The organism is Massilia timonae CCUG 45783 (assembly GCF_000315425.1).
Taxonomy (GTDB): domain Bacteria; phylum Pseudomonadota; class Gammaproteobacteria; order Burkholderiales; family Burkholderiaceae_D; genus Telluria; species Telluria timonae.
In genome coordinates, this window is record NZ_JH992926.1 from 1 (window position 1) to 115343 (window position 115343).

Sequence of the window (115343 nt, forward strand, 5' to 3'; positions counted from 1 at the left end):
GACGACTTGTGAAACAACCATTCAAGCGGCTCGGAGCCCAAGCGTTGTCGAGCTTGCGTTGTCGCGCTGGAGGTGATGCAACGGTCTGCCAACTCGGGCAATGCCAGGTCGAGCGAGTCGACAATGTCCTTGACGGAACGGTGTCGATAGATCGCCAGAGCAATGACTAGCCAGACGACCTGCTGCGCGGGTAACCGCCGAGAGCGGATAGTCGCTTTATCGTTCGCTACTAACGCAGCTTCCACCCATTCGTAGGGCAGATGTTCGCCAAGGCGGCTCCACTCAAGAGGATTAGGTAGGTCAATGACGAGGGGGATGGCATCAGAAAGCATGGCCGAAAGTTAACATTTCTGAGCCACGTTTACAACGAAAAAATGCCGCAAAGATCGTTAACTTAGCGGCATTATACTCTGACCCTCATTGTTGGGTTAGTGAGCGTGGGATAGTTGTGGGGTGGCTGTGGAGAGTGCGGCGCGCCACGCGGCGCGGTAGGCGGACAGGCCGGCGACCGCGCGCGGCGGCTTGGGGTGGTGCTGGCCGGTCGGGGTGGCGTCGCGGTAGCGCAGAAGCCAGCCGCCGCAGGTGGTGCCGCTGGCGTCGTCGGAGTAGGCCAGCGCCTGGTGGGGACGCAAGCTGGCCAGCAAGGGGCCGAACCAGGGATTCGCCGTGAAGCTGCCTTCGACGGTGATCGGGCCGCGCGCGCCGAGCGCGTCGAGGCAGTAGTCGGTCATCAGGACACAGTACAGCGTGGCGAGCGCGAAGCGTTCGCCGACGTCGGCGGGGGGCGGTCCCTCGATATGGCCTTGCCGGCCTGCGAATGGGCCGCCGCCATCGGCGAAGCACGGCAGCGCCATCGTGCCGCGCGCGATCAGCCGTTCGAGCTGCTCGAATGAACAGGTGCCTGGCTGGTCGCCCGCCAGCGCGCCAAATTCGCGTCCGCCCATGAAACGCATGCAGGCCACTGGCTGGCCGAGGGCGTTGGTATTGGCCAGCATGTCGGCGTCTTCGCGCAGGCCGGCGAGACCGACGCCGAAGGCGGCCGCGATCAGCCAGGTGCCGGTCGACAGCACGGTGCGCGGCGCGCCGGGGGCATCCGCGCCATCGCGGCCCAGGTGGCGCAGCAGCGAGGCATTGCTGTCGTGGATGCCGCACAGGACTTCGCAGCCTGGCGCCAGCCCGGTGGCTTGCGCGACCTCGGGACGCAGCACGCCGAGCGCCGCCCAGGCGGGCGCCAATGGTGGCATCTGGGCTTCCCAGCCCATGCGCGTCACCAGCGAGGAATAGTCCTGGCGCACCGGGTCCCACATATCGGTATGGCAGCCGAGCGACGTCGCTTCGCCGGCGGCGACGCCGCACAGGCGCCAGGCCCAGTACTGCGGATACATCAGGATGTGGCGCGCCCGCGTGAAGGGTTCGGGGTGATGCTGCCGCAGCCAGGCCAGCTGGCGGCCCAGGTTCAGGCCCGCCGGCAGCAGCGGCGAACAGGTCTGCGCATAGGCCGGCCGCAGCGCGGCGTAGTCGAGGTCCGGCAGCGCCGCCTCGTAATCGAGCACCGGCAGCACCAGGCCGTCGTCGTCGACCAGGGCGGCGGTGGCGCCGTGGGTGACGGGCACGATCGCCGTCACCCGCGCCTGGCCGGCGAAGGCGCGGCAGGTCGCCAGCATCCAGTCCCAGATGCCGTCGGTATCGTGGTGCGGATAGGGGCCGTCGTGCAGGATCGCATTGGGCCGGCGCCGTTCGGCCAGCAGCCGTCCGGCCGCATCGACCAGGGCCAGCTTGACGTTCGTCTTGCCGATGTCGAGTACGATCAGCGCGTCGTCCGGGGTCGCTTGCATGGGGGCGCGCTCCATCAATGGCGGGTCGGCTTGCCGCGCAACAGGCGCGACAACGCGATGGTCGCCAGCAGCAGCACGCCGACCACGATCGTCATGTAGATGCCGGGCACGTTGGCCAGCGCCAGGCCATAGGTCACCGCGCCCATCGTCAGCACCGCCAGCAGCACGCCGCCGATGGTGCCGGCGCCGCCGGCGATGCTCACGCCGCCCAGGATCACCATGGTGATGATCTCGAGCTCCCAGCCGGTGGCGATGTTCGGCCGCGTGCTGCCGATGCGGCCGGTCAGCAGGAAGGCCGCCAGGCCCGCCATGGCGCCGGTGAGCATGAACAGGCCCAGGCGGTAGCGGTCGACCGCGATGCCCGAGAAGCGCGCGGCGTCCGGATTATTGCCGATGGCGTAGATGCGGCGGCCCGCCGTGGTGGCATGCAGCACCACCGCGAACAGCAGCGCGAAACCGAGCAGGATCACGAAGGCGCGTGGCACCACGCCGAAGAAGGTGCCCTGGCCCCAGTCGGCCATGAGCTGCGGGTAGTTGGTGAAGGCCTGGTCGCCCAGCGCCACGCTGGCCAGGCCCCGGTACAGGGCGATGGTGCCGATGGTGACGACGATCGAGGGCAGCATGAAGCGCGTGACCAGGAAGCCATTGAGCCAGCCGCAGGCCAGGCCGGTGCCGACCGCCACGAACAGCAGGGTCTCGGCCGGCAGGCCGGCCGTATGCGCCAGGCCCATGGCGACCGACGACAGCGCCAGCGTGCCGGCCACCGAGATATCGATCTCGCGGCAGATGATCAACAATGCCATCGGCAGCGCGATCAGCGCCTTCTCGCTGAAGTTGACGGTGCCATCGAGCAGGTTGTAGGGATCGAGGAAGTGCTCGAGCGTGACGCCGCCGGCGACGAACACCGCCAGCAGCAGCAGGGCAAGCAGGGTCTCCCAGCGCGCCAGCACATGGCGCAGGCCCGGCTTCTTGCGGTCGAGGATCGTATAACGCGATGTGTGGCTGGAGTCGTTCACGGTCTTGATATCGAGTGGGGGTTCGACCTGGGCGATGCTGGTCGCATTCATGCTGGGCTCCTTGCGGCCGGAACGTCGGTGCGGTGCAGCGGCAGGATCTGGCGGCTGCGCTTGCGGTTGCCGCCGGCATTGAGCAGCACGGCCACCAGGATCACGGCGCCGGTCAGCGCGCTTTGCCAGAACGGCGAGACCTGCAGCACCGGCAGGGCATTGCCGATCACCGACAGGAACAGGGCGCCGAGCACGGTGCCGAGCACCGAGCCGACGCCGCCGGCGATGCTGGCGCCGCCGATCACGCAGGCGGCGATCACGGTGAATTCGAAACCATAGGCGATCTCGGTATACGCGACCGCATAGCGCGCCACCCACAGGTAGCCGCACAGGCCCGCCACCATGCCCGACAGGCCATAGGTCCAGAGCAGGCGGCGCGCGGTCGGAATGCCGATGTAGGCGGCGCATTGCGGCGCATTGCCGATCGCGTACAGGTCGCGCCCGAAGCGGGTGTAACGGGCCAGGAAGGCCATCGCCAGCACCGCGCCGAAGGCGATCCACACCAGGTGCGGCAGGCCGAACAGGCGCTGCAGCGGGAAGCCGATGAAGTTGGCCGGCATCTGGTGCGCCGACACCCAGGCGCCGCCCGAGATCACGAACACCAGGCCGCGGTACACGCTCATGGCGCCCAGCGTGACCACGATCGGCGGCAAGGCCAGATAGCCGATCAAGCCGCCGTTGACGAGGCCAAGGGCCAGGCCCGTGCCGGCCGCGGCCAGCATCACCAGCGCCAGCGGCAGCTCTGGATTACCCGACGCCAGCATGGCCGCGACCATGCCCGACAGGGCCAGGTTCGAGGCCACCGACAGGTCGATGCCGCGGGTGACGATCACCAGCATCTGGGTCAGGGCCAGCATCACGAGCAGGGTGCTGTCGGTGAGCAGGTTGGCCAGCGAGGCGGTGGTGAGAAAGACCCGGGCGCGCAGGCCGACCAGCAGCACCAGGGCCACCACCATCACGGCCAGCAAGGCCTCGCGCTGCCTGAATACCTCGCTCATGGGGACACGCTTGATCATGGCGCCACCTCCAGTCCCAGGTCGACCCCGGATGCGGCTGCGACCACGGTCTCGGGCGTGGCCTCGCCGCGCGCGAATTCGCGCACCACGCGGCCCTGGCGCATCACGACCACGCGGTCGGCCAGGCCCAGCACCTCGGGCAGTTCGGACGAGACCAGGATCACCGACAGGCCGCGTTCGACCAGGCCGCTCACGAAGCGGTGCACGGCGGCCTTGGAGCCGATGTCGATGCCCTTGGTGGGTTCGTCGAGGATGATGACCTTGGGATCGGTGGCCAGCCACTTGCCGAGCACCACCTTCTGCTGGTTGCCGCCCGAGAGCTCGTCGACGTTCTGGCTCAGGTAGGCGGCCTTCAGTTCCAGCTGTTCGGCGAAGCGGCGCGCCAGCGCGGCCTCGGCCCGGGCACGGGGGAAGAAACCCAGCTTGGACAGGATCGGCAGCGTGATGTTGTGCATGATCGGCATGGTCAGGTGCGCACCATGGTGCTGGCGGTCCTCGGGCACATACGCCAGGCCGCATGCGATCGCTTCGCCCGGGTTGCCAAATACCGCCGGCTGGCCCTCCAGCCGCACGCTGCCAGTCACCCGCGTCGTCAATCCGAACAGCGCCTGCATCACCTCCGAACGCCCGGCGCCCACCAGTCCATAAAAGCCGAGGATTTCCCCCTTGCGCAGGGTGAAGCCGACATCCTGGAATTCGGTCGGGTGGCTCAAGCCCTCGACCTCCAGCAGCGGCGCGCCGATTGCTACCTCGGCCTTCGGATAGGCCTGGTGCACCGCGCGGCCGACCATCAGCGCCACCAGCTCCGGCTCCTTCACGTCGGCGAGCCGGCCTTCGGCCACGAACTGGCCGTCGCGCAGCACCGTGTAGCAGTCGGCCACTTCATAGATCTCGTCGAACTTGTGCGAGATGAAGATGACGGCGGTGCCGCGCGCCCGCAAGCCGTCGATGATGCGATACAGCTCGCGGATCTCGCGCTGCGACAGCGCGGCGGTCGGCTCGTCCATGATCACCACGCGTGCATCCTGCGACAGCGCGCGCGCGATCTCGACGAAGTGGCGCTGGGCCACCGACAGGTCGCGCACGCGGGCGCGCACCGGCAGCGACACCTCCAGGCGCGCGAACAGCTCCTCGGCATCGGCTTCGATGCCGGCCCAGTCGATGCGCCGCGCCGGGCCGCGGGTCGGGTGGCGCCCCACATAGATGTTCTCGGCCACCGACAATTCGTCGAACATCACGGTTTCCTGGTGCACGGCAGTGATGCCGGCGGCCATCGCTTGCTGCGGGCTGCCGAAGGACACCGGCTTCCCGTCGAGCAGGATCGCGCCTTCGTCGGGACGGTGGATGCCGGTCAGGGTCTTGACCAGGGTCGACTTTCCGGCCCCGTTCTCGCCGATCAGGGCCATGACTTCGCCGGGGCGGATGGACAGGCGCACGCCATTCAGGGCGCAGACGCCGTTGAAGCGCTTGGTGATGCCGGTCAGCTGCAGTACCGGCGCGGCGGGCGCGCCGTCGTGCGGGCGCAGGGGAGGGCTTGTCAGTTGGGTCACTGGCATATGGGTGCTGCAAACGGATGAAAGGCGCCGCGCGCCGATCATGCAAATCGCATCGATCGCGCGCGGCGGACGGGCCGGGTCAGAACAGCTTGGCGAACTTGTCGACGTTGCCGGCGTTGTAGGTGAACGGCGGGCCGAGGGCGGTTTCGCCGTTGGCGTCCAGGGTCACGGCGCCCAGGCGGCCGACCGCGACGGTCGCGCCAGCGCTGGAAGTCGCCTTGCCGGCCACGAACTGGTGGGCCGCATAGGTGGCGGCGTAGCCCAGGTCGATCGGGTTCCAGATCGCGAATTCGCGCACCGCGCCGCTCTTGACGTGGCCGGCCATCTCGGACGGCAGGCCCAGGCCGGTGACGAACACCTTGCCCACCAGGCCCTCGTCGGCCACCGCCTTGCTGGCGGCGACGATGCCGACCGTGGTCGGCGCAATGATCGCCTTCAGGTTCGGATGGCTGCGCAACAGGCCGATCGCTTCGCGGTAGCTCTTGTCCGACTGGTCGTCGCCATACACGGTCGCCACCAGCTTCAGGCCCGCGTACTGGGGCTGCTCGAGCGTCTTCTTCATGACGCCGATCCAGATGTTCTGGTTGGTCGCCTGGGCCGACGCCGACAGGATCGCCAGCTCGCCCTTGCCGTCCAGTTCCGCCGCCGCCATCTCGATCTGCTTCTGGCCGATCAGTTCCGCATTGGAGGGATTGAGCTGCATCTGGCGCCCGTCGGGGGCCAGCGCGCTGTCGAACGAGATCACCTTGATCCCGCGCTGCATCGCCTTCTTGGCGATCGGCACCAGGGCATTCGGGTCGTTGGCCGAGACCACGATCGCATCGACCTTCTGGCTGATCAGGGAATTGATGATCTCGATCTGGCCTTCCGCGCTGGGCGTGGTCGGGCCGGTATAGATGATCTCGACCCCGCCGATCTCGGCGGCGGCATCCTTCGCGCCCTGGTGGGCGGCGTCGAAGAAGCCGTTGCCCAGGCTTTTGACGACCATCGCGATGCGGGTCGGTTCAGGCGCATCCGCGGCCTTCTTGTCGGCGCAGCCGGCCAGGCCGGCGAACACGCCGACGGCCGCCGCGGCGAGCAGGAGCTGTTTGATCTTCAATGCGAAATCTCCATCAGGGCTGCGGACTGGAAGTCATATTGGGGGCTGTAGCGCGTGGTGCGCAGCGCCGGCATCTCGCCGTCGGGTTCGACGGTGACGACCTTCACGCCATACTGCTCGAGCAGCTGCACCGCCTTGTCGGAAGCGTCGGTGTCGGTGATCACGGTGGACACGCGATCCAGGCCGCACAGGATCAGGCCGGCCTTGCGCGCGAACTTCGAGCTGTCGGCCAGCACCACCAGTTCCTCGGCCTGGCTGATCAGGCGCTTCTCGGCCTGGATCAGGAGCGGGTCGGCTTCCATCAATCCCAGCAGCGACAGGCCGTAGACGCTCATGAACATCTTGGTGGCATAGTGGTGCTGGGTGATGTCGTTGTCGAACGGCGAAAGGATGACGTTCTGCTCGCGGTACACGCGCCCGCCCGGCACGATGATCTCGTTCTCGCTCGAGACCAGCAGGCGTTCGGCCATCAGGAAAGAGTTGGTCAGGATCTTCAGCTGCTTCTCGGTGAGGAACTCGGCCATCATGAAGGTGGTGGTGCCACCGTTGATGATGATCGTCTCGCCGTCGTTGCACATGCCGGCCGCATGGCGGGCGATGGCGCGCTTGCGCGAGGCGAAGCACTGGATATTGTTCTGGAACGTTTCGCTGGTCAGCGGGAACTGGCGCGTCTTGGGCAGCAGGTTCTCGGCGCCGCCCCGGGTGCGAGTGAGCAGGTTGCGTCCCGCCAGCCAGCTGATGTCGCGCCGGACCGTCGCCGGGGACGCATTGAGCCATTCGACAAGCTGCTGGACCGTCGCCGTCTGGTGCTCGGCAAGCAGTTTCAGCAAACGCTTGCGGCGTTTGTGATTCACCATATTGTGTCTCCTCCGTAAGCCGTCTGGTTGTGTGCGGCATGGGACCCGTCGTTCCAGGCCTCTTGTGGGCAGGAATCGCGGGGTGTTCGAAAAGAGTAGTTTCTAGATGCAATATCGTCAATCACCAAATGATCATTTGACTGATTATTTCCCGGCGCTGCAGCGCACAAATGCTCAAATCGCTCAAGTCGGTGATTGATTCTTACTTGGTCAGCAAGTTGATTGTTTCCGCGTTGACACCCCGTGGGCCGCTGCTTTCTACTGTCTGCCGATGCCGCAGCGCTGCTAGAGCAGCATGCGGACGCAGGACATGGAAGAGACGTATCGATTCGATGACAAAACAATCAACTAGGAGATACAGATGGGCGCCTTGAGCGAAACGAAGCAGCGCGAACCGATCACCTCGCGCTGGGATGAAGCCGTTGCCGCCACCTTGAGTGAGCCGGAACTGCTGCTGTACCGGTCCAACCTGCTGGGTTCCGACCTGCGGATCACCAATTTTGGCGGCGGCAATACCTCGGCCAAGATCGACATGGTCGACCCGCTGTCGGGCGAGCAGGTCGAGGTATTGTGGGTGAAGGGTTCGGGCGGTGACCTGGGCAGCATCAAGCTCGATGGCTTCTCGACCCTCTACATGAGCAAGCTGCATGCGCTCAAGGGACGCTACCGCGGCCTCGAACACGAAGACGAGATGGTCGGCTACCTGCCGCACTGCACCTTCAACCTGAACCCGCGCGCGGCCAGCATCGACACGCCGCTGCACGCGTATATCGCGCGCCGCCACGTCGACCACATGCACCCGGACGCCTGCATCGCGATCGCCGCCTGCAAGAACAGCAAGGAACTCACCGCCAGGATCTTCGAGGGCGAGCTGGGTTGGCTGCCGTGGCAGCGTCCCGGCTACGACCTGGGCCTGAAGCTGGAGGCCGTGTCGCAGGCCAATCCGCAACTGAAGGGCATCATCCTCGAAGGCCACGGCCTGTTCACCTGGGGCGACACTTCGCAGTCGTGCTACGAGACCACGCTGGCGATCATCAAGCGTGCCGAGGATTGGCTGGCGCAGAACGTCCAGCAGCCGGTATTCGGCGGCCCGGCCAGCCCGATCCTGCCGGCGCCCGAGCGCGCGGCGCTGGCGGCGCGCCTGATGCCGCTCCTGCGCGGCAAGATCAGCAAGGACGAGTACAAGCTGGGCCACTTCGACGACAGCGACGCCGTGCTCGAATTCGTGAGCAGCGCCCACCTGGCGCCGCTGGCGGCGCTGGGCACCTCGTGCCCGGATCACTTTTTGCGCACCAAGATCCGCCCGCTGGTGCTGGACTTCGACCCGGGCGCGCCCGATTTCGAGCGCCTGGCCGCGAGTCTCGACCAGGCCCTGGTCGACTACCGCGCCGACTACACCTCCTACTATGAGCGCTGCAAGCGCGCCACCAGCCCGAAGATCCGCGACGCCAACCCGATCATCTACCTGATCCCGGGCGTGGGCATGCTGTCCTTCGCCAAGGACAAGGCCACCGCGCGCATCGCCGGCGAGTTCTACGTCAACGCCATCAACGTGATGCGCGGCGCGAATGGCGTCGACACCTATGTCGGACTGCCGGAACAGGAAGCCTTCGACATCGAGTACTGGCTGCTCGAGGAGGCCAAGCTGCAGCGCATGCCCAAACCGAAAAGCCTGGCCGGCCGCATCGCGCTGGTGACCGGCGGCGCCGGCGGCATCGGCCAGGCGGTCGCCCGCCAGCTGCTGCAGGAGGGCGCCTGCGTGATGCTGACCGATATCGATCCCGAGGCCCTCGAACAGGCCGGCAAGGACCTGGCCAAGGTGGCAGGCAAGGACAGCATCGGCACCGTGCGCGCCAACATCACCAGCGAGGAAGAAGTGGCCGGCATCCTGGAAGCGGCGCTGCTCCGCTTCGGCGGCGTCGACCTCCTGGTCTCGAACGCCGGCATCGCCTCGGCGGCGCCACTGGACGAGACCACGCTCGACATTTGGAAGCGCAACCAGGACATCCTCGTCACCGGCTACTTCCTGGCTACCCGCGCGGCTTTCCGCATCATGAAGCAGCAGGGCCTGGGCGGCAGCATGGTCTTCGTGGGCAGCAAGAACGGCCTGGTCGCATCGGCCGGGGCCTCCGCCTACTGCACCGCCAAGGCGGCCGAACTGCACCTGGCGCGCTGCGTGGCGCTGGAAGGCGCCGAACACGGCATCCGCGTCAACGTCGTCAATCCGGACGCCGTGATCCGCGGCTCGCGCATCTGGGACGGCAAGTGGAAGGAAGAACGCGCCGCCTCCAACAAGATCGAGGCCGACGACGTCGAGGAGTTCTACCGCAAGCGCAGCATGCTGAAACTCTCGGTGCTGCCGGAGGACATCGCCGAAGCCGTGTACTTCTTCGCCAGCGACAAGTCGGGCAAGAGCACCGGCAACATCCTGAACGTGGATGCCGGCAACGCGGCCGCCTTCACCCGCTGACCACGCTGCCGACTGCGGTCGATACGCTAAGATAGCGGGACATCACAACAAGCCGGGACGCCGCCCCTCCAGGGCGCGCGTCACCGGTCATCGGCGGCTTATGCCGCCTGCATCAAGGAGACGAGTATGACAAGCGTTATCGACGCCGGCCTGGTCGCGGACCAGAACGCCAAACTGGACGCGCAACTGCAGGCCGACTACGAGGGATTGGGCGGCATGCTCGCGCGCCGCGGACTGGATATCGACAAGCTGACCGCGCTGGCGCAGAGCTTCGCCGTGGCGGTGCCCAGCTGGGGCGCCGGCACCGGCGGCACGCGCTTCGCGCGCTTCCCGGGCCGAGGCGAGCCGCGCAATGTGTTCGAGAAGCTGGAAGACTGCGCCGTCATCCACCAGCTGACCCGCGCCACGCCCAGCGTGTCGCCGCACTTCCCGTGGGACAAACCGACCGACGCCTCTGAGCTGCGCGAAACGGCGCAGGCGCTGGGCCTGGCCTTCGACGCGGTCAATTCGAACACCTTCCAGGACCAGCAGGGCCAGGCGCAGAGCTATAAGTTCGGCAGCCTCACGTCGACCAGCGCCGCCGTGCGCGCGCAGGCGGTGGCCCACAATATCGAATGCATCGAGATCGGCCGCGCGATCGGTTCGCAGGCGCTGACCGTGTGGGTCGGCGACGGCGCCAACTTCCCCGGCCAGCACAACCTGCGCGGCGCGCTGGAGCGCTACCTGGACAGCATGCGCGAGATCTATGCCTCGCTTCCCGCCGACTGGAACGTGTTCATCGAACACAAGCTGTTCGAGCCGGCGTTCTATGCCACCACCATCGCCGACTGGGGCACCAGCTTCGCCTGCGCCACCGAGCTGGGACCGAAGGCCAAGTGCCTGGTCGACCTGGGCCACCATGCGCCGAACACGAATATCGAGATGATCGTGGCGCGCCTGGCGCAGTTCGGTAAACTTGGCGGCTTCCACTTCAACGACAGCAAGTATGGCGACGACGACCTGGATTCCGGCTCGATCAACCCGTTCCAGCTGTTCCTGGTGTTTAACGAGCTGGCCGATGCGGCGCGGCGCGAGGGCGAGGCCTTCAAGCCGGCCTATATGCTCGACCAGTCGCACAATGTGACCGACCCGATCGAGAGCCTGATGAGCAGCGCGGCCGAGGTGCAGCGCGCCTTCGTGCAGTCGGCCCTGGTCGACCGCGCCGCGCTGGCGGCTCTGCAGGAGCAGAACGACGTGCTGGAGGCCGCGCAGACCCTGAAGCGCGCCTTCCGCACCGACGTCAGCCCGATCCTGGCGATGGCGCGGGTGCGTGCCGGCGGCGCCGCCGATCCGGTGGCCTGCTACCGCGCCAGCGGTTACCGCGACCGCGTGGCGGGCCTGCGTCCGGTCAAGGCCGGGGCCAGCAGCAGCGGGATCGTCTGACCATGACCGTTCACGCCACGCGCGCCTTCCGCATGAAGCTCAAGGCCGGCAACGAGGCGGAATACCGGCGCCGGCACGACGCCATCTGGCCCGAGCTGGCCGCGCTGCTGTCTGGCGCCGGCATCCACGATTATGCGATCTTCCTCGACGAGGCGACGCTCGACCTGTTCGCGGTGATGAAGCTGCACCCGGGGCATGAGCTGGGGCCGCTGCCCGACCATCCGGTGATGCGCAAATGGTGGGATTACATGGCCGACCTGATGGAGGTCGAGCCGGGCAACCGGCCGAAGGAGTGGCCGCTGACCCAGGTATTCCACCTGGCTTGAACCCGATTGGTCCCGCGGCCTGGCATTGCCAGGCCGTTTTTCCGTTTGCGTCAGCGCGCCGGGAAGCTGCGCTCGAGCCAGGCCTTCGGCACCGGCACCACCACGATATTCATCGAGCGGCCGTCCTCGGACAGCATCGCTGACTGGATCTGGATGCGGGTGCCGTCGGCATTGAAGGTCGGGTGTGGATGGTCGGCCGCGGTGGTCTTGTGGCCGGTGGTGAGCAGCATCATCTCGCGGTTGCGGCGGTCGATCAGGTAGACGCTGCGGCTGAAGTCATCGCCCACCGCGAAGCGGCCATCGCTCGAGCCGTGCACGTGCCACAGGCCGCTGCCCGATTCGGTCTGGCCGACGATCTGCATCTGGCGCGTGCGCAGGTTGACGATCGCCAGGCCGGTCGGCTTTTCGCGGGTGCCGGTGGCGCCCCAGCCGTCGTCCTGGCCCGGATTGGCGCCGCCGACGTCGGTGGCCGGGCCGGCCACCGAGGCCGCCGCGCCGGGAATCGCGCGGTGGCCCATGATGGCCATCGCCACCTCGTCCTTCGTGATCACCGCCTCGTGCGTGACCCATTCGTACGGCGCTTCCGGATACAGCGGACGCAGGCCGCTGCCGTCGGCGCGCACGGTCCAGGTGCGCTGCGGCGACTTGCCGCCGGTCTCCCAGCAGAACACGATCTCGCCCGGATTCCACAGATTGGCCTGGATGTGGCCGACCTGGAACGGCACCGACACCACGTGTTTTATTTCGCCGGTGCGCACGTTGAGGCGCGCGATGCCTTGCGGGCCGGCGCCCATCTTGCGCGGGCCGAAGGCCGGCTCGATCTTCGTGCCCGGCGCCAGGTGCCTGGCCGCCTGGCCGGGGCCGACCTTGAAATAGACCCATTCCTCGTCGGCGTCGAGCGCCAGGTCGCCGCCGGCTTCCAGTTCGGCCGGCAGGTTCGAGACCACGCGCTGGTAGGTCGCCGCGGGCTGCATGCGCCTGGCGGCGCTGTCGGCCAGCACGCGCGCCAGGTCGGTTTCGACGATCTGCAGGCCAGCGTCGCCTTTGCGCATGTAGTACAGCTTCATCGACTTCTGCGCCAGGTTCAGCATGCCGGTGTAGCCGCCTTCGGTCACCTGCACCAGGTCGCCCGTCTCTTCGTTCACCGCCAGCGCCTCGCTGCCGGCCAGCCGCGAGCGGAACACCAGCCACTTGCCGTCGGCGGTCCATTGCGGGTGGGTCGGGTAGATCTTCGAATCGCCATGCGGTTTGCTGGTCAGGAAAGTCAGTTCGGTGCCGGTGACCGGATCCTTGACGAGCTTGCGCTCGGAAGGAAAGCGTTTGCCGATCTGGGCCGAGGCGTCGGCGCACAGCAGCAGCGCGACGGCCAGGCCGATCGCGGAATGGATGAGGGGTCGCATGAGGGTGTCTCCGTCTTGTGGATGTTGTCCGCTCATTGTTACAGTACGAGTTGCTCATTTCCAATCATATTGCTGATTCTTTCTGCGGTTTGACCGCCGCGGCTGATTACGCCGCATAGAATCTGCCTATAACAACGACCGACGGAGACCGTGGCAATGACTGTTTCGCGCGCCCTGCAGCGGATACTGGTATGGCTGGCGCTGGCCTGCGTCATGGCATCAAGCCATGCGCAAGGCCCGGCCGCCGCCGTGAATACCGACCCCGCGCGCGCCCGGGTCGTGCTGCCGGAACCGGCCAACCCGGCCCTGCCTTCGATCATCCTGATCGGCGACTCCACCGTGCGCAACGGCCACGACGACGGCCAGGGCAAGGGCGCGCAGGGGCAGTGGGGCTGGGGGAATCCGCTGGCGGCCCACGTCGATGCGGCGCGCGTCAACCTGGTGAACCGCGCCGTGGGCGGCCTGTCCAGCCGCACTTATATCAGCAGCGGCCATTGGGAGCGCACGCTGGCCCTGGTCAAGCCGGGCGACGTCGTCATCATGCAGTTCGGGCACAACGACGCCTCGCCGGTCAACGACGACAAGCGTGCGCGCGGCACGCTGCGCGGCGTGGGCATTGAATCCACCGAGATCGACAACCTCCTGACCGGCCAGCGCGAGACGGTGCACAGCTACGGCTGGTACCTGCGCAAGTACATCGCCGACATCCGCGCCAAGGGGGCGACGCCGGTAGTCGCCTCGCTGGTCCCGCGCAAGGCCTGGAACGACGATGGGGGCAAGGTGCGCCGTAACCGCGCCGATTACGCTGGCTGGGCGGCCGAGGTGGCGCGCAGCGAACAGGTGGGCTTCATCGACCTGAACGAGATCGTGGCGGGGCGCTACGACGCGATGGGACGTGACGCGGTCATGGCACTGTTCCCGGCCACCGTGCCGGACGAGCGCATCCACACCAACTGGGCCGGCGCCGTGCTGAACGCCCAGGTGGTGGCGCTCGAGCTGGCGAAGCTGGGCGATCCGCGCATGAAGACCTTCCTCAAACCGGTGGAAGACGTGCGCTTGGTGGCCGATGCGCGCGCCGTGCGCGACGAGGCGGCGCGCGATCCGACCTTGCCGACCCTGTTCCTGGTCGGCGATTCAACCGTCAGGAGCGGTGGACAGAACGGGGCGATCGGCTGGGGCGAGCGCATCGCGCCGTATTTCGACGCCGGCAAGATCAATGTGGTCAATGCCGCGATCGGCGGCCGCAGCAGCCGCACCTTCTTCACCGAGGGCCGCTGGGAGCGGGTCAGGGCGCAGCTCAGGCGCGGCGACGTGGTGCTGATCCAGTTCGGTCATAACGACGGGGGCCGCATCGGCGACCCGGCCTCGAAGAACCGCGCCTCGGTTCCGGGCATCGGCCCCGAGACGGTCGAGGATACCCGGCCCGACGGCAGCAAGGAACAGGTGCACAGCTTCGGCTGGTATATGGCGCGTTACGTCGCCGACGCCAGGGAGAAAGGCGCCACCGTCGTCATCGCCTCGCCCATCCCGCACCGCGACAAGTGGCAGGGCGAGCGAGACTTCGCCAACATCGCCGACTGGGGCAGGCAAGTGGCCGCGGCCGGCGGCGCACACTTCATGGACTTGACGATGCTGGTTTCGGACGCCTATCGCGATATTGGGGCGGCCACCGTCGACACCTTCTTCTCGGACGCCCGCACCCATACCAACGCGGCAGGCGCCGAATTCAACGCGCGCCAGGTCGTCGCCGGCCTGGCCGCGTTGCCGGGCGATCCGCTGGGGCCTTATTTTTCGCCGCAGGCCTGCGTGCGCTGGGGCGAGCGCGGCGCCTTGCTGCACCGGGACGATTTCGATGGCCCATTGAGCGGCTATGTGAGCGAATATGTGCGCAAACCCGGCAACATCGTCGCCAACCGCGACGGCCGCCTGCTGATCGACGTCGATTCGGGCGCCACCGTGTGGCTCGACAAGCCCCTGTCGGGCAATCTCCTGATCGCCTACACGCGCCGGGTGGTGGTGGACGGCGGGCCGAACGACCGCCTGTCGGACCTCAACCAGTTCTGGATGGCGCGCGATCCGGCGCGGGCCTCGCTCTTCACCCGCTCCGGCAAGTTCGAGGACTATGACGACCTGGAACTGTATTACGCCGGCATGGGCGGCAACGGCAACACCACCACGCGGATGCGGCGCTACAGCGACGGCAAGCGCGAGCTGGTCGCCGAGCGCCTGGGCCGCGACTTCCTGCTCGAGCCGAACCGCGACTATCGCGTCGAGATCGCGGTGCGCGATGGCTGCACGCGCATGCGCGTGGACGGCCGAGACCTGTTTACGTATTACGACCCGCGGCCGCTCACGCGCGGGTATGTCGGTTTTCGCACCACGTGGTCGCGCCAGACGATCGACGGACTGACCATCCACCAAATCCAATAAAAGGAGACTTCACCGATGCATTCCCCCAAGCCGCGCCACACCCTGATGGCCATTCTCGTGGCGGGCCTGTTCCCGTTCTCCCTGGGCGCGATCGCGCAGGACGCGCCGCCGCCGCAGGAAAAAGGACCGGCGCCGGCCGACGCCATGCTGCACGCGCTGGAGGTGACTTACCCGACGCCGTACCGCGCCATGGAAGCGGCCGAGGTCAAGGCCGTGCTCGACCGCGTGTTCGCCTACCTCGACCGCACGACGCCCGCTGAACTGATCGACAAGACCACGGGCGCCGCCATCACCGACGTAACGAAGGCCGACCCGAACGCGGTGCTCAAGCCCGGCGACTTCCGCCTGACCAGCTACGAGTGGGGCGTGACCTATATCGGCATGCTGGCCGCGGCCCAGGCCACCGGCGACGCCCGCTACCAGGAGTACGTGACCAGGCGCCACACTCTTCTGTCTCAATTGACCCGCGCCTACCTGCCGGTAGTGAAGGCCGATGCGCAGAACGCGCATGCGCCGATCAAGAGCTTCCTGAACCCGCACGCGCTGGACGATGCCGGCGCGCTGTGCCACAGCTTCATGAAGGCCAGGGTGGCCGGCTCCAAGGTCGATTACGGCCAGATGATCGGCGTGTGCGGCGACTTCGTCACCAACAAGGAATACCGCCTGAAGGACGGCACGCTGGCGCGCGGCGGCCCGGACGGCAAGGGCGGCCGCAAGATGCGCCCGCTGCCGGACACCCTGTGGCTGGACGATATGTTCATGGGCGTGCCGACCATGGCCTACCTGGGCAAGACCACGGGCGAGGCCAGGTACTACGACGACGCGGTGCGCCAGGTGCAGCAGTTCTCCAAGCGCATGTTCAACCCCAGGCTCGGCATCTACATGCACGGCTACGTCGAGGGCAAGCGCGATCATCCCGAGCTGCGCTGGGCCCGCGCCAACGGCTGGGCGGTGATGTCGATGGTCGAGGTGCTCGAAGTGCTGCCGAAGACCCACAAGGGTTACAACGCCGTGCTCGAACAGCTGCGCGCCCACATCCGCGGGCTGGCCGGCTACCAGAGCCGCGACGGCTTCTGGCACCAGCTGATCGACCGCAACGACACCTACCAGGAGACCTCCGCCACCGCGATCTATGCCTACGCGATCGCGCGCGCGGTCAACCGCGGCTATGTCGAACCGGAGATGTATGGCCCGATGGCCAACCTGGCCTGGAACGCCGTGGCCAGCAAGGTGACGCAGAATGGCCAGATCGAGGGAATCTGCGTGGGCACCGGCATGGCCTTTGATCCGGCGTTCTATGCTTATCGCCCGACCAGCGTCAAGGCGGCGCACGGATATGGTCCGACCCTGCTGGCCGGCGCCGAGATCATCGAGATGAACAAGAAGTTCAAGTTCGGCTTGAACGATAGCGGCCTGATGTTCCAGGGCGGCCGCGACTGAGCCTCCCTCTCAGGGCGCCAGCGCCCTGAGCCGCTCCACCAGGCTGGCCGGGGCCGCGAACGCGGTCCCGTGGCGCATCTTGCGCGGAAAGCGCATGCGCGTGCTGACGTCTTCCCAGTGCAGCATGTCGCGCGAGCGCAGCGCGCCGTAGTGGCCGGCGGTGTAGGCGTCGAAGTACAGCAGCACCTCGTCCCCGACCTGCAGCGCGCTCGGTCCCTCGGCCCACAGGCCGGCCGGCGTGACCGGCGCGCTCAATGGTCCGAACGGGCCTTCCAGGCTGGCCGCCTGTGCGACCTGCAGGTATTTGCGGGGAGGATGGCGGGTCTCGTCCTTCACCACCAGCCACTCGCGCCCCAGCGCCCGGACGAAGGTGGCGTCGATCACCGAGAAGCCCGGATCGTAGAATAGCCGCGTCGGCGTGAAGCTGGCGAAATCCTTCGTGGTGGTGGCGTAGATGCGGTGGTCGTACCTCTTGTCGCCGGCAGCGTCGCCGCCGGCCTCGGTATGCGGGAAGCGGCCCGGGATCGTCGACGACCACAGGATCAGGAAATGCGCGCGTCCGGCGTCGTGGAATATTTCTGGTGCCCAGGCGTTGAGCGCGCCCGGTTCGTGCGCCATCACCGGCAGGCTGCGCTGGCCCGACCATTGCACCAGGTCGGGCGAGGAGGCGTAGCCGATGCCGGTGTCGTTCCAGCCGCTGGTCCAGACCATGTGGAACAGGCCGTCCGGACCGCGTTCGATGCACGGGTCGCGCATCAGTTTGGTCGGGCCGACGGTGGGCGCCAGGAAGCTGGCGCCGCCGCGCAGCGCTTCCCACTGGTAGCCGTCGCGGCTGGCGGCAAAATGCAGGCCGTCGGCGCCGTTGCCCAGGAAGTAAGAGAACAGGTAGGCCTGGTCGCCGTCGCTCCGGCTGGCCGGCAGCGGGCCGGCGCAGCCGCCGAGCAGGCCGCCAGCCAGCAGGGCCAGGGTGGTACGGCGCTTCATCGAGCAGCTCCGCTGGTCACTTCGCGCTGCCCGTCGTCGCCGAGCGGTCGTGGTTGCGTGCGTCCGGGGCTGGGCGGCGCCGTGAAGCCGGCCACCGGATCGGGATGGGCCGGGTCGAAGCGAAAGTCGGGGACGAGGTGGGCGGCCAGCGCAAGCTTCGCCTCGCGCATGCCCAGCGCCACTGCCTTGGCCAGCAGGTAGCTGCCATATGGGTTGTGGTGGGTGTTGTCCAGCTTTCCCGGGGCGGGTGAGGCAAACGCCGCCTTCGAGCCCTCCACCCCGAGCGCGGCGTACAAGGTCTTGCTCATCGCGTTGAGGTCGATGAACGGCACCCGGAGTTCGCGCACCGCCTGGCGCGCGGCCTCGGCATAGTCGCTGAGCGTGGGCCTGACCTGGCCCGCCGCGTCGAAGGCGCGGCGCTCGACCGGCGAGACGATCACCGGCAGGCCGCCGCGCGCACGCGCCATGTCCACATGGGCCCTGATCTCGGCCTTGTAGGTCGTGAACGGGCCGCTGCGCCCGTCCTTGACCTGCTTCTGGTCGTTGTGCCCGAACTGCATCAGGAGCAGGTCGCCCGGCTGCATCATGCTCAGGATCTTGTCGATGCGGCGGCGCGCCAGCGAGTCGCGGTAGGTCTCGCCCGACTGCGCGTGGTTCGACACCGCGACCCGGGGTCCGAAGAAGCGCGGCAGCATCTGGCCCCAGCTGTTGTACGGTTCGCCCGGCTGGTCGCTCACGGTCGAGTCGCCCAGCAGGAAGATGGTCGGCACCCTGGCCGGCACGATCTCGATGCGCTGGACGGCGTTTGGCTCGCCATTGAATTCCAGGGTCAGGCGCTCGTCCCAGTTCCAGGCTTCGGACTCGGTTTCGCGCGGGGCCTTGAGGGCGACCGCGCCGGCCGCGACGCCAGGCACGGGGGCGATGCGCGCGGTGCGCACATTGGCGACGAAGGTGCGCAGCACGCGCTGTCCGGCCGCCGCCGGCACGTTTTCGAGCATCAGCCGGCGCAGCTCGGATTTTATCGTGGTCGCCGTCGGCTGCGTGGCATGGCCCAGGACGACGGTGACCGCGTAGTTGCCCTCCGGGAGGCGGACCGAGAAATAGTGGCCGCCATCCTCGAAGCCGTAGCCGCGCGCCGCGTCGTAGGGCGCACCAGGCGCGACGCGGGTGTGGCCGGCGGGCGCCTCGGCGTCGCCGAACACGAACCGGGTCGGCGCGGCGGCGTGCACGTCGGCGGCCAGCAGCGCGCCGGCCGCCAGGCAGAATGCATGGAAAGTGTGGGTCATGGCGAATCGCATCGAAGGGTCAGAGGGCGTCACCGATCAGCGCCAGGTTCTGGATCGCGGCCAGGCCCCATTGCGCGGTGTCGTTGGTCGTGGCCCACGGCACCTCCATGACTGGATTGAGCGTGGCCGCGCCAAGGACCCTGGTCGCCACGGAGGGCGGATAAGGGCGGGCGTGCGCGAATTCGGCCCAGGCGCGGCGCGCCAGCGCCGGGTCCTTGCGGCGCCAGGCCGCATACGCCGTCAGGCGCGAGTGGCCGATCACCAGCACGTCGGAGCCGCCATGCGGCTGGCCCAGGCGGCGCTGCTGCTCGCCCTTGGGCGCGTTGTACAGGGCGCAGTAGTCGAGCCAGGCGCGTTCGAAGGCCTGGTCGCCGGTAAGGGCGATCAGTTCGTCGAACACTTCCACGGCCCCGAACACGGCGTTCAGGTGCGAGGCCTTGACGCTGTCGCCGGCCATATTGTGCAGGCGACCGGTGCGGGGCTCGTAACCCATGCGTTCGCCGCTGAAGAAACCGTGCGGCATGGCCGCGATGTCGCGCATGCCGGTCAGGATCTTGTCGCGGTGGCGGGTGTCGCCGCTGCGTTCCCATTCGGTGAGCCAGTTGGCCGCCAGCGAGGCCCAGTCGGTGCCGAAGCTGGCGCGCACCGGATACGGGCCCTTGGGCGGCTGGTTCGGGAGCTTGCGCACCGGGTCGACCGCGTCCAGGCGCAGGTCGGCGTCCAGCAGTTCGCGCATGACGTCGCCGGTGCGCTCGTCGGCCGTCAGGTAATAGTACATGCGGCGGTAGACCGCGGTGCTGATGCGCACCTGCTTGGCGCTGCAGCCCCAGTGCTGGACGTTGTGGCGCGTGCCCAGGCCGGCAAAGCGGCCCAGGTGGTAGGTGTCCACGTCCGTGGTGTGGCGCACCATGGCTTCGCCCATGCGGAAGATGTCGGCGCGGCCGCTGCGCAGAAAAGCGTACCACAGCCACAGGTCGGGTGAGAGTTCCGAATTGGCCCAGGCATAGCCGCCGACGTCGTAGCGCCATTCGTGGCGATCATGATCGTAGGTGTGGCGCACGTCGCCATGGTCCCAGAAGCCGTACCAGCGGCGCTGCTCGACCTCGTCGCGGTAGAAGGCGAAGTGGGCGTCGAGCCTGTCTTCGATGTGCGCCTTGGCCGGGGTCGAGCGGTCCGGCAGCGCATACAGGTTGCCGAAGGCGCGCGTGGCCAGGATGTGGGCTGGCGCCGCGCACAGCTGCGGCGGCGACTGCACATGGGCCGCCATGCGCACCAGCTGCTGGCGCGCCGGCGTCGTGTCCAGCGCCCACAGCGTGAATTCACTGCTGCGCGCCACGCCGACCGGCGTGCCGAAGCCTTTTTCGTAATCCTCGTAGGTGACGTCCAGCGCCTGCAGCTCGTCGGCATGGGTCTGCATGCCCATGCCGTCGTGATAAAAGCGCAAGTCCATCGCCGGCGCATCCGGCGCCCAGATCCACAGCGTGACCTGGGCGGCGTCCGTCTGCGCGTTGCGGATGTCGAGCTGGGTCGGATGGCGCTGCCAGAAGTCGCGCATGCCGAAGGCCAGGCCGCCGCTGGCGCCGCCGATATAGCCCAGGCCCGGCGCGCGCCGGCCCCAGGCCGCGTCGATCCAGCCATGGCCTGCCTTGGTCCGCTTGCGGATGCGGAAGCTGTCGGGAGAAAGCTGCGCCAGGCTGTAGTCACCCCAGGCCGGGATCAGGTGCAGCGACTTGTTCACGCGCTCGGCGATCGGCGGCACCGCCTGGCCGGCCAGCTGCGCCTTGCGCACCGCTTCGCCGGGATCGCGCCGCAAGCCGGTGAGATTGCGCACGCCCTCGGCCCACAGGCCGCCAGCCTCGCCGCCGAAGCGCACGTGGCGGTCGTGCGGAGCGTCGACCAGCGGCACGTCGAAGCGCAGGCCGAGGCCGCGCACGAAATCCTTCTGCTCGTCGCCGTCGAACACGAAGGTGTGCATGATGCGCACCGATTCGGCGCCGGCGTAGAAATACAGGCGTAGCGTGAACGGCAGCCAGGAACGGTCGCCATCCCGGGCGCGGTGCATGCCCTCGACTTTTGCCACGCAGCGCACGGGTCCGCGCTGTTCGAGCGTGACGCGCTGCAGCCGGCTCTCGTAGGCCGTCTGCCGGGTGCTGCCGTCAGGGCTGTCGTCGCTCAGGGCGACCAGCTTGCCGGCGCGCGCGATCTCGCGCCCTCCACGGCGCAGGCTGCGCACGATGTCGGCGCCCTGGCGCGGGATGGCGCACTCGATGACGCCGGTGTCGATCACGATGGCGTCCGGGCTTTCCCTGACCGTCACTCGCTTGCCGCCCGTGGCGCCGGAACTGCCGGGCCGCAGGCGCAGGCGCTCCGGCGCCGCATCCATCGGCGGCAACGCGTGCGCGCTCCACTTCAGCGAACCGTCCGGCCAGTAGGCCAGGGGCCAGCTCTGGCAGGGCAGGTCTTGCCCGTCGCCGGACAGGACGAAGGCCTGGTCCCTGGGGAGCGCGCCGCGTGGCCAGGGCACGCCGAAGGTGGCGCCGGTCAGCAAGGCAGGCCTGCCTTCGAGCCAGGATAGATCCACCTTCCCCGGTGCGGCCGGGGCGGCCGGCGCAGCATCGGCCTGCCCCGCGTTCAGGCCCAGCGGCAAGGCGGCGGCCAGGGCTCCGGTCTTGAAGAAGCTGCGGCGGGACAGCGGCGCCATGCTGTCAGCGTCCCGCGGCCAGGCTCACGCTCACCGGCGAACGCAGGCGCAGCGCCTCGTCGGCGACCTGCTGCTGCCACTGCGCCTGGGTCGCGAACGGGCTGCCGCGGGTCCAGGCGGCCCCGACATAGTAGCGCAGGGGCTGGCCCGATGTGACCGGCGCCGTCACCAGGCCGTTGCGCGCGTCGGCGGCGAAGCCCGAGGCCGACGGCACGATCACCGCCACGCCGAAGTCGCCGAAGCTGCGCTGGGTGACCCATTGCACCAGGCTGCCTTCCGCCTTGTTCTGGGCGAAGTCGACTTTGACTTCCTGGCCCTTGTCGCTCGGGTTCTTGTGCAGCCCGACGGCGGCGTCGAGCGTGGCCGGGCCGCTGAAGGTGAAGGTGCTGTCGATGCGGTCGAACCAGCGCCCGGCGTCGACCGTGAAGCGCTTGACCTCGGACACCTTGGCGCCGCCCGCGTCCCAGGCGTCGTAGTGCAGTTCGAACACGGTGCGGATCGGGCCGTTGGCCAGGATCCGCCACTCGCGGTAGTTGGCGCCGACGTGGAGCTGCTTGCCGTCCCAGATGCCGGTGCCGCCGGCGCCGCGGGTGGGGCCGACGTTGTACATGTCGATGCCTTCGCCCTGGTCGACGTGGTAGTGGTCGTGGCCGATGTTGTACCAGCGGTCGACGATCGGATACGGCACCCGCTTGAACCAGATATCGAGGCCGCTGGTGACCAGCACTTCCTTGTCGCTGCCGGGCGGCGCCGGCGCCTTGAGCGCCGGGCCATAGGCGCGGTGCGCCAGCTTGTCGTTTTCCCAGGCGAAGTCGTCGAGCCGCTCCTGCACGAAGCGCGCATAGGTCTTGGGCGGGAAGGGCGGCACGGTGGCCCCGGCCTTCTCGATGCTGAAGGTGGCCGATTTCTCGCCGGCCTTGAAGTCGTACTGGAACAGCAGCTCGCCATAGGCGGCGCCGATCATCTGCGGGTCCTTGGCGGTGGCCGCGACATTGGTCACCTGATAGGCCAGGGTGCGGCCGGCCCCGTCCTTGATCACGAGCTGCTGCGATCGGGCCTGCGGCAGGGCCTCGTTGATTCTAGCCCAGGGAATCGAGATCGTTTCGGCCGGCCGGGCGATGTCCAGCGCATGGCTGGCGGTCACGCTCAGGCGATCAAAGGCGCGGGCGTCGAAGGTGAGCAGGGTGGCGAGGGCGGCGAGGGGAAGGGAAAGGCGAACAGTCATGTCAAGGGCGTTATCTGGATTGATCGGAAACCTGCAGCGGCAGCGTCATGCCTTCGCCGAGGAAGAAGCTGGGGTGGGGCGGCTGGTTGTAGGCGGCATTCTGCGCCGCCACCTGCACCCGGTACTGGGTGTCGTGCATCAGGGTCGGGATGCGGTGCCGGGTCGGCGCCGTGGTGGAGAACACCAGCAGCGCCGCGTCGTCGGCGCCGCGCCAGACCACTTCTTCGCGCCAGTCGCCGAACAGGTCGGCCGACAGCACGGGATTGGCCTTGGTGCCGTTGATCGAGGCCGCGCCATGCTTCGCCCCGTCGAGGAGCGGCTCGAGGCGCTGCGCCTGCGGGTTCCATTTTTCGATCCGGGTGCCGTCGAGCGACTCGCGCAGCAGGTCGCCATCCCACCACAGGCCGAAGTTGAAGGCGCGCGGGCGCACGGGCGAGATCTGCGCGCCGGCAGCGTTCACCAGGCCGCCAGCCGGGTTGTTGATGCCGCCGATCGCGGCCCAGCACTCGTTGCCCGGATGCGCGGGATCGATGTCCATGCAGATGCCGCGTCCCACGTCGATGCTGCTGGCGATGCCCCACAAGACCTGGCCGGTGGCGGCGTCGTGCATCTCGGCGCCGTGGCCCTTGTAGCAAGAGGGCGACTCATGCACCATGAATACCTGCAGGCCCGGCCGGCCCGGGTCGTGCTTGCCGACGTGCAGGGCGTCGCCGTGGCACAGGCCGGTGCTGTACATCAGCGCGCCGTCGCTCCTGATGGTGGCGGCGCCGTAGACGATGTCGTCGCGGCCGTCGCCGTCGGCGTCGGCCACGGCCATCCAGTGCGCGCCCTGGCCGGCGGCGGCCGCATTGGCGGGCAGGTCGCTGTCGAATACCCAGCGCCGGGTGAGCCGGTTGTCGCGCCAGTCCCAGGCCGCCAGCACGGCGCGGGTATAGTAGCCGCGCGCGAACACGGCGCTCGGACGCGCGCCGTCGAGATAGGCCACGCCGCCCAGGAAGCGGTCGACCCGGTTGCCGTGCGCATCTCCCCAGGCCGCGACGTCGCCGCGCGGCGGCGCGTAGTCGGTGCTGGCCAGGGCGGCGCCGGTGCGGCCGTCGAACACGGTCAGGAATTCCGGGCCGGCCAGGATGTAGCCGTCCTTGTTGCGGTGGTCCGCCGCCGGGTCGCCGATGGCCTTGCCGGCGCCGTCGACGGCGCCGTCGGCGGTCTTGGCCATCAGTTCGGCGCGGCCGTCGCCGTCGAAGTCGAAGGCGAGATAGGTCGTGTAGTGGGCGCCGGCGCGGATGTTCCTGCCCAGGTCGATGCGCCACATGAACGTGCCGTCCAGGCGGTAGGCATCGATGAAGGTCGAACCGGTGTAGCCACGATGGGCGTTGTCGTGGGCGTTGCTCGGCTGCCACTTGACCAGCAATTCATAGACGCCGTCGCCATCGAGGTCGGCGGCGGAACCGTCGTTCACGCCATAGGTATAGGCCTCGCCATCCGGGGTGACGCCGCCCGCGGGTTTGCGCAAGGGGATGGTCTTGAACGGCTGCGGCCAGGTGGCGCCGGCGCGCCCGTCGATCGCGCTTTCGGCTCCCTTGCTGACCGCGCGTACGCTGTAGGCCGCGCTGGCGGAGGCGCCCGCATCGACGAAGTTGGTCGCGGTCAGCGGCGTGGCATTGATGCGCACGCCGTCGCGGTACAGGTTGAAGGTGGTGGCCGGGTCTTCCGGGCCGAGCGCGCGCCAGCTGACGAAATTGCCCGCGCCGGTGTGGATCGCGACGACGCCGCGATCGAGCGGCTCGAGCTGGCGGCTCGGGGTGGCGCAGGCAGCGCAGGCCAGCGCCAGCAGCGCGAGGGCCGCGCCGCGTTTCAGTTTCTGGTAAGGGGGAATGGATGCCATCGTTGTCCTGGTCTGCGTCCTGGTCTGCGCCCTGGTCCGATCAAGGCGTGTCCGGCCGAGTATTCATTTTCCGTTCGGGAAGTGTCAACGGGCGGGCGGCCCTGCGGTCCATTTAATCAGGCGCTTGAGCGTTTGCCCTGCATGTCAATGCGGCGTGCGCGCTCAGGACGCTGATTATCCCGGGCCCCTGGATGGACGAGGATGCGCGCGACGGCGTAGACTGCGGATTCGATCCGCTCATCTGCTCATCCAGTATCCGTACATGATCATTTCGTCCGCCACCGACTTCCGCCAGGCCGCGCGCCGCCGGCTGCCACCCTTCCTGTTCCACTACCTCGACGGCGGCGCGGGCGCCGAGCAGACCCTGCGCAGCAACGTCGACGACCTGCAGGCGATCAGGCTGCGCCAGCGCGTGCTGCGCGGCTCCGAGCAGCTCGATTTGAACGTGCAGTGGTTCGGCGAAGGCTATTCGCTGCCGATCGCGCTGGCGCCGGTCGGCCTGACCGGCATGTACGCCCGGCGCGGCGAGGTGCAGGCGGTGCGCGCCGCCTGCCACCGCAACATCCCGTTCATCCAGTCGACCGTCTCGGTGTGCCCGCTGGCCGAGGTGGCGGCCCAGGCCGCGCACCCGATCTGGTTCCAGCTGTACGTGCTCAAGGACCGCGGCTTCATGCGCGACGTGATGCGCCGCGCATGGGATCTCGGCTCGCGCACCCTGGTGTTCACGGTCGACATGCCGGTGCCCGGCGCGCGCTACCGCGACGCCCACAGCGGCATGAGCGGGCCGAACGCGCCGCTGCGGCGCATGCTGCAGGCCGTGCTGCATCCGCGCTGGGCCTGGGACGTGGGGCTGTTCGGCCGTCCGCACGACCTGGGCAACATCACGGCCTATCGCGGCAGCGCCACCGGCCTGGCCGACTACATCGGCTGGCTCGGCGCCAATTTCGACCCCGGCATCGCCTGGCCCGACCTGCAATGGATCCGCGACGAGTGGCGGGGCAAGCTGGTCATCAAGGGCATCCTCGATCCGGAAGATGCGCGCGATGCGCTGGCCTTCGGCGCCGACGGCATCGTGGTGTCGAACCATGGCGGCCGCCAGCTCGATGGCGCGCCGTCGAGCGCTTCGGTGCTGCCGGCCATCGCGGCCGAGGTCAAGGGACGGATGACGATCTTCGCCGACGGCGGCGTGCGCACCGGGACCGATGTGTTCCGCATGCTGGCGCTGGGGGCGGACGGCGTCCTGCTGGGGCGCGCCTTCGTCTATGCGCTGGCCACGCAAGGCCAGGCCGGGGTCGAGCGCCTGCTGCAGATCATGGAAAAGGACTTGCGCACCAATATGGTCCTGACCGGCGTGCGCAAGGTAGACGAGATCGGGCCGCACCTGCTGGCGGCCTGACCTTGCTTCAGGCCCCGCTCACTCTTGCGGATCGGGGCGCACGCGCGTGAGCTGGTAGTCGGCGGCGGAACGTTCGAGCGCCAGGCCCAGCACGTCCTTCAGCTCGTCCGGGCTCGCGCCCGCGTCCAGCTGGCGCTTGGCGAAGGTGTTGCGCAAGGTGCGCCCGCCGGAGCGCGACAAGTCCATGCCGGCCCGTTCGAAGGTGGCCCGCATCTGCATGTACACGGTTTTCCTGGTTATCCTGGCGCCGGTCAGGTTGGCCGGGAACACGAATTCGCCCGGGATCGCCATCGCTTCGCGTTCCTCCATCCACGCGCGCAGCTCGTCGGCGCCTTCGCGGGGGAGGGCGACCTCGTGTTCGTGGCTGGTGTCGTGCTTTTCCTCCGGGGTGATCGTCAGCACGATCGCCCCGTCGATCGACGCCTGGCGTCCGACTTCCGCGGTCAGGAGGCCGACCGCTTCCGATACCTTCAGTCCCGCCAGGGCGATGACGACCTGCATGGCGCGGTCGCGCCGGCGTTTCCAGCCATCGAATGGCGTGTTGCGACGCCGCCGCGGCGCTTCGGCCGGCAGCGCGGCGAAGAAGCGCTGCAGCTGGTCTTCCGACAGGGTGCGTCCGGCCTCGTCCTTCGCCATGTGGGCGCGGTCGATGCCGAGGATCGCCTCCTGCGCCGGATTGGGCAAGACCCCGAGGTGTTCGTAACAGCGTTCCAGCAGGCGCAGGTAGCGGTAGGCGATCTTGCTGTTCAGGATGCGCTTGCCCTTGACCGTGCGGCCGATGAAGCGCAGCAGGTCGGCCTTCGACACCCTGGAGAAGGTGAGTCCCTGTTCCTGCAGCCAGCCGGCCAGGTTGTTGAACATGAAGAGATAGATCTTTGCCGACTCGGCCGACAGCACCCGCAGCGTGCCGTCGGCGCGCTGGCGCCGGCCGGTTTCGGCAAAGGCCGTGGTCGATATGAATGCCTTGAAGGATTTGACCGGGTCGGCGTCCCATGAAGTGGCGGTGTGCATGGCAAGACGGGTTGGGTGGAGATGACGTCACCATATCATAAAACGTAACTAACCAACATAGGACAGTCACTCAGACGAATCAGCTAACGCTGACGACTACGGAAAAGTTAACACTACCCAACAAGGCTTGCAGGAAAGGAGGGACCTGTGGACGCTCCATGCGCAGAGAAGGCGGTTCTGACGCTCCTGAGATGGCGCCACGTGGGCGCCGTCAAGAAAAGGCGCGGATGTCGGCGGCCTTACGCACCGCTGGTCCGGCCTGTCACGATCGGGGCGACGCTCGCCTGGCGCGCCAGCGTCGCGCCCAGCACCGCGCCGAGGCCGAGACAACAGGCGATGCACAGGATGGCGACGGTGAAGGCGTCCGTGATCGCCGCCGGGTCGTCATGCACGCCGCGGACGGTGTAGAAGACGCCGCCGATCAGCGCCACGCTGAGCGCAGTGCCGACTTGCAGGGTCGAACTTGCGACGCCGGCGATCATCCCGGCATGGACGGGCGCCACGCGGCCGGTGATCATCCGCATCAGCGACGGCAGCGCCAGCCCCTGGCCGCAGCCGATGACGAAGAGCAGGGCGGCCAGCGTCGCCCCCGCCGGAGCGACACTTACCGGCGTCGCCGCCACCAGCGCGGCCAGGCCGACAAAGCCCGCTGTCAGCAATGCCATGCCGACCGGATTGAGCCACTCGCCCAGGAGGCGCCTGCCGAACGGCGTTGCCAGGGGCCCGAGCAGGTAGCCGAGGCCGAACGGCAGGAAGACCAGGCCGGCGTCCAGGACGCTCACGTGCAGCGCGTTCTGCAGATAGACCGAGAACAGCAGGAAAAAGGCGGCCAGTGCATAGAACAGTAAGGCGATCGCCAGCGCGCGTCGCATGCCCGGTGCGCGCAGCGCGGTGGGATCGACCAGCGGCGCGCCGCCTGCGCGGACGAGCGCGCTTTGGTAGCGCCAGAAGCACCATGCCAGCAAGGGCCCGGCGCACAGACACAGCCAGGACCACCAGGGCCAGCCCGCCTCCCGGCCTTCGATCAGCGGCACGATCAGGGCGCCCAGTGCGAGCACCGACAGCGCCGTGCCGCCCGGATCCAGCCGGCTCGAGCGCGGCGCCCGCGTTTCCTTCAGCAAGGGCAGGCCGAATGCCAGGACCAGGATCGCCACCGGCAGGTTGACGAGGAAGATCATGCGCCAGCCCATACCGAACAGGTCCAGTGCAATCAGGATGCCGCCCAGCGCCTGTCCGATAACGGAGGCCAGGCCGAACACGGCGCCGTACAGGCCGAGGGCGCGCGGCTTCTCGGCTTCCGGGAAGATCGCATGGACCGACGCGAGCGCCTGCGGCGCCATGATGGCGGCCGTCACCCCCTGCAAGGCGCGCCCGGCGATCAGCGCCGCCGGCGACCAGGCCAGGCCGCACAGCAGCGATGCGGCGGCGAAGCCGGCCAGCCCGAAGAGGAAGATCCGGCCACGGCCGAACAGATCGCCCAGGCGTCCGCCGCTGATCAGGGCGACCGCATACAGCGCGGCGTAGGATGAAATGACGAGCTGCTCGGCCGAGGCCGGGGCGCCCAGTTCGGACTGGATCGACGGCAGCGCCACGTTGACGATGAAAAAGTCCAGCGGCGGCAGGAAGGAACCGACCAGCAGGACGGCGAAGATCGCCCAGCGGCGCGGTTCGGGTAAGGTCGTGTGAGTCATCGGATCCCCCTTACGGAACCAATCGGTTCCAAAGTAGACAAAAAAAATTCAGTCGAGAAGACGCATGCCGGTGTCGACGATTGCGACCATCTCCGCTTCGGGAACGCCGGTCTTTCCCAGCACGCGCATGCCCTGGATCTGGCAGACAAGAAAATGGGCCAGCACCTGCGGGTCGCGTGGCGCGATCTCGCCGCTCGCCTGGCCGCGCGCGATCGCCTGCGCATACAGTTGCTGCAGGCGGCGGAACATGCGGCCGGTGCGTTCGGCGATGTCCGGGTCGTGCGTGCCGACCTCGGTGGCCATCGCCACGATCAGGCATCCGCGCCGCCCGGCATCGCCTGAGGAGAGATCAGCAAGGCGCATCAGCGAAGCGCGGATCGCTTCCCTGGCGGAGCCCTGGCGGGAGAGGAGGTCGGCGGTGGCTTGCAGCCCTTTGTCCATGTACAGGTCGAGCGCGGCCAGCAGCAAGCCCTTCTTGTCGCCGAACGCCTTGTACAGGCTGCCGCGCGACAGGCCCGTGCCCTCGATCAGGTCGGGCAGGGAAGCCCCTTCGTAACCCCGGTCCCAGAACACGTTCATCGCGTCGCGCGCGGCGACATCCAGTTCGAATTCGCGGGGGCGACCGAGGCCGCTATGATTTGTCATCGATAATCCTGAGGTGCTGGTCAATATGTGAACCGATCGGTTCCTATATTAGCACCGCGCGCAAGAAGAATGCAACCGTGGGAGCTGCACGGCTCAACGACGCTCAGAGCGCGCGCAAAACACCCATCGCCCCCGACATTTTTTCCGACAGCAGGGAGGTGTCGCTATGCGTCATGACCAGTTCCTGCGTGGCGCGGGTCATCGCCACATACAGCAGCCGCGCCTCGTCGCGGTCATCCTCGCCCTCCCTGGCCGGCGCGCCGATGCCGGGGATGCAGACGAGCGGGAATTCAAGCCCTTTGCTGCTGTGCATGGTGATCAGTTTCACGCTATCGTGTTCCGGGACAAACGAGCCCTTGCGATCCTGCTGCCACTGGAAGGGGATGCCCTTGTGCGCCAGGGCGTCGACGAGCAGCTTGCCGATGCCGTAGCGGCGGTAGACGACCGCCATGTCGTTCCATGGCATTCCCAGGCGATTGGCTTCGGCCAGGCGATCGGCCAGGAACGCGGCCTCGTCCTTCAGCGTCGGCAAGGTAATGAGCAGGGGCTTCGGGCCGCGGCGCCCGGCGCTCATCGGCAGCACGGTCGGGGCCTGGTCCTCCTCGGCATCGCTTGGCGCCAGCAGGTTGTCGGCGAAGGCGCGCGCCACCGCCAGGATCTCGGCCGTATTGCGGTAGTTCAGCTTCAGGATGGTGGTGCGGCCTTGCGCCTGGATGCCGACGCTGGAGAACGAAAACCGCGGTTTCTTGCGGTCGCCGTAGATCGACTGGGCATCGTCGTACAGCACCAGCAGCGAGTTCGAGTCCGGGTGGACCATCTGGACCACGAGCTTGAACCATTCCGGCTTGAAGTCGTGGCCCTCGTCGACCAGCACGGCGTCGTACTGCGCCGGCGGGATCAGCTTCTGGTCGACCGAGCGGATCACGCGTTCCACACAGGCCTCGAAGAAGGCGTTGGCATCGCCGTCATTGACCGGCTTGCCCGCGTGATAGGCGTCGAGCTGGCGCACGCACCAGGCATGGAAGGTGGCCACGTGGACCTTGTCCTGCAAGCCTTTCGCCGCCATCACGCTCGCGAGCTTGGTTGCCAGCGTCTTGTTATAGCACAGCACCAGGATCGGTCGCGTCGAGGATTTCGCCAGGTGTTCGGCCCGGTAACCAAGGATCAGCGTCTTGCCCGAACCGGCGACGCCGTGGATGACGCGGTGCCCTTCGCCCAGGCTGCGCGCCAGCTGCTCCTGCTGCAGGTCCATCACGCGCAGGACGTCGGGCAGTTCGACCGTCATCTGGCCCGGTTCGTCGAACGCATCCGGCTGGGGTGGAATACGCACCTCGGGAAAGATGTGCCAGCGGATGCGGTCGATCTGGGGCAACGTCAATTTCATCGTGAACTTGATGGGGAACATCTGCCACAGCCGCTGCTGGAAGGCTTCCGCGTCCACGGCTTCGGTCATCTCGTCCTGGCAGATGACGAGGTGGGCCGGCAGGACGCCGCCCAGCTCGGCCTTGTCGAACTGCTTGCGGCTGATATTGGTCAGCACCACGCCATGGCCATAGGGAAAGAACGGCTTCCCTTTCAGCGAGCCGCTCGGCCAGACCAATTGCGGGTCGCGTTCGAGCTTGTTGAGAACGGCGAACATGTACTGACGCGCCTGTTCCAGGGGATTCTGCACGTGCTTGATGCCGTCGCCCGCCAGGATCGCGACGGCCTGCTTGTCGATGCTGCGGATCGTGTCGAGGCGCCAGTCCTTGACTTCCAGCACCAGCAGACCGCGGTGTGGATGGAATACGACGAAATCGGGATGCTGGGTGCGATCGCCGATCGAGACGTCGTACCAGCACAGGTAATCGTCTTCCAGCTTGTCTTCGAGACGGGCCGCCAGGCGGCGCTCCCCTGGCGTCATGCGCGAGGCGCAGGCGCCGATCGAAGGTATCAGCGTTGCCATGTGCGCTCCTTGTTTCACTCAGAAAATCATTTTACCCGACGCCCCGACCACGAAAACTCGCCAATCTCCACCGCCTATTTCGTCCGGTCCAGCAAGCCACGCGCCTGCAACCACTCCTCGGCGCGCCGCGGCCACGCCGATGCGGTGCCCAGATTGGGCCGCATGCCCATCCCATGCTCGCCATGCTCGAACACATACATTTCGGCGGGCACCTTGGCGCGCGTGAGCGCCTGGTAGAACAGGATGCTGTTCTCGACCGGCACGGCGGCATCGGCCTGGGTATGGATCAGCAAGGTCGGCGGCGTGCGCGCCGTGACCTGGCGCGCGACCGACATCAGCTCCACGTCCGCCGCGCTCGGCGACGCTCCTAGCAGGGCGTTGCGCGAGCCCATGTGCGCCGCCGGTCCTTCGAGCGCGATCACCGGGTACATCAGCACCAGGAAGTCGGGCCGCGCGCTGACCGCGTCGAGCGGGGCGCCGGTGCGTCCGAGCGGATGGTCGAACAGGGTGCCCGCGCTGGCGGCGAGGTGGCCGCCGGCCGAGCTGCCCATCACGCCGATGCCCTCCGGCCGCAGCTTGTACTGGGCTGCCTGCGAGCGCACCAGGCGCACCGCGCGCAGCACGTCCTGCAGCGGCGCCGGATGGCCGAATTCCCGCATGCGGTACTTGAGCACGAAGGCGGTCACGCCCAGGCCCGCTAGCCAGCGCGCATACTGTTCGCCTTCGCGCTCGATGGCCAGGCGTTCGTAGCCGCCGCCGGGACAGATCACGACGGCGCTGCCGTTGGCGCGGTCGACCGCGGGAAGATAGACGGTGAGGGTGGGCTCGGAAACCCGGCTGATCCTGCCGTCGACATAGCGTTCCGGTTCCAGTCCGGCGCGGGCGCCGGGCACGCCCTCGGGCCAGAGCGGGATCGTGGCGGGCGCCGGTGGCCAGCCTTCCGCCGATGCAGGCGCGGCTGACAGCGCGGCCCCCGATGTGGATGCGGCCAGCATGGCGGCCCCGACCTGTTTCAACATGCGTCTCCGTGTCGTGTGCATGATTATCCTTGATTATTATTATCCTTATAGTAACCCAGTGACGGCTGAGCAAGCACTGGAATGAACCATCCGGCCAGAGGCGACGCAGCGCCTGCGTGTTAAAATACGCGCCTATCCTTGGCAGTAGCGGATCGAGCGAACTGAGACGCTCCACGAGAAATTCGGTACTGTAATAAGCGACCATGAGCCCTGTCCCGACAGGGCTTTGTATTTTTCCCACCGTATCTGGATTTTTCCATGGAAATTAAAGTCAACTTCCTCGACAAGCTTCGCCTGGAAGCCAAGTTCGACGATTTCACCGTCATCGCCGACCAGCCCATCCGTTACAAGGGCGATGGTTCGGCGCCGGGGCCTTTCGATTACTTCCTGGCCTCGTCCGCCCTGTGCGCCGCGTATTTCGTGAAGTTGTACTGCAATACCCGGAATATCCCGACCGAGAATATCCGCCTGTCGCAAAACAATATCGTCGACCCGGAAAACCGTTACCAGCAGATCTTCAAGATCCAGGTCGAGCTCCCGGCCGACATCTCCGACAAGGACCGCCAGGGCATCCTGCGCTCGATCGAGCGCTGCACGGTGAAGAAAGTCGTCCAGGCCGGCCCCGAATTCGTGATCGAGGAAGTGGCCAACCTGGACGCCGACGCCCAGGCCCTGCTGACCCTGCAGCCGGACGCGCAATCGCGTACCTACATCCCGGGCAAGGACCTGCCGCTGGAACAGACCATCGCCAATATGTCGGGCATGCTGGCCAGCTGGGGCATCAAGATCGAGATCGCGTCGTGGCGCAATATCGTGCCCAATGTATGGTCGCTGCATATCCGCGACGCGCATTCGCCGATGTGCTTCACCAACGGCAAGGGCGCGACCAAGGAAAGCGCGCTGGCGTCAGCCCTCGGCGAATACATCGAACGCCTGAACAACAACCACTTCTACGCCGGCGTGTTCTGGGGCGAGGACATCGCCAACGCCGACTTCGTGCATTATCCGAACGAGCGCTGGTTCAAGCCCGGCCCGGACGATGCGCTGCCGGAAGGGATCCTCGACGAATACAGCCTGTCGTTCTACGATCCCGATGGCGAATTGCGCGGCTCGCACCTGATCGACACCAATTCGGGCAATGTGGAGCGCGGCATCGTCGCGCTGCCCTTCGTGCGCCATTCGGACGGCGAGGTCGTGTACTTCCCGTCGAACCTGGTCGAGAACCTATATGCCAGCAATGGCATGAGCGCCGGTAACACGGTGGCCGAAGCGCAGGTGCAGTGCCTGTCCGAGATCTTCGAACGCGCCGTCAAGCGCGAGATCCTGGAAGGCGAGATGGCCTTGCCCGACGTGCCGCAAGAAGTGCTGGCCAAATACCCGGGCATCGTGGCCGGCATCAAGGGCCTGGAAGAGCAGGGCTTCCCGGTGCTGGTCAAGGATGCCTCGCTGGGCGGCCAATACCCGGTGATGTGCGTGACCCTGATGAACCCGCGCACCGGCGGCGTCTTCGCGTCCTTCGGCGCCCACCCGAATTTCGAGGTGGCGCTGGAACGCAGCCTGACCGAACTGCTGCAGGGCCGCAGCTTCGAAGGCCTGAACGACCTGCCGCGGCCGACCTTCGCCAGCGAAGCCGTGACCGAGCCGTATAACTTCGTCGAGCACTTCATCGATTCGAGCGGCGTGGTGTCGTGGCGCTTCTTCAGCGCCAAGTCGGATTACGATTTCGTCGAGTGGGACTTCAGCGCGCAGGGCGACAACGCCAACGCCGAGGAAGCCGCGACCCTGCTCGCCATTCTCGAAGAGATGGGCAAGGAAGTCTACACCGCCGTGTACGACCAGCTGGGCGCGGTGGCCTGCCGTATCCTGGTGCCCGATTATTCCGAGGTGTATCCGGTCGAAGACCTGATCTGGGATAACACGAATAAATCGCTGCTGTTCCGTTCCGACATCCTCAACCTGCACCGCCTGGACGACGACAGCCTGGCGGCCTTGCTCGAACGCCTGGAAAACAATGAGCTGGACGAGTATTCCGATATCGCCAGCCTGATCGGCATCGAGTTCGACGAGAACACCGACTGGGGCCAGCTGACGGTGCTCGAGCTGCGCCTGTTGATCAACCTCGCGCTGAAGCGTTTCGAGGACGCGCACGAACTGGTCGGCGCCTTCCTGCAGTACAACGACAACACCGTCGAGCGCGGCCTGTTTTACCAGGCGCTGAACGTGGTGCTCGAGGTGGTGCTGGACGACGAGATGGAACTCGACGACTACGTCGTCAACTTCCGCCGCATGTTCGGCGACACGCGGATGGATGCGGTGCTGGGCTCGGTCGACGGCAGCGTGCGCTTCCACGGCTTGAGCCCGACCAGCATGCAGCTCGAAGGGCTCGATCGCCACCGCCGCCTGATCGACAGCTACCGCAAGCTGCACGCGGCGCGCGCCAAGGCGGCGGCAGCCAAGTAAGGCCAGCATGATCCAGCCCCTGTCCGCAGGGGCTTTTTTTTGCCTTCAAGCCACTCCTTCGCTAGAATCGTCGTGTTCGCTTGCACGCTCCGGGGAGACGCCAGATGCGCGACGCAATCATCATCGGCGCCGGCCATAACGGCCTGGTCTGCGCCTGGTATCTGGCCCGCGCCGGCTTGAAGGTGACGCTGCTCGAGCGGCGCGGCGTCGTCGGCGGCGCCGCGGTCACCGAGGAATTCCATCCCGGCTTTCGCAACTCCGTGGCCGCCTACACCGTCTCGCTGCTCAACCCCAAGGTGATCCGCGACATGGAACTGGGCCGGCACGGCCTGCGCATCGTCGAACGACCGCTGTCCAACTTCCTCCCATTCGAGGATGGCCGCTACCTGAAGGTCGGCGCCGGGCGGACCGCTCTTGAAGTGGCCAGGTTCTCGCAGCGCGACGCCGCCCGCCTGGACGACTACCACCGGCACCTGGACGACGCGGCCGACCTGCTGCGCGAGCTGGTGCTGCAGACGCCGCCGAACCGCGTCGAGGGCGGCTGGCTCGCTGCGCTGCCCGAACTGCTCAAGGCCGGCCGCATCGGCAACCGCATGCGCAAGCTGTCTCTCGCAAGCCAGCGCGAGCTGCTGGACCTGTTCACCAAGTCGGCCGGCGACGTCCTGGACGGCTGGTTCGAGAGCGATCCGATCAAGGCCGCCTATGGTTTCGACAGCGTGGTGGGCAACTACGCCAGTCCCTACACCCCCGGGTCGGCCTATGTGCTGCTGCACCACGTGTTCGGCGAGGTCAATGGAAAAAAGGGGGCCTGGGGCCACGCGATCGGCGGCATGGGCGCCATCACCCAGGCGATGGCGAAGGCGGTGCAGTCCCTCGGCGTCGAGATCCGCACCGGCTGCGCGGTAGCCGAAGTCGTGGTGCGCAAGGGCCGCGCCACCGGCGTCGTCACCGGCGACGGCGAGCGGTTCGATGCGCGCGCCGTCGTGTCGAATCTCAATCCGCGCCTCCTGTACACCCGGCTGGTCGACCCTGGCGCGCTGCCGGCCGACTTCCTGCGTCGCATGGAAGGATGGCGCTGCGGTTCGGGCACCTTCCGCATGAACGTCGCGCTGTCCGAACTGCCGGACTTTCGCTGCCTGCCGGGCAAGGAGATGGCCGAACACCATGGCAGCGGCATCATCATCGCACCCAGCCTGCATTACATGGAGCGCGCCTACCACGACGCCCGCGCCGCGGGCTGGTCGCAGGCGCCGATCGTCGAACTCCTGATCCCGTCGACGCTCGACCCGACCCTGGCCCCGCCGGGGCAGCACGTGGCGAGCCTGTTCTGCCAGCACGTCGCGCCGAACCTCCCCGATGGCGCGAGCTGGGACGATCACCGCGAGCGGGTGGCCGACCTCATGATCGACACCGTCGACCGCCATGCGCCGAACTTCAGGCGCGCGGTGCTGGGCCGCCAGATCATGAGCCCGCTCGACCTGGAGCGCACCTTCGGCCTGGTCGGCGGCGACATCTTCCACGGCGCGCTGGGACTCGACCAGCTGTTCTCGGCGCGCCCGATGCTGGGCCATGCCGACTACCGCGGTCCCGTGCCCGGCCTGTACACCTGCGGGTCGGGCGCCCATCCCGGCGGCGGCGTGACCGGCGCGCCGGGCCACAACGCCGCGCGTGAGATCCTGCGCGACTTCAGGCAGCGGGCCGACTAGGCAGCTCAACCCAGGGCGCTTCGATCAACTTGGTGACTAAACCCGCCAGGCCGTTGTGCATGGTGGGTTGGAATCCTAATATATCACCGCAGTCGGCCGATCGGATTCTCTGAGGTAACCCTAGTCCGCTGCAGTCTCTTTGCTGGCTCGCCCGGTGCGAGCCAGCCCTTTTGAGATTCCCGATGGATGGCCGCGTGAGCTGAAATACTAGTCGATCACGCCGCTAGCAGCACGCATTCCACAATTATTATCAGGAGACACAATGAGTTTTCCATCCCCGCGCCGCCGCTCGGCGTTGACCGCGATCGCCCACGCCGCGGCCCTGCTGGCCGCCGGCGCCATGACCGCACAGGCCCAGGAGTCCGGCGCGCAGTCGTCGGAAGGCCTGCAAGTGGTGACGGTGACGGCGCAAAGCGCCCGCAGGCGATGCAGGACGTGCCGGTCGCGGTCAGCACCGTGGACGAGCGCGCGATCGAGAACCAGCAGATCGTCGGTTTCTCGGACCTGACCCGCGTGGCGCCGGCCCTGACCATCAACGAAAACCCCAACAACAACAATATCGCGCTGCGCGGCATCGGCACCTTCGCCTTCAGCATCGGCATCGAGTCGGCGGTCTCGGTGATCATCGACGACGTGCCCGTGATCCAGCAGTTGCAGGCGTTCTCGAACCTGAGCGACATCGCGCGCGTCGAGGTGCTGCGCGGCCCGCAGGGCACGCTGTTCGGCAAGAACTCGTCGGCCGGCGTCATCAATATCGTCACCAAGGAGTCGAGCGAGGAGCGCGAAGGCCATGCCCAGGTCACCGTGACCAGCGACGGCGAGAAGCGCCTGGAAACCGGCATCTCGGGCCCGGTCAGCGACAAGCTGGGGTATCGCCTGAACGCCTACACCGGCAACCGCGAGGGCGACGTCACCAACCTCGAGTCGGGCGCCAAGCTGAACGGCGAACGCAGCAAGGGCGCGCGCCTGCGCCTCGACTTCAAGCCCGCCACGAGCCTCGACGGCCGCCTGATCGCCGACTACAACAAGCGCCGCATCGAAGGCCCGGTGACGACCTTCCTGTCGGTGCCGCCCGGCGCCAGCCTGCGCGGCGTGGCGCCGATCGGCCCGGCCCTGGTCGGCGTCACGCCGGGCCCGGACAACCGCGACGTGCGCATGGACGATCCGGGCTTCGCCGAGCACGAGTCGCGCAGCATCGCCGGCACCGTGAACTGGAAGCTGGACAACCATACCATCACCTCGGTGACCACCTGGCAGGACTGGCAGTTCGACTTCCTGGCCGACTTCGACGGCACCAACCTCGACCAGCTCGGCCCGCAATCGAACGGCCGCTTCCACGGCGGCGTCACCGCCGGCGGCCCATACCGCTCGCGCATGTCGACCCAGGAGCTGCGCCTGACCTCGAACGGCGACGGCGCGCTTACTTATCTCGGCGGCCTGTATTACGCCGATTCGCGCACCGAGCGCAGCTATGTGCGCGGCCCGGTCTCGAACCTGGCCGACTGGGAGGCGCGCTCCGGCAACCAGACCGCCGCCGCCTTCGCCCAGGCCGAATACCGGATCACGCCCGCCACCCGGCTCAGCACCGGCCTGCGCTTCAACCGCGAAACGATCGAGGTCGACTTCACCAACCGCCTGCCGGCGGTGCCGGCCAGTTTCGACGGCCGCAGCCGTGACGACGCCACCACCGGCAAGGTCGCCCTGCAGCACGACCTGGCCAGGGACGTGATGGTCTACGGTTCCTTCGCCACCGGCTACAAGGGCGCCGGCTACGACGTCTCGACCGGCTTCAACGAGGCGCGCGTGCGGCTGCCGGTGGCGCCGGAGACGTCCGAATCGTGGGAGCTGGGCATGAAGAGCCGGTTCTTCCGCAACCGCCTGCAGCTCAACGCCACCGTGTTCCACACCGACTACGAGGACTTCCAGGCCCAGTCGCGCCGCCTCGATCCGCTCACCCAGGCGTATGAAAACGTCGTCACCAACGTCGGCGAACTGCGCACCCGCGGCCTGGAGCTGGAAGTGCAGGCCAAGCCGATCAACACGCTGCTGCTCGAAGCCTCGGTGGCCTGGGTCGACGCGACGATCAAGAAGTTCCCGAACACGAACTGCTATCCTGGCCAAACGGCCGCCGAGGGCTGCGTGCCGGTCGGCGGCGTGCCGTTGCAAGACCTGTCCGGCAAGCGCCTGTCGAACGCGCCGCGCACCAAGCTCAACCTGGGCGCGACCTACAACTTCGCCGTGGGGGAGAGCGGCTACAGCGGGATCGCCAACATCAATGGCCAGTACCAGTCGAGCGTGAACTACGACCTGGCCGCCAATCCGCTCGCCGAGCAGAAGGGCTATGGCACCGTCAACGGCAGCATCGCCTTCTTCAATCCCGCGCAGGACGTGAAGCTGACCTTCTACGTCAACAACCTGTTCGACAAGAGCTATGCCAGCTTCGTCGGCGACAATTACAACGTGTTCGGCAACGTCCACGTGCTGACCCAGACCTTGCCGCGCAACTCGGACCGTTACTTCGGCGTGCGCATGAAAGTCGATTTCTGAGATCCACAGACATGAAAAAACTCATCACGGCATTCTGGCTATTCCTTGGCGCGCTGGCCTGCCAGCCGGCGCTGGCGCAAGCAGACACCCTGCGGCCCGCCTTCCTGCTCACCGGCGCGCTGCACCGCGACAGCCAGGACCTGTCCGGCCAGTGGACCTACTCGAAAGACCTGTACCGCACCGGCCTCACCGACATCAACGGCTGGGTGGCCAAGTCGCGCATGCAGCGCGCGCGCGACGTCGACGTCGCCGCCGTCGAAGCCAAGGGCGGGGTCGACTTCTACGAGTTCGACATGGACCGCGGCCCGCTCATCAATGTGCCCGGCGCCTGGAACGCGGCGGCGGCCGAGCTGCGCTACTACGATGGCCTGATCTGGTTCCAGCGCAAGTTCGATGCGCGCCCAGGCGCAGGCAAGCGCGCCTTCCTGCGCTTCGAGGCGGTCAACTACCGCGCCTACGTCTACCTCAACGGCAAGGAAGTGGGGCGTCACGAGGGCGGCTTCACGCCCTTCGTCCTGGAGGTGACCGAGGCCCTGCGCGCCGGCGAGAACCGGCTGGTGGTCGGGGTCGATTCGAGCCACGACGCCCAGTCGATACCGACGTCGATCACCGACTGGGACCTGTATGGCGGCATCACGCGCAAGGTCAGCCTGGTGACGACGCCGGCGACCTTCATCGACGATGCGACCTTGAGTCTGGGTCCGGATGGCCGCATCGCCGGCGAAGTGCGGCTGCAGGGACCGCAGGCGGCGCACCAGGCGGTGACGGTGGCGATCGGCGCGCTCGGCACGGCGCGCGCCACCACCGACGCCAACGGCCGCGCGCTGCTCGACCTGCCGGCGCCGAAGGGCCTGGAGCGCTGGACGCCCGAGAAACCGACGCTGTACGACGTGCGCTTTTCCGCCAGCGGCGACCAGGTGCGCGACCGCATGGGCTTTCGCACCATCGCCGTCAAGGGCAACCAGATCCTCCTGAACGGAAAGCCGCTGTTCTTGCGCGGCATCTCACTGCACGAGGAGGAGTTCGGCCCGAACCCGGCGCGAAATATGACCGAGCAGGCGTCGCGCGCGCTGCTGCACGAAATCAAGCACGGCCTGAACGGCAACTATGTGCGCCTGTCGCACTATCCGCACTCCGAGACCACGGTGCGCCTGGCCGACGAAATGGGCTTGCTGGTGTGGAGCGAGATCCCGGTCTACTGGACCGTCGACTGGGACAACCCGGCCGTGCTGCGCAAGGCGCTCGTGATGCAGGCCGAGACCATCTACCGCGACCGCAACCGGGCCTCGGTGATCCTGTGGAGCGTCGGGAACGAGACGCCGGTGTCGCCCTCGCGCACGCGCTTCCACGGCGCCATGGCCGACAATGTGCGCGCGCTCGATCCGACCCGGCTTGTGAGCGCCGCGCTGCTGGTCGAGCGCAAGGGCGACGTGCTGGAGATCCAGGACTCGCTGATCGACAAGCTCGACGTGCTGGCGGTGAACGTGTATGCCGGCTGGTACGGTCCCGACACGCTGGACGGCATCGCGAACCTGCGCTGGGACGTCCCCGGCGAGCGTCCGCTGATCCTGTCCGAATTCGGCGCCGACGCGCTGGCGGGGCACCGCGGCCAGGGGCTCAGGAAGTTCAGCGAGGAATACCAGGCCGAGTACTACCGCAAGACGCTGGCCATGGCCGAGGGCATCCCGACGCTGCGCGGCCTGTCGCCCTGGATCCTGAAGGACTTCCGCTCGCCGCGGCGCGAACACCCGGTGTTCCAGAACGGCTGGAACCGCAAGGGCATCCTGTCCGAGACCGGCGTGCGCAAGCAGGCCTTCGACGTGCTGGCCGACTACTACCGCCGCAAATGAGCAACCACGCCGTGGCCACCGGCCGCGCGCTTCGCTCATGATCTTGATTGATTGGCGCAGGGCGCGGACAGCGGGCCGCCGATGGTGAACAATAGGGCACTGGAACATTGATATACCAGCGACCCGCAGCGCCAGGAGAGACAAGGACATGAACCCCGCCGACGACAGCTTCCACCTCGACCGCTCGCGCAATGCGACCATCCAGGTGTTCGAGCATCTGCGAGAACTGATCGTCAGCCTGGCCATCAAGCCGGGCACGGTGCTGGCGCGGCCCCAGCTGTGCGACTACTACAAGCTGTCGGCCAGCCCGGTGCGCGAGGCGCTGCTGCGCCTGGAAGAAGAGCACCTGGTCGACATCTACCCGCAGCACCAGACCCGGGTGCGCCGCATCGACCTGGCCCAGTCCAGGCAGGCGCACTTCTTGCGGCTGTCGGTGGAGCTCGAGATGGTGCAGGTGCTGGCCCAGGACGCCGATCCGGTCCTGGCGCGCACCCTCGCCGGGCTGGTCGAGCGCCAGCGCGCCAGCCTGGATTCGGGCGACCTGGGCACGTTCACCCAGGTCGACATGGAATTTCACCGCTGCCTGTACCACGCCGCGGCGGTGCCGGACCTGTGGTCCATGATGCGTAGCCGCAGCGGCAACCTGGACCGCCTGCGGCGCCTGCACCTGCCGCTCAACGGCAAGGCGCAGTCGATCCTGGACGAACACGGCGCGATCGCCCAGGCCATCGCGCGCGGCGACGCGCAGGCGGCGCAGCAGATGGTGCGCAGGCACCTGTCGGGAACGCTCAGCGCGATCGACGCGCTGCGCACGCGCTATCCCGACCTGCTGCTGCCGCTCGACTACGGCGCGCCGGCGATGGCTGCCTGAGGTTAGCGCACGTCGAGCAGTTCGACGTCGAAGATCAGGCTTGCGTTCGGTGGAATCGGACCGGCGCCGCCGGCGCCATAGCCCATCTCGGGCGGCAGGATCAGCGTGCGCTTGCCGCCGACCTTCATGCCTTGCACGCCTTCGTCCCAGCCGCGGATGACCTGGCCGGCGCCCAACTGGAAGCTGAACGGCGCGCGTCCGACCGAGGAGTCGAACTGCGTGCCGCGCAGCGTTTCCTTGCCCGGCTCGTACAGCCAGCCGGTGTAGTTGACGACCGCGGTGGCGCCGGCCACGGCTTCCTTGCCGCTTCCGGGAATGGTGTCGATCTTCTGGAAGGCGACCGCGGACGCGGCCGACTGCGGCGCCTGGGCGCGGTCGCAGCCAGCCAGCGCCAGGGTCAGGCCCAGGCCGAGGACGCAGGAGGACAGCAGGTGTTTCATAGTCTTCTTTCTTTGATGGTTGCCGTAAATGGGATGCCCGGGAGCATACATGGCGCCGCGCGCGCTGCCAACACCGGCGCATCCACGAGGCGAGCCCATGTTCGCGGCCGGAGTTGGCCACCCGGCCGGCGTGACGCCGTCGAGCGCGATTCCGGCGCGGCGAGCCGCGTGCGCGCGACACACTGGACCTTGCAACTGTCGCCAACAAGCCCGCTTCGGCGGGCTTTTTTTCGTATGTACGCCAATCCGGCGCGCCTTGTAAAAGGATGTATGAAATATTTTGTGTACTTATGTCAACGGAATGACATGCCAGAGCGTTAAGGCTGGTATCGAAGGGCGCGACCCGGCATGTCCGGAGCACGTGTACGCAAGCCCGAATCACAGAATTGGAGAGTGAATGACCCGATTGAAAGTCAAGCCGATCTGCGCCGCCATCATGCTGATGTCGGCCTACGGCGCGCCAGCCCTGGCGCAAACCGCCGCCGCCACCGACGCCACCGAACAGACCGCGCCGGCGGCCGCATCCTCTCCAGCCGTACCAGCCGCGCCGGCGCCCCAGGCCGCGCCAGCCGCCGCCGTGGTCCAGGTCACCGGCCTGCGCCAGAGCCTGCGCTCGGCCGAGGACATCAAGCGCGACGCCGCGCAGGTGGTGGATGCCATCAATGCCGACGACATCGGCAAGTTCCCCGACCGCCAGGCGGGCGACGCGCTGCAGCGCGTGGCCGGCGTGCAGGTGGGGCGCGACCGCGGCGAAACCAGCACCGTGATCATCCGCGGCCTGCCCGACGTGGCGACCACGCTCGACGGCAACGAGATCTTCACCGCCGCCGGCCGCCGCCTGTCCTACCAGGACTTGCCGGTGCAGTCGATCGCCGGCATGGAAGTGTACAAGTCGGCCACCGCCAACCAGTTCGAGGGCGGCATCGCCGGCGCCGTCAACATCCGCCTGCGCGCGCCGTTCGACAACAAGGGCTTCACCGCGACCGGCTACGTCGAGGACCGCGTCAACCAGACCAATGGCAGCGGCAATACCTCGGACAAGCACAGCCCGGGCGGCGGCTTCCTGGTCAGCAACCGCTGGAACACCGACTTCGGCGAGATGGGGGCGCTGTTCGACGTCGCCGTCAACCGCGACAACTGGGCCTTCCCGGTGCAATACGTCGACCGTCCCGACAATGTGTTCTCGGTCAGCCCGGACGGCAGCGCCACGCGCCTGGGCAACGTCGGCCCGTATGCGCCGGCCGCGCCGGGCGACGTGCTGGGCCAGCTGCCGAACATCGGCGGCATCTACAACGCCGGCCAGCGCGAGCGCCAGAGCGTGCACGGCGCCTTCCAGTGGAAGGTCAATCCACGTCTGACGGCCAACGCCCAGTACCTGGGCATGGGTTACCAGGGCCGCACCGGCGTCAACTACGTGATGAGCAACGCCACCTGGGCGCCGCGCCTGACCGATGTGGTGATGGCGCCGCAAGGCAGCGCCTGTGCCACCCCGCAGGGCGCGATCTGCCCGATCCTGGCCGCCAGCGCTCCGGCCGCGCAGTTCGGCAATGCCTATGACTGGGACCCGTACACGGCGTCCAGCACCTGGGGCCAGAACGAGCGCACCGCCACCCACTACCTGAACCTCGGCCTGAAATACGCCGACGGACCGCTCAGCGTCGATTCGCAGTTCGGCTATACCCGCTCCAGGTTCGTCAACGACACCGTGATCGTCGACCAGCAGGTGCCGGGCGCCAGCGCCAGCGTGTATTCGTATGGCGCCGACGGCCACGGCGGCTTCAATGCGATCACGCTGCCGGGCAGCGGCGGCAATGCGCTGCAGGACCCACGCAACTACGTGCTGCGCGGCATGGTCCAGAACTGGAACGAGCAGACCGGCAGCCAGCTGCAATGGCGCACCGACGCCACGTATCGCCTGGGCGGCGACGGGTTCTTCACGGCCCTGCTGGGCGGCCTGCGCCTGTCCTCGCGCAAGGCCAGCTACCACGGCGCCGAAGGCCACGCCGATTTCACCGGCGAGCGTCCAAGCGCCATCGGCGCCCTCGGCCCGTCGTTCCAGGCGCAAGTGCCGGGCCTCGATCGCCTGGGCGGCGCCTGGTACGGCCCGTCGTCCGACTACCTGATCGACAATGCCGACGCCGTGCGCAACCTGTACGGCGCCGCCAGCGGCCGCGTGCCGGACGACCCGGGCCGCCTGTTCGACCAGCGCGAACGCAACGCGACCCTGTACCTGGCCGCGCGCTGGGCCGCCAACCCGGGCGGCATCGACGTCAAGGGTGAAATCGGCGGGCGCGTGGTGCGCCTGAATCGCGAGCTGAGCGGCATGACCCGGATCGGCGACGAGGTGTCGAACGTCGACCTGTCGACCTACGAAACCAATTACCTGCCGAGCGCTTCGGCGGTGGTCGGCTGGACCGAAGACCTGCAGTCGCACTTCTCGGTAGGCAAGACCATCACCCGGCCGAACTTCGGGACGCTCAATCCGGCCCTGACCCTGGTGCCGTCGACCGTCAACGTGCCGGGCAGCGGCAGCGCCGGCAATCCCTACCTGGAGCCGACCCGCTCGACCAATATCGACGCCACGCTCGAATACTACTTCCAGAAGAACGGCTTCGCCCAGGTCGCGCTGTTCCACCGCGACATCGACGGCTACGAGCAGAGCTTCACGCGCGACGAAGTCATCGACGGCCAGGTGTATCGCGTGACGCGTCCGCAGAACTCGGGCAAGGGCCGGCTGCGCGGGGCCGAATTCGGGGTCCAGAAGTTCTTCGACTTCCTGCCCGGCCCATGGGCCAACTTCGGCGCCCAGGCCAACTACACCTGGATCGACGGCGAGAACCAGAGCCGCACCGCGTTCGACAGCGACACCTATACGACCACGCCGCTGACCGGCGTGGCCAAGAAGAGCTACAACTTCGCGCTGCTATACGAGGGCAACGGCATCACCGGCCGCCTGGCCGCGACCCGCCGCGGCGACTACGTCGAGCAGATCGCCGAGGCGCCGTTCAACCAGGACCGCGTGGTCAAGGCCGCGACCTTCGTCGACCTGAGCATCGGCTACGAGATCAACGACAAGGTCTCGCTGCAGTTCGACGCGATCAACCTGACCCGCGCCAAGTTCGAGAGCTCGCTGGGCGAATACATGCCGCGCGACGTGCGCTACAACCCGACGACCTATGGCCTGAGCCTGCGGTTCCGGATGTAAACGCCGTCCGGCGGGGCGGCAAAACGAAGGCGCCGGCGTCCTGATGGGAGGCCGGCGCCCTGCAGTGCAACGCTGGTGGATCGGCGTAGCGCGAAGGTCAGGACACCTTGCGCAATGGCGCGGCGTCGTCCACCATCTCCATCACCGAATTGCGCTTGTCCAGCAAGTGAAGCGACAGGATCGCCGCCAGGCGCTTGCCGTCGCGCGCCTCGAGCGCCTCCATCATCTGGCGATGTTCTTCGATCGCCTGGTCCCATTTCTCCGGCTTGATGTTCGACTTGAGGCGCAAGGACTGCAGCCGCCGGTTCATGTTCAGATAGGTGTGGTGCAGCACCGAGTTGCGCGCCGCTTCGGAGATCTTGTTGTGGATCGCCTGGTTGCGGCTGTAGTAGCCGGGCAGGTCACCCTGTTCGCGGCAGGTCAGCATCGCATCGTGCAGCGCCCGGATTTCGGCGACTTCCTCGGGCGTGATCCGTGCGCACGCGTGTTCGCCCGCGAGGGCTTCGAGACCGCTGACGAACTCGAAGGTTTCCCATACTTCTTGCTGCGACATCTTGTAGACCGAGGCGCCGCGGTTCGGCGAGATCTCGATCAGGCCCTCCGCGGCCAGCGCCTTCAGGGCTTCGCGCAGCGGGGTGCGCGAGATGCCCATGGTTTCGCACAGCTCCCGTTCGTTGAGCTTCATCCCAGGCGGAAAGACGGATTCGACGATCAGCCGGCGCAGGTGGGACACCACCGTCTCATGCAGGTGTTGCCGCGCCAGCTTTGGAAGGGAGGGCGCGGCAACGCCGGGCTCCGCGGCCGGTACAACTTCCGAGTTTTGCATCAATGTCTCCACTTCCATAATTTTGGAGGAATTCTATCATTCAGGCGTATTTGCATTGTTGAAACCAAGCTTAACCTCGTGAACCGGTCGACCCATGTCGCGTGGCGGACACGGCGCGGACGTTTCATTTGCGCAACAAGCGCCATCAGCGCCCGAAGGTCCCATCCATATGAGGGCAGGGTGACCAAGTTTCAGGCCCGACGCTGCGCGACAGTGCCTTCCGACTGCGCACATGGCGTGCGGCTGGTTTGGCGTCCGATCTCTCCACCTCGTCCTGGCGCCTGCGAACAGCGGATCGGCGCGTGCCGAAGCGCAGGCTAGCGTCCGTCAAATCAGGCTACTGCTGTCGACCGAACCGTGAAATGAGAACATTCTAAAACTTCTGAACTTTCGAAATAGCCATTCTAGCACCAGCGCCGCGCTCGCGTGATGCAACTTATGGTTGCAACCTCAATGTGCTTGTCGGCCGTTATGACTCCTGCTGTTTCTCGCGCTCAACCCCTTTCCATTTCAAATTTTCTTTACGGAAATTATTGATCACCAATATTTCAATTTGGCATAGTAGGGCGGTTGTTGGTACTATGTATCTTGCATTTTGCATACAAAATACATTCTTCACATTGAGAGAGAGACTTCATGTCCGACGATCAGCAATCCCCATCGCGGCGGCGCCTCATCAAGAGCCTGGTGTTCGTGCCCATGGGCGCGGGCGCAGCGGCGGCAGCCATCCATCAGGGTCTGCCCAACGCCAATGCCACCGCCACCGCAGCACCGGAAGGCAAGCCGAATCCCTACACGCCCAAGTTCTTCAACGCGAAGGAATGGACATTCGTGATCGCCGCGGTCGATCGCCTGATTCCGCATGACGAGCACGGCCCCGGCGCCGTCGAACTGGGCGTGCCCGAGTTCATCGATCGCCACATGCAGTCGCCGTACGCATCCGGCAGCATCTGGTATATGCAGGGCCCGTTCCTGGAAGCGACTTCGGAGTTCGGTTACCAGGGCAAGCTGGCGCTGAAGGACATCATCCGCGTCGGCATCGCCAACGTGGATGCCTATTGCGCCAAGACCTACTCGGGCAAGGCCTTCGCCGACCTCGACGTGCGCATGCAGGAATCGGTCCTCAAGGAACTCGAAGGCGGCAAGATCAAGCTCGCCGACATCTCGTCGAAGACCTTCTTCGCCGACTTCCTGGCCGAGACCCGCGCCGGCTACTTCTCCGATCCTAGCCACGGCGGCAACAAGGACATGGGCGCCTGGAAGATGATCGGTTACCCCGGCATGCGGGGCGACTACCTGGAGTGGGTGAAGATTCGCGACAAACCGTATCCGTTGGGACCGGTGGACCTGGCTGGACGGAGGGGATAAGAGAATATGGCAATCGTAAAAGAGAAAAAAGACGTGGTCATCGTCGGCGCCGGCTGGGTCGGCGCCATCATGGCCAAGGAATTGACGGACGCTGGCCTGAACGTGGTCATCCTGGAACGCGGCCCGGACCGCGACACGCAGACCGACTTCGCCTATCCGCGCGTGATCGACGAGCTCGAAGGCTCGGTGCACCGCAAATACCTGCAGTCGCTGGCGCAAGAAACCGTGACCATCCGCCACAACCTGAACACCGTGGCCGTGCCGAAGCGCCGCATGGGCTCGTTCAAGCCGGGCACCGGCGTGGGCGGCGCGGGTTCGCACTGGTCGGGCGTGCACTTCCGCGCGCTGCCGGAAGACTTCAACCTGCGCAGCACGATGGAGCAGCGCTACGGCAAGAAGATCATGCCGGAAGGCATGTCGATCCAGGATTTCCCGATCACCTATGAAGAGCTGGAGCCGCATTTCTCGCACTTCGAATACGTGTGCGGCACCTCGGGCAAGGCTGGCGTGTTGAACGGCAAGGTGGTCGAAGGCGGCAACCCGTTCGAAGGCTCGCGTTCGCGCGAATACCCGCTGGGACCGAACCCGGACTACCTGGGCGGCGAAATGTTCTACAAGGCGGCGCGCGAAATGGGTTACCACCCGTTCCCGATCCCGGCCTCGAACACCTCGGCCAGCTATGTCAACCCGTACGGCTGCCAGATGGGCCCGTGCAACTTCTGCGGCTTCTGCTCGGACTACGGCTGCCTGAACTACTCGAAGGCCAGCCCGAACATCAACATCTTCCCGGTGCTGCGTGGCCGCAAGAATTTCGAGATGCGCACCCTGGCCCAGGTGCTGAAGGTGAACCTGACGGCGGATGGCAAGATGGCCACCGGCGTGAACTATCTCGATGCCGGCGGCCAGGAATGCGAACAGCCGGCGGACATCGTCATCCTGGGCGCGTTCTCGCTGTATAACGTGCACCTGATGCTGGTGTCGAAGATCGGCCCGGCCTACGACCCGGTGACCAAGACCGGCACCGTCGGCAAGAACTACTCGTACCAGAACCTGAACCGCGTCTCGCTGTTCTTCGACAAGAACGTGCACGCCAACCAGTTCATGGGCATCGGCGGCGGCGGCACCACCTTCGACGACCTGAACGGCAACCGCAACGATCCGACCAAGTCGGGCTTCGTCGGCGGCGGCGTGATCTGGGCGCGCCAGCCGGGCGGCGGTCCGGTGCGCGGCATCGCCACCGCGCCGGGCGTGCCGAACTGGGGCAGCGACTGGAAGAAGGGCGCCAAGGACGCGATGCGTCACTCGTTCTACTACGAAGTGCAGGGTTCGTGCATGGCCTACGACGACGCCTACCTGGACCTGGACCCGAACTACAAGGACGCCTTCGGCCGTCCGCTGCTGCGCATGACCTTCGACTGGCATGACAACGAGATCGCGGCGTCGGCCTACCTGGTCGACAAGGCGCAGGAGATGTGCAAGGTCCTGAACCCGCTGGCGACCAAGGGCGATGCCAAGAAGCCGGGCACGCACTACAACATCAACCAGTACCAGAGCACGCACACGGTCGGCGGCGCGATCATGGGCGCCAATCCGAAGACCTCGGCCCTGAACAAGTACCTGCAGTCGTGGGACGTGCCGAACGTGTTCGCGCCGGGCGCCAACGCCTTCCCGCAGAACAACGGCTACAACCCGACCGGCATGGTCGGCGCGCTGGCCTACTGGTGCGCGAAAGCGATCCGGGAACAGTACATCAAGAACCCGGGCCCGCTGGTGCAGGCATAAGAGGACGAACACATGACCAAACAAAAACCTGTCAAGAAAATCGTCCTCGGTCTCGCCATCGCCGGCGCGGTGGTCCTTGCCGGCGCCTACGGCTATGCCGTGGCGCCGACCGAGACCCGCAAGATCGAACCGGGTCCGCAGCTCGCCAATCTGGCCAATGGCGCCAAGCCTGACGCCGGCCTGATCGAGAAGGGCCGCTACGTCGCCACCGCGTCCGACTGTATCGCCTGCCACACGGCGCCGGGCGGCAAGGAGTTCGCCGGCGGCCGCGTGATTCAGTCGCCGATCGGTAATATGTACGCGACCAACGTCACGCCGGACAAGGAAACCGGCATCGGCAACTACTCGCTGGACGATTTCGATCGTGCGGTCCGCCACGGCATCGTGCCGAGCGGCGGCACCCTGTATCCGGCGATGCCGTTCCCGTCGTATGCCCGCATGAGCGACGACGACATGCGCGCGCTGTACGCCTACTTCATGCACGGCGTCGAGCCGGTCAAGCAGGCCAACCGCGACAACGAGATCAGCTGGCCGCTGTCGATGCGCTGGCCGCTGGGCATCTGGCGCAAGACCTTCGTGCCGGTGCAGGGCCCGATGGACCTGACGAAGTACGCCGACCAGAAGATCGCCCGCGGCGCCTACCTGGTGCAGAGCCTGGGCCACTGCGGCAGCTGCCACACCCCGCGTGCGGCGACGCTCAACGAACTGGCGCTGGACGAATCCGGTCCGGAATACCTGGCCGGCGGTCCGCTGATCGATGGCTGGCTGGCGGTCAACCTGCGCGGCGACAAGGTCGACGGCATGGGCAACTGGACGGCGCAGGACATCGTCGACACGCTCAAGACCGCCCGTAACAAGCACTCGGGCGTGCTGGGCGAGCCGATGCAGGACGTGGTCAAGCACAGCACCCAGAACATGCTTGATGCCGACCTGATGGCGATGGCGCTCTACATCAAGAGCCTGCCGAAGAGCGGCAACAAGAAGGCCACCTTCGCCGCCAGCGACGCCACCGTGCAGAAGATCATGCAGGGCAACGACAGCGAACGCGGCGTCCAGCTCTACCTGGACAACTGCGCGGCCTGCCACCGCGTGGACGGCAAGGCGGCCGGCGACGTGTTCCCTGCGCTGCCGGGCAATCCGACCGTGCTCTCGGCCGACCCGACCTCGCTGATCCGCGTGATCCTGGCCGGCGCGCGCCTGCCGTCGACCCACACGGCGCCGTCCGACCTGGGCATGCCGGGCTTCGCATGGCGCCTGTCGGATGAAGAGACCGCGCAGCTGGTGACCTTCGTTCGCAGCAGCTGGGGCAACCAGGCTTCGCCGGTCGGCGCGGCTGAAGTAGCCAAGGTGCGCAAGCTGGTCAAGGAGCACGAGCTGCACACGGCGGACAAGGGCGATACCAAGCACTGATCCGGCGCGTGGCCATGGCGCCGCCGGCACCCGTCAGGTCGACGGGCGCCGGCGGCGCTTTTTCGTTTTCTGTTACGAGGCGAGCATGGGCCGGGACCGCCCGAGTCACGCGGCATTGTCAACTGGGAGTTGATAATGGTTTGAGTCCGCGGTAGTTCGTGCGCCGGGACGGCGCGCTACAGTGAGCCGACAATATCACTCACTGTACGGAGACCGCAGCATGAAAACCTATCATATCGCCACCATTCCCGGCGACGGCATCGGCAAGGAAGTCATCCCGGCCAGCCGCGAAGTCCTGGCGGCGCTGGCCGCCACCAGCGGCAGCTTCCAGTTCGCCTTCGAGGATTTTGACTGGGGCGGCGACTATTACCGCAGGCATGGCGTCATGATGCCGGCCGACGGCCTGGAGGCCCTGCGCGGCAAGGACGCCATCCTGTTCGGCTCGGCCGGCGACCCGGACATCGCCGACCATATCACCCTGTGGGGCCTGCGCCTGAAGATCTGCCAGGGCTTCGACCAGTACGCCAACGTGCGGCCGACCCGCATCCTGCCGGGCATCGACGCGCCGCTCAAGCGCTGCCGCGCCGAAGACCTGAACTGGGTGATCGTGCGCGAGAACTCGGAAGGCGAATACTCGGGCGTCGGCGGGCGCGTGCACCAGGGTCACCCGATCGAGGCCGCGACCGACGTCAGCATGATGACCCGGGTCGGGGTCGAGCGCATCCTGCGTTTCGCCTTCCGGCTGGCGCAGTCGCGTCCGCGCAAGCTGCTGACGGTCATCACCAAGAGCAATGCCCAACGCCACGCCATGGTGATGTGGGACGAGATCGCGCTGCAGGTGTCGAAGGAGTTCCCGGACGTGAGCTGGGACAAGGAGCTGGTCGACGCCGCGACCGCGCGCATGGTCAACCGCCCGGCCACGCTCGACACCATCGTCGCCACCAACCTGCACGCCGACATCCTGAGCGACCTGGCGGCGGCCCTCGCCGGCAGCCTGGGCATCGCCCCGACCGGCAATATCGATCCCGAGCGGCGTTACCCATCGATGTTCGAACCGATCCACGGTTCCGCCTTCGACATCATGGGCAAGGGACTGGCCAATCCGATCGGCACCTTCTGGTCGGTCGTGATGCTCCTCGAGCACCTGGGCGAGCACGCCGCGGCGGCGCAGGTCATGCAGGCCATCGAGTGCGTGACCAGCACGCCGGCGCTGCACACCGGAGACCTGGGCGGCGCGGCCACCACGGCCGAGGTGACGCGGGCGGTCTGCGACTTCATCGGCGCGGGCCGCGAGCGCGCCGCCGCCTGAGCCAGGCTACGTCAGCACCCGCCGGCGCCGGCCTGCCAGGCCGTGCGCCATCCTGCACGGGTCCCGCAACACATCTCGCCGCAGAGCGAAGAGGGGACGCCGCATACATCAAGGAGACACCATGTCAACGCGCTTCTTTGGAAAACTGTACGTGCAGGTCCTGATCGGCGTCGTCGCCGGCGGCCTGCTCGGATTTCTCTACCCGCAGCTTGGCGTCGATCTCAAGCCGCTCGGCGACGTCTTCATCCGCCTGATCAAGATGGTGTTCGCACCGGTCATCTTCGCCATGGTGGTGCTGGGCATCGCCAGGATGGAAAGCATGAAGGAACTTGGGCGCGTCGGCGTACGCGCCCTGATCTATGGTGACGCGCCCGCAGAACTCGGGCCAGGGCACGCTGCGCGGCGCCGAATTCGGCATCCAGAAGTTCTTCGACTTCCTGCCCGGCCCGTGGAGCGGGTTTGGCGCGCAGTTCAACTATACCTGGATTGACGGCGATAACGAAAGCAAGACCGCCTTCGACAGCGACGCCTTCACCACGACCGCGCTGGTGGGCGTGGCGCGCCAGAATTACAATGTGGCGCTGCTGTACGAAGGCCACGGCATCACCGGCCGCCTGGCGGCGACGCGCCGCGGCGACTATGTGGAACAGATCGCCGAACCGCCGTTCAACCAGGACCGGGTGGTCCAGGCCACCACCTTCGTCGACCTGAGCATCGGCTACGAACTCAATCCGCGGCTGTCGCTGCAGTTCGACGCGATCAACCTGACCCGCGCCAGGTTCCAGAGTTCGCTCGGCCCCTATCAGCCGCGCGACATCCGCTACAACCCCACGACCTATGGCGTGAGCCTGCGCTTCAAGATGTGAGCCGCACAGGAGAGACGATGCAGCGAACCTACCAGAACCCGGTATATCCGCACCCCATGGCCGATCCCTTCGTGCTCAGGCACGAGGGCGTCTACTATGCCTACGGCACCGCTCCCGCCGGCGCCGACGGCCGCCAGGTCCCGGTGCTGCGCTCGAACGACCTGGTCGCGTGGGAGTCGTTGGGCCATGCGCTGGCGCCGAACGGCGACACCGACTACTGGGCGCCCGAGGTGGCCTGTCACGAAGGCCGTTTCTACATGTACTACTCGTCGGGGAGCGCGCCCGAGGGAACCGACCAGCGGCTGCGGGTAGCGCTGGCGGATCACCCGGCAGGCCCCTTCGTCGACAGCGGCGCGCTGCTCGTGCCGGACCAGCCGTTTTCCATTGACGCCCATCCTTTCCGCGACCGCGACGGCCAGTGGTATTTGTTCTACTGCGTCGATTTCCTGGAGCCCGACGGTGACCAGCGGGTCGGCACCGGGATCGTGGTCGACCGCCTGCTCGACATGCGCACGCTGGCCGGGGAGCCGCGCGTGGCGGTGCGGCCGCACCACGACTGGCACCTGTTTCGCAAGGGCCGCCAGATCCATGGGGCGGTGCGCGACTGGCACACGGTGGAGGGCGCCGCGGTGCAGGCGCGCGACGGCGTCATCTACTGCTTCTACAGCGGCGGCGCCTGGGAGCGCGAGAACTACGGCATCAGCTGGGTGACGGCCGACCATCCGCTCGGCCCCTACCGCCGTCCGGCGGGCGGCAAGGATGCGCTCCTGATGCGCAGCCGTCCGGGACTCGTCGTCGGCCCCGGACACAACAGCTTCACCAGTTCGCCCGACGGCAGCGAGAGCTGGATCGTGTATCACGCCTGGGACGTCGGCCAGAGCGCGCGCCGGATGTGCATCGACCGCCTGGAGTGGGATGGCGGGCGGCCGTTCACGGATGGCCCGAGCTCGACGCCGCAGGCCGCGCCTTCAGTGGACGCAGGCGACGTCGGCATATAGGCGCCCCCGGGCGCGTGCTTGCCCACGGCGGCGCGCCCGTCGTTGCCCGCGTCGTGCATGGTCAGATCCATTGCACCGGATGGTCGAGGGTATCGGGCAGGTAGGTCAGGTATTGCACCATGCGCGGCAGCGCGCCGCGGTTCGGCGTGGCGCAATGGGGCAGCGCCTGGTGCCACAGGATGAAGTCGCCGGCCTGGCCCGGCACCGGCGCCGGCTCGAGGTCGCGCAGCGCCCAGTCGCGTGGATGAACGCCCGCCGGCACGCGCGCCAGCCAGTCGGGAAGGCGCCGGTGAAAGCCGGGAACGCAGTGGAAGGCGCCATCGAGCGGCCCGCAATCGCCGAGGTACAGCAAACCCTGCAAGCGAAATGGCATCGGCAGGCACAGGCTTGCGTCCCAATGCAGCGGGCTGCCGTGGAAACGCCAGGAGTCCGACTCGGGCGGGTTGAAGCTGACCTTGTCGATCGACGGATAGATCGCCGTGGCGCCATACAGTTGTTCGCAGACCCGGCGCACCAGCGGCGCTGCGCGGTTGGCGGCCAGCGCAGGATGGTCGTAGAAGTCGAGCATCATGCCGCGCTTGCCGGGATGCTCGCGATACCAGGAACCGGGATCGTCGGCGCTGGCCCCGAGAAAATCCCAGATCGCCTGGCGCGCCGCTTCGCACTGCGCGCGCGGCACGACGCCCGGCAGCACGAGGTAGCCATGGCGGTCCCAGAATTGCCGCTGGTCCGCCGACAGCGGGCCGCCGTCCGCGCACGCGCTTGGCTCGGGGGCGGCAGGCGGTGAGCGGCCGTGCGCCAGCAACCAGGACTGGAACGCTGCGCGGCCGGGGCGCTCGTGATACAGAAACTGCAGAGCGGTCTCGATCGAGATGCCGCGCCGGTACAGTGCCCGCACCTGGCGCTGCCAGTCCGGCCCGCTGGCCGGGCCATGCATGCCGACGCTGTTCTCCCGCAACGCTTCGAGCGCGGCCTCGTCGTCGTCCAGCTGAGTACAACAATTTGTCTCGAGATACTCTTGCAAGGTCATCAGTCCAGTCCAGGAAGTCCCGTCCCACCCCGCCAGCGCCGTCGGCGCAACGGGATGGCCACGCAGCAAGTCGATCTGAAGCTTAGCAAAAAAAACAGTTCCAGGACAGGAAATCGTCGGCCCGCTTTACACGCCGGCTGCGCGCCGGCCGTTGCCTAGAACACCTCCGGCACGATGATCTCCGGCGGCACCGGCCGCCGCACGTAATCGTCGTGGTACTCGCGTTGAGGCAGCTCGATCGCCGGCCGCTCGACTTCGACATAGGGCATCTGCTGCAGCAGGTGATGGATGCAGTTCAGGCGCGCGCGCTTCTTGTCCACCCCTTGCACCACCCACCAGCGTGCCTCCGGGATATGGGTGCGCTCGAGCATGATTTCCTTGGCCCGCGTGTATTCTTCCCAGCGCCGGCGCGATTCCAGGTCCATCGGGCTCAGTTTCCACTGCTTCAGCGGATCGTGGATGCGGCTCAGGAAGCGCGCATTCTGTTCCTCGTCCGAGATCGAGAACCAGTACTTGATCAGCTGGATGCCGGAACGCACCAGCATGCGTTCGAATTCCGGCACGGTCTGGAAGAACTCCTCGTACTGGGCGTCGGTGCAGAAGCCCATCACGCGCTCGACGCCGGCGCGGTTGTACCAGCTGCGGTCGAACAGCACGATCTCGCCCGCGGCCGGCAGGTGCGACACGTAGCGCTGGAAATACCACTGGGTGCGCTCGCGGTCGTTCGGCGCGGGGAGCGCCGCCACCCGGCACACGCGCGGATTGAGGCGCTGGGCGATGCGCTTGATGACGCCGCCCTTGCCGGCGGCGTCGCGGCCTTCGAACAGGATCACGACCTTGTGGCCTGTGTGCACGACCCAGTCCTGCAGCTTGACCAGCTCGGCCTGCAGGCGGAACAGCTCATGGAAATACTGGCGCCGGGCTTCCTTCTCCTGCTCGCTGCGGGTGGGCGCGGGCAGCAGCGTGTCGGCATCGAGGTCGCGGTCGTCGAGTTCCAGTTCGAGCTCTTCGTCGTAGCTGTCGGTGAGGTCGCGCTGCAGGCGCTGGTTGAGGTCGGTGGATTGGGCGCCAGGCATGGCGGCCTCCTCTGGAAACGGATGGTGGACGGTGAACGATCCATTCCAGTCTAGCGTCGTTCCGTGTCACCGGCATGACAGGCGTCTGCAGGGGAGATCGGGAAGGGCGGAGCGATGGAGCCGAAACGACATGCTATACTGGCGCCGTTCCGACTCTCGCACCGTATATGAGACGATTTTTCGTCATCTGCCTGACCCTGTTGCTCCCCCTGAACATGTTTGCCCTGGCCATGGCCGCATCCGCGATGCAGCCCGCCGCAGCGACGGAACACGTCACACCTTCCGAAGTCCTCATCCACACGGCTGCGCTCGAGACCGATGCCGCCGTGCCGCTGTTCGCCGACGCCTACCTGGCGGGCGGCTACGATTGCCAATCCGCCTGCGACATCGATCCCGATGAACCGCCGGCCGGCGCCGACGTCCACGACTCCGTGCACGAAGAGCTCGGCCTGCAGCTGTCCGGCCTGCCGGGCGGGGCGATCGCGCCCCGGTCGCCGCCGCGCGCCAACCATTCCTCGTTCCCGCCGCTAAAACCCCCGCGCGAGGCCTGAAGGCCTGCCTTCGCCGCAGTCGCGGCGCCCCTGGCCGATCACGATCCTTGCATCGCGACGCGCGTCGATCCGACCGCGCCGCCGTGCCCGCGATCGCGGCCGCGACACACTTTTAGCAAAATAACGAGGTAACACCATGGAATGGCTATTCGACCCGGCAATCTGGGCGGGTCTGCTCACACTCGTTGTCCTGGAAATCGTCCTGGGCATCGACAACCTGATCTTCATCGCGATCCTGGCCGACAAGCTGCCGCCGCACCAGCGCGACAAGGCGCGCCTGATCGGCCTGACCCTGGCCATGCTGATGCGCCTGGGCCTGTTGACCATCGTGTCCTGGCTGGTGACGCTGACCACGCCGCTGTTCGCGCTGGGACCGTGGTCGCCCTCGGGGCGCGACCTGATCCTGCTGCTGGGCGGCGTGTTCCTGCTGTTCAAGGCCACGGTCGAGCTGCACGAGCGCCTGGAAGGCGTGACCCACGTCCATACCCAGTCGAAGGTGTATGCCAGCTTCGGCGCCGTGGTGGCGCAGATCGTGGTGCTGGACGCCGTGTTCTCGCTCGACGCCGTGATCACCGCGGTCGGCATGGTCGACGAACTGGGCGTCATGATGGCGGCGGTGATCATTTCGATCGGCGTCATGATCCTGGCGTCCAAGCCGCTGACCCGCTTCGTCAACGCGCATCCGACCGTGGTCGTGCTGTGCCTCTCCTTCCTGTTGATGATCGGCCTGTCGCTGGTGGCCGAGGGCCTGGGCTTCCACATCCCGAAAGGCTATCTGTATGCGGCGATCGGCTTCTCGATCCTGATCGAGACCCTGAACCAGTTCGCGCGCCGTAACTTCCTCAAGAACGAGGCGCGCCTGCCGCTGCGCGACCGCACCGCCGACACCGTGCTGCGCCTGATGGGCGGCAAGCGGCGCCAGGATGCCGAGCCGGACGGCCAGGACGAGCAGATCGACGAGGCGCAGGCCTTCGGCGTCGAGGAGCGCAATATGGTCAGCGGCGTGCTGACCCTGGCCGACCGCTCGATCCGCTCGATCATGACGCCGCGCTCCGAGATGTCCTGGGTTAACCTCGACGACGAGGCCGACGCCATCCTGCGCCAGCTGCAGGAGTCGCCGCACAGCCGGATGCCGGTCGGCCGCGGCCAGCTCGACAACCTGGTCGGCATCGCCCGCACCAAGGACCTGATCAGCCAGCTGGTGCTGCAGGCGCGCATCGACGACGTGGTCGACGACGGCAATGGCGCCACTGGACCAATCCGCAAGCCGATCCTGCTGCCCGATACCGCCGGCGTGCTCAAGGCCATGGATACGCTCAAGCGCGCCCACGGCCAGCTGGTGCTGGTGACCGACGAATTCGGCATCGTCCAGGGCCTGTTGACCCCGGTCGACATCCTGGAAGCGATCGCCGGCGAGTTCCCCGACGAGGACGAGCAGCTGGCGATCCAGCCCAAGGGGCCCGGCGAGTGGGAAGTCATCGGCACCGCCGACCTGCACCAGCTGGAGCAGGTGCTGGAGACCGGGGGGCTGGTCAGCAGCGACGACGACTACACCTCGCTGGCCGGCTTCCTGCTGGCGCGCTTCGAGAGCTTGCCGGAGCCGGGCCAGGAGATCGAGATCGACGGCCTGCGCTACCGCATCCTGAGCGTCGAGGAGCGCCGCATCGCCAGGGTGCTGGTCCGGCGTATCGCGGCCGACGATGCCGCGCAGGCCGCCTGAACCCGTTTTTTTACCGTAACCGTACTAAGAAGGACATCATGAAACGTACTCTGTTGTTTATCGCGACCAACCTGGGCATCATGCTGGTGCTGGGCATCACCGCCAGCCTGCTGGGCGTCAACCGCTTCCTCACCTCGAACGGCCTGGACCTGCCCAAGCTGCTGATGTTCGCCGGCCTGATGGGCTTTGGCGGCGCCTTCATCTCGCTGCTGCTGTCCAAGCCGATCGCCAAATGGTCGACCGGCGCCCGCGTCATCGCCCAGCCTTCCAACCCGACCGAGCAGTGGCTGCTGAACACGGTGGCGGCCCAGGCCCAGCGCGCGGGCATCGGCATGCCTGAAGTGGCGATCTACGAGGGCGAACCGAACGCCTTCGCCACCGGCGCGACGAAGAACTCGTCGCTGGTCGCGGTGTCGACCGGCCTGCTGCAGTCGATGACCGAGCAGGAAGTCGAAGCCGTGCTGGCCCACGAGGTGGCCCACATCGCCAACGGCGACATGGTCACGCTGACCCTGATCCAAGGCGTGGTCAACACCTTCGTGATCTTCCTGGCGCGCATCGTCGGCTACTTCGTGGACGGCTTGCTGCGCAAGAATGACGAGGAAAACACCGGCCCCGGCATCGGCTACATGGTCACCGTGATCGTGTGCGAGATCGTGTTCGGCATCCTGGCCAGCATCATCGTGGCCTGGTTCTCGCGCCAGCGCGAGTTCCGCGCCGACCGCGGCGCCGCCAGCATCATGGGCCAGCCGCAGCCGATGATCGCGGCGCTGCGCCGCCTGGGCGGCATGGCCGAAGGCGAGCTGCCGAAGAACATGAGCGCGTTCGGCATCTCGGGCAAGGGCGGCGCGCTGGCGCTGTTCTCCAGCCATCCGCCGATCGAGGAGCGGATCGCGGCCCTGCAGGCGCGCTAATCGTTCGGGGCGATGCCCGGCACGCCGGCGCGGATGGCGCGTGAATAGTCGTCGGCGTCGCGGTCGGACTTGCGGGCGCGGGCATTGATGTGGCCGCGTTCGCGCAGCATCGCATACGGCAGGCCCGGGGTAAGCGCGCCCTGGTCGTAGGCATACTCGGCGAAATGGCCGGAGGCCAGCAGCCGGTAGTCGAGCGGCAGCGTCGGGTCGATATGGCGCGCCAGCTCGAACAGGATCGTGGTGCAGTTGCTGGTCAGGGTGTTGTAGAACTCGGGCTGGCCGCGCAGCCGTTCGGCGCGCGCCAGGTAGTCGAGCAGCACCGAGCGCAGCTGCGCCGGCGTCGCGCGCAGCCGGTACAGGTAGACCTGCTCGCCGCGCGCATTGCTGCGCGTGCGGATCAGGTCGCGCTCGTCGGCGGCGACGATCACCTGCTCGAACTTGCGGAAAAATCCGCCGAGCGCCGAGAACGTTTCGTCGCGTTCCTTGCGGATCTCGAGCGAGAACACCAGTCGCTGGCCGTCGCTGAAGCCGAACGACACCAGCGTGTGGGCGATGTGCGGCCCCATCCAGTACGACAGGATCAGGTCGGCCGATTCGAGGCGCGACAGGTCGTAGCGCCGCGTTTCCCAGCGCGGCGTGTAGTCGGTCTCGGTGCGCCACTCGAAGGCGCGCACATTGCGCAGTTCCAGGCGGTCGCCGTCCACCGTCGATTCCAGCAGGCGCGCCACGTCGTCGGCCCATGGACGATCGTGCGACGGCGCGAGCGACTGCCACCATCCCAGCATCGCGAGCGCCGCCAGCGCGCCGGCCAGCAGCAGCCTGCGTTCGCGCCGCCAGCCCGGCGTGCGCGCCAGGACCAGCGCCACGGCCAGGCCGAGCAGGGTCCAGGCGCCGCCCAGGGCCAGCGCGAGCGCCGGCGCCAGCTGGAACCACAGCGCGAGCGCGCCCCAGGCCGTCGCGGCCACGACCGCCAGCGCCGCCAGGCTCCTGGCCAGCCGCTTCCAGTTCACCGCGCTTCCTTCGCCGCCGCCGGCTCGGGCAAGAACCAGTTCAGCAGCAGCGCGCACAGGCCGCCGGTGGCGACGCCGGATTCGAGCACATTGCGCACCGCGCCCGGCATATGGGCCAGGAATTCGGGCACCTGGGACACGCCCAGCCCCAGCGCCAGCGAGACCGCGATCACCAGGAGCGCGCGGCGGTCGAGGGTGACGCTGGCCAGGATGTTGATGCCGGCCGCGGCGACCGCGCCGAACATGACCATGGCGGCGCCGCCCAGCACCGGTTCGGGCACCGCCTGGATCACGCCGGCGACCGCGGGAAACAGGCCCAGGATCACCAGGAACAGGGCGATCCACATGCCGACGTGGCGGCTGGCGATGCCGGTCAGCTGGATCACGCCGTTGTTCTGGGCGAAGATCGAACTCGGGAAGGTGTTGAACATGCCGGCCAGCAGGGAGTTGGCGCCGTTGACCAGCACCCCGCCCTTGATGCGCGCCATCCACAGCGGCCCTTCGACCGGCTGGCGCGAGACCTTGCTGGTGGCCGTCACGTCGCCGATCGCCTCCAGCGAGGTGACCAGGTAGATGACGATCATCGGGATGAACAGCGACCACGAAAAGCCCAGGCCGAAGTGCAGCGGCGTGGGCACCTGGAACAGCGGCGCCTCGTGCATGCCGCTGAAGTCCAGACGCCCCATCCAGCCGGCCAGCGCATAGCCGACGCCGAGTGCGATGACGATGGCGGCGCTGCGCATCCAGACCACCGGCACCCGGTTCAGGATCACGATGATGGCCAGCACCACGCCGGACAGCAGCAGGTTCTCGCCGTTGGCGAAGCTGCCGCCCGCCATGGCCGCGTAGCCACCGCCCATGCTGATCAGGCCGACCTTGATCAGGGTGAGGCCGATCATCAGCACCACGATGCCCGTCACCAGGGGCGTGATCAGGCGCTTGACGAAGGGCAGCACGCGCGAGACGCCCATCTCGATGAAGGAGCCGGCCACCACGACGCCGAAGATCGCCGCCATCACCGCCTCCACCGGCGTGCCCTGCTTGACCATCAGGGCGCCGCCGGCGATCAGCGGGCCGACGAAATTGAAGCTGGTGCCCTGCACGATCAGGAGGCCCGCGCCGAACGGACCGAAGCGGCGGCATTGCACGAAGGTGGCGATGCCGGAGACGACCAGCGACATCGAGACGATCAGGTTGGTGTCGCGGCTCGAAACGCCCAGCGCCTGGCAGATCAGCAGGCCCGGCGTGACGATGGGGACGATGATGGCCAGCAGGTGCTGCAGGGCGGCCAGCATGCCGAGCAGCGGGGGCGGGCGGTCGTCGAGGCCGAGGATCAGTTCCGGGTGGGTCTGCTGGGAGTGCGGTGTCGACATGGGGACGGCTGGCTGAGTAAAGAGGCGATTCTACAGGCAGACGGGCGGCGCGGGCGGCCGGCGTTGTAGAATGCCCCCTTTCACGGGGAGAGAGCAGGGCATGGCGGAGCTGACGGTATCGAGGATCCTGCACGCGGGGTATGTCTTCGAGTGCGAGGGCAGGCGCATCGCCTTCGACCCCATCTTCGAGAACCCGTTCAGCCGCAACTGCCATGCCTTCCCCGACGTGCGCTTCGACCTGGAGGCCATCCGGCGCCAGCGCTTCGACGCCGTGTTCATCTCGCACTTCCACGACGACCACTGCTCGCTCGACAGCCTCGACCTGCTGGAGCGCGCGACGCCGATCCACCTGTATTGCCAGTTCGGGGCGCTGTTCGACATGCTGCGCCAGCTGGGGTTCACCAACGTCCACGCGCTGGCCCTGGACCGGGCGGTCGAGGTCGGGCCGTTCACGGTGATCGCGCGCGAGGCGATGGATATCGACGTCGACTCGATGTTCCAGGTGCGCGCCGCCGGCATGAACGTGCTGAACGTGGTCGACTCCTGGATCGACGACGACACGCTGGGCCAGCTGGTCGCGCAGGGGCCGTGGGACATGGTGCTGTGGCCGTTCCAGACGATGCGCGAGCTCGAGGTGCTGGCGCCGTCGCGCCACGCCGCGGCGCCGCCCGGCCTGCCCGAACAGTGGCTGGTCCAGCTGCGCGCGCTGGCGCCGCGCTACATCGTGCCGAGCTCCTGCCAGTTCCGGCAGGAGCCGTGGTCCTGGTATAACCGCGCCTTCTTCCCGATCTCCTACGCCCGCTTCGCGCACGAGGTGGGAGCGGCCATGCCGCAGGCGCGGGTGGTGCGCCTGAACCCCTCGGTGTCGATGCGGCTCGACGCCGCCGGCCTGCACCCGGCGCCGCCGCTGGCGTGGGTCGTTCCGGTGGGCGAGCAGGACGTCGACTACGCCTATGCCGGCAATGCCGCGCCCCCGTCCACGGGCGAGATCGCGCGCCATTTCGCGCCGTTGAACGCGCAGGAGCAGGCGCGCGTGGCCGAGTACTGCCGCCGGGAGCTGGTGGCCAGGTATGGCGACATCGAAGCCGGGTCGGTGTATTTCGACCGGCCCCGCATCTGGCGCCTGTCGCTGTTCGACCATGCCGGCCAGGCCTGCCACTATCACTATCGCCTTGAAGGCGACAGCGCGGAACTGCTGGACGGCGCCGCCGGCCCGCTCGGCTGGAGCACCGAGGTCCCGGCCGCCAAGCTGTATGCGGCGCTCGAGCTGGGCGAGTCGCTGACCTCGATGTACATGCGCATCAATGACGAGCGCTTCGCGCCGGATGCCGAGCGCGAACTGATGGATGCCGACGTGGTCGACGATCCCTTGATCCGCTGCCTGTTCGGCGATACCTTCGGCGCCTACCAGGCGGCCCAGCTGCGCCGCCTGCTGGCGCGCTAGCTCACTCGCCCACCGCGCTCGACGCCACCCGGGCCAGCGACTGGCCATGGGGGTTGCTGACGCTGTGCGAGACCAGGATGTCGACCGGCGTCGGGATCGCCGAAAAGACCATCAAGGTGCACCGCGCCCGGGTCATGGAAAAGATGGGCGCCACGTCGCTGGCCCAGCTGGTGCGCGAGACCCTCGAACTCGAGGCGGGCGCGGTGTTCGCTGCCGACGGCGTGGACAGCGCAGGATGGCGATCCGCAGGCGCGCGCCGTACGTGCGCCCGGCACGATGGGGGAGGAGCGTCATGTTGAACAAACTCTTGGCCGAATTCATCGGCACATTCTGGCTGGTGCTGGGCGGCTGCGGCAGCGCCGTGCTGGCCGCCACCTTTCCCGAGGTCGGCATCGGCCTGACCGGGGTCTCGCTGGCCTTCGGCCTGACCGTCCTGACGGCGGCCTATGCGCTCGGCCCGATCTCGGGCGGCCATTTCAATCCCGCCGTGTCGGTGGGCCTGTGGGCCGGCGGACGCTTCCCGGCGCGCCACCTGGCGCCCTACGTCGTGGCGCAGGTGGTCGGCGCCGTGCTGGCCGCGGCCCTGATCTATGTGATCGCGAGCGGCAAGGCGGGCTTCGACGTCCAGGCCGGCTTCGCGGCGAATGGCTATGGCGAGCACTCGCCGGGCGGCTATTCGCTCGGCGCGGCCTTGGTGTGCGAACTGGTGATGAGCTTCATGTTCGTGCTGGTGGTGCTGGGCGCGACCCATCAGCGGGCGCCGGTCGGGTTCGCCGGCATCGCGATCGGCCTGGCCCTGGCCCTGGTGCACCTGATCAGCATCCCGGTGACGAACACCTCGGTCAACCCGGCGCGCAGCACCGGCCCGGCGCTGTTCGTCGGCGGCTGGGCGATGGCCCAGCTGTGGCTGTTCTGGCTGGCCCCCTTGCTCGGCGGTGCGCTGGCCGGGGTGCTGTACCGCAAGGTGCTGCAGCGCGAACCGGTCGAGCCGTCGGTTACCGGCCAGCTGGAACCGGGCCTCGGTCTCGGGGCGCGCACCTGACTTGCTCTCGCTTCTGCTCTCACTTCCGCTCTCACTTTTTAGCCTCGGGGAAATAGCGCCGAAAATATTCCTGACATTGACGCAGATTAAGCACTACAATCGTCATGCATCCTGTTATGACGATGCACCGTCAGCGCCCGCCCTTGTGCGGGCGCTTGTTCGTTGTGCCTCGCATGCAGCTGGCATATCCGCCGCGGCGGATATGGCATCGCGGGTCTGGCTCGAAAGGAAGCGGCGTGCAATCCGAGATCAAGTCATCTGTCATGGAAGCGATCGGCAACACCCCGGTGGTCAGGCTCGGCCGCGTGTTCGCGACGGCCAATGTGGTGGCGAAGCTGGAATTCATGAATCCCGGCGGCAGCATCAAGGACCGCATGGTGCGGGCGATGCTGCGCAAGTTGCCGCCGGAGGCCGGGCGCGTGGTCGAGGCGTCTTCCGGCAACACCGGCGCGGCCCTGGCGATGGCCAGCGCCGTGCTCGGCCTGGACTGCGAGGTCGCCGTCCCGGTCGCCACCAGCCGTGAAAAGATCCGGCGCATCGAAGCCTATGGCGCCACGGTGCGCGTATGCGACGCCGAACGCGGCCCGGACTACCAGGAGACGGCCCTGGACATCGCGCGCCAGGGCGGCGCCCACCACCTCGACCAGTATCGCTCGAGCCTGAACAGCCAGGCGCACTACGGCGACACCGCCCCCGAGCTGTGGTCGCAGATGAAGGGCGAGATCGACGTCTTCGTGTGCGGCGTCGGCTCGGGCGGGACGATCTCGGGCATCGGGCGTTACCTGAAGGAGCGCGATCCGTCGATCCGCGTGATCGGGGTCGAACCGCTGGATTCGGCCTACCGGAAGCTGGTGACCGACCTGCCGGCGAACGGCGAATTCTCCAGCGCGATCGAGGGCGTCGGCAAGGGCTGTCCGTCGCCCGTGTTCGATCCGGGGGTGGTCGACGACGTGGTCCAGGTGCCGGACGAAGAAGCGCTGGCCTGGATCCACCGGCTGGCGCGCGAAGAGGGCATCCTGGCCGGCGGTTCGAGCGCCTGCGTGGCGGCGGGGATCGCCCGCCTGCTGCCGCAACTGGGCAATGCCCGTGTGGTGACGATCTTTCCGGACTCCGGCGCGTTCTACCTGTCGAAGTATTTCTAGGCTCAGCGGCCGTCGCGGCCGGCGTCCTTGTCTGCCTCCGCCGGTTCCGGCGCGCGCGCCGTCGGCAGGTGCCAGCCGTAGCGGATGGCGGCCAGGCGCAGGCCGAAGCACAGGGCGGCGCCGGCCAGCGCGGTCGGGGTGCTGGGCAGCCCCAGGGCGTCACCAAGCACCACCACGGTGGCCCCGGCCAGGGCGGCGACGGCGTAGATGTCCGACCTGAACACGGCCGGCACGTTCGACAGCAGCACGTCGCGCGCGACGCCGCCGCCGATGCCGGTCAACATGCCGAGCAGCGCCGCCATCACCGGCTCCAGGCCGAACACCAGCGCCTTCTGGGCGCCGGCGACGCAGAACAGGGCCAGCCCGGCGCCGTCGAACACCAGCACCGGGTGGCGCAGGCGGTGCACGGCGGGCGACCAGAAGAAGATCGCCACCCCGGCCAGCAGCGACACGCCCAGGTAGCGCCAGTCGGTGAAGGCGGCCGGCGGCGTGGCGCCGATCAACAGGTCGCGCACGATGCCGCCCGAGGTGGCGGCGACGAAGGACAGCACCAGCACGCCGAACAGGTCGAGCTGGCGCCGCAGTCCGGCGGTGGCGCCGCTCAGGGCGAACACGAAGGTGCCGACCAGGTCGAGCGTCAGCACCAGGGTCTTCATGGCGGCGCCCATGTCGAGGGCGGAAACGGGGAACACGGCGTACCTCTGAACATGAATGGTGCAATCCGCACCGAGGATGCGGATTCTATAGCACCGCGCCGATCCGCGCCCGTCAATGCTCAGCCGCGCACGAAGGCCAGCAGGTCGGCATTGACCTGGTCCTTGTGGGTGTCGGTCAGGCCGTGCGGCGCGCCCGGATACACGATCAGCTGCGCGTGCGGCACCAGGCGCCTGGAGGCGCGTCCGGCGGCGTCGATCGGCACGACCTGGTCGTCGTCGCCGTGGATGATCAGGGTCGGGATCGTGAATTTCTTCAGGTCTTCGGTGAAGTCGGTCTCCGAGAACGCCTTGATCGAGTCGTAGGTGTTCTTGTGGCCGCCCAGCATGCCCTGCATCCACCACGACTGGATCAGCCCTTGCGAGACCTTCGCTCCTGGCCGGTTGAAGCCGTAGAACGGGCCGCTCGGGATGTCCAGGTAGAACTGGGCGCGGTCGGCCAGCTGGCTGGCGCGCAGGCCGTCGAACACCTCGCGCGGCAGGCCGCCCGGATTGGCCTCGGTCTTGAGCATCAGCGGCGGCACCGCCGAGATCAGGCCGGCCTTGGCGATGCGTGCGGTGCCGTGGCGGCCGATATAACGCGCCACTTCGCCGCCGCCCGTCGAAAAGCCGAACAGCACCGCGTCCCTGACGTCCAGGTGGTCGAGCAGCTCGGCCAGGTCGTCGGCGTAGTGGTCCATGTCGTTGCCGTCCCACGGCTGGCTCGAGCGACCGTGGCCGCGGCGGTCGTGGGCGATGCAGCGGTAGCCCTGGCCGGCGAGGAAGATCATCTGCGATTCCCAGCTGTCCGAGTTCAACGGCCAACCGTGGCAGAACACGATGGGCTGGCCGCTGCCCCAGTCCTTGTAATAGAGTTCGACGCCTTCCCTGGTGGTGTAGATGGCCATGTGGGTTTCTCCTTGGTATGAATGGTGGTGAACGGGAAAAGTGGGCGACTGGGCTTGCCGCGCCTGCAACACTGAGTAGACGCGAATTCACACCGCGGCGATACCTGTCAGAAGGAAGAGCCGGCAGCCACACGATCGGTGGTGGCGGACGTGGGCAGCACCGCCGGCGTGGTTGCGCAGCCCTGTGTCGCAGCCCGTGTATTTACTTCTTGTCGCGCGGCCGGCGAACGCTCAAGGTAGCGAAGGATGGATTCTTTACTGGCGCAGCCGCCCGCGCTGCACTACATTGAGACAAAGCGGGCGCCGTGGGCCGGCCGCATCGAATGGAGCGAACCGATGAACATGTCGAAACCCGGCGCGAACCAGCGCAGGACGTCGTCGCGCCGGCAAACCGGCGGCGCCATGCCTGGGCGCCCGGACCCGCACGAGGAAGCGGCGCTCGACGAAGCGCTTGCCGAATCCTTTCCCGCCAGCGACCCCGTGGCGGTCTCGATCAGCACGGCGGCTCCGGACGCGAAGCGGCGCATTGCACGATCCTCCGAACGCCCATCCTGGGCCCCAAGCGTGCGCCTTTTCGGCACGGCCGACTCTACACTTGGTACTCGTTATCGGAACACATACGGTCACTTTCCGCATGTTTTTCAGCACGATGTGCAGGCAGGCGACCGCCACCCGAGAAGGAGTCTTTACCGTGTCGACCACCATCACCATCAACGGAAACGCCGTTGCACTGCCAAGCGACCCGCGCGTTTCCCTGCTCGACTTCCTGCGCGAGCACCTGCACCTGAGCGGCACCAAGAAGGGCTGCGACCAGGGTGCCTGCGGCGCCTGCACCGTGTTGCTCGACGGCGAGCAGCGCATCCTGTCCTGCCTGGCGCTGGCCGTGCAATACCAGGGCCGCGCGATCACCTCGGTCGAGGGGCTGGCGGGCGACGGCCAGCTGCACGCCCTGCAGCAAGCGTTCATCGAACATGATGGCTTCCAGTGCGGCTATTGCACGCCAGGGCAGATCTGCTCGGCGCTGGGCATGGAGGCCGAGCTGCGGCGCGGCGTGCCGAGCTACGTCACCGACGACCTCGGCCTCGAGACGATCGCGCTCAGCAAAGAAGAAGTGCGCGAGCGCATGAGCGGCAACCTGTGCCGTTGCGGCGCCTACAACGGCATCGTGGCCGCGGTGACCGAACACCATGTGCAGCTTCACGCCAGGGCGCCGGCCGGGGAGGCGTCATGAACCCGTTCACCTTCGCCCGCGCCCAGGACGTGCAGGACGCCGTGCGCCAGGGCGCGGCGGCGGGCAGCCGCTATCTTGGCGGCGGCACCAACCTGGTCGACCTGATGCGCGAGACCATCGAACGGCCGGCGCAGCTGGTCGACGTCAGCGGCCTGTCGCAGCAGATCGACGAGCGTGCCGACGGCAGCCTGCTGGTTGGCGCCGCCGTCAGGAACACGGCGCTGGCCGAACACCGCGCGGTGCGTACGCGCTTTCCGCTGCTGGCGCGCGCCATCGCTTCCGGCGCATCGGGCCAGATCCGCAACATGGCCACCGTCGCCGGCAACGTCCTGCAGCGCACCCGCTGCACCTATTTCTACGACCGCGAGGGCGCCCACTGCAACAAGCGCAATCCGGGCGAGGGCTGCGACGCGCTCCAGGGCGTGCACCGCATGCATGCGGTGCTGGGGGCCTCCAGCGCCTGCATCGCCACCCATCCGTCCGATATGTGCGTGGCGCTCGCCGCGCTCGACGCCGTGGTCCACCTGCAGGGCGTGGGCGAGGCACGCCAGGTGCCGTTCGCCAGCTTTCACCTGCTGCCGGAAGACCATCCCGAGCGCGAAACCGTCCTCCAGCCCGGCGAACTGATCACGGCGATCGAGATCCCGGCGCTGGCCTTCGGCGCCAACTCCACCTACCGCAAGGTGCGTGACCGCGCCAGCTATGCGTTCGCGCTGGTGTCGGTGGCGGCCGCGCTCGAGGTGCAAGACGGGGTGGTCAGCGACGTGCGGCTGGCCCTGGGCGGCGTGGCGCACAAGCCGTGGCGCGCCGCGATGCTGGAGCAGATGCTGCGCGGCCAGCCGGCCGACGCGGTCCATTTCGAGGCCGCGGCGCGGGCCGAGATGGCCGACGCCAAGCCCTTGCGCGACAACGCGTTCAAGATCCCTCTGGCCCAGCGCATGATGGTGGCCGTGCTCGACCGCCTGGCCACCGTCCATTCCTGAGGAGCTCGAGTATGAAAATCGTGCAGAACATCCAGAAGGCCGGGCAGGCGATCATGCAGAAGGCGGTGGCGCTCGCGCCCGACCGCTACGTCACTGGCGGCAAGCCCGATCCGCTCGCTTCCAGCGACGATCCGCTGATCGGCGCGCCGGTGTCGCGCCTCGACGGCCCCGTCAAGGTCAGGGGCGAGGCGAGATATGCCGCCGAGTTCGCGCCGGCCGGCATGGTGCATGGCGCCCTCGTGTACAGCACGGTGGCGAAAGGACGCATTGCCGCCATCGACGTCGCCGGGGCCGAGGCGGCGCCCGGCGTCGTGCTGGTGATGAGCCACCTGAATGCGCCGAAGATGCAGCCGCCGCCGCTCCTGATGCGCGAGCCGCTGGGAGGCAGCGGGGATGCGCTACCGGTGTTCCAGGACGACCGCGTGCACTGGAACGGTCAGCCGGTGGCGGTGGTGCTGGCGGAGACGCGCGAGCAGGCCGACCATGCCGCGTCCCTGGTGCGCGTGCGCTACGCCGCCGAGGACGGGGTGACTTCCATGGAAGCCGCGCGCGCGGCCGGCGCGACAGTGGCCGGGTTCATGGGCGAGCCGCTGCAGGACATCGTCGGCGACGCCGAGGCCGCGCTGGCGTCCGCGGGGGAGCGGGTCGATCTGGTCTACCGCACCCCGCGCCAGAACCATCACGCCATCGAGCTGCACGCGGTGACGGTGGCCTGGGAAGGCGACGTCCTGCGGGTCCACGACTCGACCCAGGGCGTCGTCAATGCCGCCTTCACGCTGGCCCAGGTGTTCGGCATCGCGCAGGAACAGGTGCGGGTGACGTCGCCCTTCGTCGGCGGCGGCTTTGGCGGCAAGCTGGTGTGGCGCCACCATCTGCTGGCCGCCGCCGCGTCGAAGCTGTCCGGCAGGCCGGTGCGCATCATGCTGTCGCGCGAAGGCGTGTGTCGCGCCGTCGGCGGGCGCACGACGACCGAGCAGCGGGTGGCCATCGGCGCCGACCGCGACGGCCGCTTCGTTTCGCTGATCCACACCGGCGTGGCCGTGATGACCGAATACAATGCCATGCCCGAGCCGTTCATCCACAACGCACGGGTCCTGTATGCGGCCCCCGCCATGAAGCTCGAGGTGCAGAAGGTGACCATGAACATGGTCGCCAACGTCCCGATGCGCGCGCCGGGAGAATCGGTGGGGTCGTTCGCCCTCGAGAGCGCGGTCGACGAGCTGGCCGACCAGCTGGGCATCGACCCGATCGTGCTGCGCCGGCGCAACGAGCCGGTGCAGGACCCGATCGAGGGCACGCCGTTCTCGTCGCGCCACCTGATCGAAGCCTATCGCGCCGGCGCCCAGGCCTTCGGCTGGCAGGAGCGGCACACGAAGCCGCGCATGCGGCAAGAGGGCGAATGGCTGGTCGGCCTGGGCTGCGCCAGCGCGGTCTTTCCCTACTATCGGATGGAAGGCGGGGCGGCCCGCATCGTGCTTTCTCGCGACGGCCACGCACGGGTGTCGGTCGGCGCGCACGAGATGGGCATGGGCACGGCCACCGCCCAGACCCAGCTGTGCGCGGTGCGGCTGGGGCTGCCGATGGAAAAGGTGAGTTTCGGCTACGGCGACTCGGCGCTGCCGGGCGCGGTGCTGGCCGGCGGCTCGCAGCAGACGGCCGTGGTCGCTGCCGCCGTTAAGGCGGCGCACGCGGCGCTGTGCGCCGAGCTGCTCAAGCTGGCCGGACGCGATTCGCCATTGGCGGGCCTGAAGTTGGAACAAGTGCGCTCGCGCGACGGCGGCCTGTGCAAGGTCGACGATGCCGAGCGCTGGGAAAGCTACGCCGACATCCTGGCGCGGGCCGGCCGCGACGAAGTGGAGGTGACGGCCAAGGCGCCGCCGTCGCAGGAAAGCGAGCACTGGTCGATGCATTCGTACGGCGCGATCTTTTGCGAGGCGCGGGTCAATGTCGTCACCGGCGAGCCGCGCGTGACGCGCCTGCTCGGTTCCTTCGACGTCGGCCGCATCCTCAACGCCAAGACCGCCGCCAGCCAGTTGCGGGGCGGGATGATCATGGGCCTGGGCGCGGCGCTGATGGAAGAGACGCATCTCGACGAGCGCAACGGGCGTGTGGTCAATGCCAGCCTGGCGGAATACCACGTGCCGGCCCACCTGGACGTGCCGGAGGTCGAGGTGATGTGGCTCGACATTCCCGATCCGCATGCGCCGGCCGGCATGCGCGGGGTCGGCGAGATCGGCATCACCGGCACCATGGCGGCGATCGCGAATGCGATCTACAACGCCTGCGGCAAGCGGGTGAGGGAGCTGCCGATCACGCTCGATAAACTGATGTGATCGGGCGGCGAGGGCGCCCCGGCCGCCGCCGGGCGCTCGGGCGCTTATTTCGAGATGCGCAGGATGGCCGAGGCCAGGCGCGAGAAGCAGGGCGTCAGGTCGGCGTCGGTGGCGGCGTAGCAGTACATGCCGACCGGTTGTTCCGGCCTGTAGCAACGCTTCGGCGCATCGGCCACGTTGGCCATGCACTTCAGGATCATTTCTCCCGTATTGGCCTTGTCGTAATCGCCGGTCGTCTTCAGCGCCGAGCCCATACCGAGCGTAAACACGAAGATGCCCTCCTCGCGCGCCTTCGCGGCGACCGCTTCCGCGAGGTTGCGCGAAGCGAGCTCGACGTTTCGATCGATGACGTCGAGCGAACTGATATCGGCAGTGACTGTACGCGGATGGCTGCCCACGATGGGAAATTCCCGTTTGTCGTCATGGGCGTTGTACCAGTCCGGCAAGCGCCGCGTCTGCCATGCGCCACTGCGATAGATCTGGCAACCGGTGCTGACCGGGGCCAGGTCGCTGGTCCCGATCTTGTTGAGGCCGACACCGGCCGCATCGATGGCGCCGGCGCTGGTGCAGTCCAGCGGGTTGCGGAAAGTGAATTTCGAGGCGAGGCCGGTCGGGGCGCCGTCCGAGAAGAAGACGATCACGCGCATCGACGAGCGGTTGCTAAGCGGAATAGCGTTCAGTTCATCGCGGGCGTTCCACATCCCCTCGACCGAAGTGGTGCCGCCGTCGAACACATAACCGTCGATATTCTTGGTCAGCGCGCTACGGGTGAACCCCCGCGCCGAGCGGTTGATTGGATTATCGACCTCGGCGCCGTAAGCGAAATGCACCAGCCCGACCCGATCCTGCGTTACATTGAACTTGTTCAGGAAGCTTTTCGCCGAGGTCTTCACGGTAGAGGCCGAACCGAGCAGGGAGCGCGATGTGTCGACCACCAGCATCATGTCGAGGTCGTTGCGGATGGTCTGCGCCGTCGCCACCGGGGTCAGCGACGCGAAGCCCATCACCTGCATGATCGACACCGGCATCTTCGCATCGGCGTCGACGTCGATGATCGCCTGGCCACCCTTGAAGGTCACGTTCGTGCTCAGGATCCTCGGCGCGGAGAGCAGGTAATTGTCGGGGATATTGGCCGCGAAGAAATCCGCTGCTGCGGCGCGCGCGCTCGCGGTCTGCTCGGCCTGGTTATTGCCGGTGGTGACGGCGCGGGCGCCGGCCAGGGCGGCCGAATCGACCGCCGCGTTCAGGCGCGCCTTGATGAGGTAAGCCAGGCCGGCGTCGATGGTCAGGCCCACCACGCCGAGCAGGACGAGCATGGCGATGGCCACCATGATGGCGACAGCGCCGCGCTGCCGGTGAAGAATCGGACGCATATCAGAACACGCTCATGGAATACAGGTCGGGCCCGAAGGTGGGCAGGGCATCCTTGCGGAAGGTAAATGCGCTGACGAGCATGTCGAACTTGTAGAAAGTCTCGACCACGTAGACGATTTCTCCATCGTCGAGTTTGCCCGTCAGTACGGACACGGCCGGTCGCGACGCGCTGCTGATGCTGCTGCACTTGCCGGCGCTGTTCCACGAGCCGCAGGCATAGACGCGGCTGGTGGGCTGGTAAGTGCTCTTTCGGGCGCCGAGGTTGCGCGCGGCGTCGTCCCAGCGGTACTGGTCCAGCACCACGCTGCGCGTTCCGCCCGTCCCGGTCACGCCCATCACGCGCGTAATGTACATCATCCCTTGCTGATTGACATTCAGTGGCGGCGCGCTGGACATCACCGCGTAAATGATGTCCTGGCTGCCGTCCTCGAGGTCGGTGCCGCCGCGCGCCACCAGGTTGGCGCCCTCGCGCCCGATATTGGTCATGATGATGTTCGCCTGCAGTGCCCGGGCGCCGTCGATGGCGCACAGCGCCAGGATCACCAGCATGGGCAGCAGCAGGGCGAGCTCGACCGCCGCAACGCCGCGCTCGGATTTGCGGATTTTCGGTACAGTCATGACGGATTTGCGCATTCTAAATTGCGTCATGGGAATATCTCATTACGCATGGTGGCTGCGACGGAGAAGCGGTAAGTGCCATCGGTGAAAAAGCTCGACAAAATCGGTGTCGTCACCGGCCAGCCGCAGTCGAGCTGGATCACGAGGATGTCGCCGGGTGCGCCGAACATGCCCTTGCCGTAGGTCGCATATTTGGTGCCGTTGACCGAGACCTGGGCCGAGGTGCGTTCGAACATCCCCATCGAGTTGTCGCGGATCCTGGCGATGACGACATTGGGATCGGCAGTCTGGCCGGTGATGGCGTAGCGGCCGCCTTCGCGCACCGCATACTGCATCGTCAGGGTCGCGAAGAACATCATGCTGAGCTCGATGATCGCGACCAGCACCAGCAGGAACACCGGTGCAATGATCGCCATTTCGACGATCGTGGCGCCGGACTGACGTCGGGGAAGGGAATACATCGTCATCCAGGAATTTTTACGGAAAGTATGACTTGGCATGCGGTAAGCTTCGGGGATTCTACAGGGCAAAAATCATTTCCCGCATCGCTTTTAGAAAGGATTCAACGCCGCTGTCGGGGCCGCACAACATGAATTGGCTAGCTAGCATCGTCCCTTCCTTCCTTCGTTCAACGGTCCGCGCGCGCACGGGCCAGTCGAGCGCCGAGCAGCGTGTGGCCTCCGCCGACGCCGAAGTGTGGATGGTGTTCGGCATGCGCGTGCTGCTGGCCGTGTCGGCGCTGCTCACGCTGTATATCGGGCCGGGCGGCGTGACGGTCTCGGGCGAATGGACCTGGGCCGTGTTCGCGGCCTATGTCCTGCACAGCCTGACCCTGCTGGCGATCGCCGGCTACCGCGCCGGCTTTTCGCACGGCCCGCTGGTGTACTGGATCGACATCGCCTGGTATGGCGTGATCGTCTGGGCCAGCGGCGGCAGCGCCAGCCCCTTCTTTTCGTTCTTCTTCTTCGCCATCCTGGCCGCCTCGTTCCGCCACGGCTTCGACGCCGGCGCCAAGCTCACCCTCGGTTCGGTCGGCGTGGTGGCGCTGTCGGTGCTGGCGGCGCAGGGCCTGGCGTCGCTGCACATCCTGCTGCTGCGCGCGACCTTCGTGCTGGCGCTCGGCTATATGGTCGCGTTCTGGGGCGGATTGGCGGTCGACCAGCGCCGGCGCCTGGCGTTGCTGCGCGACGTCAGCCGCCTGTCCAATCCGCGCTTCGGGGTGCAGCACACCCTCGACTCCCTGATGGAAAAGATCCTGCGCTTCTACGGCGCCGACAGCTGCGTGCTGCTGATGCAGGACAGCCATGAGCGCTGGGTGATGAGCACCGCCCACCATCCAAAGAGCGCGCGCGCGATCAGCCGCAGCCGGCCGGACGAGGCCGACATCGAGCCGCTGCTCGGGCTCGAGGATGGCGCCAGCCTGTACCAGGCGCCGCCGCGCCACTTCGGCCTGTTCGTGCTGGGCCGGGCCACGGCGCTACACCAGGGCAAGGACACGCGCGAGTGGCGCCGGGCCGATCCCGATGCCTGCGGCCACGTCGCCGACCTGCTCGATGCCGAGGGCTTCATCAGCGCCACGCTGCCTCTGCGCAAGGGCAGAGGCCTGATCATCGTCACCGGCGCGCGGCTCAAGCGCAGCGATGCCAGTTTCCTGAAACACATCGTGCAACAGGCGTTCCCGGTCATCGAAACCATCGACCTGCTCGACCGGCTGGCGTCGGAAGCGGCGTTTCGCGAGCGCCAGACCATCGCCCGCGACTTGCACGACAGCACAATTCAGCCGTATATCGGCCTGCGCCACGCGGTGGCCGCGATCCGCAACCAGGCCGGCGACGACAGTCCGGTCGCGCCCGAGCTGGACCGCCTGATGGCGATGTGCTCGGGCGTGATCGGCGACATGCGCGACTTCGCCCAGCGTTTTCGTAGCGGGCGCCAGGAAGAACCGGAACTGCTGATCGCGCTGCGGCGCCAGCTGCGCCAGGTGGAAACCTTCTATGGCCTGGACGTGATGCTGGAAATGCATGCCGACAGCGGCATCAACGACCGCATGGCGGCCGAGGTGTTCCAGATCGTCACCGAAGGCATCAGCAACATCTGCAAACATACGCGGGCGCGCACGGCCGGCGTGGTGGTGGAAGAAGAGGGCGGCCTGCTTGCCATCGATATTTTCAACCCGGCGGCCGTGGCCGGACAGGCCGCGGCGCCTTTCGTGCCGCGCTCGATCGCCGAGCGGGTCCAGGGCCTGGGCGGCAAGCTGGAGGTCGAGGCCGACGGCCGCCAGACCCTGCTGCGCATCCGCATTCCGATCTGAACACGCCAAGTTTCAAGGAGAACCATGACCATTCGTATCTTGCTGGTCGACGACCATAAAACCATGTTGTGGGGCCTGGAGCGCCTGATCCAGGCCGAGGGCGACGCTTTCCAGCTGGTCGGCAGCGCCAGCGACGGCGTCGAGGCCAAGGCCTTGTGCACCGAGTTCAAGCCCGACATCGTGCTGCTGGATCTCGACCTGAAAGGCAGCAGTTCGATCGACTTCCTGCCGGCGCTGATCGAGAACGGGACGAGCAAGGTCGTGATCCTCAGCGCCAACCGTGACCAGGCGACGCTGGCGGCGGCGGTCAAGGCCGGCGCGCGCGGCGTGGTCAGCAAGGAGGCGCCGACCGACGATGTGCTGGCGGCCGTGCGCAAGGTGCATGGCGGGGAATTGTGGCTCGACCAGACGCTGATGCAGGCCCTGCTGGGCCAGTTGGTGGCCCCAAGCCCGAAGGCCGATCCGGAAGCCCAGCGCATCGCCTCGCTCACGGCGCGCGAGCGCGAGGTGATCGGCATGATCGTGCAGGGCAAGGGCGCCCTGAACAAGGACCTGGCCGAGCGCGCCTTCATCTCCGAGCGCACGCTGCGCAACCACCTGACGACGATTTACCAGAAGCTGGACGTGGCGAACCGCCTCGAATTATACGTCTACGCCACCAAGCACGGCCTGTCCTGACCGTACCCGTCGGCGCCCCACCCGGGGGCGCCCCACATCCTGTCGTCCCCCTCCCACACGGCGTCCAGGACATATGTCCTAGACCGCCACGGCAAGAAGTCCCCCTCAAAAAGGTAGTTTTGACGGATGGCAACGAAAGTGCCGATCCGTAAGATTCAACCCATGCGCTGCGTATCGTTTCATGCGGTACGGCGGCAAGAGGACAGGAGCGAACGTGTACGACAAGGAAGATAACCCGGAGCAGCATTACGAAAGAAGCGGCAGCCCGGCGATGTCGTACCTGGTCCTGAGCGTCCTGCTCGCAGTCGTCTGCTTCATTGCGGCGCTGGCCGTGTGGACGAGCGCATAAAGCCCAACTCATTCATATCACTGAAAGGAACCACCATGAACTTCATCGCCAACCTGATCAAAGAAGAAGACGGCGTCACCGCAATCGAATACGCACTGATCGCCTCGCTGATCGCCGGCGTCATCATCGCCGCTGTCAGCCTGCTGGGTGGCAACATCAGCACCCTGTTCAATACCCTGGCCGCCCGTATTTCGGCGAAGACCCCGACCGGCGCCTGATCGTCGTTTAGCGGCCGCCGCCAGTCGGCCCCCATCCGGCACGGAAGTTTCGTGCCGGATTTTTTTTGACCGGAGCCAAACTTGACAACCCTGCCACTCCTGCTGCTGTTTGCACTGCTCGGCGCTGCCGTCTGGCACGACGTGCGTGCGCGCCGCATCCCGAATGCCATCGTGTTTCCCGGCATGCTGGCGGCGTTCGCGCTGCACGCGCTGCTGCCGCAGGGGCAGGGCCTGTTCGGACCGCAGGCAGGTAGCCTGGGCCTGCTGCAGTCGCTGGGCGGCTGGGGCCTGGGCCTGGCGCTGCTGCTGCCGATGTATGCGCTGCGCCTGATGGGCGCCGGCGACGTCAAGCTGCTGGCGATGGTGGGCGCTTTTGTGGGCGCCGGCCAGATTCTGACCGTGGGCCTGGTCACGCTGGTGGCCGGCGGCCTGCTGGCGCTGGCGTTCGCGGCATGGCAGGGCAGTCTGCGCCGTCTGGTCGGCAATGCTTACCACATGGCCATGCACAGCGCTTTTTCGGCACTGGCAGGCAGCATCGCCGCGCCGGTCACGCCGCCGGAGGCAGCCAGCGGCCGCCTGCCGTACGCGGTGGCAATCGCCGTCGCCACGGTCGGCTGCGTGCTGTGGATCCGTGTGCACGGGGAGCTGCCGTTGTGAACCAGACCGTGAGCAACAACCTCCTGGCCCCGGCCGACAATCGCGCCCCGCGCACCGTCGACGAGACCGGCCTGCCGTTCCTGTTCCTGGCCGAACTGATCTCGAAAGTGCTGTTCCAGCGCGGCCAATTGCGCCTGGCCGAACTGGCCAGCCACCTGAAACTCAATGTCAGCGTCATCGATCCACTGCTGGCATTCCTGCGCGCCGAGAAGCTGTGCGAGATCGCGCGGGTGGGAAGCAGCGGCACCGACGCCGATCTGTCGTACATCCTGACCGACGCCGGCCGCGCGCGCGCCGCCAATGCGGTCGCCCGCAACGCCTATGCCGGTCCGGCGCCGGTGACCCTGGCGGCCTATACCGCCCAGGTGCAGGCCCAGAGCGTGGCGGCGATGCAAGTGACGCGCGCCGCCATGGCCGCCGCTTTCGAAGGCGTGGTGGTCAATCCGCTGGTCCTCGACCAGTTGGGCGCGGCGATGAATTCGGGGCGCGCGATCTTCTTGCACGGCCTGGCCGGCAGCGGCAAGACCTACCTGGCCGAGCGCCTGCGCGACCTGCTGGTCGGCACGATCGCGGTGCCGCACGCCCTGATGGTGGACGGCGAGGTGATTCCCTTCTTCGACGCCGTGCAGCACGTGGCGGCCGACGAAGGCGTGGCCCCGGGGCTGGGACTGGATCGCGGCAGCGCGCCGGACGCGCGCTGGGTGCGCGGCGTGCGCCGTCCGGCGGCGCTGGCCGGCGGCGAGCTGACCCTGGACATGCTCGACCTGCGCTTCGACCCGCATACCCGCCTGTACCAGGCCCCGCCGCACCTGAAGTCGAACAACGGCATCTTCATCATCGACGACCTGGGGCGCCAGCGCTGCACCCCGGAAGCCCTGATGAACCGCTGGATCGTGCCGATGGACCGCAGCGTCGATTACCTGACCCTGCACACCGGCCACAGCTTCCAGATTCCGTTCGACGTGATCGTCGTGTTCTCGTCGAACTTCGTGCCGCAGCGCCTGTCGGACGGCGCATTCCTGCGCCGCCTGGGCTACAAGATCGAGGTGCCGGCGGCGTCGCTCGATGAATACGCGACGCTGTTTCGCCAGGCCTGCGCCGGCGCCGGTGTGACGTTCGACGTCGCGGCGTTCGACTACCTGCTGGCGCGCCACGGCGAGCGCAAGGTGCCGCTGCTGGCCTGCTATCCACGCGACCTGGTACGCCAGCTGCGCGACCTGGCGCGCTACGAAGAGCGCGCCCCCGAATTGAACCGCCAGACCATCGACTGGGCCTGGGACAACTATTTCGCCGCCGGCGCCGCCGGCCGCCCCTTGGAGCTTGAGCGCCGCGAACGCGGCGCCGTGGAGTACAACAATGCGTAAATCTGTGACAAGTTCGCGAGCCTTCCTGATCATCGGCGTGGCCCTGGTCCTGGCGCTGGGCGCGGTCGTGATGGCCGCCAAATGGATGGGCGAGCAAGGCCCGTCCGGCACCCGCGTCGTGGTGGCGGTCGCCAACATCAACCAGGGCTCGCGCCTGGCGCCCACCAGCCTGCAACTGGCCGACTGGCCGGCGACTTCGGTGCCGCCGGGCGCGATCCTTGATCCCAAGGCCCTCGAAGGCCGCATCGCGCGCGCCGAGATCCTGGTCGGCGAGCCGGTGACCGAATCGAAACTGGCGCCGAAGGGCACCCTGGGCGGCCTGTCGGCCGTGGTCAGCGCCGGCAAGCGCGCCATGACGGTGCGCGTCAACGACGTGGTCGGCGTGGCCGGCTTCGCGCTGCCCGGCAACTACGTCGACATCCTGGTCAACCTGCAGGCCACCGGCAGCGACCTGGCTGCCTCGCCGTCGATTTCGAAGATCGTGCTGGAACGGATCCTGGTGCTGGCCGTGGCCCAGGAATCGACGGTCGACGACAGCAAGCCGCGCGTGGTGAACGCCGTGACGCTCGAACTGACCCCGGAAGAGGTCGAAAAGCTCGATCTGGCGCGTTCGATCGGCGAACTGTCGCTGGTGCTGCGCAACCAGGTCGACCCGCAGCCGGCGGCCACCACTGGCGCCACCCGCGAGTCGGTGCTGGGCCTGCCCGAGCGCAGCCCGGCGCCGGCGCCCGCGGTCGCCCACGAACCTGCCTATGAACCGGCGCCGCGTGCGGCAGCCCCGGTGCGCCAGAGCGCCCCGCGCGGCGACGGCGTGCTCGTGATCCGCGGCCTGGACGCCGCTTCGCAAAGCTTTTGATTGAAGACCCCATCATGAATCCATCGTTCAATAAAACCCTGCTGGTTTCGAGCCTGACCCTGGCGCTGGCGGTGCAGGCCGGCCTGGCATCCGCCGCCGACTGCATCGACCTGCGCAGCGACGCCGCTCCGCGCCTGGAGCTGGTGCGCGGCAAATCGGTCATCAAGCGCTTCTGCACGCCGGCCAGCCAGGTCACCGTGGGCGACCCGCAAGTGGCCAACGTGGTGGTCCCGAATTCGGGCGAGGTGGTGATCGTGGCGCGCAGCGTCGGCACCACGAACCTGATCGTGTCGGGCCGCGACAAGAAGTCGACCGTGATCGACATCGCCGTCGGCGTCGACACCTCGGCCCTGCGCAGCCAGTTCGACACCCTGTTCCCGCAAGAGAAGGACGTGCGCATCGGCAGCAGCGGCAACGCCCTGATCCTGTCCGGCATGGTGAGCGACGCCGCCGTGGCCAGCCAGCTGGTGGAGCTGGCGACGGCCTTCCAGGCGATCGGATCGTCCGGCGCCGACTCCAACAGCGGTGCGGGCAGCCCGTCGCCGGCCGGCGTCGGCGCCCCCGCGGCCGCAAGCGCCGGCGGCGCGGCGCCGTCGGCTGGCGCCAAGGTGCTCAATATGCTGTCGATCGCCGCCCCGCAGCAGGTGATGCTCGAAGTGAAGATCGCCGAAGTGTCGAAGTCGCTGGTCGACCAGCTGGGCGCCAAGGCGGGCTACACCAAGACCAACGGCAGCTGGACCTATGGCGTGGTTTCGAGCCTGCTGAGCGGCGGCGCCGGCTCGATCGGCGGCGTCGGCGCCGGCATCAAGGAACTGACGATCGACGGCGAGAAGCGCGACGGCCTGGTCAAGATCCTGGCCGAGCCGAACGTGATGGCCGTCAGCGGCCAGGAGGCGAGCTTCCTCGCCGGCGGCAAGATCTTCATTCCGGTCGCCCAGTCGTCCGGCGGCGGCACGCCCACCATCACGCTCGAAGAGAAGGAATATGGCGTGGCCGTGAAGTTCACCCCGACCGTGCTGGCCGGTGGCCGCATCAACCTGCGCGTGGCGCCCGAAGTGTCGGAACTGAACCGCGAAGGCATCGGCATCTCGACTGGCGGCAGCGGCAACGCGAGCGCGATCCTGCCGTCGTTCACCACCCGCCGCGCCTCGACCACGGTGCAGCTGCTGGACGGCCAGAGCTTCGCCATCGGTGGCCTGATCCGCAACAACGTGACCAGCAACATCAAGCGCTTCCCCTTCCTGGGTGAAGTGCCGGTGCTGGGCACGCTGTTTCGCAGCAGCGACTTCCAGAACGACCGCACCGAGCTGGTGTTCATCGTGACGCCGCGCCTGGCCAAGCCGATGGAAGCCGTGCCGGCGCTGCCGACCGACCACTACGTGCAGCCGAGCCGCACCGAGTTCCTGCTCGGCGGCCAGCATGAAGGCAAGCGCGCCACTTCCACTTCGAAGGAATGATCATGAAAACCATCCTGTGCGCCAGCCTGCTGGCCTCCCTGGGCATCCTGGCCGGCTGCGCCACCGAGGGTCCTGCCACCAATGGCGACAGCGTGCGCGCCATGATCGCGAGCCAGACGATGCCGCCGCGGCCGCGTGTGGAGCGGGGCAGTGACGCCCGCGCCGCCGTCGCCGCCTATGCCAATTACCAGAACTCCTACGTGACGCCGACCTCGCAGGGCGACGCCAGCGCGTTCGGCAAATAAGAGACCAGAGAGCCACCATGAAGATCGCAGTCCTTTCGCGCGACGAGCGCCACCTGATCGAGCTGTCGCGCCAGTTGCGCGCCCGGCCGGGCAGCGACGAAGTCGACATGATCGCCGGCACCGCCGCGCGCCTGTCGACCATGGCCGACGAGGCCGTGCCCGACCTCCTGATCGTCGATGCGCCGCGCGCCGACGAAGGCGAGCTCGACCAGCTGGAGCGCCTGGGCCACCTGTTCCCGCGCATGGCCTTCATCGTGCTGTCCGAAGACCAGTCGCAGGACTTCCTGCTGCGCGCGATGCGCGCCGGCGTGCGCGAGGTGCTGGCGGCCCGTCCGCAGCCCGCCGACCTGATCGCGGCGGTCGACCACGTCGCCGAAAAGCTGGGCAGCCAGGGCGCGGCCCAGGGCCGGGTGCTGGCCTTCATCTCGTGCAAGGGCGGCAGCGGCGCGACTTTCCTGGCCACCAACCTGGCCTATGCCCTGAGCGCCGGCGGCGCCAAGCGCGTGGCGCTGATCGACATGAACCTGCAGTTCGGCGACGCCTCGCTGTTCGTCTCGGACAGCAAGCCGCTGGCCACGCTGTCCGACGTCGCGACGCAGATCCACCGCCTGGACCCGTCCTTCCTGTCCTCGAGCATGGTGAGTGTGACGCCGAACTTCAGCGTGCTGGCCGCGCCGTCCGATCCGGCCCACGCCAGCGACGTCAAGCCCGAGCACATCGACGCCATCATCAAGCTGGCGCGCCGCCAGTACGACTTCATCGTGCTCGACGTCGGCCGCAGCCTGGACCCGGTCAGCATCCGCGCGCTGGACCATGCCGACACCATCTACCCGGTGCTGCAGACCACCTTGCCCTATATCCGCGACGGCAAGCGCCTGTTGACGGTGTTTCGCAACCTGGAATACGGCAGCGACAAGGTGGAGCTGATCGTCAACCGCCACGACAACAACAGCGACATCCGCCTGAAGGACCTCGAAGAGGCGTTCGACACCACGCAGCTGCGCACGATGCCGAACCACTACGACGCCGCCGCAAAGTCGGTCAACCAGGGCGTGCCGGTCACGCGCCTGGCGCCGGACAGCCAGCTGAGCCTGGCCTTGATGACCATGGCGCGCGGCCTGACCGGCGAAGCCGCGCCGGTGCAGAGCGCGGGCCTGATGGCGCGCCTGTTCAAACGGCGCAAGACCGACGTCTGAGATAGAGAAAGACCGACATGAACCCGATGCCCCCAGCCTCCCTGCGTGAACGCCTGGCCAGCATGAACGGCGGCGCCGCCACGAGCATTGGCGCCGGCGCCATCGCGCGTCCGGTCGCCCAGCGCGGCGGCCCGATCGACAACCGCGCCTACCACCAGCTCAAGGCCCGCATCCACGAGGCGCTGCTCGACCGCGTCGACCTGGAAAGCATGCAGCGCCTGAACCAGGACCAGATCCGCCAGGAGCTGCGCCTGCTGGTCGAGCGCCTGCTCGAAGAAGAGATGGTCGTCATCAACGACGCCGAGCGCAAGACGCTGACCCGCGACATCCAGAACGAGATGCTGGGCTTCGGTCCGCTGGAGCCGCTGCTGGCCGATCCGAGCGTGTCGGATATCCTGGTCAATACCCACAAGCAGGTCTACGTCGAGCGCCGCGGCAAGCTGGAACTGACCGACGTCACCTTCACCGACGACGCCCACCTGATGAAGATCATTGACAAGATCGTCTCGCGCGTGGGCCGCCGCATCGACGAATCGAGCCCGATGGTCGACGCTAGATTGCCGGACGGCTCGCGCGTGAACGCGATCATCCCGCCGCTGGCGATCGACGGTCCGGTGATGTCGATCCGCCGCTTTTCCGCCGATCCGCTGCGCCTGGCCGACCTGGTCTCCTACGGCAGCATGACGGCCGACATGGCCGAGGTGCTGCAGGGCCTCGGCAAGGCCAAGGTCAACATCCTGATCTCGGGCGGCACCGGCAGCGGCAAGACCACTATGCTCAACGTGATCTCGGGCTTCATCAGCCATAGCGAGCGCGTGGTGACGGTGGAAGACGCGGCCGAGCTGCAGCTGCAGCAGCCGCACGTGGTGCGCCTGGAGACCCGTCCCGCCAATATCGAGGGCAAGGGCGAAGTGAGCCAGCGCGCGCTGGTCAAAAACGCGCTGCGGATGCGCCCCGACCGCATCATCCTGGGCGAGGTGCGCGGCGAAGAGGCGATGGACATGCTGGGCGCCATGAACACCGGCCACGAGGGCTCGATGGCGACCATCCACGCCAACACACCGCGCGACGCCCTGACTCGCCTTGAAAACATGATCAGCATGGCGGCGCCGAACCTGCCGCCGAAAGCGATGCGCCAGCAGATCGCGTCCGCGGTCGGCGTGGTGGTGCAAGTCTCGCGCCTGACCGACGGCAAGCGCAAGGTGCTGTCGATTTCGGAAGTGACCGGCATGGAAGGAGAGGTGATCACGATGCAGGAGATCTTTACCTTCCGCCAGACCGGCGTGGCCGACGACGGCGCCGTGATCGGACAGTCGAGCGCCACCGGCGTGCGCCCGCATTTCGCCGAGCGCCTGCGCACCTTCGGCGTGAACCTGGCGCCGCACATCTTCGAGCCGCGCTTCTAAGCCCGCTGAGCGAAAAACCGACATGGACACCACCTTCATCCTGTTCATCCTGATGCTGTTCGCGGCCGTCATGCTGCTGGTCTGGGGCGTGTACGCCGCCTGGCAAGCCAGCCGCGACCCCGAGGCCGAGCGCGTCGCGCGGCGCCTGCGCAGCGTCATCAAGAGCGATACCCGCCAGGAAGACGTCACCATCACCAAGGATCGCCGGCTGTCCGACAATCCCGAGCTCGAGCCGCTGCTGCGCCGCCTGCCGTTGGCGCGCCGCCTCGACCGCATGCTGGTGCAGGCCGGCAGCGGCCAGCTGGTGGCCTCGCTGCTGGCCGTGTGCGCCGCCTGCTTCGGCGCCGGCCTGGTGGCCGCGCTGGCGCTGCGCCTGCCGCTGCCCGCGGTGCTGGGCTGCGCTGTCGGAGCGGCCGGCCTGCCGCTGCTGCGCCTGGTGCGCGCACGCGACCAGCGCATGGTGCGCTTCGAGCGCCAGTTGCCCGAGGCGCTGGACATGATGGGCCGCGCGATGCGCGCCGGCCATGCCTTCCCGACCGCGCTCAAGCTGGTGGCCGACGAAGTGGCGGCGCCGCTGGGCGAGGAATTCAAGACGGCTTTCGACGAAGTGAACTTCGGCGTCTCGATGGCCGATGCGCTGAACAACCTGGCGCAGCGCGTGCCGAGCATGGACTTGCAGTACTTCGTGGTCGCGGTGCTGATCCAGCGCGAGAGCGGCGGCAACCTGACCGAACTGCTGGCCTCGATCTCGGGCATCGTGCGCGACCGCCAGAAGCTGGCCGGCCAGGTGCGCGTGCTGTCGGCGGAAGGCAGGATCTCGGCCTGGGTGCTGTGCCTGCTGCCGTTCGGCGCCGGAATCATGATGTACGCGGTCAATCCGGAGACGATGGGCGTGCTGGTGAACGATCCGGTGGGGCGCCAGCTGACTGGCGCGGCGCTGGGCATGATGGCTTTCGGGGTGCTGGCGATCCGCAAGATCGTGCGCATCCGCATGTAAGAACTTTCAGGATTCAACAAGATGACGATGCCTCAAATCGTGATGCTGGCGGCGATGTTCGTGCTGGTGTTCGGGATCGCCGTGGCGGCCATGCTGCTGCTGACGCGCGACCCCGTGAAGGCGCGCCTGGTGGCGCTCGACGAACGCGATACGCCCCGCACGAGCCGCGCCGACGGCTGGAGCGTGCGCCTGGCGCGCCTGGCCGAGCCGCTGGCGAAGCTGTCGGTGCCGGCCGAGGGCTGGGAAACCTCGCCGGTGCGCCTGCGCTTCATCAACGCCGGCTGGCGCGCGCCATCGGTGCCGGGCCTGTTCCACGCCGGGAAGACCGCGCTGACGATCGGCCTGCCGCTGATGGTGTACATCGCGCTGCCGCACCATAACGAACGCCCGCTGGTGCTGACCTTCCTGTACCTGGTCGGCTCGGCTGCCATCGGCTACTACGTGCCGGACATCGCGCTCAAGCGCCGGATTGCCAACCGCCAGCGCGAGATCTTCGAGAGCTTCCCCGACGCGCTGGACCTGATGACGGTGTGCGTCGAGGCGGGCCTGGCGATGGACGCGGCGCTGGCGCGGGTCGGCAACGAGATCGGCCTGAAAAGCCCGGTGCTGGCCGAGGAGCTGCAACTGGTGACGCTGGAACTGCGCGCCGGCAGCAGCAAGGAAAAGGCGCTGCGCAACCTGGCGCTGCGCACCGGCGTCGAGGACGTCGACGCGCTGGCCAAGATGCTGATCCAGGCCGAGCGCTTCGGCACCAGCATCGGCACCGCGCTGCGCGTGCAATCCGAACAGCTGCGCACGCGGCGCCGTCAGCTGGTCGAGGAAAAGGCGGCCAAGATCGCGACCAAGCTGCTGTTTCCGCTGATCTTCTGCATCTTCCCGGCGTTGCTGGTCGTGCTGCTGGGACCGGCGGTGTTGCAGATCATGCGGTCGGTGATGACGGTGGCGACCTGATCGCAAGATAGATGATTTGTGAATGGCGATCATCATGGATCGCAATTTGATTTCTATCTCAGGGAGCGCATACTGGAGTCATACCAGATCACACACGAAAGAAAATCATGTCGACCCTGTCGCTCCGCCCAAGTTTCGTTGCTCAACTGTCCGCCTTCGCTGACACCCTCGCCAACTTCGTGCGCGCGAAAGCAGCTCCTGGCGCCGTCGCCCGCGGCGCCGATGCCGGCGACGTCTGGGCCCTGTACCGCATGACCCGCGGCGCCGATGCCGTCTCTCCGGCCGTCGCCCGCCGCCTGGAAGCGCACGCGCAAGCGAAGTAATCGCGCTGCGCCAGCTTGACGACGCCCCGCCTCGAGCGGGGCGTTCTGTTTATGGCGCTTCCGACGGTTCGTGGAACTCGTCCGCCCGCGAGAACAGGTCCCAGGCCGCGATGAACAGCGCCGCGATGACCGGCCCGATCACGAAACCGTTCAGGCCGAACAAGGCCATGCCGCCCAGCGTCGACAGCAGGATCACGTAGTCCGGCAGCTTGGTGTCCTTGCCGACCAGGATCGGGCGCAGGATGTTGTCGACCAGGCCGATCACCAGCACGCCATAGGCGGCCAGCACGACACCCTGCCAGATGTCGCCGGTCGCCAGGAAGTAGACGGCCACCGGCGCCCACACCAGGGCCGCGCCGACCGCCGGCAGCAGCGACAGGAAGGCCATCACCACGCCCCACAGCAGCGCGCCGCTGACATCCAGCGCCCAGAAGATCAGGCCACCCAGCGCCCCCTGGGCCATCGCCACCAGCACATTGCCCTTGACCGTGGCCCGGATCACCGTGGTGAAATTCTGGAACAGGCGGCCCTTGTATTCGCTTGACAAGGGCACCGCGCGCTGGATGCGCGCCGCCAGGATGCGGCCGTCGCGCAGCAGGAAGAACAGCAGGTACAGCATGATGGTCATGCTGACCACGAAGTCCAGCGTATTGCGGCCGATATTGAGGGCATAGTGCGCCGTGGCCTGGCTGATCTGGGCCGCGCCTTCGGTGATCTTTTCCTGCAGCGAAGCCAGGTTCGTCAGTTCGAAACGTTCGAGCAGCGAGATCGCCCAGTCCGGCAGCGCCCGGATCACGAGGTTGAAGTAAGAGGCAAAATTTACCTGGCCGGCGCTGACGCGGGCGTAGATGGCGGTGACTTCATTGATCAGCGACGAGGTGATCAGGGCCAGCGGGAACAGCACCATCAGGACGATCACCAGCAGCGAAAGCAGGGCGGCGGCGGTTGGCCGCCCTTTGGTCGCGCGCAGCAGGCGCGATTGCAGCGGTGCGAACAGGATGGCGAACACCACGCCCCAGAACACGGCCCCGGAATAGGGCAGCAGCACCCAGAAGAATGCGATCGTCACGATCGCCAGTAACAGGAGGAAGGAGTTCTGCGGCAGCGTGTATTGCTTCATCGGCGGGGTGGAAGTGGTTGATGTTTCCTGATGATAAACCATGCCATCCCCTATATGACCGCCTTTTGCGTGGCGCGGTACGCCAGCTAACTGTCAAGTCCCGCCTGTTCATAAACCCGCTTAACGAATAATTCCGGCCGTTTTTGCTGCCATTCTTTGAGCGCGAGGATGGGCGTCTTTGCATCGAGTGCACGCTGCGGAATGTGGTGGTTGTATAGCTTCAAATAGTTCATCAATGTGGTCTGCAAATCGGCACGGCTGTCGAAGCGGGTCTGCTGCAGCAATTCATTGATGCGACCGTTGAAACGCTCGACCATGCCGTTCGTCTGCGGGTGCCGCGGCGGCGCCAGACGGTGCTCGGCAGGCAGTGCGGCACAAGCCACGTCGAAGGCGTGCTGGCCGCTTGGCTTTTTGTCTTTGGTGGCGAAACGGTCGGTAAATTGCGAGCCGTTGTCGGTCAGGATCTTGCTGATCTTGATGGGCGAGGCCAGCTTCAAGCGGCGCAGGAAATCGACGCTGCTCTTGTCGGTCATGTCGCCGTAGATGTGCATGAAGACCCAGCGGGTAGCGCGGTCGATGGCGACGAACAGGTAGCGGCGCGAGGTCTCGTCCGGCATCTGCGGCAGGTACTTGATGTCGATATGAATAAAGCCTGGTTCGTAGTCTTTGAAGGTCTTCTTGGGAGCGATCGTTTCGCCCTCGGCCTTCGGGATCACGTCTTCAAGACGCGACATGCCTTCGCGCTTGAGCAGGCGTGCAATGCCTGATCGAGAAACGTCGGGATTGATGTACTGCCGCGTGATGAACAGCAGATCATCGAGGGGCAAGTAGAGCGACTGGCGCAGCGCGAGCACGATGGCTTCCTGCGCTGCGCTCAAGGTCGTATGCAGCGTGTGGGCACGGTGCGAGCGGTCCTGCACGTCGTCCCGCTTGAGCCATTTCCGGGCGGTCGGGCGGCTGATGTTGAAAACCTTCGCGGCCTGTCGGTCGGATAGGCCCGAATCCTTGATCTCCTGTCGGATTTTCGGGGTGGTACGGGCTTGCGGGTGAATGCGTGAACTCATGCTGCCAACTCCTCCTGGTGCGATTGAATGCCGGGACTGCTGAATCCAGCAATCAAGTCGTCGAGCATAGCCTTTGCACGGAACAAAGGCCAGCTACGACGAGGAAAATGATCGCACGGAACTAAACAGCTAACATATGTTTCGACTTTTGGTGAAGTGTCGCTTGTTGACCACGAAGTCATTTCAATCGTGCGCATTGTTTAAATGACATTTTGCGATAATAAATGTCGCCGCGTCAAGACGTAGTCTGGCGGGCCTTGAATAACATTTTTTATCGGAGAGCTCCATGTCCCGCACCGCGTCGCGCACCACCCTGTCCACCGTTCACACCACACTCGTCTCGGCCCTGAAGGGCGCCATCCTGCTGGGCGCGGCAAGCGCCGGCATGGCACAGGCCCAGCAGTCGCCAGCCCTCGACCGCATGAGCATCTCGGCCGGCGCCTTCTACGCCGAGCCGAAGATCCACCTGGGCGGCGACACCGACTACGGCCGCATCGACACGCCCGACGAAAAAATCGACGACGTCACGCTGCCGCGCGTGAAGGCCGAGATGCTGATCGGCGACAGCCATGGCCTGTCGTTCGACTACTTCCGCTTCGACGAAGACTGGGCCGGCAGCGCCAGCGGCGACACCGTCTACGAGGGCCGTCCGGTCAGCGGCACCATCACCGCCGACGCCGACCTGCGCCTCGAAATGGCCCGCTTTGCCTATAAATGGTGGATGGGCAAGGAACGGAATGCCTTCGGCGTCGGCCTGGGCGCGGCCTACCTGCGCGCCTAGATCTCGGGTTCGGCCGAGGCCAACCTGAGCGCCTCGAATCCGGTCGAGAACTACGCGTTCAGCGGTTCGGCCTCGGGCAGCGACAGCGTCTGGGCGCCGACCGTCGAGCTGGCATGGCGCCATCAGTTGAATGAGCAATGGCGCTTCTACGTCGACGCGTCCGGCATCAAGAAGAACGGCGGCACGGTCGAGGGCCATATCTGGAACGGCGCCGTCGGCGTCGAATGGTTCCCGCACAAGAACGTCGGCCTGGTGCTCGACTACAACGTGCAGAAGATCGACCTGCACCGCAACGGCGACCGCACCGCCGACCTCGACCTGAAACTGAAGGGACCGTCGGCCTTCGTCAAGGTCCGCTTCTGACCCACCGGACACACGCGATACGATCGAAAAGACACGCTCAATTGCTTCCGGTCATAATACATAGTGCGAAAGCACTAATGTAGCAGAGCGAGGAGAACGATTGAGCGCGGAGCATCTGATCGGCTGTCATGACTGCGGTTGCCTGTACCACCGGGAGCCGCTGAACTCGTGCGAGCGCGCGCGCTGCACGCGCTGCCGCCACGAACTCTACCGCTGGCATGCCGGCGGGCCGTTGCGCCGCGCCGACTCGCTGGTGGCGCTGACCCTGGGCGCCGTGCTGGTCTACCTGCTGGCCCAGAGCTTTCCGATCGTCACCCTCGAACTGGGCGGCATGGCGACCGGCGCCACCCTGCTGCGGGCGGTGGCCGTGCTGTGGGACGCGGGGATGCAGGTGGTCGCGGCCATGGTGCTGTTGTGCGCCATCGTGTTCCCGGGGCTGGAACTGGGCGCGCTGCTGTACGTCGCCATCGGCCTGCGGCGCGGCCGGCGCGTTCCCGGCTTCGATCTCGTGCTGCGGGTGGTCCAGGGCGCGCGCTATTGGGCCATGACCGAGGTGCTGATGATCGGCATCCTGATCACGGTCATCAAGATGACCAGCCTGGCGCGGGTCGTGCCGCATCCGGGGCTGTTCGCCTTCGGCGTACTGACCATCCTGTGCGCGCTCGTGATGCGCTACGAACCCAAGGCGCTGTGGGAGCTGGCCGACCGCCTGGCGCCGCGCCCGCGGCAGGAAGCCGGGGCCTACTCCGTCGCCCACGCGCCGGACAGCCTCGTATCCTGCCGCGCCTGCGGCCTGGTCAACGGCCACCCCTGGCAGCGCTCGAAGGACGGTGTTTGCCACTGCCGCCGCTGCGGCGCCGCGCTGCACCGCCGGATCCCGAACAGCATCGGCTGGACCTGGGTGATGCTGGCCGCGGCCACGCTGCTCTACATTCCCGCCAACCTGCTGCCCGTGATGTACTCGCGCATGATCGGCGGCGGCGCCGAGGGCGACACCATCATGAGCGGCGTGCTGCTGTTCTGGAACACCGGCTCGCCCGGCCTGGCCATCATCATCTTCATCGCCAGCATCGTCGTGCCGGTGTCGAAGCTGGTGGCGCTGGCCTGGCTCAACGCCACCGCCCAGCTGCGCTCGCGCGCCGCGCCGCTGGCGCGCACCCGCGCCTACCGGGCGGTGGAATTCGTCGGCCGCTGGTCGATGCTCGACATCTTCGTGGTCGCGCTGACCGTGGCCCTGGTGCGCTTCGATGCGCTGGTCACGATCACCGCCGGCCCCGGCGCGATCGCTTTCGGCTGCGTGGTGATCCTGACCATGGTCGCCTCGCACCAGTTCGACCCGCGCCTGATCTGGGACCCTATTGAATCGAATGGAGAACGACATGTCTGAACCGGACGGCGCCCGACCGCCGCAGGGGCCTACCTCGCCCGACGTCGACCGCCCGAGCCGCTGGCTGCCGTCGCTGATCTGGCTGATCCCGCTGCTGGCGGCCATCATCGGCGCCTGGCAGGTGGTCGAATGGGTGACCAACAAGGGGCCGACCGTCTACGTGTATTTCGCCACCGGCGAAGGCCTGGAGGCCAACACCACCCGGGTCAAGTACAAGGACGTCGACATCGGCCGGGTGGTGTCGGTGACGCTGGCCGAGGACGGCAACCGGGTGGTGGCCAAGATCGAGATGGCCAAGGAGGCCGGCCGCTTCACCGCCAAGGATTCGCGCTTCTGGGTGGTGCGCCCCCAGATCGGCGCCAGCGGCGTGTCGGGACTCGGCACCTTGCTGTCCGGCCCCTATATCGGCGCCGCGCCCGGCACGTCCGAGGATTCCAGCAATGCCTTCACCGGCCTGGAGACGGCGCCGCCGATCCCGATCGGCCTGAAGGGCCGTGAATACCTGCTGCACGCCGACAGCCTGGGCTCGGTGGCGCCCGGCTCGCCAGTCTACTTCCGGCGCGTGCGCGTCGGCCAGGTGGCCAAGGTCGAACTGGACAAGGCCGGCCAGGGCATCGACATGTCGGTGTTCGTCGAGGAGCCGTATATCGGCTTCGTTGGCATGGACACCCGCTGGTACCACGCAAGCGGCGTCGACCTGCGCCTGGACGCGAGCGGCCTGAAGCTCAATACCCAATCGCTGGCGGCGCTGGCCACCGGCGGCATCGCCTTCGAGTCCACCGACGGCAGGAAGCCGGCCGCGCCCGCGCCGGCGGGCAGCCGCTACCGCCTGGCCGAGGACCGCGCCGCGGCCTTGCGCCCGCCGGACGGCCCGGCCACCAGCGCGGTGCTGTACTTCGACCAGACGCTGCGCGGCCTGGCGCCCGGCGCGCCGGTGGACTTTCGCGGCGTGGCGCTGGGCGAGGTGCGCACCGTCGGCATCGAATGGGATCGCGAGCGCCGCCGCTTCAATATGCCGGTGACGATCGATATGTACCCGGGCCGCCTGGGCCAGGACTTCATGAACGCCCTGAACCAGGGCCGCGAGGGCAAGGACATGATGGGCATGATGGTGGGCCGCGGCCTGCGCGCGCAGCTGCGCAACGGGAACATCCTCACCGGCCAGCTGTACGTGGCGCTCGACTTCTTCCCCAACGCGGCCAAGGCCACGATCGGCCAGCAGGGCGAGCTGGTGGTGCTGCCGACCGTGCCGGGCCAGCTCGACGAGCTGCAAAGCCAGGTGGCGCGCATCGCCAACAAGCTGGACAAGGTGCCGTTCGACGAGATCGGCGCCAACCTGAACCGCACGCTGGCGCAGGCGAATACGACCCTGTCGCGCCTCGAAGGCGAGGTGCTGCCGGAGATGACGGGCACGCTCAGCGCCGCTAAAGCTACCTTTGCGCGCGCCGAGAACCTGCTGGCGCAGGACTCGCCGCTGCAGTCCGACTTGCGCCAGGCGCTGCAGGAAGTGACGGACACGATGGCCAAGCTCAATGCACTGGCCGACTACCTCGAACGCAATCCGCAGTCGATCATCCGCGGCAAACCCCAGGAGAAGAATTGATGATGCCGTATACCAGCCCATGGCGCCTGATTGCGACCGCTTCGTTCACGGCCGCGCTGGCCGCCTGCAGCAGCACGCCGGTCGACCGCTTCTATACCCTGGGCGGCGGTTCGGCGACGGTCACGCCGCCGGCGGCCGGCGCCGCGCCGTTGTATTTCGAGATGCGGCCGGTGACGGTGCCGGCCCAGCTGCGCCGGCCGCAAATGGTGGTCAGCACCGGCGAAGGCACGATCGACCTCGAGGAACACCACCGCTGGGCCGGGCCGCTGGCCGAGGAGATCGGCAACAGCCTGTCGCTCAATATCGCGGCCCGGCTGGGAGGAGTCGACGTCTATCGCAGCGCGGCGCCGGACGACAGCGCGGTGTACCGGATCGGCGCCGACGTCCAGCGCTTCGAATCGCGTCCGGGCGCCTATGCCCTGGTCGACGCCGTGTGGAGCGTGCGCCGGCTGGATGGCAGCGCGGTGCAGACCTGCCGCAGCGTGTTCCAGGAGCCGGTGGGGACAGGTCACGACGCGCTGGTGGCCGGCCACCGCGCGGCGTTGGACAAGCTGGCCGCGGCGATCGCGGCCAATGTGCGCGGCCAGGCGGAAGGACGGGCGCCGGGCTGCTGATCTGCAGTCATGCCGGATGCATGATTTGCGCCCGGATGGCGCCGAATCATGGACAGGGCGTATATGGGCACGTAGACTGCGCCTAGTTTCCACTAGGCAAGCTCTTCAGATTGCATGCATCGTCGTCGGCACACCGAGTCTCGTATCACCTTCCGTATCCAGGGTCGTCTGCGCCGGCGCGCCCTGCAGGCGGCGCTCCTCGCCAGCCTTGCGGCTTGCCAGACGGCGCCGCCTTCCGGGCCGCTGAATGCGCCGCCCGGGACGCCGGATGCCGGGGCCGGGCTGGCGCCGTTTTCCACGGATGGCTGCAGCCGTTTTCCCGACCGTAGTCCGGGAGGAGGAGCCGACTGGTGCGGGTGCTGCGTGGCGCACGACCTGGCCTATTGGCGCGGCGGCAGCGCCGGCAAACGCCTGGAAGCCGACCGCGCACTGCGGTCCTGCGTGAGCGCGGCGTCGCACAGCCCGCTGCTGTCCCGGATCATGTATGCGGGCGTGCGCCTCGCGGGCGGCCCCTATCTGCCGACGTCGTTCCGCTGGGGTTACGGCTGGCCGTATGGCCGCGCCTACCAGCCGCTGGACGAGCGCGAGGAAGCGCAGGTCACGCCCTTGCGCGACGCCTATCTGGCCCGGAACCGGACGCTGACGTGCAGCCGGGACGCCCACTGAATTCATTTCACCACCACCAGGACGATCATCCATGCACCTCACTTACAAGTTCGCCTGCCTTGCTGCCCTGGTCGCGCTTGGCGGTTGCGCATCGCAATCGGCGTCGCGGATGGGGCAGGCGGCCACCGCGCCGCTGGCCGACCTGAACATCTCGAAAGCGGATATTCCGGCCGTACTGGTCACGGCAAAGGAAAACCCCTATCTGATGCCGGCGGCCCGCAACTGCGTTGCGCTGGCGCTGGAGATCAGGGCGCTCGACGAGGCGCTGGGCGCCGACCTCGATACCCCGGTGACGGAGGGCGATCCGTCGCTGATGGACCGAGCATCGGGCATCGCCCATGACCAGGCGGTCGGCGCGGTGCGCCGGACAGCCGAGGGCCTCGTGCCGTTCCGTGGCTGGGTGCGTAAGCTGAGCGGCGCCGAGCGCCATTCGAAGCACCTGACCGAGTGCGTCATGGCCGGCTCGGTACGGCGCGCTTTCCTGAAAGGCATCGCCGCGTCGCAGGCCTGCGCCTGGCGGGATGCCGCGCCGGCGAGCCTGTAGCGAGGAGCCGGCATGTCGACCTCTTGCGTCTTTCCCGTCCTGCGCCAGTCGGTGGCCGGAGCGCTGCTGATGGTGACGATCCAGGTAGCCGCCGGACCGCTCGACCTGGACGATCCCAATCAAGCGATGTCCATGGCGGAACTGGTCTGTCTCGACAGCCATCCTGGCGCCGAGCGCACGCCCGTGGGCAGCCGATCGATCGGACACCCCGAGTTCAACGAATGGATGACCGCCTTGAAAGCGCATGTCGGCAGTTGCTTCAGCGCGCGGCGCTGGGTCACGCCGCCCATGTGTAAGGTTTTGCTGGACAAGACGATGTCCGAAATGACCGACGAAGAGATCACGGACTTCCAGAAGAGGTTCCGCGCCGAGCTGGGCGCTATGACGGAAATGCGGGCCTGCTGGGACAGGCAGCAGGCTGCTTCCGGCGCCCAGCGGGAAAATTGACGCTGTTTCTTGCCGGTTAACCGTACAGCCCGGCAGCCGACGTACGACCGGCCGCCGGACCGTTCAGGGAATCAGGCGTGCGGTGCGCAGGCGTGCGAACAGGTCGTGGAACGAATCGTCGGTGGCCTGGTAAGCCGTAAAGCCGAGGCGCCGGCTGTTGGCCATATCGGTCATCACCTCCAGCGGCCGGCCCAGGTCGAGGTCGGTATGCCAGGGCGAGGCCAGGCGATCCAGGTCGGCCTCGACCAGGCCGTGGCGCGCGGCGATCTCGCGCCACACGGCGTGGTCGTTCGCCATCGCGGCCTCCAAAGGCTGGATGGCGCCGTTGAAGCCGGCCGCTTCCACGCCGAAGAAGGCGGCCAGTTTGGGCCACAGCCAGCTCCAGCGGAACACGTCGCCGTTGACGATATTGAAGGCTTCGTTGCGCGCGGCGTCGGTATCCGCCGCCCACACCAGCTGTTTGGCCAGCATGCGCGCATCGGTGACGTCCGACAGGCCATTCCACTGCGCGCTTGACCCCGGAAACTGGAAGGGGCGCCCGGTCTCCTTGCAGATGGTCGCGTACACGGCCAGGGTGGTGCCCAGGTTCATCGCATTGCCGACCGCCAGGCCGATCACCGTGTGCGGACGGTGCACGCTCCAGGTGAAGCGGTCGCGTTCGGCCGCGGCATAGACTTCGTCTTCCTGCGCATAATAGAAATTCTCGAGCGGCAGGCGCGGCTGGCTCTCGCGCAACGGGGTGTCGGGCAGGGTGCCCGAGCTGGCATAGGCTTCGAACGGCCCCAGGTAGTGTTTGAGGCCGGTGACCAGCGCCACGTGGCGCACGCTCTTTTTTGGCGCCAGCGCATCGAGCAGGTTGCGCACCAGGCCGGCATTGACGCGGATGTTCTCGGCTTCGGTGTCCTGGCGCATCCAGGTGGTGATGAAGACGTGGGTCGGCGCGACGTCGGCCAGCGCGGCGCCCAGCGCTGCCGGGTCGAGCAGGTCGGCCGCCACGTGGCGTACGGCGGGCAGGTCTTGCGGCGCGCGGCGCGACAGGCCGAACACGTCCCAGCCCGCGGCCAGCAGTTCGCGTGCCACGTGGTTGCCGCCGATGCCGGTGACGCCGACGACCAGTGCGGTTCGTTTCATGTGTTGACTCCCGATGTGACAATTGGCCCTCATTCTACCGGCTGGCGGAAATCGACGTTGCAGGCTCAATGCAAACGGGGCGCCGCATCGCTGCGGCGCCCCGTCGGGGTCAGCGCTTCAGGACATCAGAAGCGGTAACGCAGGGTCAGCGAGGTGTTGCGCGGCGCACCGTAGGTGAGCTGGTTGAAGGCCGAGAACATCGCGAAGTGGGTCTCGTCGGTCGCGTTGCTGACGTTGAGCTGGGCCGACAGCTGCTTGGTGAAGTCGTAGCGCGCCATCAGGTTGACCAGGGCGAACGAATCCTGCTCGATGCGGCCGTCGATGCCAGGGGCCACGGTGCCGTCGATCGTGTAGGTGCTGCCTTCCCAGTTGACGCCGCCACCGATGGTGAGCTTGCTCCACGCGCCCGGCAGGCGGTAGGAAGCGAAGGCGCGCAGGGTTTTGCGCGGGTAGATCGAGTTGAAGTCGATGCCGGTCGCATCCTTGGCGCGGAAGATCGCGTAGCCGATGCTGGCGTTCAGGCCAGAGACGATCTCGCCCGAGACGTCCAGTTCGATGCCCTTGCTGGTGGCGCCGTCCGCAGCGCGGTAATAGGTCTCTTCCAGCAGTGGGCCGGTGGGGCCGTCACGATCGATACGGCCGGCGGCCTGGCCCAGCTTGTCCTGCTTCAGGTGGAACACGGCCAGCGAAGCGTTCACGCGGCGGTCGAAGAACTCGCCCTTGATGCCGGCCTCGCTCGCCTTGCCCTCGATCGGGTCGAGCAGGTTGTTGGACAGGTCGCGCAGGTTCTGCGGCTGGAAGATGCTGGTGTGGCTGGCGTACAGCGAATAGGTGTCGTTCAGGTCGAACACCAGGCCGGCGTACGGCGTGATCTCGTTCGAGTGCTTGATCTCGTACGAGGCTTCCCACGCGCCGCCGCCTGACTTCTCGTACTTGGTCACGCGCGCGCCGACGATGGCCTTGAGGCGGTCGGTAAGCGAGAAGCGCGCCATGCCGTACAGGCCTTGCTGGGTCGTTTCGCTGTCTTGATAACGGGCTTGTGCGCCCCAGGTCGGGACCGGGTAGGCAGCCGGATTCCAGGTGTTGAAGTTGTCGACCGGCGGCGCCACGCCTTCGGGCAGGCCAGGGAACTGCGCCAGGCGGTTGTTCGAATAGAAGTCGGTCTTGGCATGCAGGTAGCCGATGGCTGCCTGGTGCTCGCGGCCGAAGGCCGAGAACGGGCCGCTGGCGTGGATGCCGAAGTCCTTCTGCTTGGTCTGGATGACGTAGGAGCCGGCGAAGGTGCCGATGCCGGCGCCGGTCACGCGATCCGGCACGCCCGACAGGTACAGCAGGCGCGAATCGCCGTCGCGGGTGGCGTCGGTATAGGTGAAGCGCAGGTTCCAGCCGTTGTCGAAGCGGTGCTCGTAGTCGGCGAAGAAGTTGTCGTACTGGTTGTCGTAGCCGGCCCATGGGGTGCCGGTGGTCAGGGAGCGGTCTTCAGGGATGACCGAGCCATCGGTGTAGCGGTACGGCAGGCCGCCCCACATCGGGCCACGTGGGCTCATCTTCTGGCGGCTGAAGCCGGCCGAGAAGGTGCCGTCGCGGCCGATGTCGGCTTCGATCGTGCCGTAGAAGGTGCGGTCCTTGTTCTCCAGGTGCTGGACCCAGCTTTCGCCTTCGCCGTATTCGCCGACGAAGCGGCCGCGTACGCTGCCCGATTCGTTCAGCGGGGTCGAGACGTCGGCCATGATGTGGCGCTGGTCCCAGCGGCCGACGGTGGCTTCGATACGGCCGGCCAGCTTCTTGCTGAAGGCGCGCTTGCGCACCAGGTTCAGCGCGGCCGATGGCGTGCCGGCGCCGGTCATCAGGCCGGTCGCGCCGCGCACCACTTCGACGCGGTCGTACAGGGCCAGGCTGCCCAGCACCTCGCCGGCGCTCCAGGCGGCGTCCCAGGTGGTCGGGATGTTGTCGATCTGCAAGTTGGTGACTTCGAAGCCGCGCGCCGTGAAGCTGCCGCGGTGGGTCTCGTACTGGTTGACCGAGACGCCGGTGACGTTGTTGACGACGTCGGTGATGGTGAGCAGGCCCTGGTCTTCGATACGCTGCTGGGTGATGACCGAGACCGATTGCGGGGTGTCGCGCAGCGACATGTCGAGCGGGGTCGCGGTGCGGGTGCGGCCGATGGTGTACGAGCCGACGTCGTCGGCCAGTTTCTGGGCCTGCACCTGCACCTGGGGCATCGAGGTGGTGCCGGCGGCGGTGTTGCTCTCGGTGGACTGCGCTTGAGCGATGAACGGGAGCGCGAGGCCCACACAGACCGTCAGGGTCTTCAATTTACGGCTTCCGTTGGCGCTGACCTGCTTTTCCATCTTTTTTCCTGTTTTTAACGATGAGTGGGTGGCTGACCAGCGCTCGAGGAGCACATGTCTACCTATGACGAATAAATGCGACTACGAATGATAACGATTCTCATCTATTTATGTCAATGTATGGCGATTGCATTGTTTAGTTATCGGAAGAATTGTGCAGTTGCGTGGATAGTATTGGCAGCGATCGGGGCTGTATCTGGATGAGCGAAGGGGCTAAGCTGGCGTCACTTCAGAAACCGAAAGGACATCAAATGGACAAACCAGAATTCTTCGTCACCCCGGGCTACGGCGAGATGTTCTACAAGAAGCTGGGCTATTCTCAGGCCGTGAAGGTAGGGAACCGCGTCGAGATATCGGGCCAGGGCGGCTGGACCGACGAGCTGCAGTTCCCGGACCGGCTCGAGGACGAGATCGAACTGGCCTTCAAGAACGTCGAGCGCGTGCTGGCGGCGGCCGGCGCCAGCTGGGAGCACGTGATCCACGTGAATTCCTACCACGTGGGCGGCTTTCCTCCCGAGACCAACGAGACGATGGCAAGGCTGTTCCGCAAGTACATGCCAAACCGGGCGCCGATCTGGACCGAGCTGGGTGTGGCCGAGCTCGGCGCCCCAGGCATGCGGATCGAGATCCGGGTGACCGCGATCATCGAGTGATCGTCATGGCGCCAGGGCGCGTTAGTCGCGGAAGGTGTCGATCAGCCAGTCGACGAACACCGTCAGCCGCGCGTTCTGGTGGCGGTTCGGCGGGTACAGGATGTGGAAGGGCATGGCGGGACGGTTCCAGTCCTGCAGGATCGGCACCAGCTCGCCGGCGTCGATCGCAGGCTGCACCATCCGCGTGAAATGCTGGCCGATGCCCATGCCGGCTCGCAGCAATGCCAGCAGGCCATTGCCATCATTGGTGGCCAATTCGCTGGCCTCGATGTCCAGGCGTTCACCGCCGCGTTCGAAGACCAGCGGATTCGGCTTTGTAGTGGCTGCAAAGAAGTAACCAAGGCGCACGTGCTGATCGAGGTCGGCCGGTGTGCGTGGCGTCCCCGCCCGTGCCAGATAGGCGGGCGACGCATAGGTGCCGTAGTGCAGGTCGAGCAGCTTGCGGCCGACCATCGACCTCTCTTGCAGTTCGCCGGCGCGGATCACGCAGTCGACGCCTTCGCCGACGATATTCGCGGGGCGGTCGCTGACGCCGAGCGCCAGGGTGATGTCCGGGTATTCGTGGTGGAAGGCGGGTAGTGCGGGAATCAGGAGCGAAGTCGAGAACGAGGCCGGGGCGTCGATCCGGAGATGGCCGTGCGGCTTGCGCTTCTGACCGCGCATGGCGTGGTCCATCGCGTCCAGCTCGACGAGCAGGCGGCTGGCTTGCTGGTAATACTCGACGCCTTCGGCGGTCGCGGCGACCGTGCGCGTGGTGCGGTGGAGCAGTTTGTTGCCGAGGTGCGTTTCGAGGTCGCCGACCAGCTTGCTGACCGTGGAGCGAGGCAGGCCCAGCTGGTCGGAGGCGCGGCTGAAGGAGCCGGTGTCGATCACGCGGACGAAGGCGCGCATGGCCAGGAGCTGGTTCATGGGTGGCGATGGATTTTAGGGATGTCCATGGGGGGATTATCCACGAAGCTGGATAGTGTCAGGAATCTCCGTAGCATGCACGGAAAGGTGCGTCCGCGATTGCATGAGTTTTCTCAAGAGCACCTTCTCGCATGTCGCGTGTAATTCCCGATGTTTCCCGCGCTCCATGTAGACATCGGAAGTTCTCCGCGGTCATGGGCGCTGCACGGAGGGCTCATGCCGAAACCTGGGAATGCCGCGCTTGCCTCACTCATTCGCTTCACACAAGATACCCGCCTGCTCGCGCTGCACACGCCGGCCGGTCCCGAACTGCTGGCCGAATGCGCGCGCGGAGAGGAAGCGATCAGCGCCGGATTCCGTTTCAGAATCGATGCGCTGTCGACTGATTCCCATTTGTCCTTGCGTAGCCTGCTCGGTCAGCCGGTGCTGTTGCAGTTGCTCACCGCTGAATCGCGCGACAGCCATCGCGCCTTTCATGGGCACGTAACGGCGGCCGAGCTGGCCGGATCGGATGGCGGCTTTGCACGATACCTGTTGACCGTTGAGCCATGGACCGCCTTCATGGCGCTTGGGCGCGACAGCAGGGTCTTCCAGGATATGGACGTCATCGAGATTCTCGAAACCATATTCAGGCGATACCAGGGCAAGGCAAGACTGGATCCTGCGTGGAGGATCGAGGTAGCCGATCGGGCTGTTTACCCGAGACGGAGCCTGACCACCCAGTATCAGGAGAGCGACCTGGCGTTCGTCGAGCGCCTTCTGCACGAGGAGGGGCTGTTCCACTACTTCGAGCACGAAGGCAATCCAGGCAGCCCGTCGCGCGGGAAGCATACGATGGTCATCGCCGACCACAATGGGACATTCCGGCGCAACAGGCGGGCGCGCGTGGAATTTACCCAGCCTGGCGCGGTCATGAAGGCCGACAGCATCGATCGCTGGCGCACCGAAGCGAGAATGCTTGCCAATGCGATCGACCTGGATACCTGGGATTATCGCGCTGCCCAAACCCGGCCGGTGAACGCCGATGAATGGAATGCGGATGGGCCGCCGCTTCGCAGTCGCGATATGCCGGGGATGTATGCGTATCCGAGCCGCGTCCAGGGCAATCGCCTTGCCGAGATCCAGCTGCAGGCCCTGCAGGCGCGCCGTGTCGTGCATGTTTGCGCCGGGACAGTGCGCACCCTGATGCCGGGAACGACATTCACCTTGCGCGGTCATGCGCTATTCGATCGCGAGAGGGATGATGAGGCGCGTACCTTTCTTGCAACTCGTGTTGTACACCTGATGCACAATAATCTGCCGGCGGAACTCCTTGGCGAGGTCACCGACCTGCTCGGCCCCGGTCCTACCGCGCGTACATTACTCGCCGACCGCGAGCTGCAAGCCGTGGGCGCCCGTAAGGTCGAGCGGCCCCTGTATCGCAATTGCGCCGAAGCGATCCTGTCCAGCATTCCGTATCGGAAAAGTAGCAAGGATGACTCCGGCCAGTCGCTACATCCACGACCAACGGTCCAGGGGCAGCAGACGGCGATCGTGGTCGGCCCGCCGGGATCGTTGGTGCATACGGATCGGGACCATCGCATCAAGGTTCAGTTTCACTGGCAGCGTGGGACGGTCAGCCATAGCCGCCTGGAACACCCTTCTCCCGAAGGGCATACGGGAGCGCCTGGGAACGACTTGGCAGGCACCTGGGTAAGGGTGGTGGCTCCGGTAGCTGGGGCCAACTGGGGCGCCAGCTTCATTCCCAGGGTGGGGCAAGAGGTATTGGTCGATTTCCTGGATGGGGATATCGACCGGCCGGTGGCCATTGCGAGCCTGTACAACGGCCGTGGCCAGACGGATGCGCAGCATAACCAGGTGCATTGCGGAGCCGGACCTGCGACCGGCAACGCGCCGCCGTGGTTCGCCGGCGAGGAAGGTGGACATGCCCATCCAGCGGTGTTGTCTGGGTTCAAGTCGCAGGCGATGGGCGCCAGCCAGCTTGGTACGGATGCCTATAGCCAGCTCGTATTCGACGACAGTCCGGGCCAGTCCGGTCTCGGCCTGCAGCGGCACCAGCGTGCGCATGATGGCATGGCCGAGCTCAATCTCGGCTATTTGCGGCACCGGGCCGACAACCAGCGACTGGCAACGGTTGGCGCCGGCGCCGAGCTCAAGACCGCGCATGCCGCCGCACTCAGGGCAGGAGACGGCCTGCTGCTCGCCGCCGGTATCCAGGACGGCGCACGCCAGCAATTGGGTTCGGCCGCGAGCGGGCAGATCGAGCAGTGTTGCCAGTTGCAGGACGATTTGGCCGAGCGTGCCCGCGGCCATCAGGCGGTGCTTTCCGGTGAACCGTCGCGAGATGCCTTGCCGGCGCTGGCGGCGATGCGCCAGACCGCCAAGGCGCTGGCTGGCACGGCGGCGGGGAGATCCGGTTCCGATGGCGGCGACGCGTGCCGCGCGACGGCCTATGGTGAAGCCCTCTTGCAGGTCTGGAGTCCGGCGGGCATTGTCGCGGTCTCGCCAGCGAATGTCATTCTGGCGGCGGAGCAGACGGGATCGCTGACAGCGGGAGGAGACGTCGGCGTCGTCGCGCAGGGGAATATGTCGGTCATGGCGGTCGCCGGCATCAGCCTCTTCAGCTACGGCAAGGTGGACGACAAGGCGCGCCCGCTTCAGGAAACGGGAATGAAGTTTCACGCGGCTAGTGGTCGCCTGAGTTTGCAGAGTCAATCCGCGGCGAGCCGGTTCGTTGCCGATAAGTCGATCTCGGTCGCCAGTATTGCCAAGTCGGTGACGGTGCGCGCACCGAAGAAGCACGTGTTGTTGACAGCCCAGGGCGCCTGCATCCGCCTGGAGGGAGGAAATATCGAAGTGCATGCCCCCGGCAAGGTCGAGTTCAAGGCCGGCAAGAAGGAGTTGGGCGGCCCCCAGAAAGCAACCTCCGAGGTGAAGCTGCCGCAGCCTGGGGAGCTGAAACTGTGTGAGATGCGTGCGGCGGGCGCCGCTTCGGCAGGGGACGGCATCGTGCCGGTCTCTTGATTTGAACGGCGCCATGGCTACGCATATGAATGACTTGATCGGAGGGCATGCGTACGGCGTGGTCGACGCCACGATGCGCGCCCTGGTGCCAAAGGGGGTGCGTGTAGCACCGCTGGTGCCGCGAAGGTTGGCTGGCAGCGCCCATCTGATGCCTGCCTTGGTCGAGCTGAAATCAGCTCGGGAATCGGCGCTGGGGGAACTTTTTGGCGGTACCGATGACACTGCCCCCGGGATGAACATCCCCGTTGTGGCGGTAATGCTGAAGACGGCGATCGGCATGGACGAAGTCGAGCGTCGCTGGAATGCCGGGCAACTCGCGTCCCCTCATAGTGGAAATCTTGTCTGGTTAAGGATGCATGACCCACGCGTCCTCCATCAGCTACTCCGTATCCTTTCGCCTGCCCAGTGTCGCCACTTGTTCGGACGGATCGACGCCATCACTTATCGGATCGGCGGCGCATGGGTGGAGCGGAAGATTGGAGGGAGCATTCCCCAGCCTCGCCCGGACCGTGCTAATGAAGCGCCCGCGTACAGGGACTGGGCACGTATCGCCAGAATCGGGATTGTGAATCGCGCACTACGACGTGCGGACATACGGGACGCCGCTCAGCTGGATATTTGCAGTGAAGCAGCCGAAGCGGCGCTGGATCGTGGCGCCTCGCGATATGGACTGCTGGGGGCTGAGGATCTGACCGAGTTCGCGTTTCGCGCCCTGGTGTGCCGCCCCGGCTTCGATGAAGACCCCTGCGTCGCGGCCGCTATAAGGCAATACGCCTCGAACCGCAACGATTCCTATTTATCAGACCATTTCGCACTGATCGCCCCAGAGGTCTGGCGCGCCTTGCGCGAGGGCGCCTTGGTGGAAGATCGGAGAATGTCATGCTAGCGTCAAAGAAATGCGAGTTCTGCGACAAGCGCGGTTTGCCTCTATTGCTTGTGCGTGACGCGGTGGTTCCCGCGCGCTCAGGCGCTCCGGAGACAAAAGGCCCGCCGATAGCATTGCCGCCCACGACTGCCCACTATACCAAGCGGCTGCTGCGTAGCGGTTACGTCAACGTATACGACGAAGCCCGGCAGAGATGGGACTGCTATTTCGTGACACCGGAAGCGCTTCTCTACAAGCTCTCGCTGACGTCGATTCTCTCGTCTCTGCTCACGCCGACTGGACCTTTTAATTGCACGATCGAGGGACATCGTGAAGCGGCCGGCTGTATCACGATTTCTGATCCGGCCAATGCTACCTCGGTGTGGATCGGATTCAGCGACACGCTGTGGACTCCGAATGTGCGCAAGGCGAATGAGGACCGGGAACTTCGCAGGCGCCATATGGTGGAGGTGGATGTCCGCAGCATCATGGCGGCAAAAAGCGGGCCGCACGAACCGATTCGGCAGGTGGAGGCGGTTGTAACAGAGTATGCGCTGCCGTCGCCTCGTATCAAGCCGCTGATCGATGCGAGTCCGTTCCGATATTGTGCTTGCTTCGGCGGCGGCGAGAAGCTGGTCAAGGAGTTCGAGAACATACGGGCAGGAAAAGGATTGATTGTTACTGTGCCTGACCCAGCCGGCATAGTACAGGAGCTGGCGTTCCTGATGACGCATCTGCTCGAGGCGTTCATTGCAAAAAATCCCACCGACCAGAGGAATCTTGCTGCAAGTGCGGGAATTGATCAGATAAAAGCTTCGATCGTTGGCAAGGCCGAAACGGAAGAGATCGAGGCCGCACGGATGGCGGCATCGAGAATGGAAGCAATAGACCCTTTAGGACATGTTCTGTCTGAGTCAACACGTAACAAGACCGCGAACGTGCGAGAGGTAACGGCGGCTGAGCTTGATCGAGCCACAACGTCTGCATGGTCTAAATACGGCAGGAAGTTCGATGACGCTGCCCGGCAGAAATGGAGGGCGGAATTCGATGCGAAGCTCAAGGCATTCGATGAGCAATCGATCGCACCGTTGGCTCTGCGCCATGTGGAATGGTTCAAGAGTGCAGCATTCACGGATTATCTTGAATTTAATTATGATCCGTCCAGCGCCCTGTGTGGGGCGGCTTATACCAATGTCGTGACCAGCTGTATCGCCGGGACACAGGATAAAACCTGCTGCAGTAAATTGTATGTAGAACTCCTTCAGGGAAATTTTCAAGATAAAAAGAATGTTCTTTTGAGGGCGTCTATCCTTAACCAGTCTGCAGTTGCTGAGTCGATAGAGGAAGCTTCAAGAGTCGCTCTCAATAGTCGGCAAATACCATGGGACAGTCTGTTCGAAGTGTACAAGGCTGCAATGGAAGCGCTGGATGATAATTCTACAAATGGGCTTGCACTGTATATTGCGCAGATATCTGGCCCAGTGGCCCGGATCCTGGGAAAAGTCGTGGATGGCCGACCCGGCTTTCATAAGACGCTGATGATGTTGGGGTTCATCTCTGGAGATGCCGTCACCGTTTTCGAAATTAGTGGGAAGCGTTCGCAGTTTGTAAGGTATCTAGCAAAGCAGATGATACGGACGAGTGGTGCGGTGATCAGCGAGAACCAGCTGCGCGCGGCAGTAAGCCTCGAGTTGGAGCGCCTGCGAATACGCGGCATGAGGGTCGAAGGAAGCAGAAAATTGCGTTGGGTGGTCAGCGCCGATCGCGCCTCTATCGAGAACCTGCCCAGCGGTATGAGTCGAGTTGCACAAGAAACACAGCTGAGGTCGAGTCTGCGATCGGTGGAGCAACTGGAGTCGCTTCGTTTAGAACGCTGGAGATCGGTAATTAACCAAAAAGTTCGATGGGGCGTGGTCACTGCGATCTTACAGGCTGTTTGCTTGACGAAGGTGTATGAAGATGAGGAGACGAGCCTTGCAAATGAAAAGCAAGATGCTCGTTGGCGGCGAGTGGCTGCTATCAGTGGTTTAGTTGGTACTACATGTGAAGTTATCGGCGGCGCATTGCGGGCACGAGCTTCACAGGGGATGCTCTATGGGCAACGCTTTTTGTCGTGGTCGGGATGGGCTCTGATGCAGCTAGGTAGGAGCGCGGGCGCGGTGGCTGGCCTTCTGATGGCAGTACTGGACATGTTCAAAGCGGCAGAAACGGTGAAAGAGAATGGTTTAGGTTGAGCCTGTCAGAATTTCTGTGTGGAACCGGGGTCATGAAATAATCCCGAAAGGACTGTTCCATGACCGAAGTGATGACCACTAAGAAGCTCAAGGAGCAAAAAGCAGCATACCCATTCCCCGTCGAGCTGATCGACCAGTTGCTGGCCCAGGTTGAGAACAAGGACGCTGAGTCGATCCTTGGCGAATCGGGCCTGGCCGGGCAACTCAAGAAGATGCTGGCCGAACGTATGTTGTCGGCCGAGTTGAACCATCACTTGGCCAACGAGGAAGAAGGCACTAAAAACCACCGTAACGGCAGCAGCCCTAAGAAGGTGCTCACGCCCGGCGGCGAGCTCCACCTGGACGTGCCGCGCGATCGCCTGTCGAGCTTTGAGCCCAAGCTGGTGGCCAAACATCAGCGCCGGATGTCTGGCTTTGATGATCACGTCATCAGCATGTACGCGCGTGGGATGAGCGTGCGTGAGATCCAGGCGCATCTGCTGGAGTTGTACGGTACCGAGGTGTCGCCGGACCTGATTTCGACCATCACCGACGAGGTGCTCGACGAGGTCGCACAGTGGCAACAACGGCCGCTTGAAGCGATGTATCCAATCGTCTATTTCGACGCGTTGCGCCTGAAGATCCGGGACGAAGGTACAGTCAAGAACAAGGCTGTGTATTTGGCTCTGGGCATTCGTGCCGACGGCCGCAAGGAAGTGCTGGGTCTGTGGATCGAGCAGACCGAAGGCGCCAAGTTCTGGCTGAAGGTTTTCAACGAGCTCAAGAATCGTGGGCTGGACGATATCCTGATCGCTGTCGTCGATGGCCTGCGTGGCTTCCCCGAGGCCATTGAAGCCGTTTATCCGCAGGCGCAGATCCAGACGTGCATCGTGCACCTGATCCGCAACTCGACGACGCTTGCGGCCTGGAAGGACCGTAAAGAGCTGGCAGCGGCGCTCAAGCCGATTTACCACGCTGCCAATGCCGACCTGGCAGAAGCGGCGCTGGACGCGTTTGCGGAAGGTCCATGGGGCACTAAGTTTCCGACCGTGGCTGCAATGTGGCGGCGCCAGTGGCAGCAGGTGATTCCCTTCTTTGCCTACCCGCCTGAAGTGCGCACGATTATCTACACGACCAACGCCATCGAGAGCCTGCATATGCGCCTACGGAAGATCGTCAAGAACCGCGGCCACTTCCCCAGCGACGAAGCCGCGACCAAGTTATTGTTCCTGGCCTTGCGCAATATCGAGAAAGATTGGAAGATGCCGCAGCGTACCTGGAAGCAGGCTGCCAACCAGTTCGCTATCATGTTCGGCGAGCGCTTCACGAACGCAATTATCTAACTCTGAATTCTGGCCCCGCACACAGAATTTCTGACAGGTCCTTTAGGTTTGCTATTTGTGGCTTATGTAGGGTCGGCGTTTATAGGTCTTCTCTTGGCCTTGGCAATACTTTTCGGGGCGGCGTTTCCAGTAACCCTCATGCTAGTGGCGCTATACGTCGCAGTCGGGCTATTGATCGAGTTTATTAAGGATGATCGGTTACAGGATTGGCTTGAAAGATGTCCTTGGGGAGTGTTGTTGAACCAGCGCTACATTAGCATGAAAATTGAACAAGAGCAGTTGGCTCAAGCGTTCAAGTGAGGATACCGATGAACTATTTTGGATTGCTTCCTAAATATCGTGTCAATCGACCTCTTAGTAAGGAGGAGCTGGATAATCGGCTAGCGCAGAATGAGAAGTTGGATATTGAGCCATACAGCCACCTTTGCGTGATAAAGATGAATTCTACTTTTCTCGAATCTGTAGATAAATGGTATGGTTGGCGAGGCAGCCTTTCAGTATTCGCTCTGCCGGCGATAGTGACTGTTTTAGTAATAGTTGGGACAGCGATCATGGAAGCTCTCACTAAGAGTGATGGGTTGAAATTACAACCATCCGGTATCGAGACTGTATTGATACTAACATCAAGTCTCATGCCAATGTTCCTCATTGGAATATGGCTTTTACGTAAAGATTGGTTCTCGTTTACGCATTATCCAGTAAGATTTAATCGCAAGAAGCGGCTTGTCCATGTTTTTCACACCGACGGAACAGTGAGTAGCACACCTTGGGATGAAATATTTTTTACGCTAGGTCATATGCCGCGGTTGCATGAGTGGGAGATTCGTGGTCATATTCTTGATCCGAAAACGTCGCTTATACAGAGAACATTTTCCCTGAGTTATACTGGCCTCTTGTATCTAGACCATAATGGTCAACGTCCTAGCAGGCTATCAGAGTTCGACTTCCTCCGAGCACATTGGGAATTCATAAGACGGTACATGGAGGAAGGCCCCGAGGCAGTTTCTAACCAAGTCCAGTTCTGTATGCCACTGGATGGAAAAAAAGAAAGCATTCGAATCGGTATCGAACGAATGCTTGCAAATATTGCAGGCGTATATGTTCCGATCTACTTAATGACGTTGCCGCTTTGTGCAATTTTCAGCTTGAATCGGATCTTCGCAATGTGGACCAGTAAAATTCCTGAGTGGCCAAGCGAAGTCGAGGCAGATTGTAAAGTCGAGGTTGATGACCCGTTTGCTATAACTGGCAATCGGAGCGGCGATCGGGTTGCCGTATATCCCGAAGCTGCTGCGGCAGCCGGAGTGGAATTCCGGCCGCGCAAGATCAGCGACGGCAGACTGAAGTTGAGGCCCAGCTATCCCTCGACTCAATTGATGAGATGAAGGCTGGTTTCTTGCGCCGCATATGGATCAGCGGTCTCAGTCCGATTATTAGGGCACTCTTCTGAAAATTACATCAGGCCACCTCTTTCTTGTTCGCCTCAGTAATGGTCCAGTAATAAATCGTCCGGCCATCCACCTCGACCGTCTTCTCCGCCGGCCATTCCGATCCCATATCGAAGGCATGCGACACCACGCGCGTCCCAACCTTGAGCTGCTTCCACAGTTGCGGGCGCAGCCTGGCATTAATGGTCGGCAGCAGATACAGGGTCACCACGGTGGCCGTCGAGAAATCGGTCTTGAACAGGTCGCCTACGCGGAACTGCGCTCGATCGGACACGCCAGCCTTCTTGGCGTTTTCCTTGGCTTCCGCGATGCGGGTCGGATCGATGTCGATGCCGGTGCCGCGCGCGCCGCGTTCCTTGGCGGCGGTGACGACGATGCGGCCATCGCCGCAGCCCAGGTCGAACAGGGTGTCGTTCTTGCCGACCTTGGCCAGGTCGAGCATCTTGTCGACCACCTCTTGCGGGGTCGGGACGTAAGGCACGTCGAGGCGCGGCGTGGCGGCGGTGGCGGCAGTTGCCTGGGCCAGCGCGCGGCCGAACGGGAACATCATCAGGCCGGTGGCGGCGGCGGTGGACAGCAGCAGGGTACGGCGGCGAGGTTGCGGGTTCATCAGCACAGCTCCTTGGTCAGGGTTTGGACTTGGGGGGATAAAACGGATGGCATTCATTGGTCGGTCTTCGCGCGCAGCAGCAGCAAAAGCACGACGCCGATGGCCAGCACGGCGACGCCGATCCAGGCGGCGTTCAGGCCGCCCAGCTGCTGGCTGTACACGTATGACAGGCTCGACCACAGCATATAGGCGCAGCTGGCGCAGAACAGCAGCGGCAGCACTGGATACAGCGGCACCTCGAACGGCCGCGGCGCGCGCGGCTCGCGCCGGCGCAGCACGAACAGCGAGATGCCGGTGAGCAGGAAGAACAGCCAGAACACGGGCGCCGTGAATTCGACCATGGCCTTGAAGCCGCCACCCAACGCGGCGCCGGTCGCGACCAGCGCCAGGGCCGCCACGCATTGCACCGTCATGGCGACCGTCGGCGTGCCGCGCTCGCTGTCCCACTCGGCCAGGCGGCCCAGTTTTTTCCAGTCGAGGCCCATGGCGTAGCTGGTACGGGCGCCGACGATCATGGTGGCGTTGATCGAGGTGAGGGCCGAAACCGCCACGAGCACGGAGATGATTTTTTCGCCGGCCGGGCCGAAGACGACTTTCATGACGTCGGCCGCGACCGCCTCGGAGGCGGACATGCCTTCCATGCCCAGCACCTTCCAGTAGGCCCAGGTGACCATCAGGTAGAGTACGGTGATGATGACGATGCCCATGGTCAGCGCCTTGACCATGTCGCGCGGACCGCCGCGCATCTCGGCGCTGATGTAGGCGGCTTCGTTCCAGCCGCCATAGGTGAGCAGGACGAAGACCATCGCCATGCCGAGGGCGGCGGTGGCCGGGGCGGATGCGCCCGCGGTCGTTGCGGCGGCCGCCGATGCGGGCGCCGGATCGGTGAACAGCGCGGCGGCGCCGACGATGAGCAGCAAGCCGAGGATTTCCGCGACCGTCAGGAAGGTCTGGGCGCCGGTGCCGGTGCGGATGCCGCGCAGGTTGAGCGCCGACAGGCCGGCGATCACGGCGACGGCGTACGCGGTGCTGCCCCAGCCGGCCGGCAGCATGCTCAAGGGAATCGCCTGCTGCATGTAGTCGCCGAAGACAAAGCCGAGCAGCGCGATCGAGCCGGTGGTGATCACCGAGAAGCGCGCCCAGCCGAACAGGAAGGCGACCGAGCGGCCGTAGGCGCGGTGCAGGTAGTGGTAGTCGCCGCCGGCATGCGGATACGAGGTGGTCAGTTCGGCATAGCACAGGGCGCCAATGAGCGAGACGACGCCGCCCATGATCCACAGCGTGAACATGGCCGTGGCCCCGCCGCTCATGCTGGCGACCAGGGACGGGGCCTTGAAGATGCCGGCGCCGATCACGACGCCGACGATGACGGCGACCGCTTCGCGCAGGCCGATGGTGGGTCGGGGACGGGTGTCGTGAGGGGCTGAAATAGCGCGTTCTGCTTCTAGGGCATCCATGTCGTGATCGGTTGGGCACGCCGGCGGCCGGGGGCCGGGTCGCGCTTGGTTACACATGGGGAGCCTATAAATACACTCTCGCTCACCCGCTTTTCGGTACTGGATGTTATCCAGACCGCAGAGCAGATGGCGCGCGATTGAATTGCTATAAAGATAAATACAGTTTGGCGCGGCAGGGCGCCGTGCCGTGCCGCTAGTCCGCAGCCGGGGATGCCCTGGTGTCAGTCACGGCGCCGTCCACGACCGCCGGCAAGGCCGGCTTGTGTCCATTGTTGGATGCATTCGCCGGCGCGGGCGAGCCGAGCCACTCGAAGATGGCCGGCCAGATCGCGGCGTGCGCGCTGCGGCCGACCAGCACGCCGACGTGCTGCAGGTTGACGCCGACGTCGCCCTGGTATTCGAGCACGCGCTTGCGTTCGCTGCCGGCGGCCTCGTGGAAGGGCAGCACGGATTCGGGCGGAATCACCTTGCTGCGGAAGTCGACCACGCACAGCAGCGGCGCGCGCAGGTCGTGCGGGCCGATCGTGCGGCCTTTGACGTCGAGCCGGCCCTGCATGAAGTCGTCGTTGCGGTACAGCGACTCGACGATCTCGGTGAACAGCCGGCCGGGCAGCGGGAATTCGTCATGGGTCCAGCGCTCGACCCGCATATGGGTGGCCAGCGCCTTCGGGTCGAGCAGCGATAGCCAGCGGTCGGCGATGCGCTCCCACTGGAAGGCCTGCGGTTCGGCCATCGCGCTCATCATGTTCAGGTAAACACCGGGCACGTGGCGGAAGGCGTCGGCGATGCCGCGCGCGTGCGGGGTGGCGTTGACCAGCGGCGAGAAGCAGCAGCTGGCCTGTTCGAAGTGCAGTGGCGACTCGAGCAGGATGGTCGCGGTGACGCGCTCGGGGTGCATGCAGCTGTAGATGGCGGCCAGGATGCCGCCCAGCGAGTGGCCGACGATCGTCAGCCGCTCTTGTCCGCTGTCCTCCATGATCGCCTGCTGGCAGGCCGACAGCATGCGGTCGCCGTAGTCGTCCAGGCCGACGTCGCCGTCGCCGTCGGGCATCGGCAGCCATTCGGCCAGGTAGACGCGGTAGCCGCGCTCGCTCCAGCGCTGCACCACGCTGATGTCGGGCGCCAGGTCCCAGATATAGGCGCGCTTGATCGGCGCCGGCACCAGCAGCACCGCCGGGCCGCCGGCGGGAGCGTCCTGGTAGCGGTGCAGATTGAGGCCGGGCTGCTCGATGATCACGGTGGACGGGGTCTGCTGCGGCCCGTAGCCGGCGCGGTCCAGCATCTTGCCGCGGGCCTGGCGGCTGCGGTCCATTTGCTTGAGGGCCTGTGTGCCGAGGTCTCCGAAGGCCCCGAGCTTGTTCCAGTTGCTGGCGTACATGGATGGCGATCCCGTCGAATTGGCGATCACGAGACTCTACGCCAACTACTGCCGGGCTCCAACCGCGCACGCTTCGAATCGCGAGCCAGTTTGCGCTAGGTAAAACTTTGGACAAACAGATATAGCCGAGCGGAATCGAACTGTGCTCACAGATACTTCACCCAGGCCTTGCCGCTCGCGCGCTTGTACTGGCCGAAGCGTTTCGTCGGCCAGTACAGGAGCGCCGCCAGCACGACGGCGCCGAGCCATACCTGCCATACCTGCGAGAAATCCGCCCGCGGCACGCCCAGCATGCCCGCCGCGATCCTTTGCGCGGCCAGCAGCAGGTACAGGTGCAGGATGTAGAAGAACAGCGGCGCGCCGCCGAACACCGCCGCCACCCGCGCCCAGCCAGCGTCGACCTGCTCGATCCAGGCCAGCACCAGCAAGCCCACGCCCAGGGTCAACAGCAGGAAGTCGAGCGACGGCGGGTACTTGGTGAAATTCAGCCACGACATCGCGCTGCGCAACAGCTCGCCCTGCGGCGCCCACGGCAGGTTCTCGCCATAGATGTTCCAGGTGCGCAGCACCAGCAGCAGCGCCAGGCAGGCCAGGGCCCCGGCGACCAGCCAGCGCCGGCGCAGCGCGGGCGCGGTGGCGCGCGCATACAGCGGGCCGCAGGCATAGCCCAGCAGGATCACGCCGATCCAGGCCAGCAGCGGATAGCTGATGCGCACCCGTACCGGGTCGTCCGCTAGGTACCCGCGCTGCTCGAGGATGGTCCAGGCGGCGGCAAGCCAGGAGCCGGGTTCGAACGATAGCCCGGCCAGCGCATTGTGGCCGCCGACGATGGCGACGCCAGTTGCCGCCAGCAGCGCCAGGGGCAGGCGGTGCAGCAGGGCCAGCGCCAGCATCGACAGCCCGATGGCCCAGATCACCTGCAGGTAGACGGTGTGCGGCGTGAAGCTGCCGGTCCAGGCGAAGTTGATCACCACGATCTCGAGCAGGATCAGGAAGGCGCCGCGTTTGGCCAGAAATCCCGTGGCGCTGCGTGGCCCGCTCGCCGGGTTGGCGTACAGCCAGGCCGACAGGCCTGTCAGGAACACGAACATCGGGGCGCAGAAATGGGCGGCCAGGCGCGAGAAGAACAGGCCGGGATCGGTCGCGCCCACGTCCATCGGGTCGCTGACCTGGTGCTGGAGGAAGAAGGTCTCGCGGACGTGGTCCACCGTCATCAGGAGCATGACCAGGCCACGGGCGACGTCGATGGAGGCGATGCGCTTGCTCGCGCCGTGGAGCGGAATGGGGGAGGTGCGAATATTCATATCGGTCGGGATTGTACGGGAAGCCGTCCGCCGGAAAAAGACCGGCGACCGGCGTGGGGCTTGCTCCTCTGGCATACTCGACCCATCCATATTCAGTCACAGGGCAGGGTATTCATCGATGAAACCAGAGATTCTCGTGTTGGGCAGCGTGTGGTCGCCAGAGGTGCGCGCGCAGGTAGAGCAGGCATTCCAGTGCCATTTCGTGCCGGGGATTCCGGTAGCCGGCCAGCCGGCCTTCGACGCGATCGCGGGCGGTATCCGCGCCGTCCTCACCACCGGCACGCTCGGTGTGACGCGGGAGCTGGTGGCCAGCCTGCCGGCGCTGGAGATCGTGTCGGTGCACGGTGTCGGCGTCGATGCGGTGCCGCTGGCGCTGCTGGCGGACAAGGGCATCCATGTGACCAACACGCCCGACGTGCTGACCGACGACGTGGCCGATTTCGCCGTCACCCTGCTGTTGTCGGCCGTGCGCCGCCTGCCGCTGCTGGATCGTTACGTGCGCGCCGGCGCGTGGCCGGCCAAGGCGCCCTTGACCCAGGCCCGCAGCCTGAAAGGCAAGGTGGCGGGCATCGTCGGCTTCGGCCGCATCGGCCAGGCGGTCGCGCAACGTTTGCAGGACTTCGGAATGGAGATCCGTTACTACCAGCGCAGTCCGGGGCCGGCGCCGGAAAGGCGCAGCGCCTCGCTGCTGGCTCTGGCAGGCGAAAGCGATATGCTGGTGCTGTGCATGCCGGGCGGCCCGGAGACCCGGCACATGGTCGGGCTGGACGTGATCGAGGCGCTGGGGCCGGAAGGCACGCTGGTGAACATCGCGCGCGGCTCGGTGGTGGACGAGGCGGCGCTGGTCGCGGCCCTGCGGGACGGCCGGCTCGGCGCGGCGGGGCTGGACGTGTTCGAGGATGAGCCGAACGTGCCGGCGGCGCTGTTCGCGCTCGATAACGTGGTGCTCACGCCCCACGTCGGCAGCTTCACCGTGGAGGCCCGGCGCGCGATGGGGCGGCTGGCGGTGGCCAATCTGCTGGCCCACTTCGATGGCGAGCCACTGCCGACGCCAGTGATTTAATCGAGATGTTCGTGGTGATCGGCCACGCCCCGCTTCCAGTATGCCGAGATCCGCGCCGCCTGGCGCGGCAGGCCCTTCTCGATCAATAGCTGGCGCACTTGCGCCATGAGCGAGGCCTCGCCGCCGCCCCAGGCCAGGCCGGCGCCGCCTGGCAACGGCAGATCCTTCAGCGCCTGCAGCAGTTCTTCGTTCGATGCGACCCAGTGGACGTC

The 115343-nt window shown here is 66.5% G+C and carries 97 protein-coding genes and 1 pseudogene (1 of these 98 running past the window's edge); 58 read left to right on the forward strand and 40 right to left on the reverse strand.

What is annotated here, in order from left to right; genetic code table 11:
* From HMPREF9710_RS22895 to HMPREF9710_RS22925, 7 genes are all read right to left on the reverse strand, one after another.
* On the reverse strand, window positions 1–332 hold a 332-nt coding region (locus HMPREF9710_RS22895; protein WP_040778199.1), incomplete at its 3' end, for a transposase domain-containing protein.
* Between the two features lie 96 nt (window positions 333–428).
* Window positions 429–1835 (reverse strand): FGGY-family carbohydrate kinase, encoded by a 1407-nt coding sequence (locus tag HMPREF9710_RS22900; RefSeq protein WP_005670393.1) that lies wholly within the window; start codon window positions 1833–1835, stop codon window positions 429–431.
* 14 nt (window positions 1836–1849) lie between these two features.
* Window positions 1850–2902 (reverse strand): ABC transporter permease, encoded by a 1053-nt coding sequence (locus HMPREF9710_RS22905; protein WP_005670395.1) that lies wholly within the window; start codon window positions 2900–2902, stop codon window positions 1850–1852.
* Complete coding sequence (locus tag HMPREF9710_RS22910) at window positions 2899–3918, reverse strand: ABC transporter permease (RefSeq protein WP_005670396.1); 1020 nt, start codon at window positions 3916–3918, stop codon at window positions 2899–2901. The genes HMPREF9710_RS22905 and HMPREF9710_RS22910 overlap by 4 nt, the downstream gene beginning before the upstream one ends.
* A complete protein-coding gene (locus HMPREF9710_RS22915) occupies window positions 3915–5474 on the reverse strand; it encodes a sugar ABC transporter ATP-binding protein (RefSeq protein ID WP_005670398.1) in 1560 nt (519 codons plus the stop codon). Before HMPREF9710_RS22915 ends, HMPREF9710_RS22910 begins: the two co-directional genes overlap by 4 nt.
* 79 nt (window positions 5475–5553) lie before the next feature.
* A complete protein-coding gene (gene rhaS, locus HMPREF9710_RS22920) occupies window positions 5554–6573 on the reverse strand; it encodes a rhamnose ABC transporter substrate-binding protein (protein WP_005670399.1) in 1020 nt (339 codons plus the stop codon).
* The gene (locus tag HMPREF9710_RS22925) at window positions 6570–7430 is read right to left on the reverse strand and encodes a DeoR/GlpR family DNA-binding transcription regulator (RefSeq protein WP_005670401.1); all 861 of its coding nucleotides are present in this window, start codon (window positions 7428–7430) and stop codon (window positions 6570–6572) included. The genes rhaS and HMPREF9710_RS22925 overlap by 4 nt, the downstream gene beginning before the upstream one ends.
* 361 nt (window positions 7431–7791) lie before the next feature.
* Here HMPREF9710_RS22925 and HMPREF9710_RS22930 point away from each other — a divergent pair, with 361 nt between their 5' ends.
* From HMPREF9710_RS22930 to HMPREF9710_RS22940, 3 genes are all read left to right on the forward strand, one after another.
* Window positions 7792–9900: a bifunctional rhamnulose-1-phosphate aldolase/short-chain dehydrogenase gene (locus HMPREF9710_RS22930; RefSeq protein WP_005670402.1), complete on the forward strand. Its 2109-nt coding sequence runs from the start codon at window positions 7792–7794 to the stop codon at window positions 9898–9900.
* A 126-nt stretch (window positions 9901–10026) separates the two neighbouring features.
* Window positions 10027–11322 carry an L-rhamnose catabolism isomerase gene (gene rhaI, locus HMPREF9710_RS22935; protein ID WP_005670404.1) on the forward strand — a complete coding sequence of 432 codons (1296 nt, stop codon included), beginning with the start codon at window positions 10027–10029 and terminating at the stop codon, window positions 11320–11322.
* A 2-nt stretch (window positions 11323–11324) separates the two neighbouring features.
* On the forward strand, window positions 11325–11648 hold the full coding sequence (locus HMPREF9710_RS22940; protein WP_005670405.1) for an L-rhamnose mutarotase: 324 nt from the start codon (window positions 11325–11327) through the stop codon (window positions 11646–11648).
* Window positions 11649–11698: 50 nt separating this feature from the next.
* Here the strand turns inward: HMPREF9710_RS22940 and HMPREF9710_RS22945 are convergent, their stop codons facing one another.
* Window positions 11699–13048 (reverse strand): TolB-like translocation protein, encoded by a 1350-nt coding sequence (locus tag HMPREF9710_RS22945; RefSeq protein WP_005670407.1) that lies wholly within the window; start codon window positions 13046–13048, stop codon window positions 11699–11701.
* A 156-nt stretch (window positions 13049–13204) separates the two neighbouring features.
* Between HMPREF9710_RS22945 and HMPREF9710_RS22950 the strand changes: the two genes are divergently transcribed.
* Window positions 13205–15478 (forward strand): DUF6250 domain-containing protein, encoded by a 2274-nt coding sequence (locus HMPREF9710_RS22950; RefSeq protein ID WP_005670409.1) that lies wholly within the window; start codon window positions 13205–13207, stop codon window positions 15476–15478.
* A gap of 15 nt (window positions 15479–15493) precedes the next feature.
* Window positions 15494–16918 carry a glycoside hydrolase family 88/105 protein gene (locus HMPREF9710_RS22955; protein WP_005670411.1) on the forward strand — a complete coding sequence of 475 codons (1425 nt, stop codon included), beginning with the start codon at window positions 15494–15496 and terminating at the stop codon, window positions 16916–16918.
* Window positions 16919–16927: 9 nt separating this feature from the next.
* On the opposite strand, the gene HMPREF9710_RS22960 is transcribed toward HMPREF9710_RS22955, so the two are convergent.
* From HMPREF9710_RS22960 to HMPREF9710_RS22980, 5 genes are read right to left on the reverse strand one after another with little or no spacing between them, the layout of a single operon-like run.
* The gene (locus tag HMPREF9710_RS22960) at window positions 16928–17902 is read right to left on the reverse strand and encodes a glycoside hydrolase family 43 protein (protein ID WP_005670413.1); all 975 of its coding nucleotides are present in this window, start codon (window positions 17900–17902) and stop codon (window positions 16928–16930) included.
* Window positions 17899–19188 carry a rhamnogalacturonan acetylesterase gene (locus HMPREF9710_RS22965; RefSeq protein ID WP_005670415.1) on the reverse strand — a complete coding sequence of 430 codons (1290 nt, stop codon included), beginning with the start codon at window positions 19186–19188 and terminating at the stop codon, window positions 17899–17901. Before HMPREF9710_RS22965 ends, HMPREF9710_RS22960 begins: the two co-directional genes overlap by 4 nt.
* Window positions 19189–19207: 19 nt before the next feature.
* The gene (locus tag HMPREF9710_RS22970) at window positions 19208–21889 is read right to left on the reverse strand and encodes an exo-rhamnogalacturonan lyase family protein (protein ID WP_005670416.1); all 2682 of its coding nucleotides are present in this window, start codon (window positions 21887–21889) and stop codon (window positions 19208–19210) included.
* A 4-nt stretch (window positions 21890–21893) separates the two neighbouring features.
* Complete coding sequence (locus HMPREF9710_RS22975; protein WP_005670418.1) at window positions 21894–23114, reverse strand: DUF4861 family protein; 1221 nt, start codon at window positions 23112–23114, stop codon at window positions 21894–21896.
* A gap of 10 nt (window positions 23115–23124) precedes the next feature.
* Window positions 23125–24999, reverse strand: coding sequence for a rhamnogalacturonan lyase (locus HMPREF9710_RS22980; protein ID WP_005670421.1), 1875 nt, complete (start codon window positions 24997–24999; stop codon window positions 23125–23127).
* Window positions 25000–25261: 262 nt separating this feature from the next.
* On the opposite strand from HMPREF9710_RS22980, the gene lldD reads away from it, so the two are divergent.
* Window positions 25262–26395: an FMN-dependent L-lactate dehydrogenase LldD gene (lldD, locus tag HMPREF9710_RS22985; RefSeq protein ID WP_005670423.1), complete on the forward strand. Its 1134-nt coding sequence runs from the start codon at window positions 25262–25264 to the stop codon at window positions 26393–26395.
* Window positions 26396–26413: 18 nt separating this feature from the next.
* Here the strand turns inward: lldD and HMPREF9710_RS22990 are convergent, their stop codons facing one another.
* The 5 genes from HMPREF9710_RS22990 to HMPREF9710_RS23010 form a co-directional block, all read right to left on the reverse strand.
* Complete coding sequence (locus HMPREF9710_RS22990) at window positions 26414–27406, reverse strand: site-specific integrase (RefSeq protein WP_005670425.1); 993 nt, start codon at window positions 27404–27406, stop codon at window positions 26414–26416.
* A gap of 239 nt (window positions 27407–27645) precedes the next feature.
* Entirely contained in the window at window positions 27646–29097 is a 1452-nt protein-coding gene (locus HMPREF9710_RS22995) for an MFS transporter (protein ID WP_005670427.1), read from the reverse strand.
* A gap of 48 nt (window positions 29098–29145) precedes the next feature.
* On the reverse strand, window positions 29146–29742 hold the full coding sequence (locus HMPREF9710_RS23000) for a TetR/AcrR family transcriptional regulator (protein WP_005670428.1): 597 nt from the start codon (window positions 29740–29742) through the stop codon (window positions 29146–29148).
* Window positions 29743–29845: 103 nt separating this feature from the next.
* Window positions 29846–31687: a DEAD/DEAH box helicase gene (locus tag HMPREF9710_RS23005; protein WP_005670431.1), complete on the reverse strand. Its 1842-nt coding sequence runs from the start codon at window positions 31685–31687 to the stop codon at window positions 29846–29848.
* 74 nt (window positions 31688–31761) lie between these two features.
* The gene (locus HMPREF9710_RS23010; RefSeq protein ID WP_229409918.1) at window positions 31762–32706 is read right to left on the reverse strand and encodes an alpha/beta hydrolase; all 945 of its coding nucleotides are present in this window, start codon (window positions 32704–32706) and stop codon (window positions 31762–31764) included.
* Window positions 32707–32964: 258 nt separating this feature from the next.
* On the opposite strand from HMPREF9710_RS23010, the gene HMPREF9710_RS23015 reads away from it, so the two are divergent.
* The 5 genes from HMPREF9710_RS23015 (at window position 32965) to HMPREF9710_RS23035 (ending at window position 42140) form a co-directional block, all read left to right on the forward strand.
* Window positions 32965–35166: an OsmC domain/YcaO domain-containing protein gene (locus HMPREF9710_RS23015; protein ID WP_005670434.1), complete on the forward strand. Its 2202-nt coding sequence runs from the start codon at window positions 32965–32967 to the stop codon at window positions 35164–35166.
* A gap of 104 nt (window positions 35167–35270) precedes the next feature.
* Complete coding sequence (locus HMPREF9710_RS23020) at window positions 35271–36872, forward strand: phytoene desaturase family protein (RefSeq protein ID WP_005670436.1); 1602 nt, start codon at window positions 35271–35273, stop codon at window positions 36870–36872.
* Between the two features lie 426 nt (window positions 36873–37298).
* The gene (locus tag HMPREF9710_RS23025) at window positions 37299–39419 is read left to right on the forward strand and encodes a TonB-dependent receptor (protein ID WP_005670438.1); all 2121 of its coding nucleotides are present in this window, start codon (window positions 37299–37301) and stop codon (window positions 39417–39419) included.
* Window positions 39420–39430: 11 nt separating this feature from the next.
* On the forward strand, window positions 39431–41269 hold the full coding sequence (locus HMPREF9710_RS23030; RefSeq protein WP_005670439.1) for a glycoside hydrolase family 2 protein: 1839 nt from the start codon (window positions 39431–39433) through the stop codon (window positions 41267–41269).
* Window positions 41270–41417: 148 nt separating this feature from the next.
* Window positions 41418–42140 carry a GntR family transcriptional regulator gene (locus tag HMPREF9710_RS23035; protein ID WP_005670442.1) on the forward strand — a complete coding sequence of 241 codons (723 nt, stop codon included), beginning with the start codon at window positions 41418–41420 and terminating at the stop codon, window positions 42138–42140.
* A gap of 2 nt (window positions 42141–42142) precedes the next feature.
* Here the strand turns inward: HMPREF9710_RS23035 and HMPREF9710_RS23040 are convergent, their stop codons facing one another.
* Entirely contained in the window at window positions 42143–42580 is a 438-nt protein-coding gene (locus HMPREF9710_RS23040; protein WP_005670449.1) for an FKBP-type peptidyl-prolyl cis-trans isomerase, read from the reverse strand.
* Window positions 42581–42977: 397 nt separating this feature from the next.
* On the opposite strand from HMPREF9710_RS23040, the gene HMPREF9710_RS23045 reads away from it, so the two are divergent.
* Window positions 42978–45785: a TonB-dependent receptor gene (locus tag HMPREF9710_RS23045; protein WP_005670452.1), complete on the forward strand. Its 2808-nt coding sequence runs from the start codon at window positions 42978–42980 to the stop codon at window positions 45783–45785.
* 97 nt (window positions 45786–45882) lie between these two features.
* On the opposite strand, the gene HMPREF9710_RS23050 is transcribed toward HMPREF9710_RS23045, so the two are convergent.
* Window positions 45883–46611 carry a GntR family transcriptional regulator gene (locus HMPREF9710_RS23050; protein ID WP_005670454.1) on the reverse strand — a complete coding sequence of 243 codons (729 nt, stop codon included), beginning with the start codon at window positions 46609–46611 and terminating at the stop codon, window positions 45883–45885.
* A gap of 636 nt (window positions 46612–47247) precedes the next feature.
* On the opposite strand from HMPREF9710_RS23050, the gene HMPREF9710_RS23055 reads away from it, so the two are divergent.
* The 7 genes and pseudogenes from HMPREF9710_RS23055 to HMPREF9710_RS23080 all read left to right on the forward strand — a co-directional run bounded on the left by HMPREF9710_RS23055 (window position 47248) and on the right by HMPREF9710_RS23080 (window position 54344).
* Window positions 47248–47979 (forward strand): gluconate 2-dehydrogenase subunit 3 family protein, encoded by a 732-nt coding sequence (locus tag HMPREF9710_RS23055; RefSeq protein WP_005670456.1) that lies wholly within the window; start codon window positions 47248–47250, stop codon window positions 47977–47979.
* Window positions 47980–47985: 6 nt separating this feature from the next.
* On the forward strand, window positions 47986–49761 hold the full coding sequence (locus HMPREF9710_RS23060; RefSeq protein WP_005670458.1) for a GMC family oxidoreductase: 1776 nt from the start codon (window positions 47986–47988) through the stop codon (window positions 49759–49761).
* 12 nt (window positions 49762–49773) lie between these two features.
* Complete coding sequence (locus HMPREF9710_RS23065; protein WP_005670459.1) at window positions 49774–51171, forward strand: cytochrome c; 1398 nt, start codon at window positions 49774–49776, stop codon at window positions 51169–51171.
* Window positions 51172–51391: 220 nt separating this feature from the next.
* The gene (locus HMPREF9710_RS23070) at window positions 51392–52480 is read left to right on the forward strand and encodes a tartrate dehydrogenase (RefSeq protein ID WP_005670461.1); all 1089 of its coding nucleotides are present in this window, start codon (window positions 51392–51394) and stop codon (window positions 52478–52480) included.
* A gap of 121 nt (window positions 52481–52601) precedes the next feature.
* Window positions 52602–52841, forward strand: a pseudogene (locus tag HMPREF9710_RS27390) (cation:dicarboxylate symporter family transporter); the annotation flags it as partial.
* A 1-nt stretch (window position 52842) separates the two neighbouring features.
* Window positions 52843–53346, forward strand: coding sequence for a TonB-dependent receptor domain-containing protein (locus tag HMPREF9710_RS23075; protein ID WP_081589996.1), 504 nt, complete (start codon window positions 52843–52845; stop codon window positions 53344–53346).
* 17 nt (window positions 53347–53363) lie between these two features.
* Complete coding sequence (locus tag HMPREF9710_RS23080; protein ID WP_005670464.1) at window positions 53364–54344, forward strand: glycoside hydrolase family 43 protein; 981 nt, start codon at window positions 53364–53366, stop codon at window positions 54342–54344.
* Between the two features lie 61 nt (window positions 54345–54405).
* Here HMPREF9710_RS23080 and HMPREF9710_RS23085 read toward each other — a convergent pair whose 3' ends face one another.
* Window positions 54406–55374, reverse strand: a complete 969-nt coding sequence (locus HMPREF9710_RS23085; RefSeq protein WP_005670466.1) for a phytanoyl-CoA dioxygenase family protein — start codon at window positions 55372–55374, stop codon at window positions 54406–54408.
* A 155-nt stretch (window positions 55375–55529) separates the two neighbouring features.
* Complete coding sequence (gene ppk2, locus HMPREF9710_RS23090; protein ID WP_005670468.1) at window positions 55530–56450, reverse strand: polyphosphate kinase 2; 921 nt, start codon at window positions 56448–56450, stop codon at window positions 55530–55532.
* A 167-nt stretch (window positions 56451–56617) separates the two neighbouring features.
* Here ppk2 and HMPREF9710_RS23095 point away from each other — a divergent pair, with 167 nt between their 5' ends.
* From HMPREF9710_RS23095 to htpX, 3 genes are all read left to right on the forward strand, one after another.
* Entirely contained in the window at window positions 56618–57001 is a 384-nt protein-coding gene (locus HMPREF9710_RS23095; RefSeq protein ID WP_005670470.1) for a hypothetical protein, read from the forward strand.
* Between the two features lie 136 nt (window positions 57002–57137).
* Entirely contained in the window at window positions 57138–58721 is a 1584-nt protein-coding gene (locus tag HMPREF9710_RS23100; protein ID WP_005670472.1) for a TerC family protein, read from the forward strand.
* 38 nt (window positions 58722–58759) lie between these two features.
* A complete protein-coding gene (gene htpX / locus HMPREF9710_RS23105) occupies window positions 58760–59635 on the forward strand; it encodes a protease HtpX (protein ID WP_005670474.1) in 876 nt (291 codons plus the stop codon).
* On the opposite strand, the gene HMPREF9710_RS23110 is transcribed toward htpX, so the two are convergent.
* A complete protein-coding gene (locus tag HMPREF9710_RS23110) occupies window positions 59632–60645 on the reverse strand; it encodes an Lnb N-terminal periplasmic domain-containing protein (protein ID WP_005670476.1) in 1014 nt (337 codons plus the stop codon). The genes htpX and HMPREF9710_RS23110 overlap by 4 nt on opposite strands.
* The gene (locus tag HMPREF9710_RS23115) at window positions 60642–62018 is read right to left on the reverse strand and encodes a uracil-xanthine permease family protein (RefSeq protein WP_005670477.1); all 1377 of its coding nucleotides are present in this window, start codon (window positions 62016–62018) and stop codon (window positions 60642–60644) included. Before HMPREF9710_RS23115 ends, HMPREF9710_RS23110 begins: the two co-directional genes overlap by 4 nt.
* Window positions 62019–62118: 100 nt before the next feature.
* Here HMPREF9710_RS23115 and HMPREF9710_RS23120 point away from each other — a divergent pair, with 100 nt between their 5' ends.
* From HMPREF9710_RS23120 to HMPREF9710_RS23130, 4 genes are all read left to right on the forward strand, one after another.
* The gene (locus HMPREF9710_RS23120) at window positions 62119–63462 is read left to right on the forward strand and encodes an MBL fold metallo-hydrolase (RefSeq protein WP_005670479.1); all 1344 of its coding nucleotides are present in this window, start codon (window positions 62119–62121) and stop codon (window positions 63460–63462) included.
* A 53-nt stretch (window positions 63463–63515) separates the two neighbouring features.
* Window positions 63516–63761, forward strand: coding sequence for a LuxR C-terminal-related transcriptional regulator (locus HMPREF9710_RS27395; protein ID WP_081589997.1), 246 nt, complete (start codon window positions 63516–63518; stop codon window positions 63759–63761).
* On the forward strand, window positions 63755–64504 hold the full coding sequence (aqpZ, locus tag HMPREF9710_RS23125; protein ID WP_005670483.1) for an aquaporin Z: 750 nt from the start codon (window positions 63755–63757) through the stop codon (window positions 64502–64504). Before HMPREF9710_RS27395 ends, aqpZ begins: the two co-directional genes overlap by 7 nt.
* 236 nt (window positions 64505–64740) lie before the next feature.
* Window positions 64741–65646 (forward strand): PLP-dependent cysteine synthase family protein, encoded by a 906-nt coding sequence (locus HMPREF9710_RS23130; protein ID WP_229409920.1) that lies wholly within the window; start codon window positions 64741–64743, stop codon window positions 65644–65646.
* A 2-nt stretch (window positions 65647–65648) separates the two neighbouring features.
* Here HMPREF9710_RS23130 and HMPREF9710_RS23135 read toward each other — a convergent pair whose 3' ends face one another.
* From HMPREF9710_RS23135 to HMPREF9710_RS23145, 3 genes are all read right to left on the reverse strand, one after another.
* The gene (locus HMPREF9710_RS23135) at window positions 65649–66338 is read right to left on the reverse strand and encodes a trimeric intracellular cation channel family protein (RefSeq protein ID WP_005670486.1); all 690 of its coding nucleotides are present in this window, start codon (window positions 66336–66338) and stop codon (window positions 65649–65651) included.
* An 83-nt stretch (window positions 66339–66421) separates the two neighbouring features.
* Window positions 66422–67333, reverse strand: a complete 912-nt coding sequence (locus HMPREF9710_RS23140; RefSeq protein WP_370659818.1) for an alpha/beta fold hydrolase — start codon at window positions 67331–67333, stop codon at window positions 66422–66424.
* A gap of 194 nt (window positions 67334–67527) precedes the next feature.
* Window positions 67528–67773: a hypothetical protein gene (locus tag HMPREF9710_RS23145; protein WP_005670488.1), complete on the reverse strand. Its 246-nt coding sequence runs from the start codon at window positions 67771–67773 to the stop codon at window positions 67528–67530.
* Between the two features lie 164 nt (window positions 67774–67937).
* Here HMPREF9710_RS23145 and HMPREF9710_RS23150 point away from each other — a divergent pair, with 164 nt between their 5' ends.
* The 3 genes from HMPREF9710_RS23150 to HMPREF9710_RS23160 are packed head-to-tail and all read left to right on the forward strand — an operon-like array spanning window position 67938 to window position 71793.
* Window positions 67938–68477, forward strand: a complete 540-nt coding sequence (locus HMPREF9710_RS23150) for a 2Fe-2S iron-sulfur cluster-binding protein (RefSeq protein ID WP_005670489.1) — start codon at window positions 67938–67940, stop codon at window positions 68475–68477.
* Window positions 68474–69460, forward strand: a complete 987-nt coding sequence (locus HMPREF9710_RS23155; RefSeq protein ID WP_005670490.1) for an FAD binding domain-containing protein — start codon at window positions 68474–68476, stop codon at window positions 69458–69460. Before HMPREF9710_RS23150 ends, HMPREF9710_RS23155 begins: the two co-directional genes overlap by 4 nt.
* 11 nt (window positions 69461–69471) lie before the next feature.
* Entirely contained in the window at window positions 69472–71793 is a 2322-nt protein-coding gene (locus HMPREF9710_RS23160) for a xanthine dehydrogenase family protein molybdopterin-binding subunit (protein ID WP_005670491.1), read from the forward strand.
* A 44-nt stretch (window positions 71794–71837) separates the two neighbouring features.
* On the opposite strand, the gene HMPREF9710_RS23165 is transcribed toward HMPREF9710_RS23160, so the two are convergent.
* Genes HMPREF9710_RS23165 through HMPREF9710_RS23175 form a run of 3 tightly spaced genes read right to left on the reverse strand, consistent with a single transcriptional unit; the run spans window position 71838 to window position 74285 of the window.
* Window positions 71838–73166, reverse strand: a complete 1329-nt coding sequence (locus HMPREF9710_RS23165; protein WP_040778056.1) for a TadE/TadG family type IV pilus assembly protein — start codon at window positions 73164–73166, stop codon at window positions 71838–71840.
* A gap of 1 nt (window position 73167) precedes the next feature.
* The gene (locus HMPREF9710_RS26755) at window positions 73168–73785 is read right to left on the reverse strand and encodes a TadE/TadG family type IV pilus assembly protein (RefSeq protein ID WP_157225725.1); all 618 of its coding nucleotides are present in this window, start codon (window positions 73783–73785) and stop codon (window positions 73168–73170) included.
* A 26-nt stretch (window positions 73786–73811) separates the two neighbouring features.
* Window positions 73812–74285: a TadE/TadG family type IV pilus assembly protein gene (locus HMPREF9710_RS23175; RefSeq protein WP_157225726.1), complete on the reverse strand. Its 474-nt coding sequence runs from the start codon at window positions 74283–74285 to the stop codon at window positions 73812–73814.
* A gap of 89 nt (window positions 74286–74374) precedes the next feature.
* Between HMPREF9710_RS23175 and HMPREF9710_RS23180 the strand changes: the two genes are divergently transcribed.
* The 14 genes from HMPREF9710_RS23180 (at window position 74375) to HMPREF9710_RS23240 (ending at window position 86793) form a co-directional block, all read left to right on the forward strand.
* Window positions 74375–76096 (forward strand): sensor histidine kinase, encoded by a 1722-nt coding sequence (locus HMPREF9710_RS23180; protein ID WP_005670495.1) that lies wholly within the window; start codon window positions 74375–74377, stop codon window positions 76094–76096.
* A 24-nt stretch (window positions 76097–76120) separates the two neighbouring features.
* Window positions 76121–76774 carry a response regulator gene (locus HMPREF9710_RS23185; protein WP_005670496.1) on the forward strand — a complete coding sequence of 218 codons (654 nt, stop codon included), beginning with the start codon at window positions 76121–76123 and terminating at the stop codon, window positions 76772–76774.
* Window positions 76775–76988: 214 nt separating this feature from the next.
* Window positions 76989–77123 carry a hypothetical protein gene (locus HMPREF9710_RS28785; RefSeq protein ID WP_267871923.1) on the forward strand — a complete coding sequence of 45 codons (135 nt, stop codon included), beginning with the start codon at window positions 76989–76991 and terminating at the stop codon, window positions 77121–77123.
* A 35-nt stretch (window positions 77124–77158) separates the two neighbouring features.
* Window positions 77159–77341: a Flp family type IVb pilin gene (locus HMPREF9710_RS23190; RefSeq protein ID WP_005670498.1), complete on the forward strand. Its 183-nt coding sequence runs from the start codon at window positions 77159–77161 to the stop codon at window positions 77339–77341.
* A gap of 81 nt (window positions 77342–77422) precedes the next feature.
* Window positions 77423–77998 (forward strand): A24 family peptidase, encoded by a 576-nt coding sequence (locus HMPREF9710_RS23195; protein ID WP_005670499.1) that lies wholly within the window; start codon window positions 77423–77425, stop codon window positions 77996–77998.
* An 8-nt stretch (window positions 77999–78006) separates the two neighbouring features.
* Window positions 78007–79362 (forward strand): DUF8689 domain-containing protein, encoded by a 1356-nt coding sequence (locus tag HMPREF9710_RS23200; RefSeq protein ID WP_174348365.1) that lies wholly within the window; start codon window positions 78007–78009, stop codon window positions 79360–79362.
* A 4-nt stretch (window positions 79363–79366) separates the two neighbouring features.
* Complete coding sequence (gene cpaB / locus HMPREF9710_RS23205) at window positions 79367–80218, forward strand: Flp pilus assembly protein CpaB (protein WP_040778059.1); 852 nt, start codon at window positions 79367–79369, stop codon at window positions 80216–80218.
* Between the two features lie 14 nt (window positions 80219–80232).
* A complete protein-coding gene (locus HMPREF9710_RS23210; protein ID WP_005670503.1) occupies window positions 80233–81675 on the forward strand; it encodes a type II and III secretion system protein family protein in 1443 nt (480 codons plus the stop codon).
* Between the two features lie 2 nt (window positions 81676–81677).
* Entirely contained in the window at window positions 81678–81920 is a 243-nt protein-coding gene (locus tag HMPREF9710_RS23215) for a hypothetical protein (protein WP_005670505.1), read from the forward strand.
* Window positions 81921–81937: 17 nt separating this feature from the next.
* Window positions 81938–83116, forward strand: a complete 1179-nt coding sequence (locus tag HMPREF9710_RS23220) for a CpaE/TadZ family protein (protein ID WP_005670508.1) — start codon at window positions 81938–81940, stop codon at window positions 83114–83116.
* Between the two features lie 17 nt (window positions 83117–83133).
* Window positions 83134–84522 (forward strand): TadA family conjugal transfer-associated ATPase, encoded by a 1389-nt coding sequence (locus tag HMPREF9710_RS23225; RefSeq protein WP_005670511.1) that lies wholly within the window; start codon window positions 83134–83136, stop codon window positions 84520–84522.
* Window positions 84523–84544: 22 nt separating this feature from the next.
* Window positions 84545–85519 carry a type II secretion system F family protein gene (locus HMPREF9710_RS23230; RefSeq protein ID WP_005670512.1) on the forward strand — a complete coding sequence of 325 codons (975 nt, stop codon included), beginning with the start codon at window positions 84545–84547 and terminating at the stop codon, window positions 85517–85519.
* A 21-nt stretch (window positions 85520–85540) separates the two neighbouring features.
* A complete protein-coding gene (locus tag HMPREF9710_RS23235) occupies window positions 85541–86470 on the forward strand; it encodes a type II secretion system F family protein (protein WP_005670514.1) in 930 nt (309 codons plus the stop codon).
* Window positions 86471–86577: 107 nt separating this feature from the next.
* Window positions 86578–86793, forward strand: coding sequence for a hypothetical protein (locus tag HMPREF9710_RS23240; protein ID WP_005670516.1), 216 nt, complete (start codon window positions 86578–86580; stop codon window positions 86791–86793).
* 49 nt (window positions 86794–86842) lie between these two features.
* Here the strand turns inward: HMPREF9710_RS23240 and HMPREF9710_RS23245 are convergent, their stop codons facing one another.
* A complete protein-coding gene (locus HMPREF9710_RS23245) occupies window positions 86843–87913 on the reverse strand; it encodes an AI-2E family transporter (RefSeq protein ID WP_005670517.1) in 1071 nt (356 codons plus the stop codon).
* 86 nt (window positions 87914–87999) lie between these two features.
* Window positions 88000–88977, reverse strand: a complete 978-nt coding sequence (locus HMPREF9710_RS23250; protein ID WP_005670519.1) for an IS481 family transposase — start codon at window positions 88975–88977, stop codon at window positions 88000–88002.
* Between the two features lie 286 nt (window positions 88978–89263).
* On the opposite strand from HMPREF9710_RS23250, the gene HMPREF9710_RS26760 reads away from it, so the two are divergent.
* The 8 genes from HMPREF9710_RS26760 (at window position 89264) to HMPREF9710_RS23285 (ending at window position 95382) form a co-directional block, all read left to right on the forward strand.
* The gene (locus HMPREF9710_RS26760) at window positions 89264–89758 is read left to right on the forward strand and encodes a hypothetical protein (RefSeq protein ID WP_005670522.1); all 495 of its coding nucleotides are present in this window, start codon (window positions 89264–89266) and stop codon (window positions 89756–89758) included.
* Between the two features lie 126 nt (window positions 89759–89884).
* Complete coding sequence (locus HMPREF9710_RS26765; RefSeq protein ID WP_005670524.1) at window positions 89885–90121, forward strand: hypothetical protein; 237 nt, start codon at window positions 89885–89887, stop codon at window positions 90119–90121.
* Between the two features lie 100 nt (window positions 90122–90221).
* On the forward strand, window positions 90222–91508 hold the full coding sequence (locus HMPREF9710_RS23260) for a paraquat-inducible protein A (RefSeq protein WP_005670526.1): 1287 nt from the start codon (window positions 90222–90224) through the stop codon (window positions 91506–91508).
* Window positions 91501–93111 (forward strand): PqiB family protein, encoded by a 1611-nt coding sequence (locus HMPREF9710_RS23265; protein WP_005670527.1) that lies wholly within the window; start codon window positions 91501–91503, stop codon window positions 93109–93111. The genes HMPREF9710_RS23260 and HMPREF9710_RS23265 overlap by 8 nt, the downstream gene beginning before the upstream one ends.
* The gene (locus HMPREF9710_RS23270) at window positions 93111–93725 is read left to right on the forward strand and encodes a PqiC family protein (protein ID WP_005670528.1); all 615 of its coding nucleotides are present in this window, start codon (window positions 93111–93113) and stop codon (window positions 93723–93725) included. The genes HMPREF9710_RS23265 and HMPREF9710_RS23270 overlap by 1 nt, the downstream gene beginning before the upstream one ends.
* A 114-nt stretch (window positions 93726–93839) precedes the next feature.
* Window positions 93840–94391 (forward strand): hypothetical protein, encoded by a 552-nt coding sequence (locus HMPREF9710_RS28100; protein ID WP_005670529.1) that lies wholly within the window; start codon window positions 93840–93842, stop codon window positions 94389–94391.
* A gap of 31 nt (window positions 94392–94422) precedes the next feature.
* Window positions 94423–94935, forward strand: coding sequence for a hypothetical protein (locus HMPREF9710_RS23280; protein WP_005670530.1), 513 nt, complete (start codon window positions 94423–94425; stop codon window positions 94933–94935).
* Between the two features lie 12 nt (window positions 94936–94947).
* Window positions 94948–95382, forward strand: coding sequence for a hypothetical protein (locus HMPREF9710_RS23285; protein WP_005670532.1), 435 nt, complete (start codon window positions 94948–94950; stop codon window positions 95380–95382).
* Between the two features lie 63 nt (window positions 95383–95445).
* Here HMPREF9710_RS23285 and HMPREF9710_RS23290 read toward each other — a convergent pair whose 3' ends face one another.
* Window positions 95446–96513 (reverse strand): SDR family oxidoreductase, encoded by a 1068-nt coding sequence (locus HMPREF9710_RS23290; protein ID WP_005670533.1) that lies wholly within the window; start codon window positions 96511–96513, stop codon window positions 95446–95448.
* A gap of 125 nt (window positions 96514–96638) precedes the next feature.
* Window positions 96639–98864, reverse strand: a complete 2226-nt coding sequence (locus HMPREF9710_RS23295) for a TonB-dependent siderophore receptor (RefSeq protein ID WP_005670534.1) — start codon at window positions 98862–98864, stop codon at window positions 96639–96641.
* Between the two features lie 251 nt (window positions 98865–99115).
* Here HMPREF9710_RS23295 and HMPREF9710_RS23300 point away from each other — a divergent pair, with 251 nt between their 5' ends.
* Window positions 99116–99517 (forward strand): RidA family protein, encoded by a 402-nt coding sequence (locus HMPREF9710_RS23300; protein WP_005670536.1) that lies wholly within the window; start codon window positions 99116–99118, stop codon window positions 99515–99517.
* Window positions 99518–99538: 21 nt separating this feature from the next.
* Here HMPREF9710_RS23300 and HMPREF9710_RS23305 read toward each other — a convergent pair whose 3' ends face one another.
* The gene (locus HMPREF9710_RS23305; RefSeq protein WP_005670538.1) at window positions 99539–100426 is read right to left on the reverse strand and encodes a LysR family transcriptional regulator; all 888 of its coding nucleotides are present in this window, start codon (window positions 100424–100426) and stop codon (window positions 99539–99541) included.
* A 216-nt stretch (window positions 100427–100642) separates the two neighbouring features.
* On the opposite strand from HMPREF9710_RS23305, the gene HMPREF9710_RS23310 reads away from it, so the two are divergent.
* The 5 genes from HMPREF9710_RS23310 to HMPREF9710_RS28105 all read left to right on the forward strand — a co-directional run bounded on the left by HMPREF9710_RS23310 (window position 100643) and on the right by HMPREF9710_RS28105 (window position 109256).
* On the forward strand, window positions 100643–103450 hold the full coding sequence (locus tag HMPREF9710_RS23310; RefSeq protein WP_005670540.1) for a type VI secretion system Vgr family protein: 2808 nt from the start codon (window positions 100643–100645) through the stop codon (window positions 103448–103450).
* Window positions 103451–103475: 25 nt separating this feature from the next.
* Window positions 103476–104336 (forward strand): DUF4123 domain-containing protein, encoded by an 861-nt coding sequence (locus tag HMPREF9710_RS23315; RefSeq protein WP_157225727.1) that lies wholly within the window; start codon window positions 103476–103478, stop codon window positions 104334–104336.
* Window positions 104330–106549 (forward strand): T6SS effector BTH_I2691 family protein, encoded by a 2220-nt coding sequence (locus tag HMPREF9710_RS23320; protein ID WP_005670544.1) that lies wholly within the window; start codon window positions 104330–104332, stop codon window positions 106547–106549. Before HMPREF9710_RS23315 ends, HMPREF9710_RS23320 begins: the two co-directional genes overlap by 7 nt.
* Window positions 106550–106620: 71 nt before the next feature.
* Window positions 106621–107871: an IS256 family transposase gene (locus tag HMPREF9710_RS23325; RefSeq protein ID WP_157225748.1), complete on the forward strand. Its 1251-nt coding sequence runs from the start codon at window positions 106621–106623 to the stop codon at window positions 107869–107871.
* A gap of 308 nt (window positions 107872–108179) precedes the next feature.
* Window positions 108180–109256, forward strand: coding sequence for a DUF6708 domain-containing protein (locus HMPREF9710_RS28105; protein ID WP_005670547.1), 1077 nt, complete (start codon window positions 108180–108182; stop codon window positions 109254–109256).
* A gap of 73 nt (window positions 109257–109329) precedes the next feature.
* Here the strand turns inward: HMPREF9710_RS28105 and HMPREF9710_RS23335 are convergent, their stop codons facing one another.
* From HMPREF9710_RS23335 to HMPREF9710_RS23350, 4 genes are all read right to left on the reverse strand, one after another.
* The gene (locus HMPREF9710_RS23335; protein ID WP_005670549.1) at window positions 109330–109929 is read right to left on the reverse strand and encodes an SAM-dependent methyltransferase; all 600 of its coding nucleotides are present in this window, start codon (window positions 109927–109929) and stop codon (window positions 109330–109332) included.
* A 53-nt stretch (window positions 109930–109982) separates the two neighbouring features.
* Complete coding sequence (locus HMPREF9710_RS23340; protein WP_051205177.1) at window positions 109983–111386, reverse strand: APC family permease; 1404 nt, start codon at window positions 111384–111386, stop codon at window positions 109983–109985.
* Between the two features lie 193 nt (window positions 111387–111579).
* A complete protein-coding gene (locus HMPREF9710_RS23345) occupies window positions 111580–112764 on the reverse strand; it encodes an alpha/beta fold hydrolase (RefSeq protein ID WP_005670554.1) in 1185 nt (394 codons plus the stop codon).
* A 146-nt stretch (window positions 112765–112910) separates the two neighbouring features.
* Window positions 112911–114068: an acetyltransferase domain-containing protein gene (locus tag HMPREF9710_RS23350; protein ID WP_005670556.1), complete on the reverse strand. Its 1158-nt coding sequence runs from the start codon at window positions 114066–114068 to the stop codon at window positions 112911–112913.
* Window positions 114069–114186: 118 nt separating this feature from the next.
* Here HMPREF9710_RS23350 and HMPREF9710_RS23355 point away from each other — a divergent pair, with 118 nt between their 5' ends.
* Window positions 114187–115131, forward strand: a complete 945-nt coding sequence (locus HMPREF9710_RS23355) for a 2-hydroxyacid dehydrogenase (protein WP_005670558.1) — start codon at window positions 114187–114189, stop codon at window positions 115129–115131.
* On the opposite strand, the gene HMPREF9710_RS23360 is transcribed toward HMPREF9710_RS23355, so the two are convergent.
* Window positions 115128–115343, reverse strand: the 3' portion of a protein-coding gene (locus HMPREF9710_RS23360; RefSeq protein WP_005670560.1) for a siderophore-interacting protein. Its footprint extends 513 nt past the window's final position; the window shows 216 of its 729 coding nt (coding positions 514–729); its start codon lies off the right edge, out of view; the stop codon is at window positions 115128–115130. The two genes, HMPREF9710_RS23355 and HMPREF9710_RS23360, sit on opposite strands and share 4 nt — an antisense overlap.

Bases quoted from the DNA above. Each gene is read 5' to 3' on its own strand.
- HMPREF9710_RS22940 (WP_005670405.1), top strand. From the start codon at position 11,325: ATGACCGTTCACGCCACGCGCGCCTTCCGCATGAAGCTCAAGGCCGGC.
- lldD (WP_005670423.1), top strand. From the start codon at position 25,262: ATGATCATTTCGTCCGCCACCGACTTCCGCCAGGCCGCGCGCCGCCGG.
- HMPREF9710_RS23040 (WP_005670449.1), bottom strand. From the start codon at position 42,580: ATGAAACACCTGCTGTCCTCCTGCGTCCTCGGCCTGGGCCTGACCCTG.
- HMPREF9710_RS22975 (WP_005670418.1), bottom strand. From the start codon at position 23,114: ATGACTGTTCGCCTTTCCCTTCCCCTCGCCGCCCTCGCCACCCTGCTC.
- HMPREF9710_RS23245 (WP_005670517.1), bottom strand. From the start codon at position 87,913: ATGAAGCAATACACGCTGCCGCAGAACTCCTTCCTCCTGTTACTGGCG.
- HMPREF9710_RS28100 (WP_005670529.1), top strand. From the start codon at position 93,840: ATGCATCGTCGTCGGCACACCGAGTCTCGTATCACCTTCCGTATCCAG.
- HMPREF9710_RS23080 (WP_005670464.1), top strand. From the start codon at position 53,364: ATGCAGCGAACCTACCAGAACCCGGTATATCCGCACCCCATGGCCGAT.
- HMPREF9710_RS22900 (WP_005670393.1), bottom strand. From the start codon at position 1,835: ATGCAAGCGACCCCGGACGACGCGCTGATCGTACTCGACATCGGCAAG.
- HMPREF9710_RS26755 (WP_157225725.1), bottom strand. From the start codon at position 73,785: ATGACTGTACCGAAAATCCGCAAATCCGAGCGCGGCGTTGCGGCGGTC.
- HMPREF9710_RS23070 (WP_005670461.1), top strand. From the start codon at position 51,392: ATGAAAACCTATCATATCGCCACCATTCCCGGCGACGGCATCGGCAAG.
- HMPREF9710_RS23325 (WP_157225748.1), top strand. From the start codon at position 106,621: ATGACCACTAAGAAGCTCAAGGAGCAAAAAGCAGCATACCCATTCCCC.
- HMPREF9710_RS23115 (WP_005670477.1), bottom strand. From the start codon at position 62,018: ATGTCGACACCGCACTCCCAGCAGACCCACCCGGAACTGATCCTCGGC.
- HMPREF9710_RS22925 (WP_005670401.1), bottom strand. From the start codon at position 7,430: ATGGTGAATCACAAACGCCGCAAGCGTTTGCTGAAACTGCTTGCCGAG.
- HMPREF9710_RS23100 (WP_005670472.1), top strand. From the start codon at position 57,138: ATGGAATGGCTATTCGACCCGGCAATCTGGGCGGGTCTGCTCACACTC.
- HMPREF9710_RS23185 (WP_005670496.1), top strand. From the start codon at position 76,121: ATGACCATTCGTATCTTGCTGGTCGACGACCATAAAACCATGTTGTGG.
- HMPREF9710_RS22915 (WP_005670398.1), bottom strand. From the start codon at position 5,474: ATGCCAGTGACCCAACTGACAAGCCCTCCCCTGCGCCCGCACGACGGC.
- aqpZ (WP_005670483.1), top strand. From the start codon at position 63,755: ATGTTGAACAAACTCTTGGCCGAATTCATCGGCACATTCTGGCTGGTG.
- HMPREF9710_RS23055 (WP_005670456.1), top strand. From the start codon at position 47,248: ATGTCCGACGATCAGCAATCCCCATCGCGGCGGCGCCTCATCAAGAGC.
- HMPREF9710_RS23050 (WP_005670454.1), bottom strand. From the start codon at position 46,611: ATGCAAAACTCGGAAGTTGTACCGGCCGCGGAGCCCGGCGTTGCCGCG.
- HMPREF9710_RS23065 (WP_005670459.1), top strand. From the start codon at position 49,774: ATGACCAAACAAAAACCTGTCAAGAAAATCGTCCTCGGTCTCGCCATC.
- HMPREF9710_RS23345 (WP_005670554.1), bottom strand. From the start codon at position 112,764: ATGTACGCCAGCAACTGGAACAAGCTCGGGGCCTTCGGAGACCTCGGC.
- HMPREF9710_RS23350 (WP_005670556.1), bottom strand. From the start codon at position 114,068: ATGAATATTCGCACCTCCCCCATTCCGCTCCACGGCGCGAGCAAGCGC.
- HMPREF9710_RS23215 (WP_005670505.1), top strand. From the start codon at position 81,678: ATGAAAACCATCCTGTGCGCCAGCCTGCTGGCCTCCCTGGGCATCCTG.
- HMPREF9710_RS23265 (WP_005670527.1), top strand. From the start codon at position 91,501: ATGTCTGAACCGGACGGCGCCCGACCGCCGCAGGGGCCTACCTCGCCC.
- HMPREF9710_RS23300 (WP_005670536.1), top strand. From the start codon at position 99,116: ATGGACAAACCAGAATTCTTCGTCACCCCGGGCTACGGCGAGATGTTC.
- HMPREF9710_RS23045 (WP_005670452.1), top strand. From the start codon at position 42,978: ATGACCCGATTGAAAGTCAAGCCGATCTGCGCCGCCATCATGCTGATG.
- HMPREF9710_RS23335 (WP_005670549.1), bottom strand. From the start codon at position 109,929: ATGAACCCGCAACCTCGCCGCCGTACCCTGCTGCTGTCCACCGCCGCC.
- HMPREF9710_RS23230 (WP_005670512.1), top strand. From the start codon at position 84,545: ATGGACACCACCTTCATCCTGTTCATCCTGATGCTGTTCGCGGCCGTC.
- HMPREF9710_RS23290 (WP_005670533.1), bottom strand. From the start codon at position 96,513: ATGAAACGAACCGCACTGGTCGTCGGCGTCACCGGCATCGGCGGCAAC.
- HMPREF9710_RS23250 (WP_005670519.1), bottom strand. From the start codon at position 88,977: ATGAGTTCACGCATTCACCCGCAAGCCCGTACCACCCCGAAAATCCGA.
- HMPREF9710_RS23155 (WP_005670490.1), top strand. From the start codon at position 68,474: ATGAACCCGTTCACCTTCGCCCGCGCCCAGGACGTGCAGGACGCCGTG.
- HMPREF9710_RS22910 (WP_005670396.1), bottom strand. From the start codon at position 3,918: ATGATCAAGCGTGTCCCCATGAGCGAGGTATTCAGGCAGCGCGAGGCC.
- HMPREF9710_RS22905 (WP_005670395.1), bottom strand. From the start codon at position 2,902: ATGAATGCGACCAGCATCGCCCAGGTCGAACCCCCACTCGATATCAAG.
- HMPREF9710_RS23025 (WP_005670438.1), top strand. From the start codon at position 37,299: ATGCAGGACGTGCCGGTCGCGGTCAGCACCGTGGACGAGCGCGCGATC.
- HMPREF9710_RS23190 (WP_005670498.1), top strand. From the start codon at position 77,159: ATGAACTTCATCGCCAACCTGATCAAAGAAGAAGACGGCGTCACCGCA.
- HMPREF9710_RS23280 (WP_005670530.1), top strand. From the start codon at position 94,423: ATGCACCTCACTTACAAGTTCGCCTGCCTTGCTGCCCTGGTCGCGCTT.
- HMPREF9710_RS23175 (WP_157225726.1), bottom strand. From the start codon at position 74,285: ATGCCAAGTCATACTTTCCGTAAAAATTCCTGGATGACGATGTATTCC.
- HMPREF9710_RS23180 (WP_005670495.1), top strand. From the start codon at position 74,375: ATGAATTGGCTAGCTAGCATCGTCCCTTCCTTCCTTCGTTCAACGGTC.
- HMPREF9710_RS23085 (WP_005670466.1), bottom strand. From the start codon at position 55,374: ATGACCTTGCAAGAGTATCTCGAGACAAATTGTTGTACTCAGCTGGAC.
- HMPREF9710_RS23210 (WP_005670503.1), top strand. From the start codon at position 80,233: ATGAATCCATCGTTCAATAAAACCCTGCTGGTTTCGAGCCTGACCCTG.
- HMPREF9710_RS22945 (WP_005670407.1), bottom strand. From the start codon at position 13,048: ATGCGACCCCTCATCCATTCCGCGATCGGCCTGGCCGTCGCGCTGCTG.
- HMPREF9710_RS23225 (WP_005670511.1), top strand. From the start codon at position 83,134: ATGAACCCGATGCCCCCAGCCTCCCTGCGTGAACGCCTGGCCAGCATG.
- HMPREF9710_RS23165 (WP_040778056.1), bottom strand. From the start codon at position 73,166: ATGCGTCCGATTCTTCACCGGCAGCGCGGCGCTGTCGCCATCATGGTG.
- HMPREF9710_RS23320 (WP_005670544.1), top strand. From the start codon at position 104,330: ATGCTAGCGTCAAAGAAATGCGAGTTCTGCGACAAGCGCGGTTTGCCT.
- HMPREF9710_RS23120 (WP_005670479.1), top strand. From the start codon at position 62,119: ATGGCGGAGCTGACGGTATCGAGGATCCTGCACGCGGGGTATGTCTTC.
- HMPREF9710_RS23035 (WP_005670442.1), top strand. From the start codon at position 41,418: ATGAACCCCGCCGACGACAGCTTCCACCTCGACCGCTCGCGCAATGCG.
- HMPREF9710_RS23315 (WP_157225727.1), top strand. From the start codon at position 103,476: ATGAATGACTTGATCGGAGGGCATGCGTACGGCGTGGTCGACGCCACG.
- rhaI (WP_005670404.1), top strand. From the start codon at position 10,027: ATGACAAGCGTTATCGACGCCGGCCTGGTCGCGGACCAGAACGCCAAA.
- HMPREF9710_RS23295 (WP_005670534.1), bottom strand. From the start codon at position 98,864: ATGGAAAAGCAGGTCAGCGCCAACGGAAGCCGTAAATTGAAGACCCTG.
- HMPREF9710_RS23000 (WP_005670428.1), bottom strand. From the start codon at position 29,742: ATGACAAATCATAGCGGCCTCGGTCGCCCCCGCGAATTCGAACTGGAT.
- HMPREF9710_RS23270 (WP_005670528.1), top strand. From the start codon at position 93,111: ATGATGCCGTATACCAGCCCATGGCGCCTGATTGCGACCGCTTCGTTC.
- HMPREF9710_RS22980 (WP_005670421.1), bottom strand. From the start codon at position 24,999: ATGGCATCCATTCCCCCTTACCAGAAACTGAAACGCGGCGCGGCCCTC.
- HMPREF9710_RS22950 (WP_005670409.1), top strand. From the start codon at position 13,205: ATGACTGTTTCGCGCGCCCTGCAGCGGATACTGGTATGGCTGGCGCTG.
- ppk2 (WP_005670468.1), bottom strand. From the start codon at position 56,450: ATGCCTGGCGCCCAATCCACCGACCTCAACCAGCGCCTGCAGCGCGAC.
- HMPREF9710_RS23030 (WP_005670439.1), top strand. From the start codon at position 39,431: ATGAAAAAACTCATCACGGCATTCTGGCTATTCCTTGGCGCGCTGGCC.
- HMPREF9710_RS23235 (WP_005670514.1), top strand. From the start codon at position 85,541: ATGACGATGCCTCAAATCGTGATGCTGGCGGCGATGTTCGTGCTGGTG.
- HMPREF9710_RS22930 (WP_005670402.1), top strand. From the start codon at position 7,792: ATGGGCGCCTTGAGCGAAACGAAGCAGCGCGAACCGATCACCTCGCGC.
- HMPREF9710_RS23355 (WP_005670558.1), top strand. From the start codon at position 114,187: ATGAAACCAGAGATTCTCGTGTTGGGCAGCGTGTGGTCGCCAGAGGTG.
- HMPREF9710_RS23005 (WP_005670431.1), bottom strand. From the start codon at position 31,687: ATGGCAACGCTGATACCTTCGATCGGCGCCTGCGCCTCGCGCATGACG.
- HMPREF9710_RS26760 (WP_005670522.1), top strand. From the start codon at position 89,264: ATGTCCCGCACCGCGTCGCGCACCACCCTGTCCACCGTTCACACCACA.
- HMPREF9710_RS23145 (WP_005670488.1), bottom strand. From the start codon at position 67,773: ATGCGCCGCTTCGCGTCCGGAGCCGCCGTGCTGATCGAGACCGCCACG.
- HMPREF9710_RS23340 (WP_051205177.1), bottom strand. From the start codon at position 111,386: ATGGATGCCCTAGAAGCAGAACGCGCTATTTCAGCCCCTCACGACACC.
- HMPREF9710_RS28105 (WP_005670547.1), top strand. From the start codon at position 108,180: ATGAACTATTTTGGATTGCTTCCTAAATATCGTGTCAATCGACCTCTT.
- HMPREF9710_RS22995 (WP_005670427.1), bottom strand. From the start codon at position 29,097: ATGACTCACACGACCTTACCCGAACCGCGCCGCTGGGCGATCTTCGCC.
- HMPREF9710_RS23160 (WP_005670491.1), top strand. From the start codon at position 69,472: ATGAAAATCGTGCAGAACATCCAGAAGGCCGGGCAGGCGATCATGCAG.
- HMPREF9710_RS23015 (WP_005670434.1), top strand. From the start codon at position 32,965: ATGGAAATTAAAGTCAACTTCCTCGACAAGCTTCGCCTGGAAGCCAAG.
- HMPREF9710_RS22955 (WP_005670411.1), top strand. From the start codon at position 15,494: ATGCATTCCCCCAAGCCGCGCCACACCCTGATGGCCATTCTCGTGGCG.
- HMPREF9710_RS23285 (WP_005670532.1), top strand. From the start codon at position 94,948: ATGTCGACCTCTTGCGTCTTTCCCGTCCTGCGCCAGTCGGTGGCCGGA.
- HMPREF9710_RS23095 (WP_005670470.1), top strand. From the start codon at position 56,618: ATGAGACGATTTTTCGTCATCTGCCTGACCCTGTTGCTCCCCCTGAAC.
- HMPREF9710_RS23020 (WP_005670436.1), top strand. From the start codon at position 35,271: ATGCGCGACGCAATCATCATCGGCGCCGGCCATAACGGCCTGGTCTGC.
- HMPREF9710_RS23240 (WP_005670516.1), top strand. From the start codon at position 86,578: ATGTCGACCCTGTCGCTCCGCCCAAGTTTCGTTGCTCAACTGTCCGCC.
- HMPREF9710_RS22960 (WP_005670413.1), bottom strand. From the start codon at position 17,902: ATGAAGCGCCGTACCACCCTGGCCCTGCTGGCTGGCGGCCTGCTCGGC.
- HMPREF9710_RS23310 (WP_005670540.1), top strand. From the start codon at position 100,643: ATGCCGAAACCTGGGAATGCCGCGCTTGCCTCACTCATTCGCTTCACA.
- htpX (WP_005670474.1), top strand. From the start codon at position 58,760: ATGAAACGTACTCTGTTGTTTATCGCGACCAACCTGGGCATCATGCTG.
- HMPREF9710_RS23305 (WP_005670538.1), bottom strand. From the start codon at position 100,426: ATGAACCAGCTCCTGGCCATGCGCGCCTTCGTCCGCGTGATCGACACC.
- HMPREF9710_RS23220 (WP_005670508.1), top strand. From the start codon at position 81,938: ATGAAGATCGCAGTCCTTTCGCGCGACGAGCGCCACCTGATCGAGCTG.
- HMPREF9710_RS23010 (WP_229409918.1), bottom strand. From the start codon at position 32,706: ATGTTGAAACAGGTCGGGGCCGCCATGCTGGCCGCATCCACATCGGGG.
- HMPREF9710_RS22990 (WP_005670425.1), bottom strand. From the start codon at position 27,406: ATGCACACCGCCACTTCATGGGACGCCGACCCGGTCAAATCCTTCAAG.
- HMPREF9710_RS22970 (WP_005670416.1), bottom strand. From the start codon at position 21,889: ATGGCGCCGCTGTCCCGCCGCAGCTTCTTCAAGACCGGAGCCCTGGCC.
- HMPREF9710_RS23060 (WP_005670458.1), top strand. From the start codon at position 47,986: ATGGCAATCGTAAAAGAGAAAAAAGACGTGGTCATCGTCGGCGCCGGC.
- HMPREF9710_RS22965 (WP_005670415.1), bottom strand. From the start codon at position 19,188: ATGACCCACACTTTCCATGCATTCTGCCTGGCGGCCGGCGCGCTGCTG.